Origin of the sequence: Streptomyces sp. WAC 01529 (genome assembly GCF_003945545.1) — a bacterium.
GTDB lineage: Bacteria > Actinomycetota > Actinomycetes > Streptomycetales > Streptomycetaceae > Streptomyces > Streptomyces anatolicus.
On record NZ_CP029617.1, the window covers coordinates 8,110,278 to 8,223,193 of the forward strand.

The window sequence follows — 112,916 nt, forward strand, 5'->3', positions numbered from 1 at the left end:
AGCCACCGACGGCACCAACGGTTTCCCTCGTGTTCCGGGAAACGGCACGACGGAACGTACAGGACGGAAAAAGGAGTGCGGAAATGGTGACGGATGTGTCCGCGCTGCTGCGGTCGGCGCAGGCGGGAAAGGAATTCCTGGAATCGTCGCGGCGGGACGGCGGGTTGTTCGACTTCGCCCCCTGGCCGCCTGTTCCCGCCCGGCGCTTTGGACCGGCGGGACGGGCACGGTCGGCCGTGACCGGTCTGCGCGCGGTGCAGCGGCTCACCGTCGGTTTCCTGGACCCGGTGGAGGACGCGGTCTATCTGACGGCCGGCCTGCGCCGGATGGGTTTCCCCGCCTCCTTCCACCTCGGCAGGGAAACGGTCCCGGCCGCGCCGCCCGCGGGCCTCTACGCCTGGGTGCGGTGCGGCGGCGACATCCTCAGCACCTCTCTCCCCGTGACGGAGGAGTACGTCGAGATCTACACGAACACGCCGGAGGATGAGGACAGTGCGTGACGTCGTCGCATGCGTGAACGGCAGGGTGCGCCGCAGCCGGCCCGCCCTGGCCGCCGAACCCCTGGGCGCGAACAGTCGGCAGACCGACGAGGCGTTCGAACTGCGCAGGGATCTGCCGGGCCCCCTGCCCCTGTACTACCGCGTCGGGCCCGGCCAGTTGGAGTGGAGCGGCGACCTGGCCGACTTCCGGCCGGACGAGCAGCTGCCCCCGCCCGATCCGGGCGCCCTGCTCGCCATGGCCCTGGGGGCCGCACCGGCCCCGGACAGCACCCCCGTGCCCGGCGTGCACCGGCTGGCCGCCGGGGTGACGGTACGCCTTGACCGCTTCGGCGTCCGGGTGAGCAGGCACCGGCCGGAGACCGCGACTACGCGGCGCGCCCCGGTCCGCGCGATGAGCGAGGTCCTCGCCTCGGCGCCCGGGCCGTACGCGATCGCCTACAGCGGCGGCCTGTCCTCCGCCTTCCTCGCGGTGAGCGCCCTGCGGGCGGGCCACCGGCCGCCTCTGGTACACGCCGACTTCGGCACCCGGCCCGGCGCGGCACCGGCCCTGATTCCGGGCCTGCGGTGCGAGCGGGTGCCGCTGGATCTGCTGGGACTGCTCGACCACCACCGCATCACCGGGGAGGAAGCGGTCCCCCCGCTGCCGGACACTGAGGTGCCCCGGCTGCTGGCCGAACACCTCGCCGCCCACATCGGACTCCCGCTGATGAGCGGCGGCCTGCTGGACCCGCTGACTTCGGCGCGGCTGCCCGACGCAAGGCCCGGGTACCGCGGTTGGCGGCTGCTGACCTGTGAGCCCTTTCATGTGTCCGGGGTCCTCGGCTCGCTCTCCCAGGCGCGCGCCCTCTTCGACAAGGGCGTCGTCCACGACCCGGACCGGGCGTCCGTCGACCTCCCGGAGAGTCAGCCGGTGAGCGCGCCCCCGCCGCCCTCACCGACCGGCGCGGACCGCGTGCCGGGCCTCACCGACCGGGGGCGGGAGGCGTTCGACGCGGCCAGGCGCGGCTCACTGGCGGTCTGGCGCGAACACCTGGCGTCCCTGCCGTCCGTGATCGGCAGGGCGGACGCCGCGCTCGCCGAACACGGGCACGGCGGCGCGCAACTGCCGGCGCTGGACCCCCGGGTGCTGGCCTCGGTCGGCGCGCTGCCACCGCACCGGCTCGGCCGGATCCGGGGCGGACGCTTCCAGTCCCACGTCCCGCTGCGGACCGCGGTCGCGGCCCACCGTGTCACCGGCGTACGCAAGAGCACGCCACGTCACTGGCTGCGGCTCGCCGCGGCCGCGCACCTGCACCGCGAACGACCCAAGGTCATCGCCGAGTTGGAACGCGGAAGCGCCCTGGCGGACTTGGGTCTGATCGACCCGGCCGTCCTCGTCGGCATCCTCCGGGACGGCCGTGACCTCAGCGCCCAGGCCCTCGTCCTGCTCAGGATGGTCTGGCTCGACCGATGGCTGCGAGGCCGATCATGACCCCTCCCTCCGTCTCCCGGCCGGACCGGCCGCGCCTCGCGCCCCAGGTCCGGTACACGCCCCTGCCGTTCGGGGGCGCCGTGCTGGTGCACGCGCCGACCCTGCGCGTCACCGAGTGCGGGGAACAGGAAGCCCGCGTCATCGAACGCCTGCTCAGCCACGGCCTTCCGGGGTCCGGCACCGGTCACGCCGGTGAGGCCGTGCGCCGGATGAGCCGGGAACTCGTCGCGGCCGGCTGGTTCGAGGCCGTACCCGCCGCCGAACCGTCAGCCACCACTCCGGCCCGCACCGCCGCGCCGGACACTCACCGGAGGTAACTCCCATGCGCGTCACCCTCGGCCGGACCCTCCGCGACCGGCTGCCCGACCTGGCGGTCGCCGCCCTCGCGGGCCCCCTCGCGGTCTCCGGCATCGCCAAGGCGGTCCTTCGTGCCGAAGAGGCCGAAGAACTCGACTGGCCCGTCACTTCGGGCCCGCTCGCGGCACCCCGCGGCGCGAAGATCGTCGGTGCGGCCGAACTGGCGGCCGCGGCCGTGATCCTGGTCGCGCCCGGCCGGCTCGCCGCACTCGTCCCGTTGGGCGGCTACGCCGCGCTGACCCTCGCCGCCCACCGCCTGAAGGGCACGAAGTGCGCCTGCTTCGGCGCGGCGCGCCTCACCGCGGTGGGGCGCACGCACGTCGCGGCGAACGCGGCGGCATCACTCGTCGCCGCCGCCGCGCTTGCGGGCTCCCCGCAGCGCGCGGGCCGCACCCGGGCGGGCACCGCCGCGCTCTCGGCCGCGGTCACCTACGGCACGGTACGGGCCCTCGACCGGCGCGCGGAACGCAACTCCACGGCACAGGCGGCGGCCTGCGAGGAACGCGTGAGTTCGGTACGGCTCTACGTCTCCGACGACTGTCCCGCCTGCCGGTCCCTCAAGCACCTGCTGCGGTTCATGGAGCCCGCCCGGCGCTCCACGGTCACCACGACCGTGGTCAAGGGCGAGGACGAACTGCCGCCGAACCTGGCCGACCTCGGGGTTCCGTGCGCCCAGGGCCTGGACGCCCGTGGCGAACCGGTATGCGGACCGGTGTCCGGGATCGGCGGGGTCAAGGCACTGATCGACAGCGTCACCCTGAGCGCACCGGCGGTCCACCGTGCGGGCTGACACCGCTCTCCCGGCCGCCCCCGCCGACCGCCTCCAGGGCGTCCGGCAATGGATCGACGCCGCCCCCGACCTCTCCGCGTGGGCGCTGATCACCGCGCCGGTGCGCCCGAGCCTGCGGGAGGCGCACCCCGACACGGACATGTGGGGCGAGTGGCGCGTCGACCCGGGACTCGTCGGCCTCGACACCGGACGGGCCCGCCCCATCCGCGTCGAGATCGGCCACCCGGACGGCGAGGATCGGTGGCGCCTGCCCGTCGCGGACATCGTGCCGAGCGCCCTCGCCTGGCATCCGCGGCTCCCCCTGGTGGCCGGACTGGCCCTGCGCGGCCGCCGGGCACACCCGTGGATCGCGGACCACCGCGCGCGCACCGTCGTGCGGTACGGCCAGGTCAGGGCGGCCACCTCACTCACCTGCCTCGGGGGCGCCGGACGACCGCCCCTGACGTGGTGCGGCTCAGATCTCGTCATCCTCACCCCCGCTCCGCCGCCCGCGGGGGGCGGCGGGGCGGAACCCAGCCGGACAGCCGTGGTCTGCGAGGCGCGGGGCCCCGGATGGCCGGCCTTCCCGCAAGGGGTACCGGAACTGGCCGCCCTGGCCGCCGTCCGGGTGGCCGAGCTGGATCCCGGCACCGGCACCCTGCGCACCCTCACCGGGCCCCTGCTGGTCCGGGAGCTGGAACCCGCCCCGGGCGGCGGCCATCTGCTGGTCACCCACCTGGACGAGGACGCCTCCCACTCCCTGGAGCCGCACTGGGCCGCCGCGGTGACCGGCACGGCCCCCTTCGCGCGGGGCGCCGGGGCACGACCGGTTCCGGCCCGGACGCGCTGGGCAGCAGGCGCTCCCGACGTACTCGCGTGGCCCGACGCCGACCATCGCGTCCTGATGTGCCCGGCGGCCGAGTACCCGACCGCCGCCACCACCGGCATCGACCTCCCCGACCAGGCCGGGACGTGGTGGCCGCTGTGGCACGGCGGGCAGCCGCATGTGTTCGGTACGCGGGAGGAGTTCGGCGGGCAGCCGCATGTGTTCGGCACGCGGGAGGAGTTCGGCGGGGAGTCGCATGTGCTCGGCGCGCGGGAGGAGTCCGGCGGGGAGCCGCATGTGTTCGGCGCGCGGGAGGAGTTCGGCGGGGAGCCGCATGTGTTCGGTACGCGGGAGGAGTTCGGCGGGCAACCGCACGTGTTCGGCGCGCGGAAGGAGTCCGACGGAGAACCCCACACGCTCGGCACCCGTGCCGGCGGCACCCCGTATCTGTCCGCCCCCGGGCGTACGACGCCCCTGCCCGCCCCCTCCGGCCTCCGGCTCGGGCGGCCCTGCCCGGCCGGGGACGCCTCCGCCGGTTTCCTGCTCGACTGCCGCGACGCCGAGGGCCGGTACGGCGTCGCCACCCTGGACCCCGACCGGGCCGCGCTCACCCTCGCCTGGGCGGCCGGCCCCGACGGACCATCCGTACGGACCATACGCGCCGTCGCCGGCCCCTCGGGGCAGCACCTGGTCGTGGAGACCGCGGCGGAGCTGCGGCGATGGCGGCTGTCCGACGGCACCCTGACCTCCGAGCACACCATCGTCCGCCCGGCCGCCACCACCTCCCCGGCACCGCCGCCGGTCACCCACCCCCTCCCCGGCCGCGACCGCCGCCGTGCGGGACTGGTCCTGGCCGACGACGGCGAGGGCACGGCCCCCGGCCCTCTCCTGCTGTGGCTGCGCGCGCACGAACCCGGCGCGGGAGGCGGGGCCGCGCAGATCCTGCCCGGGGGACCGGCGGCCCACCTCGACCTCGTGCCCCGCTGGCCCCACGACGCCGACGCCGCCTTCCTGCACACCGAGATCACCGGCAGTGTGCGCGGGGCCCTGGACACACTCGCACGCCTTCGGCCAGGCATCCTCGACCGAGGTGTGGTCGTGGGCGGGCACAGCTTCGGCGCGACCCTCGCGCTCTACGCGATGGCGCACATCCCCGATCTGACCGGCGCCGTCGTCCACAGCGGCTGCTACAACCGCACCCTCACCCCGGGCGGTTTCCAGTACGAACGGCGCTCCTACTGGCAGGCACCCGAGGTCTACCACGCCTTCAGCGCCCTGCTGTTCGCACACCGCCTGGACCGGCCCGTCCTCATCGCGCACGGCACCCAGGACGCCAACCCGTCGACCACGCCCGACCAGGCCGTCGCCCTCTACCGGGGCATCGTCGCCGCCGGCGGCCACGCCCGCCTCGTACTGCTGCCCGGGGAGGGCCACAACTTCCAGTACGAGGAGACCCACCGGACCCTCGCCCAGGAGCACCGGAGATGGCTGGACCGCTGCGCCCGCCCCCCGCAGCCCCCGCGCACCCACCTCGAGGAGGTGACCCATGGCCACCGCGCCGAACGAACCGAGGATCGGCACACGTGAGCAGGCCGCCTGCCTGGCCTTCGCGGTACGGCTGGTCTGGCGGGCGGACCGGCGCCGCCTCATCGAGGTCGTCGCCGCCCAACTGGTCTCCGCCCTCGGCGTCTTGGCCCTGATCCTGCTGGTCAGGTCCGTCTTCGGAACGGTGACCAGCACCGGGCCGGGTGCGGGCGGCGGACGCGGGACCCTCGTTGCCGTCGTCCTCGTCGTCGCGATCGGTTCGCTGAGCGGAGTGCTGCGGCTGTTCAGCTCCTCGCGCAACCGGATCCTGGCGGCCAAGGCCGACCGCCACGTCATCAGCACGGTCCTCGCCTCGGCCTCCAGGGCGGAACTGGCCCGGTTCGAGGATCCCGTCTTCCACGACACCGTGCAGCGGGCGGTGTTCGCCTCCCGCTCCCAGCCGACGATGGTCGTCGCCATGCTGATCGCGGCCTCGCAGGCGATGCTCACCACCGTCGCCGTCGGCACCGCCTTCCTGGTGATGGCCTGGTGGCTGCTCCCCGTCGCCCTGCTCAGCACCCTGCCGGTGCTGCGCGCCGCCCGCGCCGAACGCGACGCGGGGTACGGACTGCACCGCAGGCTCGCCGAGGACCGCAGGGTGCGCCAGTACATCGAACAACTGCTCACCGGCCGGGACGGCTCCAAAGAGGTGCGGGCGCTGGACCTCGGCCCGATCCTGCACGCCAAGTGGGACGCGGAGTACCGGCGCGAGATCGACGACACGGTCTCCTGGCAGCGCGGCTATCTACGGACCCGCATCCTGGCCCGGCTGGGCGCGGACACGCTGGTCCTCGCGGTCATCGGGTGCATCTGGTGGCTGATCGGCTCGGGCACACTCAGCCTGCCCACCGCGGTCGCCGCGGTCACCGGTCTCTTCCTGATGACCAGCCGGGTGCAGGCGCTCGGCGCTCTGTTCAACGGGATCGGCGAGGCGCTCTTCTACCTCATGGACCTGCGGACCTTCGCGGCCGGCACCGAACGCGCCGCGGACGTCGAGGCCACACCCCGGCAGGCGGCCGCCTCCCACGGCCCGCCCGCGGCGGAGTTCACCGGCCTGAGCGCCGAGTCCGTCGCCTTCACCTACCCCGGGGCAGCGCGCCCGGCGCTGCATGACGTCACCCTCACCGTGCGCAAGGGCGAGTTCATCGCCCTGGTCGGCGAGAACGGGTCGGGCAAGACCACCCTGGCCAAGATCCTCGGGGGGCTGTACCCGCCGGACTCCGGACGCCTGGTGCTCGACGGGACGGCGACGCCCGACCCGGCCCGGCTCCGCGAGAGCTGCGCCCCCGTCTTCCAGGACTTCCTGCGCTACAAGTTCACCGCCGCGGAGTCCATCGCCTTCGGCCGCACCGATCTGCCTCCGGACACCGGAGCGATCGTCGCCGCGGCAGAACGGGCCGGCGCCCACGCCTTCCTGGAACGGTTGCCGCACGGCTACGACACCGTCCTGGGCAAGGAGTTCAGCGACGGCTGCGACCTGTCGCTGGGTCAGTGGCAGCGTCTGGCGCTGGCCCGGGCCTTCTACCGGGACGCGCCGTTCCTGATCCTCGACGAACCCACCGCCTCGCTCGACCCACAGGCCGAGGCGCACCTGAGCGACCGCCTGCGGGCCCTGTGCGCGGACCGCACGGTGCTGCTGATCTCCCACCGGTTCGCCGCGGTACGCGGCGCCGACCGGATCTACGTCATGGCGGACGGCCGGGTGGTCGAACACGGGCGGCACGAGGAGCTGATGGCCGAGAACGGCACGTACGCACGGCTCTACCGGCTCCAGGCACTGCCGTACCACGACGACACCGCCGTCGGCACCGACACGTCCCACCGGCGGCTGAGCCGCCGGTGAGCGCGCGCCGAGGAGACCGCTAAGCAGCAGTCCCCTCGGCTAAGCAGCAGTCCCCTCGGCCACCGCACGTTCCCACGCGTACAGCCGTACGAGGTCATGCATCCGATACCGGGCACCGCCCCCGGCGCGGTCGTCGCCGTCGGCGGGCGCGGTGGTGAGCAGGCTGGCGTCGACCAGCGCTTCGAGGTGGGCCTCGGCCACGTCCACCGGACAGTCCAGCACTTCGGCGGCGGCCTCGGCCGAGAACACCGCCGTCCCCAGCCGTGCCACCAGCCGGAAGGCCCGCCGGGTCGCCTCCAGCAGCGTCGCGTACCCCGGCTCCAAACTGTCGCGCACGGCGAGGTCGCCGATGGCCAGTTCGTCGAGCCGGCCCCGTTCGTCGCGGAGCAGCTCCGCCAGCCGGTCCAGCGGCCACTGCCCACGGCAGGCCAGCCGGGTGCCCGCGACCCTCAGGGCCAGCGGACATCGCCCGCACAGCCGGACGATGTCGGCCGCCGCCTCGGGCTCCGCGGCGACCCGCTCCGCCCCGGCGATCCGCGCGAGGACCGTCACACCGTGCTCGGCCGAGAGCGGCCCCAGCTCCACGGAACGCGACGGCCCCATCGTCGTCAGCCGGTTGCGGCTGGTGACCAGCACCGCCGGGCCCCCCACGCCGGGCAGCAGGGGCCGGACCTGACGCTCCGACGCGGCGTTGTCCAGCACCACCAGCAGCGCGCGCCCGGCCGTCACGGTGCGGTAGAGCGCCGAGAGTTCCTCCACCGAATCCCGTACCGGAGCCGCGGGGGACACGCCGAGGGCGCGGAGGAAGCGGACGAGGACCTCCCCGGGCTCGGCCGGTGCCGTGCTCGTGCCCCGCAGGTCGACGAAGAGCCGGCCGTCGGGGAAGCGGTCGGTGAGCGCGTGCGCGGTGTGCACCGCGAGCGCGGTCTTGCCGATCCCCGCCATACCGGTGACCGCCACGACGGGCACGACGCCGTGGAGCGCCGCGGCCGCTCCCGTCAACTCCTGCGCCACCGCTCGCCGCTGTTCCTCCCGACCGGTGAAGTCGGCGAGGTCGCTGGGCAGTTGCGCCGGAACGAGCGGCACGGCGGCCTCCACCGGCGCCTCCACCGGGCCGGGCGCCTGCGTGCAGGACGCGGCGATGCGCTGCCGCGCGTCGAGCCACGGCTCGGGCGGCACCCCGCAGGCCGCCACATAGGCGCGCACGAACCCCGCACGGGGCAGCGCGCCCCGGTCGAGCACGGCCGCGGCGGTGCTGCGCGCCAGATGGAGTCCGCACCGCCGGGCCCGTACCTCCAGTTCCCTGTACGTCAGTTCGGACCAGGCCCTCAACCGCCGCAGCAGCCGGATGAAATCCTCCGGTGTGCGGGCGTGCTGCGGGCTGAGTACCACATCGCTGTACGCCACCTTGCTTCTCCCCGTTCGGTGCCGCGTGTACCTCCTCAGCTGTAGCCACTCGGCGTTGTTCGGCATCGGGGAACTGGTGTCGTACAAACAGATCCCGAACAACCCGCGGCGGTGTGCGGAGCCCTGGTGCCGGTCCGCGAGGTCCTGAAGAATGTGACGTCACCGCGCTCACGGTGGCACGGGGACATCGGGGAGGTGCGGCGATGCCGCGCGGAGAACGCCCGCTGGAGGCGCAGGACGGTCCGTTATACGCGTTCGCCCTGGGACTGCGCAGGCTGCGACAGAGAGCGGGCAGCCCGCCGTACCGGACCCTGGCCGAACAGGCGCACTACTCCGTGTCGACCCTGTCCTCCGCGGCGTCCGGGCAGCGGCTGCCGACGCTGGCGGTGACGCTGGCGTACGTGCGCGCCTGTGACGGCGACGTGGTGGAGTGGGAGCGGCGCTGGCGGGAGGTGGCGGAGCGGCTCGGCGAGGAGGACTCCGCCGCCGACGCGGAGGGTGATGGCGGCGCCTCCCCGCCGTACGCGGGCCTGCGGCCGTTCCGCGAGCAGGACGCGGAGCGGTTCTTCGGCCGCGAGCAGCTGGTGGAGGAGCTGGCCGGGCGGCTGAAACGGCAGCGGTTCGTGGTGGTGATCGGGGCGTCGGGCTCGGGCAAGTCCTCGCTGCTGCGCGCGGGCCTGGTGCCGAGGCTGAGGTCCGCGGGGGCGTCGGTGGTGGTGCTGACGCCGGGGCGGCGGCCCCTGGAGGAGTGCGCGGTACGGCTGGCCGGGCGCGCCGGGGTCACCGCCGGCGCACTCTACGACGAACTGCGCCGGGATCCGCAGAACTTGGGGCGCACGGTACGGCAGGCCACCGCCCGTTCAGGATCGGATGACGGCGAACTGGTGCTGGTCGTCGACCAGTTCGAGGAGATCTTCACCCTCTGCCGGGACGACACCGAGCGGAACCGCTTCGTCGAGGCGCTGACCACCGCCGCCTCCCACGGGTCGGGCCGCTGCCGGGTGGTCCTCGGCGTCCGGGCCGACTTCTACGCGCACTGCACCCGCAACGCGCCGCTGGTGACGGCGATGCGGGACGCACAGGTGCCGGTCGGGCCGATGAGCCTGGAGGAGCTGCGCCAGGTCGTGACGCAGCCGGCCGTGCGGGCCGGACTGACCGTCGAGGGCGCGCTCCTGGCGACCCTGACGGCACAGGCGTACGGGCAGGCCGGAGTGTTGCCGCTGCTGTCGCACGCCCTGCTCCAGACCTGGCGTCGCCGCCGGGGGAACGCGCTCACGCTGGCGGCGTTCGAGGCGGCCGGAGGCCTGGAGGGTGCCCTGGCCCGCACCGCCGAGGAGTTCTACCGGCACCTCGACCCGGAGCAGCGGGACCTCGCCAGAGCGGTGTTCGTCCGGCTGACCGCCCTGGGCGAGGGCACGGAGGACACCCGGCGCCCTGTCGTGAGGGCGGAACTCGCCGGTCTTGCCGGGGCCGACGACGGCCGGATCGCCGCCGTGCTCGACCGCGCGGCCGCGGCACGGCTGGTGACCCTCGACCGCGAACAGGTGGAGCTTGCCCACGAGGCGCTGATCCGCTGCTGGCCCCGGCTGTACGGCTGGCTGGCCGAGGACCGTGAGGCCACGCGTACGCTGCGCAGACTGACCGACGCGGCACAGACCTGGGAGGCGCTGGGGCGGGACGCCGGAGCGCTGTACCGCGGCGCCCGCCTCGACCTGGCAGGCGCCCTGGAGCACGGCTCGTTGTCCGGGCTCGAGCGGCGGTTCCTCGACGCGAGCCTGGCCGCCCGGGCGGCCGAACAGGACGCGATCCGGCGCCGGATCTGGCTGCGTCGGGCGGCGGTGGCGGTGCTGAGCGTCCTGCTCGTCCTCGCCAGCGTGACCGCGTTCCTCGCCGTGCGGGCGCAGCGGATCGTGGACCACCAGCGCGACACCGTCAGTTCGCAGCGGGCCGCCGAGAAGGCCGCGGCCCTGCGGACGCTCGACCCCGCCCTCGCCGCGCAGGTGGGGCTGGCCGCTTACCGGCTCTCTCCCACGCCGGAGGCCCGCGGCAGCGTCCTGAGCACCTATGCCACCCCGTACTCCACGACGCTGGCCGGGCGGACGGGCAGGATCGCCGCCCTGGCGTTCGGCGCCGACGGGCGCGTCCTGGCCGTCGCCGGCACCGACCGGACCCTGCGGCTGTGGCGGGCCACGGACCCGCACCACCCGCGCCCGCTGAGCACGCCTTCGCGGCCGGCCGCCCAGTTCCGCGCGCTCGCCGTCAGCGCCGACAGCCGACTGCTGGCCGCGGGTGGTGAGGACGGCGACGTGACGGTGTGGAACATCGGCGACCCACGGCGACCACGGCTTGCGGCACGCCTGCCGGGCGACGGCGACGCGAGTGCGGGTTCGGACGACGGTCCGAACGTCACCGCGAGTTCCGACGCGCATGATGGCCAGGGCCCTGGCCCAGACGCCGAGCCGGCCGCCGGTCGGAACGCAGGCCCGGCCGCCGGTCGGAACGCCGGCCCGGTCCTCTCGCTCGCGTTCGGTCCGGACGGAAAGACCCTCGCGACCGCCGCCCGCGGCGCGATCCGGCTGTGGGACCTCGCCGGTTCCCGCACACCGCGCGCCCTCGCCACGCGGCGCGTACCGGCCGCGGTCACCGCAGGTGCCTTCACCCCCGACGGCCGGAAACTGGCCACGGGCCACGCCGACCGGACGCTGCGGCTGTGGAAGACCGCCGCGCTGGACGGGAAAGTACGCCCCCTGGCGTCCTTGGACGCTCCCGGCGGCGAGGTGGGAGCGGTGGCGTTCGCCCCGGGCGGCAGGCGACTGGCGACCGGAAGCACCGACTTCTCGGTGCGGCGGTGGGACGTGGAAAGCCCGCGCGAGGGCCGTGTGGTGGAGACGCTCGAAGGGCACACCGACACGGTCAACGCGGTCGCTTTCAGCCCCGACGGCCGCACGTTGGCCAGCGGCAGCACCGACGCCACCGTGCGCCGCTGGGCCATCCCCGGTTCCGGCCCGGCCGGTCCGCCGACGGTCTTCACCGGCCACACCGGCGGCGTCCGCGCCCTGGCCTTCAGCCCCGACGGCCGTAGCCTCGCCAGCGGGAGCGAGGACCAGACCGCACGCCTGTGGGACCTGCCCGGACCGGCCCTGACCGGGCACACCAGCTCGGTGTACTCCGTCGCCCTCAGCCCCGACGGACGCTCCCTGGCCACGGGCAGCTACGACCACACCGTGCGCCTGTGGCCCCTCGCGGACGGACGCCGCCCAGGCCCGTCGGCCGAACTCACCGGCCACAAGGGCCCGGTCAACTCGGTGGTCTTCCGCCCCGACGGCCGCACCCTGGCCAGCGGCAGCGCCGACGGCTCTTTGCGGCTGTGGAGCGTGGGAACGGCCCGGCGCCCCCGCCTGCTGCGCGCGGTCGCCTGCCGCATCGGCCACGTCAACGCGGTGGCGTTCAGCCCCGACGGCCGCACCCTGGCCACCGGCGGCGACACGGGCACGGTCCGCCTGTGGGACACGACGGACGTACGGCGTCCCCGCCCGCTGGCGTCGTTGACCGCTCCCGGTGGCATCGGCTCCCTCGCCTTCGCCCCCGACGGCAGGACCCTGGCCTTGGCGGAGGACGATCACACCGTCGCCCTGTGGCAGGTGACGGACCGCCGCCGCCCCGTGCGCAAGGCCGTCCTGACCGGGCACTCCGACGCGGTGAAGAGCGTCGCGTTCAGCCCCGACGGCCAGGCCCTGGCCTCCGGCAGCGAGGACCGCACCATCCGCTTGTGGGACCTCACCGGCCCGGACCGCCCCGTCCTGCGCGACCGGCTCGACGGCTACACCGACGGCGTCATGTCCGTCGCGTTCGCGCCGGACGGCCGGACTCTCGCCGCCGCCAGCTCGGACCACACCACGCGGCTGTACGACGTGTCCGACCGCACCGCCGTCGAACTGGCCGTACTGTCCGGCCACACCAAGGCCGTCGACACGCTGGCCTTCGGCCCGGACGGGATGCTGGCCACCGGCAGTGAGGACTGGACCGCGCTGCTGTGGGACACGGACGTGCGGCGCCTCACCGCCCGCGTCTGCGACACGGCTTGGCCCGCCATGTCCCGAGCCCAGTGGCAGCAGTACTTCCCCCAGCACTCGTTCCGGCCACCGTGCTGAGCGCCCGACTCCGGCGGAGCCCGACGTCAGGCCGTCGGTGTCGGCACGGCGCAGGCGTCGGCGATGGCCCGCGTGTCCCAGTAGAACGGGCGGACTTCGGTGATCCGCCCGTCCTTGACCGTGATCGCCTGCAGAATCGGGAAGCTGATTTCACGGCCGGTCGCGCGAGCGCGAGCCCGGACCTGGGTGAGCACGACCGCGGTCTCACCAGTGGCGAGGAACTCCTGCTCCACCATGTCGAACGACTCCCACACCTCTCCCATCATGAGGAAGAACTGCGTCATGCCCTCGTGCCCACGCCAAGTGCCTCCATAGGGCAGAGCAGCTGCCTGATGCAGCTCGACGTCCGGTGCGAAGAAGGGGGCGAGCAGGTCGAACGAAGCCTCGCCAGGGCCGCCCGCTGCCAGGTACTCCGCCTCAGCCGCGTACATGCCGGTGAGAACTGTCGCTGATTCCGTGGTGGATGAGATCGTCATGCCGCCAGCATGGGCACCACAGCGGGACCTCGCTGGCGGCAATCAGACATCGAATGCTCGGTCCTGGTGCAGTTCGTTGCGGCCCGGGCCGCCGGAGAGCTTGTCGGTGCCTGTGCCGCCCCACAGCACGTCGTCACCGCTGTTGCCCCAGAGCGCGTCGTCGCCCGCCTCGCCGTACAGGGTGTCGTTGCCCTTGCCGCCGAACAGGACGTCGGCGCCGCCCTTGCCGCGCAGGACGTCGTTGCCGTCCTCGCCGTGCAGGGAGTTCGCCTCGCCGGTGCCGGTCAGAGAGTCGTTGCCGGGCCCGCCGAAGCAGTCCTGGCTGCAGTGGGTGAGGGTGTCGTTCCCGGCGTCGCCCCACGGGCCGAACCCGAACGGGCCGCCGCCGCCGTCGAGTTGGTCGTCACCCTCGCCACCGTGCAGGAGCGCGGACTCCGATGCCTTGATGACGTCGTCGCCCTTGCCGCCGTAGATCCCGGCCCAGGCCTGGCTGTCCGGCGCGAGGGTCGCGGTGTCGTTCTTGTCGCCGAGGTCGATGTCGTAGCTGTCGGAGTCGTCCGAGTTCTCCGGGATCTTGACCGCGCACCGCACGGCGGTGCGGTCGCCCTCCTCGGGGTACGCGCACCCGTCGTCCTCCGCCGCGTCGGCGGAGATGTCGATGGCGTACCGGTCGTGGAAGGTGAGGACGTAGTAGGAGTCGTGCTTGCCGCGGTGGTCGATCTCCTCGTCGACCGTCACCTTGTTCTGCTGGCCGGGCGCCGCCTTGTACCAGAGCTCGCCGTCCGCGACGACGACGGAGGCCGTGGCCTGGGCGGCGGAGGGGGCGGAGGGGGCGGCCTGGACGGTCGACGCCATTAACCCGGCCGTGCCGAGAGCGAGGGCGAGGGTGGCGGTGGCCGCGATGGTGCGGTGAATGCGCATGCGGAAGTGGCCTTTCAGGCTGTGTGTGTGCGGTGGGGTTTCTGGTCACCCGGTTAGACAGCAGGCCCAAGAAGGCAGTTGCCCGGCGGCTCATGAACAGCGGCGGACGGCGTGGTGACCGGTATGTGGACGGTGCCGCATCCCCGGCGCTTCCCGCTCTGGGTTACCTCTGGTACCGCGAGTACCGGGAGTATCGTCGGTACCGGAGTACCGTACGATTTCTCGTACATGGTACGGCTGGAGGCTGCCGGAAAAGTGTGTGTCCGTGGCAGTCTCTAGTCAGTCGTCTGCCATGCGCGGGCGGGGCAAGGAGGAACGACCGAATCCGACCGCGGAATGTCCAACGGGGTGTCTAGGAGCGACTGATTCCGTCTTCGGAATGTCCAACGGGGTGTTGTCTCACGATTGATTACGTGACATTGAATGACTCCGAGCGCTGGCCCGACCAGCCCGCTCACGGGAGTCAGCCGTGCGGGAGGCCATCGGGCCCCGCGCAGCGACTGATCCCGCTCGTCCGGCCCGCCCGTCTGACCCGCTCGTCTTGACGCGCCGCCCTCGGGGCGGCCTGCGGAGCGTGGCGCGGGCACGCCTCGGAGCGCCGCAGACCTGACTACCGTCCGCTGCACTCACTGTGTGAGGAGTCCCCATGCAAGCGTTAGGTGTACTCGTCGTCGATCGCCACCCCGTGGTCAGGTACGCGCTGTCGTCACTGCTCGACACGAGAGTGGCGTGGACAGCGGAGGCCGCCACGAGCGACGAGGCGTGGAACGCCGTGAAAACCTCTCGCCCAGGTGTCGTCGTACTCGAACTGGAACTGGACGGCGCGACCAGCGGCGCCGATCTGTGCCAACGGGTGAAGGCGATGGAGGACGCGCCCCGCGTCGTCGTCTTCACCGGGGACACCTCGCCCGGGGCCGTCGTATCCGCCATATCGGCGGGGGCCGACAGCTTCCTGCACAAGAGCGTGGGCAGCTCGGAACTGGTGGACGCGGTGGTGCGCACGTACAACGGCCAACGCATGTGGATACTCGGCAAGAACGAACGCGAACACGTGGACGTGCGCAGCGTCATGCCCGATGGGCTGCCCGCCATCACCCGCCGCGAAGAGCAGGTCCTCAGCCTCGTACTGCGCCGCTACACCAACGAGGAAATCGCCAGCGAACTCTCCCTTGCCTCGCAGACCATAAAGAATCAAGTCAGCAGCGCCCTGCGGAAACTGGGCGTCAGCGGCCGACGTGAACTGTTCCGTAAGTACTCCTCTCCGACCGGGGTGACCACCGGCGCCCGGGGTTGACCAGCCGGCCCCCGCCCGTGCACGTCATCGCGGCCCGCCCGGACGTTCCCGGACGAACTCACGCGCACCTGCCCGCGCGCCGGGGGAGTCGAGGATCCCGGCCAGCAGCTCGCGATGCGACCGGTACTCGTCCGCCAACTCCCCGTCGCGCACCCGAGCGAGGACCCCCTTGCTCGCGAGGACGGCGTGGTCCGCATGCGCGGCGATCTTCTCCGCCAGCTCGCAGGCGGCCGTCAGCGCCGTCCCCGGGGCCACGACACGGTTGACCAGACCCAGCGCGAAGGCCCGCTGGGCGTCGATCGGTTCGCCGGTCAGCGCCATCTCCATCGCCACGGCCGGCGCGATCGCGCGCGGCAGCCGCAGCAGTCCGCCGGCCGCGGCCACAAGGCCCCGGCGCAGCTCGGGCAGCCCGAACACCGCGTCGTCCGCCGCCACCACCATGTCGCAGGCGAGCACCATCTCGAAACCACCGCCGACCGCCGCACCCTCCACGGCGGCGATCAGCGGCTTGCTCGGCGGCCGCTCCGTCAGACCACCGAAGCCGCGCCCCGGCAGGGAGGCGCGCTCCCCGCGGGCGAAGGCCCCGAGGTCCATGCCGGAGCAGAACGCCGGCGGGGTGCCGGTGAGGACGCCGAGCCGCAGCTCCGCCCGGGCGTCCAGCTCCGCGAAGGCGGCGGCGAGCCGTTCGGCCATGGCGCGGGTCAGCGCGTTGCGTACGCGCGGCCGGTTCAGCTGGATCACGAGCACGGGGCCGCGGCGTTCGACGAGCACGTCCGTGCCGCTCCCGCTGCCCGCTTCGGCCGCACGATCCTGCCCGAACTCTTCGGTCATCGCTTCTGCCCACCCTGAATCGGTGCACTCTACGGGGGTCGGAGCCATCAGCGTAGTGACGGTTCGACCGGCTACCTACGCCCTGGAAGTACTCGTCCTGCGGCCCGTTTGAGTACCCCCAATGCCTGTACGGGCAGGTTCGGGCACGCTCGCTGCGCCCGAGGCCGGGAGCGGCTGGTCGCCGCTCCCGGCCTCGGTCACCTCCGGCGTCGGACGGTCACTGCTTGCGGTAGACGGAGACCGCGTCCCTGCTGTCGTAGTGGAAGGGCTCCTTGCGCCAGCCTCCCCAGCGGTCCTCCAGCGTCAGGCCGCCCAGCCGGGCCATCAGGTCCTGCTCCGAGGGCCACACGAACCGCATGGTCGCCGCGATGATGCGGTTGCCCTTCTCGCTCATGATGACGTCCGTGCGCTTGACCATCTGCGTCGTCGGGTCGACGTGGTTCATCTCGAACCAGGCGAGCCGCGGGTGCCCGGCCAGCCGGCCGGAGATACGGAACGGCTCGGTCATCCCGTAGTCGTTCTGCCGCCCGCGCTGGTAGTACGTCATGTCCGGCACGATGTTCTGCACCACGAGCCGCCCGCCGGGCTTGAGCCGCTTGGCGCTGTTGGCCAGGCAGCGGGCCTGTTCGTCCTGGTCGGGCAGGACGAACAGCGTGGCGAGGGCGATGAAGATGACGTCGTAGTCCTCCTTGACGTCGACATCGGCGAAGTTGCCCTCGAAGACCTCGATCCGGTCACCGCCCGGCTTCTCCTTGAGCTTCAGCAGCATCTTGGGTGAGGCGTCGATACCGGCCACCCGCACGCCGCGCTGCGCGAGCGGCAGGGCAACGCGGCCCGTCCCGATCCCCAGCTCCAGAGCGGTGCCGCCCTTGGCGAGGCCCGCGAGGAAGTCCGCGGCCTCCTCGGCGTCGTCCCGGCTGTCATCGGGGGTCCAGCTGTCCCAGATGTCGGCGTACCGGTCCCACTCCTCCGCGGCCTCTTCCTGCCACTGCTTGCTGGTCTTGCGATCGGTGTGCGCATTGGACATGTCGTCACTCACCTTCCGTCACGTGGAGAAAACGCGTTGCCGTCCCGTGGCCCCGAGGGCTCATCCCATGGCCTTGGCGAATCCGGACTCGGGCAGCCGGCCCGACTTCACATCGGTGAGCGCGCCGTCGAGCGCCTCGGCAATCTCCGCCACGTCGTCCTCGGTGATGACGAGCGGCGGCATGAGCATCAGATTCGGTACGACGCGCAGGCTGGAGCTGAGCACGCCTCGGCTCTCCAGGGTCATGCGCAGCTGGTTCACCTTGCCCGGGGACCACGACGGACCGCCGGGCTCGCCGAGCTCCAGGCCGCAGAACAGGCCCAGGGCGCGGAAGGCCCTCAGCTCGGGGTGCTGTGCCTGGAGCTTGCCCAGGGCGGAGAGGAGATCGGCCTCACGGCGGCGTACGTTCTCAAGCACGCCGTCCTCGGTGAGCGCCCCGATCACCGCGAGCGCCGCCGCCGCGGCCACCGCGTGGCCGTCGTTGGTCGAGCCGACGCTGAGCGCGGTGTCGCCCGTGGTGCGCTCGTGCAGCTGCTCGTAGAGGCGGTCGTGGATGGCGACGGCCGACATCGGCACGTACCCCGATGTGATGCCCTTGCCCAGGGTGATGATGTCGGGGGTGACATCGGGCAGTTGCCCGGCGCGGGTGAAGTCGCCGACCCGGCCCATGCCGGTGACGACCTCGTCGAAGATCAGATGGATGTCGTGCCGGCGGCAGAACCGGCCCAGGGAGCCCAGGTACTCCGGGGACAGGATGTGCCCGCCCTCGCCGACGACCGGCTCCACGATCACCGCGGTCACCCGCTCGGGACCGAACTCGGTGATCAGCCGTTCCATGTCGCTGACGCCCTGCGTCGCGCCCGCCGAGAACGGGCCGGGAGCGTGGTGCACCTCGGGGAGCATCGGGCCGGTCTGGTGGTGCAGGTAGGGGACACCGGTCACCATGCCGGCGCCCGGACCCTGCCCGTGGAAGCCGTCCCACATGGCGAACACGGCCATGCGCTCGGGCTGTCCGGCCCGCAGCCGCAGGAAGCGCGAGAGCTGGAGGGCCATCTCCACCGCCTGGGCGCCGTTGCTGGCGAACCGGACGTGGTTGATGCCCTCGGGCAGATGACCGACGAGGGCCTCGGCGCAGTCCACGGTGACCTGCGCGGGGCGCCCGTAGCCGTAGCTGTTGGCGAACGGAAGCCGGTCCACCTGCTGCTTGATGGCCTCCTTGACGCGGGTGTTGCCGTAGCCGAGCGTCACGTTCCACAGCCCGGAGCGGCCGTCCAGGTACCAGCGTCCACCGGAGTCACGGACGCGCACGCCGTCGCCCTCGGTGAGCAGGTCGTCGCGGGACAGCGCCTTGAGGTACGGGCGTGGCACGCCGCTGTTCCACAGGGCGTAGTCGGCGGGGTCAATCACGATGGGTCCCTTTCTCTGCTGGATACGTGCTGGTTCTGTGCCGGGGTACGCGCACCGGCGTCAGCCAGGACCGAGCCCGAGCAGTCGGGCCGCGTTGCCGTACAGCCAGCGGTCCGTGATCTCGTCGCCGAGATCCAGGGCGGCGACCTGCCGGGCGAGCGCGGCGACCGGATCGGCGTTGACCCATGTCGCCGAGCCGAACAGGACCCGGTCGCGCAGCACCGTGGTGCCGTACAGGAGCAGGGATTCCCAGCCCGATCCGGGGCGGGCCATCCACTGCGGTCGGTGGGAGGAGAGGTCGAGGTAGACGTGGCGGTGCCGCTGGGCGATGGAGATCAGTTCGAGGACCCAGGGCCAGGCGGCGTGCCCCGCGACGATCGGCAGACCGGGGTGGCGCAGGGCGATCCAGTCGACGTTGCGCGGATGGCACAACTCGGCCGCGTGCCGCGAGAAGTGGTGCCCGGTGTGCAGCCACAACGGCATGCCCAGCTCTCGCGCCCTGCGGTAGACCGGGTCGTATGCGGTATCGCGCGGGTCGACGCCCTGCCAGAACGGGGTCACCGCGAAGCCGCGCATTCCGAGGAGATGGCAGCGTTCCAGCTCGGCGACGGCACGGCCGGGGTCGGTCAGGTCGATGCCCGCCCAGGCCTGGAGCCGGTCGGGTGCCTTGGCGGCGACGGCGGCGACGCGGCTGTTGACGTCGTCGCCGTCGGCGGTGGCGCCGCCGCAGCTCATCAGTATCTGGTGGACGACGCCGTTGTCGTCCATGGTCTTCAACAGCGCCCCGACATCGACGCGTTCGGGCTGACCCGACACGAGCAGATCGACGGCACCGTCCTGGTCCCCGGCGTCGAGGCGGGCACGGAAGCGCGGGTAACCGGCACCGAAGACCGCGGTCGCGTGCCGCCCGAAGGCGCGCAGGTACGCCGGGGCCACCGCGCCGAGCCCGCGGAAGTACGTGCGCCAGCACTCGCGGTCCAGGGACAGCGCGCAGACGTCGACGACACGGTGCCCGGGGGCGGCCGGCTCAGCGGACGCGGTCACGGGTGACCTCGATCCCGGCCGCCACGCGGTCCCAGGTGTCGGGGGTGACGCCCTGGGCGCGCAGCGTCTCCTTGCGGACCTTGCCGGTGTCCGTCACGGGGAGTTCGGGCAGGACGCGCAGATAGCGCGGCACCATGAAGTGCGCCATGCGAGGCCGCAGGTACCCGATGAACTCCTCCGGTTCGAAACGGGCCCCGGGCCGGAGCACGAGGGCGGCCAGTATCTCGTCCTCGGCGAAGTCGCTGGGCACCGCCACGGCGGCGGCGAGCGCCACGGCGGGGTGGCTCAGCAACTCGGCCTCCACCTCCATCGAGGACACGTTCTCGCCCCGGCGCCGGATGGCGTCCTTGATGCGGTCCACGAAGAAGTAGTCGCCGCCGGGTTCACGCACCACGGCGTCCCCGGTGCGGAACCAGCCGTGCCGCCAGGCCGCCGCGGTGGCCTCCGGCATGGCGTGGTAGCCGTGGAACAGCGACCACGGCCGGTCGGCGCGCAGCACCAGCTCACCCACGGTGCCGTCCGGTACGTCGATGCCGTACGCGTCGACCACCCGGCACTGCACCCCTGGCCGCGGTCGCCCGCAGCTGCCCGTGCGCCGCGGATTGAGCGGCGACACCAGCGGCGCCGACGTCTCGGACATGTTGAACCCGGTGTAGACGTCCACGCCGAAGCGGCGGCCGAAGTCCAGGGCCTGGCGCGTCAGCGGTATCACGCACGCGGCCCGCAGCGGGTGTTCGGCCTCGTCCGGCCGGGGCGCCAGACCGAGCAGGAAGTCGACCATGGCGCCGAGCAGGGTGCACATGGTCACCCCGTGGCGGCGCACCACGTCCCAGAACTCGCCGGTGCGGAAGTTCTCGGTGACGACGATCGAGCCCCCGAACAGGAGCATGCAGTAGGCGACTTCGGTGCCGCCGCCGTGGCACAGCGGCAGGTTGAGCAGATACCGGTCGTCCTCGCCGATGTCGTCGTCGAGGAGCGCGGTCACCGTGGAGTAGTGGTGGACGTAGGAGACCAGTACGCCCTTGGACGGGCCGGTGGTCCCCGAGGTGTAGATCACCGCCATGGTGTCCCAGGGCGCGACCGGCCGCTCGGGCGGGACGAAGTCCTCCACCCGGCCCCGCAGCGCCGCGGGGCCGTGGACGCGCGGGGCGCCGGGCAGGGCGTCCGGCCAGGGGGCGTCCGGGCCGCCGCCGAGGACGACGACCTCCTGGAGGCGGCTGTCGCCGAGGTGCTGGAGCCGCTCCACGAGCAGCGCGTGCACCACGAGGACCCGGGCCCCCGAGTTGTCCAGGACGTGCTCCAGGAGCGCGCCCCGGTAGGCGGTGTTGACGGGAACGTGGACGGCGCCGAGGAGATTGACGCCGTACCAGACGCGCAGCGCGTCCAGGCCGTTGGGCAACCAGCACAGCACGGTGTCGCCCTGCCGCACGCCCAGCCGGTACAGGGCGGCGGCGGTGGCGCGCGCGTCGTCGTAGGCCTGCCCGTACGTCCAGTGGGTGCCGTCCTCGAAGACGGCGTACACGCGGTCGGGGTGGGCCCTGGCACGGGTGGCGAGCAGCGCGCCCGTGACGCAGTGCGCGGCGTCCGGTACGCGGGCGTCGCCCGGCGGGAGGATCTCGACGAGGCGGTCGGCCGCCTCGTCGAGCGTCACGTCGAGATCCCGCGCCGCCGGGGCCGGTGACGTCGTGGGGCCCGTCATTCAGGGATCCCGGGCACGTCGACCATGTGACCGCCGGAGGCGTCGTAATGGCGCAGTGTCCGCAGGTACTGCTCCCAGTTGACCAGGGTCTGGGCGCTCCTGCTGACGGGGCGTACCGGTATCAGCGGGCCGATGCTGACGGCGGGCGGGCGGGTGAGGGCCCACAGCACGACATCGGCGATGTCCGAGGGGTCCAGCAGATCCGTGACGCCCACCCCCAGCGACTCGGGGTCCTGCGCCAGGTCCGTACGCACCCAGCCGGGCAGAACGGCGATGGCGCGGACCCCCAAGTGCCGGTTCTCCAGGTCGATTTGCGCGGTCAGCGCGTTCAGGGCGCGTTTGGTGATGGAGTACGGGGCCGACCAGTCGGCCTGGAGCAGACTGCCCTCCGAGCTGATGTTGACGATCCAGCCGTGGCCGCGCTCGCGCATCCCGGGGAGCACGGTGCGGGCCAGCAGGAAGGGGACGTCCAGATTGAGGTGGAAGGCCTGCCGCCAGTGGCGGGGGTTGGTGTCGTGAATGGGTCCGGTGCGGGCCAGGGCGGCGTTGTTCACCAGGATGTCGACGGGGCCGAGGGCCCGCTCGGCGGCGGCCACCGTCTCCTTGGGCGCGCCGTCGGCCGACAGGTCAGCGATGAGCGTGACGGCGGGCACCTCGTGTCCGGCCACGTCACGCTCGACGCAGGCCAGTTGGTCCTTGCGGCGGGCGACGAGGGCGACGGAGGCGCCGGCGGCCGCCAGCGCGCGGGCGATGCTCGCCCCGATGCCGGACGAGGCGCCGGCGACCAATGCGACCTTGCCCTTGAGGGGCCTGTCCTCGGTCACCTGTGGTCCCCTTCCGGCACGGCGGGGCGGGGGCGTGGTACGCAGGGCGTCACAGCCGGGTTCCTTCCTCGAAGGGTGTGCGGGGGTGGCCAAGATTCGGCAGTCCGGCCAGGCAGTGACCGCCGCCGTCGACGCGCAGCTGGGTGCCGGTCAGCCCGGCCGCGGCGGGGCTGATCAGGTAGCAGACGAGTGCCGCGACCTCTGTCGCCTCGCTCATCCGGCCGGTCGGCACGAGCCGGTTGGTGGCCTCCAGGAACGCGGGGTTGGTGACGTCCGTCATCGGTGTGCGGACGAAGCCAGGAAGCACGCTGTTGGCCCGCACCTTGTGCCGGGCCGCCGAGGTGGCGAAGTGGGTGGTGAACTGCGCCGTCGCCGCCTTGCTGAGCCCGTAGCTCGCCAGGTTCGCCACCGGCGCGCTCACCGCGGCGAGCGAGGAGACGACGGCCACGGCTCCGCCCCGGCCGGCCGCCGCCCACTGTTCGAGCAGCGCGTCACACATACCCGCGTACGACAGTGAGTTGAGGGCGAGCAGCTGGCGGCGGTTGGCGGAGTTGTCACCGGGGCCGTCGAAGGAGACGGCGCCCGCGCCGTAGGCGAGCGCGTCGACGCCTCCGGCGATCTCCCACGCCTCGTGCGCGAGGCCGGCGGCCCGCGCCGGGTCGGTCAGGTCGGCGGTCAACACCCAGGCCGTGCGCCCCAGTTCGCGGACCTCGGCGGCGAGCTTCTCCAGCTCCGGGCGGCGGCGCGCGGCCAGGACGACATCGGCGCCGCGTGCCGCGCACTCCCGCGCGATGCTCGCCCCGATGCCACTGCTGGCGCCGGTGACCAGGACCACGCGTCCGGCCAGCCGGAACGGATCGGGCACCGCGGTGCCGTCGCCCGCGGCCGTGGACGCGGCCGGTCGCGGTGGGCGTGCCGAGGGCATGGGCACGACGCTCGCGTCGAGTCCGCCGTCCAGCGGCAGCGTCTCGCCCGCGACATTGCCGAACCCGCGCGAGGCCAGCAGACGCAGTGCCGCCGCCAGTTCGTGCGGTGCGACGGGGCGGCGGGTGACCAGGTGGCGCAGCAGCTCACCCGCCGCCTCGTCGGTGAGCGCGTGCCCGAGGAACGGGGCGTAGCCGACGCGCACCGTGTTGGCGAGCACACCCCGGGTCGCGCAGTGCTTGGCCAGGTGCTGCCACCACGCGTGGTCGGCGGCCCGCTGTGCGGCGGCCTCCGGCTCCGCGTCGTCGTGGATGTGCGGGCCCGTGTCGGTGACCATGACGGCGCGGCCCTCGCCCCGCCGGGCCATGGCCTTCAGGACCCGGGTCACGTGGGTGCGGCGCAACGGAGGTGAGGGCCGGGCGCCGAGTGCTTCGTTGCCGATGGCCACGACGCAGTACACGTCGGGGGATCGGGGTGGGTGCGCGCCCTCGCCGTCCGTGACGTGGAAGCCGTGGCGCTCCCAGAGTTCCCGGACCGCCCGCGTGTGGTCGGCGCCGGGCGGGGACTCCAGCAGGACGCGGCGGCCGACGGGCGCCAGCGAGTCCGTTTCGAGCAGGGGTCCGGCGCCGGGTGGCGTGTGCTCAGTCATCGGTGCCTCCCAGGAGGATGGCGCTGGCCACGGAGCCGATCGTGTAGTTGAGGCTGAGGGCCAGGTCGATGCGGGCGGGCCGCCCCTGGGTGCCGGGCACCGGGTCGAAGGTGCACACGTCGGCGGGCTTCTCGCAGTTGGCGGTCGGGGCGATGTGGCCGTGGCCCATCATCTGGAGTGTCGCCGCCACACCGATCACTCCGAGCGGGGCCCCGCTGTGGCCGAAGACGGCCTCCTGGACGGTGACGGGCAGCCGGGCGGCCCGCTCACCGAAGACGGCCGGCATGATGTTGCCTTCCATGAGGTTGAACGCCCGGTCGCCGGTGGCGGCGCCGTTGACGTAGTCGATCTCGTCCGGCGACGCGATCCCGGCCATGCAGGAGCGCGCGGCGCGCACGGCCCCCGTGCCCTCGGTGTCGAGGGCGAGGTTGGGCTGGGCGTTGCGGGTGGTGGTCTGGCCCAGGAGCCGTCCGTAGGTCCGCGCGCCCCTGCGCCGGGCGTGCGCGCGGCTCTCCAGGATCAAGGTGGCAGCGCCGTTGCCGTAGTTGAGGCCGGCGGCCCGCTGGTCGTAGGGGCGCATGGGCTCGTCGACGAGGGTGGCGGTCTGCGGTTCGCTCCCGGTCACCGACCGTGCTTCAAGCTCCGCGTACTGCCGCAGCCTGCTCTCGCGCCAGTAGTCGGCGCCGGTGACCACCGCGATCTCCGTCTCGCCCGCGGCGATCATGCGGGCCGCGTTGCCGAGCAGCACGGACGACGAGGCGCACCCGCAGGACAGCGTGTAGCTCGGGCCGGTGGCGCCGACGAGGCCCGCCTGGGTGGTCTCGACGTCCGACATCACGGCGTTGAGAACATTGCGGAACAGTACGGAACGGGCCTCGCGCGGGCTGATGTTGCGGGTGTCGGCGAGGAGTACCGGCAGATACGTGTCGACGATGGCGTCGGCCGTGGCGTTGCGGCCCGCGAGCACGGCGGCCTCGCTCAGCGCGCCCGCCCGCCAGTCGAGCGCGGCGTCCTCGCACGCCTCCAGGAGCGCGAGCAGCCCGTACAGATGGATGTCGGAGTACTTCTCGACGAAACGCGGCGGGATCTCCGGCAGCCGCGCGGCGACGGAGTCCGGGTCGAGGGGGACGCTGCCGAAGTAGGTGCCGTCGTCCTGCGCGAGGAAGGAGTCGCCGTGCGCGACGGCCGTCCAGAACTGCTCGGGTGTCGCCGTCGGCGCCGTACGCCCCGGCAGACAGAAGCCCATGCCGGTGACGAGTGCGTCCCGGGGGCCCTTGGTCGTGGTCACCGCATCGGCCCTTCGCTCAGATCCGGTACAGGAGGCTGCCCCAGCACCAGACGCCGCCGCCGATGGAGGGGGAGAGCACCAGGTCGCCGGGTTTGACGACGCCGCGCTCCCGCAGTTCCGAGACGGTGGTGGGGATGGAGGCGCTGGAGACGTTGCCGCGGAAGGCGAGGTTGGTCAGGACGCGCGCCGGGTCCGCTCCCAGGTCGTGCTGGATGCCCTTGGCCAGCGGCTCGGTCCCCGAGTGGGGGATGAGCCAGTCGATGTCGCCGATCGTCAGTTTGTTGCGGCCGAGGATCTCCTCCACGGTGTCGCTGATGTGGGCCAGGGCGACGTCGTTGAGGTCGGGGTGGCTCTTGACCCACCCCTTCTCCCCGCCGGCCGCGGACATGTGGGCGAGACTGCCGTCGGTGTGGAAGACGGAGTCGATGAGCCCGGGGGAGCCACCGGGGGTGGCTTCGAGGACGCACGCCCCGGCGCCGTCCGAGACGAGCATCGAGCCCTTGGAGCCCGGCCGCACCCGCCGCGTGACCCGCTCGGTGGTGGCCACCAGCGCCTTGCGGTAGCCGGTCGGGGAGGTCAGGAACGACGCCGCGGTGTGCACCGCCTGGATGAAACCGGCGCAGGAGCCGCAGACCTCGAAGGCCATGGAGCCCTTCATGCCCAGCTCCGCCGCGGTGAGCGCGCCCACCTCGTGCACGTAGTCGCGGTCCGTCCAGTGGCTGACGACCATCACATCGATGTCGTCGGCGTCGACCCCGGCCCGCTCCAGCGCCTGCCGGGAGGCCTGCGCGGCCATGAACACGGGGGTCTCGTCGTCGTTGGCGCGGTAGCGGGTGCGGACGCCGACGCCGCCGATGACGCGGTCCTCCACGTGGCTCGTCGTCGCCTTCTCGACGCCGTGGTTGTGTATTTCCTCCGAGCCGAAATAGTGGCCGAATCCGGTGAAGCGTATTCCGGCGTCTTCCCAGATGCCGTGCTGGCCTGTGGTCATGGATGAAAAACTAGTGGCGTCGGCATTCGGCTGCATCTGGCCTCCAGTACTCGATGATTCATGCCGCGGGTACTCGAAGTACCCCGCGAAAAATCCGCTGTTCACCATCGGGTGGTGTCGTCACGGAACCCATCCAGGTGGCCCGCCGCCGTCGACCCGAATGACCGATCCGGTGAGATAGGGGTTTTCCGCGGCGAAGCACACCGCGTCCGCGATCTCTTCCTCCGCCCCCCAACGGCCCAGCGGAACATAGCGCTTCAGCCCGTCCATATAACGGGCGTGCCGTGGAAAGGCCGTGCTCTTCTCACGCAGTGCCTCGCCGTCCATCACGCCCGGCGCGACCGCTGCCACCCTGATCCCGTAGGGGCCCAGCTCATAGGACCAGGTACGGGTCAGCGCCTCCACGCCCGCTTTCGCGGCGGTGTACGCGGACTGCCCGTAGGCGCCCGCCGCGAGACCGGAGGAGACGTTGACGATGGCACCGGGCACCCTGTGCCGCACCATGCTGGCCGCGGCCTCGCGGCCGACGAGGAAGACACCCGTGAGACACAGCCGCAGCGTCTGCTCCCAGTCCCCGAGCGGATGGGTGAGCAGCTCGGCGCCGCTCTCCTCCCGCGGTCTGCGCAGCAGCAGACGGGAGAGGTTGCGGCCCGCGTTGTTCACGCACAGGTGCAGCGGCTCGGTCCGGGTCAGGTCGGCGAACACCTCCCGCACCGACTCCTCCGACGTCACATCGGCCCGCACCGCGCGCAGGTCCAGGCCCTCGGCCTCGGCCATGGCCCGCACCTTCTCCAGGCGTCCCGGGTCGAGGCCGAGGACCGTGGTGCGCCATCCCCGCGCCACCAGCAGCCGGGCGACGGCCAGGCCGAGGCCGCGGGTTCCCCCGGTCACCAGCGCATTCCTGGAATCGGACAAGGCCGTTCACCTCTCGCTCTCGGTGGTCGCGTGCGCCGCGGCGGTACGGCGGTTCACTGGTACCGGAAAACAGTTCACTGGTACCGGAAAACCATGGCGCCCCAGCTCAGGCCGCGCCCGATGCTTACGCCCAGGAGTAGTTCGCCGGGCTTCACCGTGCCGTCACCGACGTATTCGGAGAGCGCGCTCGGCATTCCCACACTCGATGTGTTGCCGCGGCGCGGCAGATTCAGGAGCATCCGCTCGCGCGGAATTCCGAGGCGGTCCGCCATCGGATACAGGAGATTGGTGTTCGCCTGATGCGGAATGCACCAGGAAATCTGTTCCGGTGCCAGGCCGTTGCGCTTGAGCACCGTCTCTCCGGCGTCGACGAGCATGTCGGGCGTGACCTCGGAGAGCACCCCGCCGCGCATCACCATCTTGTCGTTGTCGTCGATGTCGAACGCGTCGTAATAGCGGCCGTCGGCGCGCAGGACGACGTCGATCATTCCGCTGCGCGTCGGCAGCCCGTCGGCGCCACCGCCCGAGGACTCGCCGCGCCGCCACACCGCGGCCGCCGCGCCCGCGCCGAAGAGCGCGGAGTTCTTGAACCCGAAGTTGAGGATGGCGCGCGGACTCTCCGCGCACACGACGAGGGCGGTCCGGGCCCCCGTCGTCGCCAGCAGCCCGCGGGCCACCACGCTCGCGTACAGGAATCCGGCACAGGCGACCGCGGTCACGTCGAAGCAGAACGCGTCGCGTGCACCCAGCTGCCGCTGCACCGGCAGGGAGATGTCCATGTAGTTGTTGCCGAGGGAGGAGGGGTTGGCGCGAGGCCGGGCGGTCGCGCTGGTGCCGACGATCACGTCCACGTCGGAGATGTCGAGGCCCGCGTCGTCGAGTGCGCGCCGGGCCGCCTTGACGCCCATCTCTGCGAACCGCTCCTCGGGACCGGCCCAGTGACGGGTCCGCACACCCGTGTACGCGCGTATCCAGGCATCGTCCACGTCCAGCTCGGGCAGGCGGGCGAAGTGGTCGTTGGTGACCGGCTCGCCCGGGAAATAGTGGCCGACACCACTGAGCACGACCGGCGGGCCTCCGCCTTCGAGCGGTGACCGGGTTTCGGGCATGGGGGAGGTCCTTTCCTCGTCTTCCCGTCGTTGTCTGCTGTCCGTCGGTGCGTCAGAGCTGGTAGAGCAGGGCGCCCGAGAACCACCCCGCACCGGCCGCGGGCGAAAGGATCACGTTGCCCTTGCGCAGCTCGCCGGACTCGGTGAACTCGGACAGGGCGCTCGGGATCGTGGCGCTGGTCGTCTGGCCGCGTGTCCGCAGGTTCGTCAGGACCCGCTCGGGGGCGACGCCGATGCGCCGCACCAGCTCATCGCTGATCCGTGCCGAGCCCGGATGCGGCACGACCCGGTCCACATCGGCGATGGTCATGTCGTTGCGCCGCAGCACCAGGTCCGTGGCCTCGCCCGCGGTCGCGGCGGCCACCTGGGAGATCGTGGGCAGGCTCACCGTCCAGCCGTCGCTGCCGCGGGCCTTGGAGACGCCCGCGTGCTCGCCGTAGCTGAGCACGACGGAGTCCCGCAGCCGCGAGTCGTCCGGCGCCCCCACCTCCAGGACGGCCGCGCCCGCCCCGTCGCCGCCGACGTACGAGCCGCGCCGCCCGGGCTTGAGCCGGCGCGAGAACTGGTCGGAGCAGATCACCAGGGCGTGCCGCCACTGATGGCTGGTCAGCATCGCGGCGGCCGTCTGCACGGAGTGCACGAAGCCGACGCAGGCGGCGCACACGTCGAAGGCCAGGGCCCGCCCGGCGCCCAGCCGCATCGCGATCCGGGGCCCGTCCTCAGGCGCGTACCGCCGCTGCGACCAGGAGGAGAAGACGACCAGGTCGAGATCGCCGGCCTCCAGGCCGGCGTTGCGCAACGCGTGCCGTCCGGCCTCCACGGCCATGTACGGCACGCTCTCCGTGTCGTCGGACAGATGCCGCCGCTCCACGCCGAGGTCCGGGCCGAGGACCGCCGCCTCCATCTCCGGCGCCTCGGGCAGGTCGGCCGGGATCCTTTCGCTGTGCCGCGGGAAGTAGTGGCCGAAGCCCCGGAAGGACAGGCCGCGGCCCACCCAGATTCCACCGCTCACGCCGTGCTCCTCACCTGGTGGGATCCTGCGGATCGCGTCACCTGTAGAAACCTTGCGGATCGAGACCGCGCAGCCAGGCGATCTCCGCCTCGGTGACCTGCGGTTCGGCCGTACAGCCCGCGCTGCTCACCGGCCAGCGGGTCAGCGCCGCCACGGCCTCCTCGGGGGAGCCCGGGCCGGCCGGGCCGTCGTCGAGTGGCAGCCAGGTGGCGAGGCGGAAGGGCCCCCGCGTGTCCTGCTCGCGCCGGAACCGCCCGAAGTGGCTGACCACTTCCCGTACGCGGGCACCGGGACTGGTGATGTAGGCGACCCGCTCGACGAACTTGCGCGGGGAGGCCGTGGACAGCACCAGGCAGTCGGTGCTCGTCGCGATGTCGTTGGCGCCGCCGGAGCCGGTCAGCCAGCGTCCGTCGGCCAGCAGACTGGTGTTGACGTTGCCGTCCGCGTCGACCTCACCGGCGGCCAGGACGCCCAGGCAGCGCGGGTTCGCCGACACCATGCCGCCGAGGATCTCGGGGATGCCCACGAGTTGCTGGGAACGCGTGGCGTGCAGCTGACTGAAGAGGAAGACGTCGCCGGGCTCGGGGTCCATGCCGTAGAAGCCCAGCTCGGCGCAGACCGGTACCCGCACACCCTGTTCGCGCAGGAGCGCGGCGGCGAGCCAGGCGGCCAGGTGGGAGACGCCGATGCCCGCGAGCAGGGTGTCGTAGCCGTCGCGCGTGACCCGGTCGGCGATGGCGCGGGCGCCCAGGACGATGGTCCGTTCCTGGCGCGTCACGGGCTCGGCGGCAATCGCGCCGGCGGGGAGCGGCGCCGGGGGAGCGGCGGGCTCGCGCGGGGTGAGCGGCCCCGCGGCGAGGGTCAGTTCGGCGCGGCGCGCCTCGCCCAGCTTGCGTACGTACTGCGCGTGCCCGGCGGGCTCCTCCACCCACTCGCGGTACCACTCCTTGGCGCCGTCCTCGGTGGCCAGGCGGTCGACAAGCTCGGTGAGGAAGGCGTAGTCGTCGCGGTACCCCCTCACGTCGCCGCGCTCGTCGCCGGTGGCCAGACCGCGCAGCGACTGCGGGTGCGCGCCCAGCGGTGCCTCGCACAGGGCGAGCACGCGCCGGCCGGGAATGACGACCCGTTCGGGGTGCCCGTCGGTGAAGTCGTCGGGCACGATGCGCTCCACCGAGGCGAGTACGCCCTGTTCGGCGGCGTACGCGGCCCAGGCGCCCTCGCCCGCAGGCGGCACGAGGACGATGTTGCCGCGCCGGTCCGCGCAGGCGCCGTGCACCAGGGTGAGGTCCGGACGCAGCCGCTCCACGAGACCGAACGGGCGCTCGTCGGCCGACTGGCCGGGCACGCGCAGGAACTTCGGTCGGCCGGGCGGCCGTTCGCTCTCCGGTAACGGGCGTGTCCCGGGGCCGTCGCCGGTGAGACCGCGCTCCAGGTCGCTGCCGATGAGCGAGGACGTCACGGCGTACGGCAGCCCGGTGGCCCCGGCCATCAGGCGCTGGGTGAAGCTGAGCAGGGACCACAGCTCACAGGTGAAAGGGGTGTCGCGGGCCAGGTCGCGGTAGAGCGGGTTGGGGCGCGGCGTGGGGTAGGTGTCGCCGAGGAAGCAGGTGATCAGGTGCCTGACCGCGCCCGACATGGTCAGCGCGTGCATGGCCGTGTGCGTGGCCGACGTGCTGACGGTGAACTCGCCGCGGCCCGCGAACTGCCGCGCCAGCGCGTAGACCATCGCATTGGGCCGCGCCATCGTCATGGCGAGGTGCAGATGCATCCCCGGCGTCACGTACCGGGACACCAGGGAGTCGACGTCGGGAACGACTTCGGGGACGACGCCGGGGCGTGGCGCGGTGCCGCTGTGCGTGCTCATGGTCTCCTTCGGGGGTTCGGTCCGCGCGGGTCCGACACCGGTCATGCGGCGCCGAGTGCCAGCACCGAGGTCTGGCTGCCGATGGCGAAGGCCAGCGACACCGCGAGTTCGGTGCGGGTCGCGCGGGCGCCCTCGGCGACGTGGTCGTGGTCGCACTCCGGGTCGGGTACGGCGTCCGCGTAGTTGGCGGTCGAGCACAGGCATTGGTGGTGCAGGGCCAGCGAGGTGGCCGCCGCGTTGACCAGGGCGGCGGCGCCCAGGAGGTGGCCGTACACCGGCTTGACGGAGCTGAGGGGCGGCCAGGCGGACCGCGGGCGGCCCTCGTACAGGGCGCCGAGCATCCGGCTCTCGGCCACGTCGTTCTTCGGGGTGGCGGTGCCGTGCGCGCAGAACCAGTCGACGTCCCGCGGCGTGCGGCCCGCGTCCTGGAGCGCCCCGGCGACGGCGGACGCGGTGATCTGCCCGCTCATGTCCATGCCGAAGGGGTGGGTCGCCTCGTTCAGGGCCCTGTGGGACAGGAAGCGGGCGTAGCCGCCCGCGCCGCGTGCCCGGGCATGGCTCTCCCGCTCCAGGCACAGGGCGACGGCGCCCTCGCCGAAGGCGAAGCCCTCGCGGTCGCGGGTGTAGGGGCGGATCGCGCGGCGGGGCTCGGCCGACTCGGTCGACAGGACGCGGTCGCCCATCGCCCGGAAGGAGTGGAACACCAGGGGGGTCAGGGGGAATTCATAGCCCACCACGACCACGGCGTCGGCGGTGCCCGCGCGGATCAGGTCGGCGGCGAAGCCGATGGCGTGGTGCCCGCCCACACAGGCGGAGCTGAGCGTGGTGACGAGTCCGCGCACATCGCCGTAGATGGCGGACAGCGTCGCGGGGGCGCCCGGCATGCCGCGCAGCATGGCGCCGCTGTCACCGAAGTGGGCCGCGCCGCCCGCCTCGTGGTCTTCCCGGTGGTTGACGCTGTCGTCCTCGCGCAGCGCCTGGCTGACCCACTCCAGGGGGCCGCGTGAGGACGAGGCGATCAGGGAGAGGCGCCGCGGATCGATCTCGCCGGACCCGAGCCCCGCGTCACGGCGGGCCTCCTCGACGGCCGACATGGTCACCAGGGCGTCGCGCGTGTACCGGCCCGCGAACTTCTCGCTCAGCTCCGGCAGGAACTTCCGGTGGTCGAAGTCGCGCAGCTCGCCGGCCACGTGTACCCCGGTCCTGCCCGGTACACAGCGCGTCAGCCGGCCGAGTCGTGAATTGCCGTCGCGCACGTCCTGCCAGAATTCATTGACATGGGTCGCGCCGGGGAGCATGACGCCGATACCGGTGACGAGTACGGAGTCCCCGCGGTTCTTCCGTGCAGCGGATTCAGCCTGTGCAGCCATACCGGAAAGCTATCCGGCAGTCATTCGCAGGGCATCAGTCCACCGGTACCCGGGAGAATCCCCCTGTGGTACTTGAAGTACCAATTATTGATTTCAGTACTACTGATACCCGTGGCGGCGGAAACCGGGTACCAGAGGCCGGTTACGCCCGGACGCGCACCGCTCTAGCGTCGGCGGCCTGTCGACAGCGGCACGCAACACAGGGAGTCTCATGGCGCATCAGCAGCAGGATCCCGGTCGCGACACACTGATCACGGGCATGGGATTCGCCCTGCCCGGCCCAGGAGGGCTGTGCGCGACGACCGCGCAATTCCTGGACATTGTCTCCACCGGCGCCTGCTACGTGGAGAACGACGGCGTCTTCTTCGGCCAAGTGCGCACCGATATCGCGGATGTGAAGGAGCGTTATCCCGAACTTCCCGTAAAGGCTCTGAAACTCTATTCTCCGGTGCAGTTGCTCGGCCTGATCTCCATGGCCGAGGCGTGCGGTGACGCCGGCCTCGACCGGCGCTCGGGCGCCCTGTCACAAGCGGCGATCCTCGCCGCTCGCGACGGCGGTGACTGCTGGTCGGCGCAGTACGCCGACATCCTCCACACCGATCGCACCAAAGCCACCAAGGAAGAGATCAACGAACTGGGCACCCGCCTCGCCCTCACCGGCATCCCCATGGACGTCGCCAACGTCCAGGTGTCGGCCGTGGCCGGGACCGGCCCCAACTTCACCGTCTCCAACGGCTGTACGTCCTCCGCCGTGCTCCTTGGCATGGCGAGCAGGATGATCGCCGACGGCGAGGTGGAGGTCGCGGTGGTCACCGGCGCCGACGTGTTCGGCCTCGACTTCCTGCGCCACTACGCCGACCTGCTCGACCGGTACGCCGAGCTGAGCGCCGAAGAGGGCATCACCGTCGACGCCATGGAGGACGCCGCCCTGGCGATGGGCGCGCAGATGCGCCCGTACGACAAGAACTCCCCGGGCTCCAACATGGGCAACGGCTCCATCACGCTCGTCGTGGAGAGCCGCGCGCACGCCGAGCGGCGCGGCGCGACCCCCTACTCCCGGATGCTGGCGCAGCGCACCCGGCGCAGCCCGCAGCACAGCGCCTTCGCCATCGACCGTACGGGGACCGGCATGGTCCAGGCATCCCGGGACGCCATGGCGGGCCTTGTCGAGGCCGAACAGATCGACTACGTCAACGGAGGGGCCGAGGGCGACCGCGTCTTCCACGAGACGGAGTCGAACATCATGCGCAGCCTCTTCGGGGACCGCGCGACCGCGATGCCCGTCACCGTGCAGGAAGCCTGCTTCGGGCACAACGGCGGACCACTCGGCGCTCTGGGAGCAGCGGCCACGTCCCTGATGATCCAGCGTGACCTGGTGTTCCCCACGGCCGGCTGCGTCGACCCGGACGACGGCTGCCTCTTCGACCCGGTGCCGGGCACCACCGCCCGGCCATTGCGCATCGATCACGCACTCTCCTTCAACTACACCGTCGGAATGGTCAGCAGCGCGATCCTGCTGGGGAAGGCGTGAGGTCCGCCGACATGAACGACCACAGGACACGCGCCGCCGTACTGGCGGGCGTCGCCGGCTGGGTGCCGCCCGGCACGGTCACCAACGCCGACCTGGAAGCCCGCCTGGACACCACCGACGACTGGATCCGCAGCCGCACCGGCATCGCCGAGCGGCACACCGTCCCACCGGGCATGGCCACGCGGGAACTGGCCGTCGAGGCGGGGCGGCTGGCCCTGAAGTCGGCCGGCCGCGACGACGTGGACGCCGTCGTCCTCGCGACGGCGACCCCGGACCGCCTCTGCCCGGCCACCGCCCCCGAGGTCGCGTCGGCGCTCGGGCTCGGCCCCGTCGCCGCGCACGACGTCGCCGCCGTCTGCGCCGGGTTCCTGTACGCGCTGTCGGCAGGAGTCGGGGCGATCGCCGCGGGCTTCGCCGACCATGTCCTGGTCATCGGCGCCGAGACCTTCTCCGCCATCGTCGACCCGGAGGACCGCAACACGGCCGTCATCTTCGGCGACGCCGCCGGCGCCGTCGTGCTGCGCGCCGGCGACCCCGACGAGCCGGGAGCCATCGGCCCGATCCGGCTCGGCAGCGACGGCACGCACAGCGACCTCATCCAGATCCCGGCCGGCGGCGCCCGGCAGCGCGCCGCCCGGACCGTGCCCGAGCCGAGCGATCACCACCTGCGGATGCAGGGCCGCAAGGTCTACCGGCACGCGAAGGAGCGCATGGCACAGTCGGCGCGCGAGGTCATCGAGCGCTCCGGCTGGACGGTCGAGGACGTGGACCGCCTGGCGACCCATCAGGCCAACGCGCGCATCAGCGAAGCCGTCGCCGACGAACTGGGCGTCCCGCGCGACCGCGTCCTGTCCAACATCGAGCACGTCGGCAACACCTCGGCCGCCTCCCTTCCCCTGCTGCTCGCCGACTCGGCCGCGGCGGGCAGGCTGCGGCCGAACGACCGGGTGCTGCTCGCGGCGTTCGGCGGCGGACTCGCCTGGGGCGCGGCCTCTCTGACGTGGCCGGACGTAACGGCCCTGGCCGTGCACACGTACCGCGGCTGAGGCGGATCAACCGCCCGTCCCACCCCACCGACACAGCGCCCCCGGAGGAAACGGTGTACGAAACGGTCAAGTCCCTGCTCACCGACGAATTCAAGATCTCCGAGGACCGGATAGCCCCGGACTCCACGCTGGAGGACCTCGGCCTGGACTCCCTGGCGTCGGTCGAGTTCGCCCTCGCCCTGGAGAAGGGATTCGGCGTGGAGATCACCGACGATGAAGTGGTCGAGCTGGAGCGGCTCGACAAGATCGTCGAACTCGTCGAGCGCCGCAAGCAAGCATCCTGAGCCGTGCCCAGGCCCCTGGAGAGCGCGGCGCGCACGGGCCTGGGCACAACGACCGGACAGCCGGGGCCCGTCATGGGCCCCGGCTCTTCCTTGTGGTCAGGGCCGGTCCACGGGCTCGGGGCGGTCGTGGACGGACTCCCTCGATTCCTGTTTCACCAGATCCACGCCGTCCTCGGGCGCGTCACCGCCGCCCTCGGTCGCCGGGGTGATCCGCCCCGCCAAGGGCGGGATGAACAGGAAGACGGCGACCGCCACCACCACGAGGATGACGCCGGTGCACAGCGACGTGACCCCGAACGCGTCCGTGAACGCGTTGTCGGCGCGCCGCTTCAACTCCTCCCCGGCGGCGCCGGGCAGGGCGCCGGCCACTCCGACGGCGTCGGGGAGGCCTTCGCGCGCGGCATCCATGGCCTTGGGGTCCACCCCGGCGACGGGGTCGTCCATCTCCCTGCGGAAGAGCGCGGACGCCACGCTGCCCATGATCGCCACGCTCAGTCCGTTGCCGAGTTCGTAGGAGGTCTCCTCGATGCCCGCGGCGCCACCCGCGGTATCCGCGTCGGCCGTCGACATGATGGCGTCCGACGCGGCCGTCATGGCGCAACCCGCACCGGCGCCGATGCCCGCGAGGGCGATGGCGAACACCCAGTACTCGGTGTCGGGCTCGACGTTCATCAGGACGAAGAACGCGGCGCCGATCAGGCCCATCCCGATCATCATGGCGTACCGCGTCCCGTACCTCGGGACGATGACGGACATGATCGGGGCCCCGATCATGGTGGCCAGGAGCAGCGGCAGCAGCCGAAGGCCCGACTCCATCGGCGAGGCGCCGCCGATGAACTGCCAGTGCTGCGTGAGCAGCAGCATCAGCCCGCCCATGCCGAACATGGCAAGGACCACGGACACCACCGCCACGGAGAACGCGCGGTCGCGGAAGAGCGTCGGGTCGAAGAGCGGGTCGCGGATGCGCAGCACCCGCACCACCAGGGCGGTGAGCAGCACCAGGCCGAGAACACCCGTGATGATCGTCTGCGCCTCCAGGCCCTTGGCGCCGCCGTGCTGGATGGCGTACACGAGGGAGATCAGGCCGGTGACGGAGAGCAGCGCTCCGACGGTGTCCCAGCGCGGCGGATTCGGATGCCTGGATTCCGGGACCAGGGTCAGCGCGGCGATCAGGGCGAGGACCATGATCGGCACGTTGATCAGAAAGACCGAGCCCCACCAGAAGTGCTCGATCATGACACCGCCGACCACCGGCCCGACCGCGGCACCGGCCGCCGACATGGTGGCCCACACGGCGAGCGCCACCGTCCGCTCTTTGCGGTCGGTGAAGACGTTCCGGATGATCGAGAGCGTCGACGGCATGATGATCGCCGCGCCGATGCCGAGCAGCGCGCGGGCCGTGATCAGCATCGCGGGCCCGGTCGCCCAGGCCGCGGCGGCCGATGCGGCGCCGAAGACGATGAAGCCAAGGCACAGGAAACGTTTGCGGCCCACGCGGTCGCCGAGCGTGCCGCAGCTGATGAGCAGACCGGCGACGACGAGCGAGTAGACGTCGACGATCCACAGCAACTGCACCGATGAGGGTCGAAGTTCGGTGCTGAGCGTGGGCAGAGCCACGTTCAGCACCGTCAGGTCGAGGGCGACGACGAGAAGGCTCAGTGAGAGGACCCCCAGCACCGCCCATCGGTTTTTCGCCCCGGGGACGCCGCCGTCGTCACCGCCCTCACCTCCTCCGTGGCCCGCGCCCTGCTGCTCATGCACCACGCCGTCCATGACTGGCCTCCTTCGGGATTCCGTCAACTGGTCTCGTACGTCATACCAGCTATCGTACGTCGTACGAGACTGCGTTAGCATAGGACTGTGAATGAAACTTCTGGACGAGAAAACACACCGAAAGGCCAACCCGGCTCGATCTGGCTGCGCGAGGTGAAGCAGCGGCCGGCGAGGCAGCCGCTGAGCCGTGAACAGATCGTGCAGGCGGCGGTGCGTCTCCTGGATGAAGGGGGTGTCCGCAATCTGCGCATGCGTCAGCTCGCGGACTCGCTGAACTCGGCACCGATGTCGTTGTACTGGCACGTGTCGACCAAGGACGACCTGCTGGAACTGGCCGTCGACGCGGTCTTCCCCGATCCGCCGTCCCGGTCCGGCACGGGGGACTGGCGCGACGACATCAAGGCGGGCGCGACGGATCTGTTCGAGGTGCTGCTGCGGCACTCCTGGATGATCGAGCTGATGGGCGGTCATCCCCCGGTGGGGCCCCGCGCCCTGGCGCATACGAGCGCCATCATCGAGATCCTGGAGCAGGCCCACTTCTCCCCGAGGCAGCTGGACTCGGCGCTCTCAGCGATCTACTACTACACCGTGGGCGCCGCCCTGTCCGAGGCGTCCTGGCAGGCGATGGCCCGCCAGAGCGCCGAGAGCGAGGAGGAGTGGGTGAGCCGCCTCGGCCCCTACCTCGGCATGGCGACCCAGTCCCACCCGGCGTCCCTGGGCGACTACGTCAAGCGCAGCGCTTCCAGCAGCACGGGCCAGCGGTTCCACGACGGCCTCGAATGCATGGTGTCCGGTATGGGGCAGATGCGTTCCGAGGACTCCTGAGGCCCCGACACGCCCCTCGGCCTGCTCCCGGCCGTGCTGGTCGTCCTCCTGGAGCAGGCCGCCGTCGACGATGACGCCATAGGCCGGCCGCCGACGGCTGTCGGCCCACCTCGACCCGGAACGCGAGCGGTTGGCCTCGCCGCGACCTGCCGCACGACGGGACTCCTCGCCGGCATCGTGGGAGGGCCGTTCCGGCGAACGGAGCGTGACCCTCCACGGCGGCGTACAGCGTGGCGCCCAGGGACCAGAGGTCGGACTCCGCCGTCGCGGGCAGGCCGCGGCGTGAGCGCGCCTTGTGCCTCGATGAGGTCGGCCAGGGACCCGCCGTCCACCAACTCCATGATGATCCAGGGCCGCTGCTCGTCGTGGGCCTGCCGGACGGCGCCCATGCCACCTAGGCCGAGCAGTCGGCTCAACCGGTAGCGGCCCGCGAGGAGTTGCCCGTGATCGTCATCCACGTAGAGGATATAGGTCAACAAGGCTGCCGTTCCCCGCTGCTTCCTCTACCGGCTCGCGAGGTGGCCCTCCAGCTCGTCGAGGACTGCGATCGTTCCGTCCTCGCTCTCGATGGTCCTTGAGATCTTGGCGCACCGCTCGCGGTACCGCTTGTCCTGAAGCGCCGTGCGCAGGGTGGCGGAGAGGCTGTCGGCCGTCAGGCGCCGAGCGCTGACGTACCCGGGGGAGAGGCCCAGGGCGGTCAGGCGGCGGGCCCAGAAGGGCTGGTCGAGTACGAGAGGTACCGGCACGGCGGGCACACCGGCCCGCAGACCGGCACCCACGGTCCCCGAGCCGGCGTGGTGGACGAGAGCGGACATGCGGGGGAAGAGCCAGTCGTGCGGGCACTCGCCGATCGTGAGAATGCCGTCACCGTGGACGTCGAGGCCCTGCCAGCCCGCCTGTACCACCGCACGCACCCCTAGTCGGCGGACCACCGACTTGATCATGTCGCTGAGCGGCTCGGCGCCCCCGATGGACAGACTTCCGAAGCCGAAGAAGACGGGGGCGGGTCCCGACGCCAGGAAGTCGGCCAGCCTGTCGTCGGGGCGCCACGTGCTGTCCGTGGTGGGCCACCAGTAGCCCGCGCACTTGTGCCCTTGGGGGAGGACGAGTCTCTTCGGCAGCAGGGCGGGACTGAAACCGTGCAGGACGCGTGCTCCGCGCAGAATGCCACTGGGAGTCCTGAAGCGGCGGCTTCGCGCGCCCAGTTCACGTTGGAGCCAGGAGAGGGCGGGAGCGTACAAGGGATGCGTGGCCGCCCACACCAACCTCTCGGCGGCTCGGTACCCCCGGCCGGTGGCCGTATTCGCGCCGGCCTGCGGCACGAGCATGCCGGGAGACGCCGCGTAGATCCCGATACACGTGCGGCCGGTACCTTCGGCGATCACGGCGCACAGCGGATGCGTCATCGGGTGGGCCAGGATGATCTCGGCACCGTTGGTGACCGCCTCCAGGACGCCCCGGGCGATGACTTGGGTCATTTCCTGGGCGTTGCGTTTCCTGCGTCTGAGCCGGGCGGGACTCTGCCAGCGGTCGAACCGCTCGGCGGAGAGCGCGGACTCCTCGTGACGGGCCAGCGGCAGGATGTGGACGGGCATCCCACCCGCTTGGAAGCGCGCCGCGTGGCGCTCGGAAGTGGCGGCTGTCACCTCGTGGCCCGCAGCCTTCAGGCGGGCTCCCAAGCCCGCGTAGGGCAGCACGTCCCCGGTCGAGCCCCAGGTCACCAACAAGATCCGCATGCGGCCGAGTATGCACAGGGGGGCTGACCGCACGACGGACCAGAACGCCCGCATCCCCCAGAAGAGTGGGGTGCGGCCTCACCTTGACGCCGTGTGCGTGAAGCGGAGCACGAAATCAGCCCGCATTCGCGGAGGCTTAGGTATGTATGCGGGATGTCTCTCAGCACCGACACCGCCGTCACGGTGGCTGACACCACCCTGGACTACCGCGGGTTCCGCTACCTCGCCCGCACGTCCACCGCCGGATCCTCCGCCACCGAACCGCTCGTCGTACTCGGTGGCTCCTCGCAGGACCGTTTCTCCTGGATGCGTTATGAGCGATGGCTTCTGCCGCACACCACCGTGGTGACCTTGGAACTGCCCGGCTACGGAGGCGCCGACGCGCTGCCCGTCGAACACGGCATGGACTTCCTCGCCGACGCCGTCTGCCACGCGACCGAAGCCCTTGCCCTGGGGCGGGTCAACGTTTTCGGTGCCTGCTTCGGAGCCTCCATCGCTCTGCGCCTCGCGCAACGGCACCCCGACCACGTCGCGCGTCTCATGCTCGGAGGCACAGCGGTCGAGATCTCTCCCGAGTACACCGCGTCGGCCAGGCGATGGCGTCGCATGGTCGACGACGGCCAATTCGACGAGATGGCCCAGGACATGGTCGAGCAGTTCATGGCCCCACCGGGACACGGGAAGGTGCGGCGTCAAGCGGCGGTGGCACGCCTGATGCGGCAGAGGTTCGCCTGCCTCACCGCGCGTGAGCTCGCCATGGACATCACACACCACGAACGTCTGCTGACCCACCCCTGGAGCCTGCCCGGGCTCCCCGTCTCCGCCCCGGTGCTCGTCTTCACCGGCGAGCACGACACCATCACGCCGCCCGAGGTGGGGCGGAGAGTCGCCGCGGATCTCGGTGCCCGGTTCACCACCATCACGGAGTCCGACCATCTGGTCCAGATCGAACGCGACAGTGACCTGGCGGACCTGATGGCCCACTTCTTCACCGACCGCGCACTGGACCAGCTCCCCTACCTCAACCCTGTCGAGCACTTCACCCGCACCTGAGGGCGACGTGCCGGCGAGAACGGGAGCGGGCTTCGCATCTGCGGTGCTGTCGAGCAGAGCGCCGGACGTGGACGGCATGGCCGTCACTTCGTGGGGCGACCTCGAAGCGCGCACTGACCGGCCCCCTCCGACCGGTCAGGTCAACCACTTCGGCGGCGCCGGGCTCAGCAGTCCGCGAAGACGGAGCTCATCACGTCCTCGTCCGCGCGCGCGAGGTCACCCTTGAACCAGCCGGGGACGGTGCCCAGATAGCCACTGTAGTTGCTGTGCTTGTAGATGTGGATGCGGGTGGGCGTCCGGTTCCAGGCCGAACTCGCCCGATCCTCGAACCACGAGGGCACCTTGTGGTGGCCGCAGCTCGGCACCACCCACAACCAGCCCCCGCCCCCGTCGTTCTGGAAGAAGCAGGAGCCGCTACCGCACTCGGACCAGGCCCGGGCGACGTAATCGCCGCCACTGAGCCGGTACAGGCCCTCCACGCCCGCCACCGCCGTGACGCGGGTTTCCTCGGCGCTCGCCGCCGTCGGCACGGCGAGTGCGAGAACGGCCGTCGTCGCCGCGACGCACGCTGCGATCCTCTTGCGCATGTCTCCTCCTGGAGTCGCTGGAATGCCGTGCGTTCACTGTGACCCGTGGCGGCCCGCCGATCGTCGGCAACGAGCGCACACTTGCTGAACATCCAGCGCACGCGCCCCCGTCCGGGCCCGTACCTCGCTCGGCGGGAAGCCGTACGCCCTGCGGAAGGCCCGGCTGAAGTCCGCGGGGTGGCGGAATCCCCAGCGTGCGGCCGTCGCGGCGATGGTGCGCGTGCCGAGCGCCGGATCGGCCAGCTCCGTGCGGCAGCGCTCCAGGCGCAGGCGCCGGATCATGGCGCCCACGGTCTCCGGTTCGTTCCGGAAAAGGAGGTGGAGGCTGCGCACGGAGAGGTGGTGGTGGGCGGCGATGGCCGCCGGGAGCAGTTCCGGATCGCCCAGGTTCTGCTCGATGAAGATCTTGATCCGGGAGCGTACCGCGGCCCTGCGGGTCTCCGCGGGCAACGCCTCCTGGGCCCCGAGCCGCCCCGCCAGTACGGTCGCGGCCAGATCGATCCCGATCGCACCGAGCCGGGCCAACTCCGCCGGGCCACAGGTGTGGGCGGCGGTCGGCAGCCCGGCCAGGTACGAGCCGAGCAGCGCCGCCGACCCCGAACCGGCGCGGGTGGACAGCGGCTCGGCCAGCAGCCGGTCCGCCCGGCCGCCGGCCAGCGGCAGTACCGTGCGCGGCAGCCGCAGCAGCGTCAGCCGGGTCTGCCGGCCTCGGTCGAGGAAGTCGCAGACGAGCGGCGCCGAAGTGGTGAACAGACTCATGTCGCCGCTCCCCAGGCAGGCCACGCCGCGCGCCTGCTCCAGCCGGATGGGGCTCCCGCGGACGAGGACCAGGTAGTACTCCTCCGGGTCATGGCGGCGAATGTGCACGGGGGAACGGCGGGCCACCATCGGGGAGAAGGCGAAAGCGGCTACCTGGCTGTGCGGCATGCCCACAGCCTCCACGCTGCCCCTGAAACGGGGCGCGTGCGCGCTGTGGATCGCTACGGGCATGACCTCGGCGCCGACCATCTGGGCCCACCAGTCGAACCGCTCCGGCGCCGGAACCCCGTCGGTGCTCGCGGACACCACCGGCCCGTCCCCGCCATCGGTCTGCCGCGCCGCCTCATTGATGCTGGACATTCAACGATGCTCACGGCTCGCCGCCCCGCCGGAAAGCCGCGGGCCGGACAGATGACGGCAAGACGCAGACGAACCCCCTGGCGCGGCCGTCCGGCGGTGCCAGGGGGTTCGCTCATGACCGTTCAGAGGACTCCGCGCGTGGCACGGGTCAGAGGGCCCTGGCCGCGCCTCACGTTGGCGCCTCCCAGCGCGTAGGCACCGGCCAGCATGGCGACGGCACCACTGCCGACGCCCACCGCGATCGCCTTGCGGTTCTTGAGCACCGTCCATGTCGTCGCCGCCGCTTGCATGGTCTTCTGCGGTACGGCGGACAGCAGTTCGCCGCCCGCCTTCGCCTTCTCACCGAGCGTCGCGCCCACAGACGCCGCGCCCTTCCCCGCTTCGGCGACCGATGACTTCACGTCACGGGCCGCTGAGCCGGTCTTGGCGGCGGCTCCGGAAGCGGTCTTGGACGCGGAACGGGCCGTGCCTCCTGCGGCCTTGGCCGTGGTGGCCTTGGCGCTCTCCGCCTTGGACCGGTCGGCCTTGTCCCCCGTCGAAGTGTCACCTACAGGACTGGTTCCGTTTTTCGTCGATTCACTCATGCCCTCCGTCTGACCCCGTCTCACCGCTCGAAACAAACGCGTATTCGTACGCCGTGCGCCCCGGCGAACCGTGAACGCACCCGGCCCCGAAGTCAGGTGCCGCCACCACTACTCCCGCGTGCGTGAGCAGAGGGGTGCTGCCTGCCTCCAACGTCCTGATCGGCCTCACCACTGACCGGGAGTCGGTCTGCGCCGACTACGGCGCCGGCGGACCGATCCCGGGCGCCGTCATGGACCATCTCCGCGCCTGCTACCGAGCCGCGGCGCCCCGCTTCGACTACCGTGCCGACGACGTGCTGGTGATCGACAACATGCTGCTCTCGCACGGCCGGGAGCCGTTCACAGGGCCCCGCCGGATCGCGCTCGCCATGGCGGAGCCGTACACCCCCAACCGCTGGCCCCAGGACGGAAGACCCTCGTATGTTTGCGCGTTCCCTCCGGTCCAACCGGGACTTCTCCGTCTTCTGGGCGGTCCAGGCCCTGTCCGAGGTCGGCAACGCCTTCTCGCTGGTGGCGCTTCCGCTGCTGGTGCTGCACACCACCGGGTCGGCGGCACAGATGGGGCTGCTCACGGCCGTCGCGGGCGCCACCGCGCTCCTCACCGGACTGGTGGGCGGCACCTGGGCCGACCGCTTCGACCGGCGGCTGCTGCTGATGCTGTGCGACGCCGCCCGGCTCGTGCTGTACGGCGCGATTCCGGTCTGCTGGGCCCTGAACCCGCAGATCTGGCTGCTGTACGTGGTCATGGCGCTGGCCTCGGTCTTCGAGACGTTGTTCCGGATCACCTATGTCACCGCCGTGCCGAACCTCGTCGACAAGGAGCAGATCGTCGCGGCGAACGGCCGACTGGAGGCGACGAACGCGATCGCCTACATCGCGGGCCCGGCCCTGGCCGGTGTGGTGGCCGGGCTGTTCGGGCCCACGGCCGCCGTCGCCATCAACGCGGGCAGCTTCGGGATCTCTCTCGTGGGCCTGGCCTTCATCAGGCTCAGGCCCACCGTGCGGTCTTCGGCCGACGAGGCCGAGAACAAGGCGGCCTGGGCCCAGGACCTGCGCTCCGGCTTCCTGGTCGGCGCCGCGTTCCTGTGGCGCACGCCGGTGTTGCGGGCGCTCACCTTGCTGCTGACCGTCACCACCTTCCTCAGCCTGGGCATGACCGATGTCTTCATCTACCACCTGCGGCACGGTCTCGGGCAGGACGAACGCACGGTGGGCTACGTCCTCGCCCTGGCCGGGCTCGGCACCTGCGTGGCCGCCGCCGCGACCGCCTGGCTGCGCCGCTCCTGGGGGTTCGGCACCTGCTGGCTCGGCGCGATGGGTCTGTGCTCGGTGTCGGTGCTGGTACTGGGCGGCACCGGACAGGTGGCCGTGGCGACCGTGACGATCTGTCTGTACTCCTTCGGCATGGCACTCGCGGGCATCTGCTCGATGTCCCTGCGTCAGCAGGTCACGCCGGACCATCTGCTCGGCCGGGTCACCTCCGCGTTCTGGACGATCCACGGCAGCCTCGCGCCCCTCGGCGCGGCTCTGCTCACGGCTCTGGTGGGCCGGCTGGGGACACGTGGGCCGCTGACCGCGGTGGCGGTCGTCTTCCTGGCCGTGGTGGTGGCCGCCGCCTTCACCCCCATTCGACAGCGCCGGCCGGAACTGACCGCCGTACCGCTCCCGCGGACACGGCCCACTCCGCCGCCACCACGAGATACGCCTCCCTCAGCGGCCTGCGGAGAAGGTGATGTGCATCACATTTAGCGAATGTGGGGTACTGGCTCGTACACAAGAACGGCGTCAGTGCCAGGCATGCGTCTCACTATTCGATGAGGGCGAAGGGTGTTCACGCTCCGTTTGCCTTCGAATCCGGCGCTGGGCGCGCCCCGGTGGGGGTCGGGGCGAAGGAAGGCTCACCGGCGGTTCGGCGGTGTGAGACGACCTGCCTCTCTGGTGTCCGCTGAGATGGTGTCAGGGGCAGAGAGCGGTCTCAATTTTCGGTTCACGTCGCGACGCCATTCATTGCCCGTTGTAAATGGGTGAATTGAAGTGCGACGTGGAGTGGATTCCCTCGGACTGGGGCTCATGAGGCACGTGGGGGCGCGGCAAAGGCCATTGTCTTGCGGCAGGTTGACGGCAACACTGTTCTTCACACGGAGTTGTTGCCACATTCCCGAATCGTCGGGCATCGGTGTCGACGCGTGCGGAAGGTGAGGTGAAGCAGAATGGGTATGAAGATGACGATGACCACCCGCTGTTCGGTCTCTGTGCGCTGGCAGCACGTGCGAGTGGTCATCATCGTCATGGTCCTCGTGTTCCTGAGTGTGATGACTCACGGAGACGGTGACATGACGCTGGTCGACGCGCTGTTGCCGCGCGTCTGAGGGGCGAGCAGGTCCCTCCAAAGGGGGCGGTTGCCGGGAGACCGGTGACCGCCCCCTTCACTTTGTCAGGCTAGCGCACAAAGTCTTGGCGTTGAAGGGGAATCCCCTCGAAATCTCCCCGGTGTTCTTGGAACTATCCGGTAGGGGTCCCGGCAGGCGTCAGGCGTATGCGAATTGAACACGGCAGCGGGAAGAGCCGTGGAGGGGCCCATTCCCGCAGCCGGTTTGACCAACAAATCAGCTCACGCAGAGAACCCTGCGGAATTCGCTGTTGCCGTACTCGTCAGGCGAGGCGATGGCGACTCCCTGCGCCTCCACCCACGCGTGGAAACGGTAGGGGTCGTCCGCCGTGCCGATGCACCACACCACCCGCCGGCCGGTCAGGGCCAGGGACCCGAGCGTGGCCAGGGACAACTCCAGGCAGGCGGCGCGTCCGGGGTACCACCGGGCTGCCCGCCGCACCGCCGCGAGGGCGGCTGAGGCCTGCTCCGGCGTGGCCTCCCGCCGGCACCAGGTGCGTGCGGTCCAGCCCACCGTACGGGAGACGGTTCTCAACGGCAGCCGGATGAGCAGCAGCGCGCCGAGGAGCACGACCAGGCTGAGTACCGCGGTCACGGCGCCGCGAAGGGAGCGGTCGCCTCCGTCCCGCACCGGTTCGGCCGACATGGTCATCTGGGCTGCGGCCAGGGGCACTTCGGTGACGGGCGGTACCTCGCCCACCGATGGGGCGTGCCCGGCGGATCCGCGACCGTCCGGTCGGCGGCCCGCGGTCGCCGGTGCCCGCTCCGCCGGGGGAGACGGAGCGTCGGCCGCCGGGTGCGGGTATGCGTGTTGTCCCGCCGCGGGGGGCGTAAGGCTCGGGGCGTGCGCGGCGAGGAGGCCACGGCTGATCAGGTCGTCGGCGAGGCGGCGGGCGTCCTTTCGGATCCGGTCGTGTTGCACGTCCGGGTAACGGCCGGCCACCACCACCACCGCGGAGTCGAAGTTCCCGCTGCGGTGCCATTCCCGCCAGAGTGCGTGAGCCATGGAGTTCATCGCGAAGCAGTGGCCGGACCGCACGTCCAGCAGCACGCTGCCACCGTGCGGCGAGGTGCTCTCGCGGACGTACTCGGACACGCTCAGCCGCGTCATGACCGCTCCTGCCCGCTGGCACCGGCCGTCAGCCACAGGTCCGCGCCGAGCAGGCGGTTGAGCGCCGGGAAGGGGGCGGCCAGACCCGCGACCGCCCGTTCGACCGAGGCGATCACCCGCAAGGGCTCGATGATTCCGAGGTCGGCCAGCGGGGATCGCAGGAGCCGTGCTCTGATCTGTGTCGCTGACCGGCGGACGCCGTGGTAGTTCTCGGCCGCGTAGTCGCCCTTGGTCCTGCGCCGCAGTACGGGGTCGGGGACCAGGCCGGTCAGCGCGGCCGCCAGCAGCGGCTTGGCGGCGAACGGGTCGATGCGGTGCGGCAAGGGGAGGCGGGTGCAGGCCCGTACGACCTCGCTGTCCAGGAAGGGCGCGTGCGGCCAGATGCCGGACGCGCGTGCTGTGGAGGTGAACTGAGCCTGCACGGCGGCGGAGGTGCGCAGCTCGCACAAGACTGCCCGGGTGCCTGGTGTCGCGGGCCCCGAAGGGGATACGAGGTCGGTCGATCGGGCACGCTCCTCGGCCAGTTCGGCCAGGTGCCGACGTGCGCGGGTGGTCAGCCAGACCGTCTCCGGCCCCGGGGCCGGCCACCAGGCCACCGCGTCCGCCCACTGCGGCGGATGGTCCAGGGGGTCGTCGAGATGGGAGGCGAGTCCGCTCATCGCCTGGTGCAGGGGAGTGCGGGCGAGGCATCTGGCGCGCAGGATGACGTCCGCCGGGGAGAGCTGACGTATGCGGGCCAGCGCGCGCCCGTCGCTGAGGAGTCGGCGCAGTCCGGCTGTGGCCGCGATGTCACCGAGGTAGGAAGGGGGAGCGGCCAGTAGTGCGTCGCCGCCCTCGCCGGTCAGGTGAATGCCGGGGCCGCCGCGCGCGATGTGGTCCAGCCGCAGCTGTTGTCGGGCGCCGATGACTGCCGCCGGGTCGGGCTGGTCCGCGGAGCCGTGCTCGGGCAGGCCGCTGTAGGGCAGGGAGTCCTCACTGCCACGGGTCACGGCGAGCCGGACCGATGGGGCATGCTCGGCGTGGGCCAGGGCGTGGGCGAGATCGCCTGCGGGGGCGTCGGGGTGGTGGTAGACGAAGGCGTCCAGGGGCGGCCGGCCGGTGGTGCGGGCGGCCAGGAAGGCCAGAGAGGTGGAGTCCAGGCCGCCGCTGAAGTCCGAGGTGATCCGTGGGGCGGTGTCGGTACGCAGGATGACGGCGCGTGTGAGCGCTGACCGTAACTGGGCCGCGCTGTCCTCGAACCGCGTGCCGGGGTCGGGGGCGAGGTCCTCGTACGTCCAAGGGGTGCAGTCGCCGGAGGGGGTGACTCTCAGCGCCTGGCCGCCACCGAGTCGGCGGATTCCGTCGTACGCCGTGCGCCCTTCCGTGAGTTCGGGAACCGCGGGGCAGACAATGTGCGCGGCGAGCGCGGCCGCGTCGGGCCGGGCGGCTGCTCCGGACAGGGCCGCCGCGGTCCTCGCCCGGGTGGACAGAACCGTGTTCTGGCCGTGGCGCCCGTAGTAGAGGGGAAACTGCCCCGCCGGGTCGGCATACGCGGTGAGGTGGCCGTCGTCCTGGAGCACGAGGAGCAGGTAGGCGCCGGGCCAATGGGTCAGGCGTTCCCAGCGGCCGTCCTGCACAGCCCGCCGCAGGTCATGACGCATCGTCGCTTCGTCGGCGAGGCACTGGCCGATGGCGGCCAGCCGGGCGTGTGCGCACTGCACGGTGCGGACCTCACCGGGGTGCCAGGGCCCCCAGGACCAGAGCAGGGGTTCGCCTGGCCACAGCCGTGTGGCTCCATGCGGCGCCGGGGCAGGTGCCGCCGACAGCAGCCCCGCGATGGTGGGCCCGTTGGTAGGGGGAAGGGCAGGAGACGGGCAGCGCGGGTCCGTGGCTGCGGCGGAGGCCGCGGGTCGGGGCATGACAGATGTCCGGAACGTCAGTAGTAGTACTGGGCATTGGCATCGGCGCTCCCGCTGGGGGAGCTGCCCAGAGCCACCTCACGGACATGACCCAGGTCGACCACCATCGGCGGTTCGTAGGCGGCCGGTTCCTCGCGGGACGGCACGGCCTCGGCCTTCACCGCTTGTCGCGGATATCCGAAATCCTCGTACGGGGATACGGCAATGGGCTCGTAAGTCATGAGGCCGCCTCGGGTCAGGGGCATCAGCTGCCCCGGGAAAGGGATCGGAACGGGAAAGCGTGCGCCGGCCGTCCCGGCGTCGTCGCGGTCCCAAAGTGTAGCGATTCTCCATCCGCTCCAGGTGCCGAACCGGCCCGCGATCGAAGGTGCTCCGGCCTGGCAGTTCCCGCCCTTGTTTCCTGGCGTCAGAAGGGTTTTCGGTCCCGCTGACGGGTCCGCTCACGGGAGGTCGACTCATTCGGACAACGGCGCTCACTCATTTGAACGAGCGCGGCGGTGTCACGGGGTCCGCGGCGCCATTTCGAAGAAGAGAGGGGCTTGCGCGGCACGCCGGCCGTCGAGTATCTCCGTGAGCGCCCGTGGCGGGTGAGATACGAGTTCGATAATCGAAGGTCTAGGTGTTGTTGGCCGCGTGCTCCATGCCGCGGAGTCCCAGGATCAAAGCGCCCTGCGCTTCGGCCCGGGTGTCCAGTTCGCTGAGGTCGAGGACGAACTCGGAGTCCTCGGCGACCGCGCCGGGCAGTGCGAAACGGCGCAAGGACTCCTTGCAGCCCTCCAGCAGCAGCGGACTCTGGGCGAGCTGGCCGCCGATGACGACGAGGTCGGGGTTGAGCAGGTTGCACAGCTGGGCCAGGGACTGCCCGAGGCATCGGCCGGCGTCGTGGATCACCCGCATGCAGACCGCGTCCTGTGCCTGGGCGGCTGTGATGACCTGTTCGAGCGTCTCTGGTGCGGGCAGGCTGTTGCGGGCCCGCGCGGCACGGACCTGCGCGATCAGCGCGTCGGCGCCGATCACCGTCTCCAGGCAGCCGCGTCCACCGCACTGGCAGACCGCGCCATGGGGGTCCACGGTGAGGTGACCCAGTTCCCCCGCCATGCCGCCGTGGCCCCGCAGCACGCTGTTGTGCACGATGATGCCGGCGCCGATACCCGTCGACGCCTTCACGTAGACCACCGTCTCGGCGTGTTCCCGTGTGCCGTAGGTCTGTTCGGCCAACGCGCCGAGGTTGGCGTCGTTGTCGATGAAAGCGCGCACGCCCAGCCACGTACCCAGGTCTTTCGCCGGGTCGTCGCCCGCCCGCCAGGGCGGGAGGATCGGCGGGGTGAAGCCGCCGGTGCGCGGGTTGATCATCCGGGGTACGGCGACGCCGAGGGAGAACACGTCGGAGCGGTGCCGCTCCGTTCCCTCGATCGCCTCATCGATCATCTGCTTGACCTCGGGCAGAGCCCGGGACCAGCCCCGGCTGACGCCCTCCGAGCTGACCCGCGAGGTCGCCCGGTCGAATTCCTTGTCGAGTCTGCGGGCGACCACGGTCATGTGGTTGAACCCGAGGTGCACGCCCACGCCGACATCGTTCACGGCCGAGAGGCAGACCTTGCCGCGCTGCTTGGTGGTGGGCACGAGGCTGACCTTCGCGAGTTCCTGGACCGCGGCCGAAACAGTGGCCTGGGAGAGCAGGGTGCGGTGTGCGATATCGGCCTGGGTGCCGGACTTGATCGCCACGGCGAGAAGGACCTTCCGGCGGTTGGCTGCCCGGGTGGGGCCGGCCGTAGGCAGCCGGCCCAAGAGATCGTCCGCGTTCGCCATTGGCCCCCCAGCCCCGGTATCCGCATCTCGATTTTTTAGATCGAAGAGCAAATAATACCAGCGGAGCCTTCAATTCGAACCGGCTTCGGCTTCGAATAATTGAGGCGCAGTGGGGTGACCGGTGGGGCTTCTGAGTGCCTCGATGTGCGTCGGCGATCTCTCTGGCGGCCCGAAATTGGCTGAAATTTTCTAGAGAAAGGCGCTGGCGTGAGCCTTCCTGGTCAGGTTGTTCTTCAATTGACAGAACGCGAAGACCCCGGCGGTGTACAGCATCCGCTGCCTGCGACCGTCCGGTGGCAACCCGTCTGCCTCGGTGACAGGCCGTCCCGCACCGCCCTCACCCTTGCGGCGAGTTGGAGTGTCCATGACGATGGGGCGCATGTCGCAGCAGACGGGCTCTTCCCGGCGTACGGTCCTGACCGCGGCCGCGGCCGCCACCACGGCCGGAGCCGTCGGCCTGCAGACGGGCCCCGCCACCGCGCGCGACGGCGGGCGGCCCACGGCCCAGGAACCGCCGCGCGAACTGCGCGCCCTCCTGCGGGAGATCGACCACCGGCGCATCGAGGCGACGGTGCGGCGGCTCGCCGCGTTCGGAACCCGGCACACCCTGTCTTCGCAGGACGACCCCGTACGCGGCATCGGCGCCGCACGCGACTGGATCCTCGCCGAGCTGCGGCGCCACGCGCGACGCTCGGGCGGGCGGATGACCGTCGAGCTCCAGTCGTACGTCCAGGAACCGGGTCCGCGCATCCCCACTCCAACGAGGATCACCAACGTCGTGGCCACACTGCGCGGTTCGGCCTCCCCCGACCGCTTGTATGTCGTCTCCGGGCACTACGACTCGCGCGCCAGTGACGTCATGGACTTCACGAGCGACGCGCCAGGAGCCGACGACGATGCCTCCGGGGTCGCGCTCGTCATGGAGCTCGCGCGCGTCATGGCGCCCCGGCGCATCGGCGCGACGCTCGTATTCGCGGCCGTCGCCGGCGAGGAACAGGGGCTGTTCGGTGCCGCGCACATGGCGGAGCGGTTCAAGCAGCGCAAGGCCGATGTCCAGGGGATGTTCACCAATGACATCGTCGGCAGCTCCACCGCCGACGACGGCACCCGCGACCCGCGGACGATCCGCCTCTTCGCGGAGGGCGTCCCCTCGTCAGAAACACCGGAGGAGGCCGCCGTCCGACGTGCCGTGGGCGGCGAGAACGACTCGCCGGCACGCCAACTCGCCCGCTTCGTAGAGGATGTGGCCGCGAACGACGCGACGGGGATGCGGGTACGCGTCGTCCACCGCCGCGACCGCTACCTGCGCGGCGGAGACCACATCCCCTTCCTCGAACGCGCCTACCCCGCGGCCCGGTTCACCGAGCCCGCCGAGGACTTCGCCCACCAGCACCAGGACGTGCGCGTGGTGGACGGCAAGCAGTACGGAGACCTGCCGGAGTTCTGCGACTTCCCGTTCCTCGCCCGCGTCGCCCGCGTCAACGCCGCGACCCTGTGGAGCCTCGCCCAGGCCCCCGGCACCCCGCGCGGCGCGAAGATCCTCACCGCCGCGCTGACCAACGAGACCGAGCTGGTGTGGGAGCGCGGCACCGAGGCCGACCTCACCGGATACGAAGTCGTGTGGCGCGAGACCACCGACACCGACTGGACCCATGTGATCGACGTCGGCGACGCCACCCGTCACACCGTCGACCTGTCCAAGGACAACGTCTTCTTCGGCGTACGCGCGGTGGGCCGCTCCGGCCTGCGCAGCCCCGTGGCGTTCCCCGCGCCGCAACGCTGAGGCGCCCCGAGACCGGCGAGGGCTGAGCTGGACGGCGTGCCCTCTTCGGCCGCGTACGTGACCAGACACTGGTCGCCCTCGTCCGGCAGGCGCAGCGTCTCGCGGCGCAGGGTCAGCTCACCAGCCGTGGGGTGACGCAGCCGCTCGATGCCGTAGGCGTGCTCGCCCACATGGTGCTCCGCCCACAGCGCGCGGAAGTCCTCGCTGCGCACCGAGAGTTCACCGAGCAGATCGCACAGCCGGTCATCACAGGAGTACCGGCCCAGGTCCATGCGCAGGGCCGCGACGGTACCGCGCGCGCTCTCCTCCCACGCCTCGCGGTCCGGGTACAAGCCGCGCACGGCCGGGTCGAGGAAGACCAGCCAGGCCGCGTTGCGCTGCCCGGCCGGCAGGGCCTCGAAGTCGGTGAACAGCGCCCGGGCCGCCGCGTTGGAGGCCAGGATGTCCAGTCGGCGGCCCAGCACATACGCGGGCACCTCGCCGAGCGCCGTGAGCAGGACCCGCACACCCGGCCTGACCGGCTGCGGAACGGGAGGTGTCGAAGCCGGGTGGCGCAGGGCGCGGATGAGATGGCCCAGGTGCGCACGTTCTGCCTCGTCCAGGCGCAGGGCCCTGGCAACGGCGTCGAGAACGCTGTCGGAGACGTTGTGGGTGCGGCCCTGCTCGAGCCGTATGTAGTAGTCAACGCTCACCCCCGCCAGGTCCGCCAGCTCCTCACGGCGCAGACCGGGCACACGTCGGCGGCCGCCGAACGGGCGTACGCCGAGATCCTCCGGCCCCAGCCGGGCGCGGCGGGAGCGGAGGAACGCGGAGAGCTCGGTGCGAAAGTCCATGGATCAAGTGTCCGTCACAGGGTGGTTCTGCCGGACCCAGGGTCGAGCCGAACCCTGGGTAGGCGAGCGGATCTCCCGCAGAGTCACTACCGCAAGACACCACGGGACCCGCAAGAGACCGCGGCGACCCGCACCGTCTTGCAGGCCTCATGCACAAGACACAAAGGACCTCACATCCAACACGGTCCGCACCACGCACCTTCGGGAGACCACCATGACCATCACCACCGAGCAGACCACCTCCCTCACCCGCCCCCTCACCGGCCGGATCGCCGTCGTCACCGGAGCCTCCAGCGGCATCGGCGAGGCCACCGCGCACAAACTGGCCGCCCGAGGTGCGCACGTCGCCCTGCTCGCCCGGCGTGCCGATCGCCTGGACGAGCACGTGGCCCGGATCGAGGCGGCCGGAGGCACCGCCCTCGCCCTGCCGACCGACGTGACCGACCCCGCCTCGCTCACCGCGGCCGCCGCCGGCATTCACGCCCGCCTCGGCCGCGTCGACCTCGTGGTCAACAACGCAGGACTCGCCCTGCCCGACCTCCTGGGCGGGGCCGCGGGCGACAACTGGCAGCGGATGATCGACGTGAACGTCACCGGCGCGTTCGCGGTCGTGGAGACGTTCGTCCCCGACCTGCTCGCGGCGGCGGCCGAACGGGGCCACGCGGACCTGGTGAACATCTCCTCCGCGGCCGCCCAGTCCGTCCTGCCCGGCTTCGCCGCGTACGCCGCCTCCAAGGCCGCCTTCAGCCACCTCTCCCGCAATCTGCGGGCGCAGCTCAGCCCCGCCGACGTACGCGTGACGAACATCGAACCCGGCACTGTCGACACCGAGTTGCGCGACCACATCGACGAACCGGCCATCAGCGCCGCCGTCCAGGAGGCCGTGGCCTCCATCGAGGGCCTTCCCTCCGGGAGCGACATCGCCGAGCTGATCGCCTTCGCCGTCGAGCGCCCGCGCCACCTCAACCTGCCCCAGATCTCCGTGCTGCCCACACGGGAAGCATAGTCAGGGGGACCCCCGCACCCCACGGAGTGCCGACTTCGAGGGGTGCCCCGCCGCTGCGGCGCGAACGCGCATACTTCCTCGCCAACTGGCTGTCACTCCGGCAGGCACGCGGCCACTCCGTCGCTTCCGCCGGTGCTGAAGGCGTTGATGCGCTGCTCGGCGTCGCCGTGGTCCCGGGAGTTGGTCCAGGGCGTGTCGTCGGCCAGCTCCGTGAGTGCCGCGCCCAGCTCGTCCGAGTCGCCGTCCTCGAACTGCAGGTCGGCGGAGCCGTAGAGGGCCGCTCCCGCCAGACAGTCGGCCTGGAGTTCGGCGGCTTCGACGGCCAGCCCGTCCACGCGGTTCTGCACGGCGTGGGCCCACTCGTGAGCGATCACCAGGTAGATCCACGCATCGCCCTTCTCGTAGCCCTTGCTCATCAGCGCGGCATCCCATGCGATGAAGTCATCGGTCGTGCAGTAGAAGGCGTTGTCGGGTACGGCCGGCTCGCCACCACAGCTCGGGGCCTCGGCTGTGCCGGGTATATACGTGCCGAACACCGTCGGCGACGTGTAGGCGCCGGTGAAGTGGTCATTCCAATGCGCGCTCCAGAAGTTGTCCACCACGGCGACGGCGTCCTCGGCCTCGGATTCCCAGCCCTTGTCCGGTGTCTGCCCACCATGGGGCGGGTCGACCGCGGCTTTTGTGGGCTCGGGCGGCTCGAACGACTCCGTTGTCTCCGAGCCGTCCTGAGTGCCTTTCCCCAGATCGCCCTCCGCGGAGCCGCCGCCCCCGCAGCCTCCCGCGAGGAGGACCGCGGAGGCAGTCAGAGCAAGGGGCCAACTGCGGTATGGCACACGTGGTTTGCGGGCCATTTTCCGGTCTCCGTTCCCCGGCCCGGGCCATCTGCCTCCACCCGGCCAGTCTGCTCGCTGCTTTCGGTTCAAAGAGCGGGATTCAGGTGAAGGCGACGGCTGTCAGAGCCGTTGAAGCCAGCACGCCGACGGCCGGCCACCACAGCCATCGGCGACGACCGCCGGCGAAGGCGGCCACAGTCAGGATCTGGGCGACCACCGCCACGGCCGTGGCCGCGGAGAGCAGGAGTGAGCGGCGTCCCGCCTGCTCGGCGAGGTCCACTTGACGGTTCTGTTCGGCCCGGGCGGCCCCCAGCTTCTTCGGCTCCCTGCTCAGCGCGGTGACCGTCGTCATGTCGACACGGTCTTCTGCTACGGGAACCCGCCCCATGTACTTCGCGATGCTCCGGATCTGCACCGCGATGGTGCCTTCCACGGCGGCCATCACACGTTCGTGCCGGGCGTCGGAGGGACTGATTCCGGTGTCCCACACGGCCAGTTCACGCGCGAGGGCACCAGCCTCCGCAGCCAGGGCCGTCCGCAGGCCCTCAGTCAGAAAGGCGGTACGCAGACCGTGGGCCTCGATGGAGGCGCTCAGCCTGACGGCGCTGCGAGCGGCCTCGGCCTGGGCCCGCTGTTCGCCGCCCGCCGCGAGTATCTGCCCCAGAGGCAGCAGCAGTGGCAGCACGCAGGCCAGGAGATTGAACAGGGCGCTGCGCCGGTGGCCCGCCGAGGCGGTGGCGGGCTGAGGAATGATCTCCAGCCGTCTGAGCACCCTACGGCCGGATGCCGTGGGGGTTCGTTGCCAGCGCCGCGGCCTGAGGACATTGGCCGCGCACATGGCCACGAGCACGGCCAGGGTTCCTCCGGCGGCGGAGGCCGTGCCCCAGGCGGCCCACCGGTCGCCGTCGCGCATCTGGGCGTCCGGGGTCAGCCCGTACAGCCCGGGGGAGCGTTGTTGCACATCCGCCAGGCGCTGCGGCAGGTCATAGCCGAGATCCTTGTAACGGTAGGCCCCATTGCCGAGCAGGTGGTCGCGTCTGGCCGAGCGGGGCAGGTGGAAGGCGGTCTGCGCGGCCAGGGTGTACTCGGATGCCGCGAGTCTCCCTTCGTTCCTGATGGGCCGCAGCCCGTCGGCCCGGGCCTCGGCGGCGGCCACTCTCATCGCTTGGGGGCCCTCATCGGCGTAGACCGCGCGAATGTCCTCGACCATGGCCGCCTGCCGCCTGATCTCCTGTCGCATCGCGTCCTGGTAGGCACCGGACGACTGGCTGAACTGCCAGGTGGCGAGCAGGGTCGCACCGACGATGATCGCGATGAGGGCGATCTGGAGCCGGATGCGCAGGCTGAAGCGGGACGGTCGGCCGGTCACAGCGACTGCCTGTCGTAGGCGATTTGCGCGCCCTTTACGTCGGTGAGCGTGAGGACGTCGCCGGAGACCGACCAGCCGTGACGCTCTGGAGAGCGTTCGGCGGGCTGGTCGGTGTAGTCACCCGCAGGGTCGCCGGGGTCCTGACGGGACTTGGTGGCAGTCGTGGGGTTCAGGAAGAGCCGGTCGCCCTCGACGCGGGCCGTCCCCTGGGCGACGAAAGTGATCTGGACGTCGTCTCCGTCCGTGTTCGGATAGAAGAGCAGGCCGACGTACTTGTACCGCCCGTCTGCCGTGAAGCGGTAGGCGATGGTGCCCGAGCCACCGTCGGGGCGGCTCTCCCAGACTCCCACCAGGGTGGCCGGCAGCACAGCTTCACTTGCCTCGTTCTGCTGCGCCGCGGTGGTAGTCGCCGGTTCTGGGACCGATGGGGTCACGCCGCCGCTTTCCGGCTCGGGAGCCGCTGTGGTCGACGCTCTACTGGAGGTAGCGGTCGCGGAGTCGGCCGGGTCGGACGAGGAGCAGGCCACGGCACCTCTGAGGAGCAGCACGGCAACGAGCGCCCCGACCGGTCCGGGCATCTGGAAGTGCTCTGGCACGGCGAAGTCCCCCGAATCTTCATGCTCCGCTGGTCCAGCACATCGCAACGCACGTGCCTGTTCGGGCTCCCGTTTCCGGTGGGCTGGGTGACGTTGTCAAGAGGTCACGAAAAGATCTTCGGTCGTTCTGTGAAGAGTTCCGCAACAGACTTTATGGATTCGCGCCCCGTGGCACCCCGGGGGGCATCCCTAGGGTTTTCGGGCACGCTACCGGACACCTGCGGGGCGGGGCTACCACTCGCAAGGAACACCCATGTATCCCGTAAAGCGATCAGTGAAGGCACGTTTCTTCAGTGAAAGATATAGACGCTCAGTAAGCGACTGTCCTTGAGGTCTTGCAGGGTCTAGTCTTGGAATGCGTTCAAGGGGAGATCTTCGGGGGAGTTATGGCCAATGATTCAGGCGGTGTGCCGGAGGCGCAGCAGGGCACCTTCAGTCGAGCCTGGTCAGAGCATCCGGCAACGATACTGGCCGCTGTCATCGGCGCTCTCGCAGTCCTGGTAGCCGCCCTATTCCCACTCCTCACCGCGGAAGACTCCGGTGGAGATGGAGCGGCCAACGGGTCTGGCCCCACAGCCCCCGTGCCGCCTTCTGACTCCTCCAGCGGACACCAGCCGGAACCAACGGTTGACCGGACGAAGTCATCGGGGCCTGAGCCGCCGATCAAGTCGTCACCGCCCTCAGCGGCCAAGCCGCACTGGAAAGGGCCGATCAAGATTCCGGTAAACCTCAATTCCGTTTCCGATACGGGAGCTGAGCTCGACAGTGATGAACCGGGAAGCCTCGTGGGCGTCGACGATGACTTGCGGGGGGATTACTCTACGACTCCAGCGGTACTGGTGATGACTGGACGCGCCGCGGAAATAGGTAAGCCCTTAGATAAGATCACCAAAGAGATGTGCGAGCAGAGGACTCCCGTCAAACCCGGCGACCCGATGGGAATCACGGCTTACCGTACGGGAACGTATTGCTTCGCCACATCCGAAGGGAGCATCGCGGCATTCTCGGTGACATCTCCGCCGAGCATCCAAGATATTCCCAGCGAACTTACGATCCAGGTGGCCCTATGGAAATAGTGGCGCCTTTACTGATCGTTTCAGAATGCGGTTCGGAGGCGGCGGAGGCATATGAGGCTGCAAGGCAGTTCGAGCAGGCCCTGGTGGAGGTCGGCGCGTCGCTCGTAGCGGGTGCGGGCCGTGGCGCACGCCTCCTACGGGCGGGGGAGCGGTGCCAGTTCGGCGTGGGTGACGGTGTAGCCGCCCTTGACGACGGGGGCGTACGGGGCCGGGGCCATACAGGTGCCGACCTCGGCGTCCTCACTGTTCGGCAGCAGGTTCACCCCGTTCCACGAGAAGCCCACCCGATCGGCCTTGCCGCCCTTTCCGCCGTCGTACACGCTCAGTCCGACGCGCTTGCCGAGCGAGCCGGTCTCCTCGTGGCTGACCTTCGTGATGAGGGCCGTGACCGTCGCCGTGTTCGGGCCGGTGACCAGGCACTCCACTTGGCCCTCGGAGGTATAGGTGACGTTCTGGTCAGCCGAGTGGTGCGAGATGCGTACCGTCCCCCGCGCGTCGACGGGCAGCCCCGTGGGAATCTTGGGCCGCGGGATGCTGTACGGGGCGGCCACCGCGTCGAAGCTGAAGGAGCGTACATCGTTGTCGCTCAGGTACGGCAGTACGAAGTCCCCGCTGCCGACAATCCGCGCCGCGCCCGGCCGGCGGTGGTCCGTGCGCTGCTCGGCGGACGAGGCGGTGGACGAGGTGCACAGGGTGAGCCCGGCCACCAGGGCCGCGATGGTAGCGGTGGCGGTGCGCCGAGCAGACAGTGGCAGCGAAGCCATGACGATCTCCTTTTCTGCGAAGGGGAGTTGACTGGAGGAACGCGACCCATCCTTCGCTTTGACAGCCGCCCGGTCGTCATCTCAAGGCCGCAAGATCGATGCCGCCTAATCGCCCGCGCGGCTGACCAGACGTCAGCCGAGAGTCGCACAGGGTGGATCACCGCCGGCCGCAGGTGTTCGCGGATCAGTTGTCGCGCTGGCGCCGCCCAGGCCCCGGCTCAAGTGAGGCACTACGAAGACACCGTCCGTAGGAAGGACGGGATCCTGCTGCACGCCGACCGGACCCTGTCCTTCGCCGGGCGGCTGGTGAGCGGCGGGCCACCGTTGGCCCGGCACCCTCGTCACGGTCTCGCGCCAGGCAGCTGACGGACACCGGAGTCGTCGGTTCGGGGCGCTCCAACTGGTCGCTTCAGGATGAGTTGCGTCGCGAGTCTTGCGCGCGACGATCGTGGTCGGAAGGGTGTCCGGGATGCGTGCTGATCTTGTTCCTGACGACCTGTGGGAGCAGGTGGCCCCGTTGCTGCCGCCTCCTCCCGAACGGCGCCATCGCCACCCTGGGCGGCTGCGCGTTCCCGACCGAGTGGCGCTCGCCGGCGTCATGTACGTGCTGCGGACCGGTGTCGCGTGGCGCGATGTCCCCGCAGAGACCGTGGGCTGCTCCGGCGTGACCGCCTGGCGCTGGCTGCGGGACTGGACCGAGGCAGGCCTCATTCTGAAACGATCAGTTAGACGGTGTCCTACGAGGTCGTCATGCGATCGTGCGCCCGGCGCGGGAAGTTCGTGGTGACCGCGCGAGGGACGAGGGGACATGCTCAAGGCCAGAGGGGTCCCCACACTCACCGTCGGCATCAAGATGATCGGGGGCCCACTGGGCGACCCGCGATGTCGCGGTCCGGACCGGGAATGCCCAGGGCCAGGTTGCCGACATGGAGCAACCCGTCGTGATGGCACTTGAGGAAGGCGATCTGGTTCGCGGGGCGCATGGTGCCGGTGGGGCACGCGCCCAGGCCGAGGTCGGTCGCCGTGAGGCACAGCGTCTGCAACAGGCACCCGGCGTCTCGGTAGATGAGGCTCAGCGCCAGGCCCTCGTACTTCCAGCCGGTGCGGGCGGCGTGCGAGGCGAGCAGGAGGCTCGCGGGCGGCGGATGCTCCATGTAGGCCGGCATGGTCACCGTGGTGTTCAGTACGGCCGCCAGCTCGTCGTCCCAGGGGGCCAGCCGGTTCAGGGTGTGGTCGAACGGGTCGTAGTGGTAGGCGCCGGGAGTCAGCCCGGAGACCTTCCGGGCGATCACGTACGTCTCCACGCTGTGCCGTCCGCCGCCGGACGGAGACGGACGCTGTGTCTGCTGGAACCCGAGGGGGCCCAAGGGGCCCCGGACACGGGCCGAGCGGGCGAGGAACACAGCGAGGTGGCCGAGGGGCAGCGGTGAGGACGCGAAGTCGCGGATGCTGCGCCGCTCGGTCAGCACCTCGCGCAGCGGGCGGCTGGGCAGCTCATCGGAGTCGGTGAGGCGGACGGTCTCTGTCGAGTCGGGGTGCCGCAACCGGGCCGGGGGCGGGGAGCCTTGCTGCGTGTTCGCGGCGGGACCGTGTCCGGCCCGGGCATGTGCGGCGAGTTCGTAGGGCGTCAACCCTTGGGGCGCCTGGACGGTATGGGCCGAGGAGCGGATGATCCCGGCCGCGGAGAGCTGGTCCAAGGCCCGCTGGGTCGCCGCGAGTTCGGCCTCGCCGTTCCCTTCGCCGTTCGGGGCGGACCCGCCCCATCGCGCGTGGATCTCCTCGGTCGTGAGCGGCCGGTCCAGCGCGTTGAGGAGCGCCAGCAGCCGGGGGCGGGCTGTGAACCTGCGCCACCGGCGGCAGTCGACGAGGACGGGCCCCGCCTCGTCCTGCCATTCCAGGAGCAGGTCGGGACTGCGGCGGTAGTGCACGGGGCCGGACGGGCTTCCGCCGTCGGCACCGCTCCCGCCCGCGCTGCGCGTAGGGGGTGCGGGGGCTTCTGCGGCACGGGGCTTCACGGTTCTCGACGCCTCTCCGTAGGTCGTCACAGGAAGGTCTGTGGGCCGTCACAGGAAGGGCAGCGGCAGCGGATTGAGCTGTGCCTCCGTCAGCGCTGTATCGCGTACGCCCATGGCGAGCGGCGCCTGGAACACCCTTGGCCCGCCGCGGCGGTGGAAGTCGCTGCGCAGAGTGATCGGGCACAGTCCGGGCACGACCGTTCTGACGACCGTCACCCCGCACTCGGCCACGTCGATCGGAGTGATGTCCACGGCGATCGCCTCGTGTCCTCGCGCCGCGAGTCGCCGCGTGGCCTCCGTGACGTCGGCGGGCAGCCCGGGGGAGGGGCGCCGGGCCGCGACGGGGCGCAGCGGCCCCTCGTCCCAGAACGCCAGGTGCGTGAGCCGGTGGGGCGCCCAGTAGAAGAGGGAGAAGTCCTTCAGTGTGGTCAGCACCTCGTCCGGTTCGGGGATCGTCTCCCCCGCGTCGAGGTTCTCCTGCCACAGCCGGGCGCCCGCCCAGCCCAGGCAGCCCTCTTCCAGGGCGCCGAGCAGGGCCGCGTGCGGGTCCAGGTCGGCGCGCGCGGAGTGGGTGACCACGGGCCGCCGTTCGGTGTGCCGGAGGAAGCGCACGCCGACCACCGGAATTCCCAGGTCGGTGGTCAGGTCCTTGGCGGTGACCGTCACGCCCTGGGCGCGCATGCGCTCGACGATGCGCCGGGCCGGACCTTCCGGCAGCCCGTCCAGGTCGAGGGTGGGCAGGACGAGCCGGTTCTCCCAGAAGATCACGGACGCGTCCCTCTCGACGGCCTCCATCAGACCGCCGTGCACCGCGTGGTGGTAACTGCCGCCCGCCGCGAGGCCGGTGGAGATCGGGTCGTACCAGGCGCGATGGCCGGGCGGGAAGCGGTAGGGCAGATAGACGGCGCAGGCGGGGACGTACCGGGTGTGGCCGGTGAGCAGGGACCGGCCAGGCACCCAGTCGATCTCCGCGTCCGGGTCGCACGGGGCCAAGCGGGTGTGGCGGGCGTACTCCGCCGCCGAACCCAGGGGCAGCGTGCGGGGATCGACCGCCTCGCTGCCCAGGGCGGTGGCGGAGGCGCGCACCAGGCTCTCCGGGTCGTAGACACCCGCCGCATACCGTTCCAGGGTCTCGCCCACGGCACACACGCGGGCCGTCACCGGGTCGTTCTTGACCGCCCCGCCTCGCGCCTCGGCCGTGACGGGCGAGAACCAGTGCGTCTTCGTCATCCCGGCCGTACGGGCGTAGGTCGCCTTCCCGATGGCCTCGTCCTGCTCGTCCACCAGCAGGCGGAGCACCATTCCGGTGAGGGTGTCCACCGCGCCGCGCATCCGCTCCCAACTGAGCGTGTTGTCGATCTCCGTGGGTTCGTCCTCGCGCCGGGGCGGCACGGCGTGTGCGGCGCAGGCGGGGCACCCCGGCAGGTGGAACAGGTCGTGTTCGGTGCGGGCCAGGGAGCCGTGCTCGATTTCGGTCAGTCTCACGCGGCTCTGCGTGATCTCGTCTTCCGGCGTCTTTCCGCTTTCCGCCGCCTCGTCCTCTCCGTGCCGGGTTCCGGTACCCAGCAGGGTGAGCACTTCGTGGGCGAGCAGCCCGGAGGCGACCGCCGTGCTCGGCCATCCGCCGGAGTCCGACGCGCCGAAGAGGACGGTCAGGGGAAGACCGGCGATGGGCTGCCAGATGTGGTTGGCGCGGAGCCGGCGCACCAGGCACACCGGACAGGGCGTGTGCGGCGGCCGGAGAGTGGCGTGGAAGAACCGGGTCGGGGTATCGAGGTAGGTGACCAGGGGCGTCCCGGCTTCCAGCGCGGAAGCGACCCGGCGCACCAGTTGCTCCTCGGGGAGCGAGAGCGGCAGAACCGCGGCGGCCACCGGCGACGTCCGGTCATCGGCCACCGTCGGCACGCCCGCGCGCTCCAGCAGCGCGCTGACCTCGCCGCCCAACCCTTGGCGGGCGACGGCGACCGGTCGGCCCGCGCGGAGCGCGGTCATCTCTCCGTACAACGGGTGGACGGACTGCCCCTGTTGATGCGCGAGCCCGCGCGAGCGCAGGCCGCGCACCACCCGTTCCGGAACGGCGTCCGCCCGCACGGCCTCGCTGCCGGTCCCGGGAGCGGGCACCCGGACGGGGACACGCAGGGTTCCGGTGCTCGCGCAGACGTAGAGGTGGTCGCCGCGCGGGACCAGGCTTACGTCGGGACGCAGCTCGGTGGGGGCATGGGCATCCATGGGGCGGCCTTCCGGGAGAGGTGAGGAGACAACGCCCGGTTCCGCGCCGGGCCGGGCGCCCGCGACCAGGCGCCGCGGTGCGCGAAGCGCCCCTGACCGCCTGTCACGCGCGGTCAGGGGCGCGGGGCCTCAGGAGCCTCCGGACGTGGGAGTCAGCACGTCCATGGAGTGCGGGGCCGCCCAGGACAGACAGCTGTGTCCCGCGAACGCCTCCTCGGACTCCGGAATCGCCATTTCCTCGAACAACGCATCTCCGTCGATCTCGACGGGCTGCTTTGTCTGCTGCATTATTTCCGCCCTTTCGCTCGCGTGTCTCTTTCCCTTTTGGTTGAGCACTCCACAGAGAAACCGCCACAGGGGCGGTTTCTCTGTTCCATTGCAAGATGTCGAGTGCGGCAATACAAGAGCATGGTGAAATAACCCACCCAGCAGGTGATTTGGAGGCTTCCGGGGCGCGTGATGGGGTGGCACAGAACGCGGCGCATCCGCCCCCGAGCCACCTGGGAGGCGCGGAAGGCTCGGGGGCCTACGCGAATGGGCCGGTGGCCCATTCGTCAAGGGTCAGCGCGACCGGGAGACCGGGGGGACCGGCAAACAGGTCAGGCCGGCGCGAGCAGTCCTTCCAGCTCCGCTTCGAAGAAGGCCTCCGCGTCGAAGCCCATCCCGGTGAAGTGGCCCGCCAGTTCGAGCGAGAGCACGCCGTGCAGTCGGGTCCAGAAGGAGAGGGCGCGGTGGAGCTGGGCGGGCGTGGCCGGGTGCTCGCCCGCCCACTGCCCGTGCGCCTTGATGTGGCGGTCGAAGGGCTGGTCGTCGACCTCGGCCGAGGTGCGGGCCGGGAGCTTCGCGCAGGCGTCGAGCAGTGCCGCCATGATCTCGGACGCGATCCCGGTGACGTCGTCCGGGGCGTGGTAGCCGGGCACGGGAGTGCCGAAGACGAGGAAGTACCGGTGGGGGTCGGCTCGCGCCCACCGGCGCATGGCGTGGGCGAGGCTCGCGAGGTCGGCGCCGGAGGCCGTGCCGGTGCCGTCCTCGGCGTCGCCACGCCCGTTGTCGGCGTCGGCGCGGAAGGTGTCGGCCAAGTCGCGGTAGGCGTCCCGGATGAGTTCGGTGATCAACTCGTCACGGCTGCCGAAGTAGCGGTAGAGCGCCGGTCCGCTCATCCCCATCCGCTTGGCGATCGCGTTCAGTGACAGCGCCGAGGCACCCGCGTCGGCGATCTGCTCCCACGCCCGCTCTTTGATCTCGGCGCGTACCTGCGTCCGGTACCGCTCGCGAGGCGAACCGGCGCCGGGCGCGGTCCGTGTCCCCGCGCCTTTCCGCCCTGCCGTGCCCGTCCCGCCGGTCTCGGACATGCCGCCTCACCTGTTCTTCCCTTGCCCTTAGCCGCCCGCATCCCTGATGCCTTGACGCTGGAGTTAGAGGCTATCACTCAATCCCTTGACGACTTCTTTCGTTAGTTATAGCTTCTAACTGAAGCGGCAAGCGCTAGGGAAAGTTAGGGGCCGTAAAATGGATGCTACGGAGCTGGTCGAGGTCGTGCTGCCGGGGCGCGTCGAGCCGGAGGGGCTGGAGTTGCGGCGCGGCCCCCTGCCGACCGCGGGGGCCGGACAGGTGGTCGTCGAGATGGAGGCGATTGGCGTCTCCTTCGCCGAGCAGCAGATGCGCCGAGGCCGCTACTACGACCAGCCGCCGTTCCCGTTCGTCCCCGGCTACGACCTCGTCGGTACGGTGCTGGCGGCCGGCCCCGGTGCCGCGCCCTCGCTCGTCGGCAAGCGGGTCGCCGCCCTGACCAAGACCGGCGGCTGGGCCAGCCACGTCCTGCTGGACGCGGCGGACGTCGTCGAGGTGCCCGGGGGAGTGGGCGCCGCGGAGGCGGAGACCGCGGTGGTGAACGGCATCACCGCCTGGCAGATGCTGCACCGCAAGGCCCGGGTCCGCGCCGGCCAGACGGTGCTGGTGCACGGGGCGAACGGCGGGGTCGGCTCGCTCCTGGTCCAGCTGGCCCTCGCCGCCGGCGCGCGCGTGATCGGCACGGCGTCCGCCCGCCACCACGAGGCGCTGCGACGGCTCGGCGTCCGGACGATCGACTACCGGACCGAGGATGTGCCGCGCCGGGTCGGGGAGTTGGCCCCGGGAGGTGTGGACGCGGTCTTCGACCATGTGGGCGGGCGCAGCGTCATCGACTCGTGGGGGCTGCTCGCTCCCGGCGGCACGCTCGTCTCGTACGGCACCGCGGCCACCCGCGACGACACCGGGTCCAAGCAGTGGCCCGTGCTCAAGATCCTCGGCCGGGTGTGGCTGTGGAACGGCCTGCCCAACGGGCGTCACGCGTACTTCTTCAACGTCTGGGCGGGGCGCGCCTTCGGCAAGGACCGCTTCCGGGCCCGGCTGCGCGCCGACCTCGGCGAGGTGTTCGCCGCGCTCGAACGCGGTGAGATCACCGCGAGCGTCGCCGCCGAACTGCCCCTGGCCCGCGTCGCCGACGCCATGAGGCTCGCCGAGTCCGGCACGGTCAGCGGCAAGGTCGTCCTCACCCCCTGACCGACACCGGCCGCCGGCGGGCCCCACGCGCGGCGACCGGCGAACACGCACCCCCAGCGGACCCATCCACGCCACAAGGAGAACCGAGGCGATGACCGACACCAATACCGCCGCAGGCGCAGGCATCGGTACCGGAGCCCACGCCAAGACCAGTACCGATACCGGCGCCGACCCCCACCAACTGCCCTACCTGACAGGCCATTTCGCCCCTGTCCCCGACGAGGTCACCGCATGGGGCCTGACCGTCCGAGGTGCCCTCCCGCCCGAGCTGTCGGGCCGCTACTTCCGCAACGGGCACAACCCCGGACCCGGCCAGAAGCCCACCCACTGGTTCCGCGGCGCGGGCATGCTCCACGGTGTGCGTCTCGGCGGGGGCCGCGCCGAGTGGTACCGCAACCGCTGGGTCCGCACCCCCGCCCTGGAGGGTGCTCCGCTGGTCCGCGACGACGGCACCATGGACCTCACCGCCGGCGTCGCGGGCACCCACGTCATCGAGCACGCGGGCCGCATCCTCGCCCTGCAAGAGGCCAACCTGCCCTTCGAGGTGGGCCCCGAGCTCGACACGCTCGGCGCGTACGACTTCCGGGGCGGACTCACGACCGCCATGACGGCACACCCCAAGGAGGACCCGGAGACCGGCGAACTGCACTTCTTCGGCTACTCGCCCCTCGCGCCGTACCTGACGTACTACGTCGCCGACGCGCAAGGGGAGTTGATAAGAAGCCGGGTCGTGCCCGGTGCGGGCCCCACGCTGATGCACGACTTCGGCCTCACCGCGCACCACACCGTCTGGCTCGACCTGCCGGTCGTCTTCGACGCCGAGGAGCACTCCGGGATCCCGTACCGCTGGAGCGACACGTACCGGCCGCGGATCGGCGTGATGCCGCGCGATGGATCCGCCGAGCCCACCTGGTACGAGGTGGAGGCCGGCGCGATGATCCATGTGACCAACGCCTACGAGGACGCGGCGGGAAGGATCGTCGTGGAGGGCCCCCGCTACGACCGGTCGTCCTGGGAGAGCAGCTGGAAGTGGTGGACCGGCGCCCCCGGTCACCCGCCCGTGCCCGTCGTCGGCTCGATGCGGCACCGCTGGGTCCTGGACCCGGCCACCGGGACCGCCCGTGAGGAGCGGCTCGACTCCCTCGTCACCGAGTTCGCCACGATCAACGAGGCGTTGACCGGCTCGGCGCACCGCTACACGTACACCGTCGCCTTCCCCGGCGCGGGTCTGGAACGGTACGCGCTGGTCAAGTACGACGCGCTGACCGGGCAGCGGCAGATCGCGGACGCCGGGCCCGGGCGGATGTACGGCGAGCCGTACTTCGTACCGGCGGCCGAGGGGACGGCCGAGGACGACGGATACCTCATGACCCTCGTCAGCGATCTCGCCCGGGACGCCTCCGAACTCCTCATCCTGAGCGCGCGGGACATCACCCGGCCACCGGTCGCCGCGGTCGAACTGCCGCGCCGCGTCCCGGCGGGCATCCACGGCTCATGGATCCCCGACGCCTGAGCCGCGAGCCGCGCCCGCCGGGCCTCTCCGCCGAAGCGGGCCGAGGCACCGGTTCACCCCCGGGCGTCCTTGCTATCGCCCTCCGTGATGTCGTCCTCGAAGAGGATCGCGTGGACGCGTCGCAGCACGTCGAGGTGGGCGCGGTTGTGGAACTCGAGCAGCGCGTGCACGACGACCGACTCGGCGACCGCCGTTTCCCGGCGCGAGGAGACCCCCAGGTCGGCCAAGCCGGGGTGATCCCTGTGCTGTTGGCGGACCTCAGGCGCCATCCGCTCCGCCAGTCGCTGCCGCACTTCCTCGGGAGCGTCCTCGTCGAGCGCCGCGAAGTCCGCTTCCAGAGTTCCGCGAGGGCCCGAGAGCTGTTCCCGGAGGGCTGCCATCGCCTCGGGTGTGAGGATGCTGGAGTAGGCCAGCAGCAGGGACCGCTGGGCCTCGGGCAGGTCGTCGGCGAGCGTCCTGAACTCCGGGGGCATGTCCAGCGCGGCCCGGTTCCCCATGACGGCCGCCAGTTCCCGCCGCATCCGCTGCTTGCGTGCGATGTCCGCCGCGAGTTCGACGTCCAGGTGCCTAAGGATGCGCAGCGCCTTCTCGTCGCCACTCTCGACCAGGGGGACGTCCGCGAGGGCCACGCCGAGGTCGGTCATTCTGCGGATGCGCAGCAGGCGGACCAGATGGCTTACTCCGTACTGCTTGTAGCCGTTGGGCGCTCGTTCCGGCTCTTCCAGCAGGCCGAGGTCGTGGTAGTGCCGGACGGTCTTGGTCGTCGTGCCCGCGAGTTCCGCCAGCTGACGCGTACTCCACGCCACCAGAAGCCCTTTCTCCAGCATCGGTCCCGGCGCTCATTCAAAACCGTGCCCCTGCGGCACGGTCAACCACCGACGGGTTCCCCACCGACCGGTGTTGACCATGCCCCTGGGGCACGGAGTGGGATGGCCTCGACCACGACCCCGGACCGGTATGCGGAGACTGGACATGAAACGACAAGGCAGTGTCGGCCAGAGCCTGGCCCTCGTGGCGGTTCTCGGCCTGGGCGGCTCGCCGGCCCCCGTGCCCGCCGCCGCCGAGGAGCCGAGGACGCCGCAGGTGGAGTGGGGCCAGTGCCCCGACGACGTCGTGGCCGAAGCCGCTCCGACCGCGTTGCGGTGCGCCACCGTGCCCGTACCGCTGGACTACGCCGACCCGGAGGGCGAGCAGATCGACCTCACCGTCTCCCGGCTGGCCGCCGCCGACCCGGACAAGAGGCGCGGCGTCCTCATGCTCAACCCGGGCGGCCCCGGCGGGTCCGGACTTGCGCTCTCCGCGCTGCTGGTGGCCCATGGCCTGCCCAGCAGCGTCACCGAGCGCTACGACCTGATCGGCATGGACACCCGCGGGACCGGTCATTCCACACCCGTCAGCTGCGGCTTCACCACGGACAGCCCGTACTACTCCAACATCCCGCCCTACGCGGTCGACGACGCCGCGGTCACCGCGCAGGCGAAGGTCGCCGAGCGGGCGGCCGAGCAGTGCGCGGACAACGACCACGACGGCCGACTGCGTCACCTCACCACCGCGAACACCGCCCGCGACCTGGACCGGATCAGGGCCGCGCTCGGCGAGGAGAAGACCAGCTACCTGGGTTACTCCTACGGCACCGCACTGGGCGCCGCCTACGCGTCGATGTTCCCCGAGCACGCCGACCGGATCGTGCTCGACAGCAACATCGGGGACACCCACCTTGACCGCGACGGCCTGCGCCGCTACGCGCTAGGCACGGCACAGACCCTGCCGCACTTCGCGAAGTGGGCCGCCCGCCGGCACGACAGCTACGGCCTGGGCCGCACGCCCCACCAGGTCCGCGCGTCCTACCTCACCATCGCCGGCACCCTCGACAAGGCGCCGGTCGCGGGGATCGACGGCGGTCTCTTCCGGCTTCTGACATTCGGCCACCTGTTCAAAAAGACGCAGTACCCCCAACTGGCACAGACCTGGCAGGCGATCCTCGAAGGCGACGAGACGGCGCTCCGCGGCCTGCCGGCCGCCCAGGAGGAAGCGGCGGACGGGGCGCCGTCGCCGACCGACAACGCCCTCACCGTATTTCTCTCCGTCACCTGCAACGACGTCGAGTGGCCCGAGGACGTCAACACCTACCGGCGGGGCGTCGCCGAGGACCGCGAACGCTACCCGCTGTTCGGTGCGGCCACCGCCAACATCACCCCGTGCGCCTTCTGGCCGCACGCCCCCGCCGAACCTCCGGTGAAGATCGGTACCGAAGGTCCGCGGAACGTGCTGCTCCTGCAGAACCGGCGGGACGCGTCGACCCCGCACCGGGGCGGGAAGATGCTGCGCGAGAAGTTCGGCGACCGCGCCCGGCTGGTCAGCGTCGATGACAGCGGGCACGGCGTCTACGTCCTGGGCAACAACTCCTGCGCGCTGAACACCACCACGCGCTACCTCGTCGAGGGCGAGATGCAGGTGAAGGACGTGTTCTGCCGCGCGGACTGACCACCGGATCCCCACCAGTGCTCACGCCGCCCGTACGTCCCGAACCCGATGTTCCGCGAACCGGAAGGGCTCCTCGCGGTCACCGGACCGTCCCGTTTGCCTATAGGGCATAGGTAGATGCATGCTAGCCATAGGCATACCGAGAGAGGGTGATGGTTATGGTTCGGGCAGGACTGAGCCCGGAGCGGCTGACGCTCGCCGGTGCGGAACTCGCCGATGAGGCCGGATTCGGCCAGGTGACTCTGTCCGCGCTCGCCCGGCGCTTCGACGTGAAGCCGGCGAGCCTGTACGCGCACGTGAAGAACTCCCACGATCTCAAGACCCGGATCGCGCTGTTCGCGCTGGAAGAGCTCGCCGACCGGGTCGCCGACGCCGTGGCCGGGCGCGCGGGGAAGGACGCCCTGACGGCCTTCGCGAACGCCTACCGGGACTACGCCCGGGCGCACCCCGGCCGGTACGAAGCAGCCCGCTACCGGCTCGACCCGCAGACCGCCGCGGCCAGCGCCGGCGTCCGGCACGCGCAGATGACACGGGCGCTCCTGCGCGGCTACGACCTGGCCGAGCCGGACCAGACGCACGCGGTCCGCATGCTGGGCAGCGTCTTCCACGGCTACGCCTCCCTGGAGGCAGCCGGTGGCTTCGACCACACGGACATCGCCGCGCAGCAGTCCTGGGCCTGGACCCTGGACTGCCTCGACACCGCATTGCGGAGCCGGTCCGCCTCCTGACCGGTCGCGTCACCCGCGACGGGTTCTCAGTAACCGGCCCTGCACACCTCCACCCCACAATGACAAGGCTTGAGGCAATGAGCACCGAACAGAAGCTGATCACCACCCCCATCACCGCCGACTTCCTGCGCGGCCACCTCGACGTCGAAGAGACTCCCCACGGCCTGCTGCCGCACCGGCTGCCCGCCCGGGCGCGCCGCCAGATCCCCGATGACCAGCTGGCCGTGGCCGAGGCCCAGCCCTCCGGTGTCCGGCTGGCCTTCCGTACCAGCGCCACCACGATCCGCCTGGACACCCTGCCGACCAAACGCGTCTACCGGGGCTTCCCGCCCCCGCCGGATGGCGTCTACGACCTCCTGGTCGACGGCCGCCTCACCGCCCAGGCCACCGTGGACGGCGGGAACCTGCGCACCATCACCGACATGCAGACCCAGACTGCCGAATTCACCCCGGGCCCGGTCGGCACCGCCCACTTCACCGACCTGCCCGCCGGTGAGAAGGACATCGAGATCTGGCTCCCCCACGCGGAGATCACCGAGGTCGTCGCCCTGTACAGCGACGCGCCCGTCGAGCCGGCCCCGAAGACCGGGCGCCGGGTGTGGTTGCACCACGGCAGCTCCATCAGCCATGGATCCAACGCCGTATCGCCCAGCACCATCTGGCCCGCGCTGGCCGCCTCCGCAGGCGATGTGGAGCTGATCAACCTCGGATTCAGCGGCAGCGCGCTGGTCGACCCCTTCACCGCCCGCGCGATGCGCGACACCCGCGCAGATCTGATCAGCCTCAAGCTCGGCATCAACGTCGTCAACGGGGACGCCATGCGCCTGCGCGCTTTCGCCCCCGCCATTCACGGCTTCCTCGACACCATCCGCGAGGGCCACCCCGCGATACCCCTGCTCCTGGTCTCCCCCGTCCTGTGTCCGACCCACGAGAACACCCCCGGACCTCTCATGCCGGACCCCTCCGGCGGAACCCTGAAGTTCAAGGCCACCGGCGATCCGGCCGAGACCGCCGCGGGGCGGCTGACGCTCACGATCGTCCGCGACGTCCTGGCCGGCATCGTCGAGCAGCGGTCCGCCGAGGACCCGAACCTCCACTACCTCGACGGACTCGACCTCTACGGCGAGAGCGACCACGACGAGTTCCCCCTGCCGGACGGGATCCACCCCGGCCCCGAAGGACACCGCCGCATCGGCGAGAACTTCGCCAAGCTCGTCTTCGCAGACAATGGGCCTTTCGCCCTCACGCCTGGCTGACATAGGCGACCAGGACTCGGCCACACATTCCGGGGCTACGCCTCCCGGGCCTTGTCTGTCGATTCGGGCCTGTCAGCCTCACATCCGGAATCAGACAGGAGCTTTTGGAGACGCCGCATCACGTCGACCTGGGCCGGATTGTAGAGATCGGCAATGGCTTTGCCGATGGTGCGATCGGCGTGCCGCCGGCCACGCGGGGCGTCCGAGGCGAGGTCGTGCAGCCCGGGATGCTTGACCTGGAGACCTCGGACGTAAGGCACGAGGCGCTCGGCAAGGCTCTGGCGCGTCTGCTCGTCCGCATCGGCGGGAAGTTCGTCGAGTTCGCGTGCCACCGGCTGCGGCTGCTCATGGAGCAAGTCCGCGTAGGCGTCCATGCCGTTGGGGCCGAGAACCGTACCGAGGACGGTGACGAAAGAGCGGTCGGGGTCAGGGAACTCTGCTGTCTCGTCCAGGGAGGCGAGGCTGAGAGGGAGATCGCTCGCGGCCGTTCTGCGCATGAGGGCGCCGACCTCCGCGCGGGCGTGTTGCAGTCGTTCGATGGTGGCGGCCAACTCGTCGTCGAGAGCCCGCAGATCACGCGGGTCCGGGGCGGAATCCGGGCCCTCCCGCATGTCCGCGATCTGAGAGAGGGAGAAGCCCAGGGCGGTGAGGCGCTTGATCCGGAGGAGTCGGACGAGGTGGCTGACGCCGTACTGCTTGTATCCGTTGGAGCGGCGCTCCGGCTCGTCGAGCAGGCCGATGTCGTGGTAGTGCCGTACGGCCCTGAGGCTGGTGCCGGCCAGCTCCGCCATCTCCCGCGTGCTCCACGCCATGATCGATGTCTCCCTCACCGTCCGGTGCCCTCGGCGCGGGCGCGCCAAGGGCCCATTGAAAACCATGACGCAACGGCAGGCCGGCGCAGGGGCGGAACAGAACGACGGGCCTCTTTCGCACTTCGCAAAAATACAACAGTGTCGCGAAATGTCCATTTCCTGGGTTTTTAAAAGTGTGCCGTAACGTCACCAGTTTCACGGATCGAACCAGAGGTAGTAGTAACCCAGAAAGAAAAAGCAGCGTCAGAGAATTCACTCACCGGCGCATGTGGCAGTTGTAAAGACCTGCCTTCTGTGTCTTCTGTCTCCGTAAAGGCGATTCGAGAAAAGCTGCGGGATGGAGCGTGAGCGAAAAATCCTCCTGCTGCGCGCGCCATCTCTTTCCGTGAACATTCCCCGCCTTGCAACGGCCGACCTACAGGGAAACCACTGTGCCCACGACTCTCGCTCAGAAGCTGTACCTGCTCTGCTACACCGTGGAGAAGGAGAAGTTCCAGCTGGACAACATTCAGGGACGCGGCCAGCTGCTGCGGGCCGGGGCGATGACCGAGCTGGCCCGTGAGGGTCTGCTGGACGCCACTGGAGGGAAGGTTCGGCGACTCCCCGGCAACCCGCCCGAGGATCTGTTCACCGCCGCAGTCTGGTGCGACCTGCCCGAGGACAAGCCCAAGGGCTGGCTCAAGTTCCTGCACGACAAGGCCCACAGCGCCGAGACCCCGGTTCGCGATCAGCTGCTCGCCTGCGGGGACATCACCCTCACACGGGAGAAGAAGCTAGGGGTCATCTCCACCGACCGGGTCACCGTGACACACCCGCACCTGGTGCACGACCTCCAGGACCGAGCGCGCTCGACCGTCCTCAACGGCGCCCCCACCGAGCATCTGACGGACGAACTGGCCATGGCCGTCCTGGCCGCGGAGCTGGAACTGACCTCGGTGTGGAGCAAGGCAGACCGCCGCGCCCATAAGTCCGACCTCAAGGCGCATGCGGCGCGGTTCGACACCCTCGTCCCCGGACTGCGCAAGGCCCTGCGCGATTCCTATCTCGCCAGCCGGGCCGTGGGAGGCGGTTGGAGCGCCTGAACCGCAGTACCACCGCGACGAGCGACGCCCTGGAAACACTGAAGCCGCAGCACGTGAACAGGAGTGATCGATGTCCCACCCCCAAGGCGAACCCGGCCCCTCCCCAACAAGCGACAGGAGCCACAGGACCACGCCGCCTCCTGCCCCGCGCCCGCCCACGCTCGAGTCCCTGGGAGGCACGGCGGGATTCATCTACTCGACCGTCCCGGTCGTGGTGTTCGTGATCGCCCTCGCCCTGCTGTCCACGAAGGCGGCCGTGATCGCGGCCGTCGCCACCGGCGCGGTGCTCACCGGAGCCCGGCTGGTACGCGGCGAACGTCTCGTCGCCGCCTCCGGCAGCCTGACCGGCGTTCTGGTCGCGGCAGGCATCGTCGCGCTCACCGGTTCCGCCAAGGACTTCTTCCTGCTGGGCATCTGGGTGGCCTTCGCCGGCTTCCTCGCCACATTCGGTTCGGTCCTCTTCCGCCGCCCCCTGTCCGGCGTCGCGTGGAACCTCCTGCACGGCGGCGCGTACGCCTGGCGCGAGGACCGTCAGACGCTGCGGGCACACGACATAGCCACCCTCGCCGCGGCACTCGTCCTCGGCGGCCGGTTCGTAGTGAAGCAGTGGCTCTACGTTCACGACGCCACCGGCTGGCTCGCCTTCGCGAAGATCGCCATGGGCACCCCCCTGACCGTGGTGGCCGCCCTGGTCGTCGCCTGGGCCTTCCGTAAAACGTCGAAGCGCCTGGTGGAAAGCCGGCCGGTCGAGACGATCGCCCCGCAGGAGCCCGAACTCCCTCCGCACCAGGGTGCGTCGGGGCAGCGACGCCGTCACCTCACATGAGCAGAGAAGGGTCGCCTGAATGTTGATCAGCCATGCCCACACGGAGACGGCGAGAGAACTCGGAGCCTTCGAGCGGGCCATCGACCTCTACATGCACCGAAACCCCGTCCAGTTCTCCCTGATCGCCGAGATCGACCGGAAGGTCTCCGAGCAGACTCTGGCGCGAGCACTGCGGGGTGTGCAGGCACGGCACCCGTTACTTCGCGTCTGGGTCGACCGCCGGGCTCCCCAGGCCCGGTACCGCTGGGCAGAAGGTCTGGTCAGAGTCGAAACCGCCGCCGAGGGAACTCCCTGGCAGTCGGTTGTCGCCGACGAGCAGACGCACCCCATCGCGCCGGAGCCCGGCCCGCTGTTGCGGACCGTACTCATTCCCGCGGAGACCGGCAGCGTCATCGTGCTGACCTTCGCTCACCAGATCACCGACGGGATCGGCGGCATGCGGGTGGTGGCGGACCTTGTCGCCGCTCTCGACGGCGACGAGGAGGGCGGCGAGCCGACCTCGGAGGGGGATGTTCCGCCCTCCCAGGAGACTCTCCTGCGAGCGCTCGACGCCACGACGCCACACGTGGGGCCACCCCAGGACGAGCTGACGGACGCGCCCGGTGAGCTGACCCAGTTCTCGGGGCGGGCACCGCACGTTTCCACCTTGGCCTTGCAACGCGCTCTGACCGCACGGCTCGTGAGCCGTTGCCGCACTGAGGGCGTGTCCGTGCACGCAGCGCTGTGCGCCGCCGCCTGCACGGTCTTCCACCGCGCGGGCCGCACCCGGGTGAGGGTGCTGAGCCCGATCGACCTGCGCCGTGCCGCAAGTCTGCCCGACGCTGTCGCGAACCGGTTCGCGGGAGCCCGCACGGCGAGCGAGGCATCCCAGGCCGGCAATTTCTGGGAACTGGCCCGGCACCATCACCAGGCTCTGGAAGACCAGCGCGCGCCGGCGGCACTCAAGGCCGGCTCGGAGGCACTGGAGCAGCAGCCGCCGGCCACCCCCGAAGAGGCCGAGGCGATGATGACCGTCGTCACCGCCGCCGACATCCAGATCACCAACCTCGGGGTGGTGGAGGCGCCGGCACACAGCCGCACCTCTCTCACCGCTCTGTGGGGGCCGGCGCAGACCACCCAACTTCGCGGTGAGCACGTTCTGGGTGTCGCCACCCTCGGGGGACGCCTGCGCATGACGGAGCTGACACACGACCCCGTGGCCGTTCTGCTGCCCGACATGGCAACCGTGCTGGCCCAGCATTGTGCCGATCCCGGCCCCCCGTCCTCCCGACCCGTTCACCCGGTCTCCAAATACACACACCGCACTCGACGCCCGCACCCGATGAGCGACACACAGGAGTGACCATGCAGCCCTCTACCGATGCCCATGCCGACGACGCGGTCAGCACTGCCTTGCTGGCCGAGTTGCGGTCCCATATCCCCGCGGACCGCGTGCTCACCAACGGACCGGAGTACACCCGAGCAGCCGCGTTGTTCAACGCAGCCGTCGATATCCGTCCTGCTGTGATCGTGCGGTGCGCGACCACCGCCCACGTGCAGGCGGGAGTACGCGCGTCTCGCAATCATGGAGTGCCGCTCTCCGTACGAGGCGGAGGTCATGACTTCTGGGGCCGGGCATTCAGGCCCGGTGGACTCGTCCTCGATCTGACCGACATGCGGGAAGTCCAGATCGACGTCGACCACCGTTGCGCGACGGTGGGTGGCGGAGCGCTCTCGTCCGACGTCGTATCCGCCGCCGAGCGCGTGGGCCTGACCGCCGTCACCGGAACGGCGGGCGCCGTCGGAATGGTCGGCCTCACGCTCGGCGGCGGGTACGGCCCCCTGCTCGGGCAGTTCGGGCTCGCAGCCGACAACCTGCTCAGCGCCGAGATGGTGCTGGCCGATGGTTCACGCGTAAGCACCGACGCCGAGAATCACCCGGACCTCTTCTGGGCGCTGCGCGGTGGCGGCGGCAACTTCGGTGTCGTGACCTCGGCGCGGATACGGCTGCACCCCGTGCCGACGGTGGTGTCGGGGACCATCCTGTACCCGATCGCCCAGAGCGCCGGCGTTCTCGCCGGCCTCGGAGAAATACTTCAGGGCTGTCCGGACGAGCTGACAGTCGACGTGGGGTTTCTACCCGGCCCGGACGGCGAACCGACGGTGTACGTCGCGCCGACCTGGTCGGGGGAGCTCGAGGTGGGGAACGCCGAGAACGGCCCGGTGCGTACCCTGGCCGGACTCGGCACACCCGTGCTCGCCGAAGTGGGACCTGTCGCCCGATCCGCGACGCTGGCCGCGACAGACGCCATGTTCCCACCCGGGCGCATGGGCGCGATCCGCACGCGGACCGTCCAGAGCGTCTCCGGCTCCCTCGCGACCGTCCTGGACCGAGCCGCCCAGGAGTTCACCTCACCGTTCTCCGCGATCGTTTGGCATCCATTCCATGGCGCCGCCACCCGTCCGCCCATCGGTTCGACCGCGTTCGGGCGACGCGAACCGCACCTGATGGTCGAGCTGATCTCCATGTGGGAGGGCAGCGACGGCAAGGGCAACGCAGGCGGTGGCGACGGCAAGTCACCGCACCTGCGCTGGCTGGAAGAGCTTCACACGGCGCTCGAACCCTTCTCCTTGCCGGGCGGCTACGTGAACTTCCTGGGACCGGAGACCCCCCACCAGGTCGCGAACTCCTACGGGCCGAACACCGAACGCTTGCTCGCCGTGAAATCTGCGGTCGACCCGGACTCCGTCTTCGCCGCCACACCGCTCCCCGTCGGCGGTTGAGGGCGGTGACTCCCGCTCAGACCTCGATAGCTATCTGAGAGACACGGCCTTAGGGCCGGTGTGTGCCGGGGCAGGTTTCCGGGACGCCGGTGAGCTTGCCGTTGAACAGGTAGCGGTAGACCGCGTCCGTCACGCACCGGCCGCCGAAGTTGATCACCGCGTGGCCGGTGCCCTGGTAGGTGAGCAGGCGGGAGCCGGGCAGTTGCCCGCCGACCCTGGTGGCCCAGGCGTGGCTGGTGGCGGGGTCGTGGCGGGCGTTGAGCAGCAGGGCGGGCGGGATTTTCGCGGCGCGGAGCGGGTGCTGGGGATTGGCGGCAGGGCGGGGCCAGCCCGCGCAGCGGGCCGCCCACTCCTGGTACCAGGCGTTGCCGTAGGCGTGGGGGGCTGCTGTGCGGCTGGCCTTCCACAAGGCGGCAGCGTTTTTATGCCCGTTGGGTCCGAAGTCCCAGTCGGCGCAGATCAGGGCGGTGGGGCGGCTCTCGTGGACGGGAGCACCTGGCTTCGTCGGCAGCTGGGGGAGGGGTGCGGGCTTCACCGGGGTCTTGCGGATGCGGTAAGAGGCCAGTCCCTGGAAGAAGGAGGGCCAGGCCTGCTCGGTCTGATTGCCCAGGTAGGTCCGCTTCAGCAGGGCGCTGGTGTCGACCGGCTGGCCGCCCTCGGTGAGCGTGCCGCGCTCGGCGGCCGTGAAGAGCCGCTTGAGGCGGGCGGCGGCGTTGCGGCCGTGCAGCGCGCAGGACGTGGCGCGCGCGCACCAGCGGGCCGCCGCGCGGACGGTCTCTTCCTGGGCCCGGGCGGCGCCCGCGAGGAAGGCCGGGGCCTTCTGGCTGTGGTCCACGACGCTGTCCAGCACCATCGTGCGCAGCCGCTCGGGGTAGCGCTCGGCGTACATCTGGCCGATGAGCGTGCCGTAGGAGATGCCGTAGTAGTTGAGTTTCGGTTCCTTGAGGAAGACCCGCAGGGCCTCCATGTCGCGGGCGATGTCCGCGGCGCTCACGTGGCCGAAAACGGGTCCGCTGGCGGCCCGGCAGCTCTTGGCCAGAGCCCGGTTGTAGCGCACGCGTTGGTCATACGCCGCGCGGTTGCCGAGGATGATGGGCAGCTTGTCGCCGTGGACGACGAGGTTCTCCCCGCACTTGAGCAGGGTGTCACGGGTGTCGAAGGCGACCAGGTCGAAGCGCTTGCCGAAGCGGGCGAACGCGCCCGTGCCGGAGGCGAGTTCCTGGGCGTGGCGCTCGCCGGGACCGCCGTAGTTCACCACGAGCGTTCCCACACGCCGCTTGTCGGAGGCCATACGCTTGACGACGGGCAGCTTGACGCGGGGCCCGTTGGGGGCTTTCCAGTCGACGGGCACCGACAGCGAGGCGCAGCGCAGCTCGCGGTTGCCGGCGCACGGCCGCCACGCCGCTTTACCCGCCACCTGGCCCATGGCCGCGGCAACGCCCGTCGTGGCCGAGCGGGAAAGCGGCACCGCGTGCGCGACATCGCCGCTCTGCGCGATCACCGTGCCCAGCAGCGCCATCGGCAAGGACACGGCGAGCACCGAACGGAGCCAGGGCGCGCGCCGTGACGTGCTGCTTTCGGTCATCTCAGTCATACGGCAGAACTCCAACGAACAGCGGCCCACAAAAGCCGCGAACGGGCGAACACGTAAAAGGGCGGACGCGATCGGCCGTGGTGGCACGTGCGCACTACGCCGCCGTTATATCACCAATGCGAATTTTCACCGAAAGGTTCCAGAGGGGCGATGGCTTCGCAGAGGTGTCCCCTGTTTCCATGGGGGCACGGACTACGGAGGGCCGTGCCGAGGGCGTTGCGCTCCGGCTTCGGGAAGATGCTTACGAAGGGGCATGTGCCGTGTTATCTGGGAACGCTCGTCGGGGGCTGAGGAAGGCCGTGCTGGCCGCCGGTGTCGCCATGCTGATGGTGGCCCATGCCGGGCCCGCCACCGCCGTCCCGGCGCAAAGTGGTGGGAACGTGCAGAAGGCGATGGAGGAACTGGCCCAGATTCCCGGGGTTGTGGGAGTCGTGGGCGGGGCCTATATCGACGGGAAGTCCCTCGGCCTGGGCAGTGCAGGCTCCCGGCTGCTGGACGGGGAGGGCGGGAGGATCCCTCCGAACGCCCGCTTCCGGATCTGGTCACAGACCAAGCAGATGGTGGCCACCGTGGTACTGAAACTCGTCGAAAAGGGCGAGTTGGGGGTGGATGACAAGCTCGGTGACCTGCTGCCGGAGGTGGTGGAGAAGGACCTGGTGACGAGGGCCGACGAGATCACGGTACGGCAGATGATCCGGCACACCTCCGGCATTCCCGACTGGTACGCCGAGAAGCCGAACCCGGACGGGAGCGAGGGAGACCCCTCGTTCGACGTGTTCGACTTTACGACCCCCTACCGGCCGCTGGATCTGGTGCGGTGGAGCCGTGATCGGCCCCGGACCGGGGAGCCGGGCGAGAAGTGGACCTACTCCAACACCAACTACACCCTTCTCGGCATGATCATCGAGAGGGTGACCGGCCATGATCTGGCCACCGAGCTGCGCACGCGCCTCTTCGAGCCGCTCGGGATGACCAGGAGCTACCTGATGGTCAAGCCGCCGGACGGTGTCAAGGGGCCGCACGGCCACGGCTACTACCCCGACACCGATGGCAGGCCGCGCGACGTGGACCGGTACAACGCCGGCCTCGCGGGGGCAGGGGCCGGCGGGGTCGTCTCCACCGCGCACGACGTGAGCGCCTTCAACCGGGCGTTCTCTCAGGGCAAGCTGCTGCCGCCAGAACTCCAGCGGATCCTGACCGACCGGCCGGCCGCTGCCGCACACCTCCAAGGCCACAGCAGCAACAGCAGTTGCAGCGATGACTTCTCCATCACGGGCGGGTTGGCCCCAGGCTCCGTGGCCATGACCTTCTACTCGGCGGACGGACGTCGCCAGCTCGCGTTGTCATTCACCCTGAGCGTCAAGCCCAACGCCGTGCGGCTCGACTTGGGCAAGGCCGTGGAGAGCATCTTCTGCCCATCCTCCTGACGTACTGCACGACCGGGGTGACGCCGCCGAAGAGCGCGGAGCCGCCGGGACTGGGAAGAGCCGATGGTCGGCGATACCCCGACGAAAGGGCGAGGGCGTCGATCCTCGCGCGCTGGTCGGCCGCCGTACGCGCGGACGGCGGCCGATCGCGGCGTGCCGCAGCGGTCGCTCAGAGATGGCCGTCCAGGACCTGCCGTACCTCGGTGATGGTCATGGGCCCTGTGCCGTGCGCCACAGCCTCTCCCTCCTTCAGCAGGACGCAGGACGGGGCTCCGGTGATCCCGTATCGCTCGGTTGCGGCCGGACAGCGCGTGATGTCGGCGCGGACGACCGTCAGGCGGCCCGTGTAGTCGTCGGCGATGTCACTCACGACGAGGTCCATCACCTGGCAGGGCTCGATTGCCTTGGGCCATGTCCCGGTGAAGTATGCGAGGACCGGAACTCCGCTCATCCCGAGGATGAAATCGAACTCCGCGTCCTCACGGGGGCGGTGAACCCGCTTCGACATGGAAGCTCCTGACCTCTCGTTCCGTCATTCCCTCCCCATCATCCCCCGCGCGGTGTACCAGGCCGGCCCGATCGGTCGCCCAATTGACCTGCCGGAGGAGAGGCACGGGCCCGGCCGCCCCGCCGGTCACCCAGCGCTCGCGGACACGGTCGTGGACGGTCGACGTACGCGTCAGCTGACCCGAAGACCGACCGCCAGCGTCAGTTCAAGGACCCGGTGTGGCGATGTGAGATCCGGAAACAGCTCCCGCAACTGCGACATCCGGTACCGGACTGTCTGGGGGTGGACGAACAACGCCGCCGCCACTTCGTCCCGTCTGCCCTGGTGCAGCAGCCACGTCCGCAAGGTCTCCTCCAGCCGCCGTGCGGTGGCGGCAGGCAAGGTCCGCAAGGGTGCGAGGGCTCGGGCACGAAGGTCTGCGTACGCGTCCACGTCGGCGCTCAGCACCAGCTCGGGCAGGTGGTCCTCGGTGTCGCGGATATCAGAGGAGAGGGAGCGCGCGCGTACGGCTCGTGCGTACGAGGCGGACGCACGAACCCATGGCCGGGCCGGGCCGACCACTGCGGTGCGGTCGGTCAGCTGCCGCAAGAGATGTGACCGGTCGGCATCGGCGACGAGCAGCACACCGGTGGCGTCCGGCAGATCGTCGAGGACGAGGGTGCTCGGGTCGAGCGCGCGGTAGGCGGGCCGGGCCTGGGCGGCGGGCAGCAGGACCGCGGTCAGCGAAACCGGAGGCTGCCACCCGGCCCGTTGAGCGGAGGCCATCAGCACATCCGGGCTCGCGCCGGCGAGGAGCTCGCGGGCCAGCTGTTCCAGGTGGCGCTCGTGGGCCCTGCCCCGGGCGGCCAGTTCGTCGGCATGGCCCGCCGCGCTCGCGGCGGAGAGCTCGTCGATGTAGGCGAAGGTCAGCTCGGCGAACTTGGCGACCTCGGCGGCGGGCAGACCTGCGGCTACGGCACCTGCTGCCAGGCACCGCCAGGCCACGCGGGCGCCGACGCGGTAGGCGCTGAGCAGGGCGTCCATCGAACGGCCGTCGCGTACCTCGCCGCGGCCCAGCTCGTAGGCTGCGTCGCCGGCGTCGCCGCCCGTGGTGTTCCCGCTCGCGAGGTCCAGGTAGTGGCCCAGAGCGGTGCGGACGGACCGGCGGATGGTGGCGCCCATGCGGCCCGAAAGGGCGTTGGCGTAGGAGGGGACCTCGTCGATGATCGCTTGGACGACCTCGTCGGCGGTGGTCTTCAGCGCGGCCCGAAGTGCGGTGACCGTCGTCTCATCCAGGGCCAGTTCGCTGGCCCTCCGGATTGCATGGCTCACGTTTTTGTTCCCTGCGAACAATTAAGTCGACCAGATTTACGTCCTGCGGTCAGGACTTTACGCCCTAAGGCGCAGCAAGCTGGAGGCATGATGAGTGCAGCCCTCCGCAGCAGGGCGTGGAAACTGGTGGAGACGGTCACGACACCACTGCTGCCGTCGGACTACCTCGACCTGGTCAGCCCGCTGCGTGCGGGCGCTGACCTGCGTGGACGCATCGAGGCCGTGCACCCCGAGACGGGTGACGCCGCGACGATCGTGATCAGGCCGGGGCGGGACTGGCGTGGCCACACAGCCGGTCAGTACGTACGGATCGGAGTCGACGTCGACGGGGTGCGCCTGTGGCGTGCGTACTCCATCACCTCGCCGACAAACCGCCGGGACGGCCGCGTCACGATCACCGTGAAGGCGATCCCGGACGGCAAGGTCAGCAACCACCTGGTGCGCAGGGCGAAACCGGGCACGCTGATCCAGCTCGATCAGCCGACCGGTGACTTCGTGCTGCCGCAGGCCAAGCCCGCCAAGGTGCTCTACCTGACGGCCGGCAGCGGCATCACGCCCGTGATGGGCATGCTGCGCGACACCGAGTTCGACGACGTCGTCATGGTCCACTGCGCCCCGCGGCCGCAAGACGTGATCTTCCGCAGCGAACTGCACGACCTGGTCGCGGGCAAGAAGCTGCGGCTCACCGAGGTGCACACCGACACAGACGGCACGCTCGACATCGCCCGTCTCGACGAACTCGTGCCCGACTGGACCGAGCGTGAGACCTGGGCGTGTGGGCCCGCGGGCCTGCTCGACGCCGCCGAAAAGCACTGGGTCGACCACGGCGTCCCGGACCGCCTGCACACCGAACGTTTCCGCCCCAGCATCCTCGTCGCCGGCGACGGCGGCGAGGTCACGTTCAGCGCCACCGGCAAGAGGGTCGACGCGGACGGCGCCACGCCATTGCTGGACATCGGCGAGGAGGCCGGCGTGCTCATGCCCTCCGGGTGCCGCATGGGCATCTGCTTCGGCTGCGTCACGCCGCTCAAGGCGGGCGCCGTCCGCGACCTGCGCACCGGCGAGGTCACCGAGGCCGAGCCGGGCGTCCTCATCCAGACCTGCGTGTCCGCCGCGGCGGGCCCCTGCGACATCGAACGGTAGGAGCACCTTGACCGCCATCGACCCCACCGCCCACCTGACCGTGGAGCAGATCGAGGAGCTCGGCCGCGAGCTGGACGCGATCCGCGACGAGGTGATCGCCAGTCGCGGCGAGAAGGACGCCGCCTACATCCGCAAGGTCATCTCGGCACAGCGCAAGCTGGAGCTGGCCAGCAGGGGCGTGCTGCTGTTCTCGCTCTTCCCGCCGGCGTGGCTGATCGGCACCGCCGGTCTGTCCGTGGCGAAGATCATGGACAACATGGAGATCGGCCACAACATCCTGCACGGCCAGTGGGACTGGATGCGAGACCCGAAGATCCACTCCACCACCTGGGAATGGGATCACGTCTCCCCGGCCGACCAGTGGAAGCACTCGCACAACGAGCTGCACCACACGTACACCAACGTGATCGGCAAGGACAACGACCTCGGCTACGGCATCATGCGCGTCGACGAGGACCAGAAGTGGCACCCGTTCCACCTCGGCCAGCCGCTGTGGAACTTCATCAACGCCTGTTTCTTCGAGTACGGCATCGCAGCGTACGACCTGGAGCTCGGCAACAACCTGCCCAAGCACCGCCGCAAGAACCCGGAGTTCCGCGCGCGGGCCAAGGCCGTGGGCCGCAAGATCCGCAAGCAGGTGCTCAAGGACTACGTGATCCACCCGCTGCTTTCGGGCCCGTCATTCCTCACCACGCTCGGCGCCACGTTCACCGCGAACGTGGTCCGCAACATCTGGACCCACTCGGTGATCATGTGCGGGCACTTCCCCGAGGGCGTACAGGTCTTCGAGCGCCGGTCGATCGAGGGCGAGACCCGCGGCCAGTGGTACCTGCGCCAGATGATGGGCTCCGCGAACATCAGCGGCAGCAAGGCCATGCACTTCATGACCGGCAACCTGTCGCACCAGATCGAGCACCACCTGTTCCCGGACCTGCCGAGCAACCGGTACGCCGAGGTCGCGGTGAAGGTCCGCGCGCTGTTCGAAAAGTATGAGCTGGAGTACGTCACCGGCCCGCTGCCCAAGCAGGTGCTCTCCGCGTGGCACAAGGTCTTCCGGCTCTCGCTGCCGAACAAGAAGCCCAAGGCCAAAACGCCGGCCCGCGAGCGGGAACTCGTCGCGGCCTGATTCCCGGTATGCCGAGGCCGCACAACTGCCGGACGCGCGTGATGTCGTAGGGCTCGTGCGGAACGCTTCTGCTCAGCGGGGTCTCTCACTACCTGTACGGCTGTACCCCCGGAGAGGAGTTGCTCTGGACGGTGCGTCGTGTTCGTGTACTGCTGCTGACCGCCCTGATGTTGGTCATGGGTTCGGTGATGTCGTCCGCTCCGGCCTCGGCTGTGATCGGCGGGTCAAAGAGCACCTACGGCCCGTGGGCGGTACGCATGCTCGTGGACGGCAAACCGGCGTGCACCGGGACGGCAGTCGCCCGACAGTGGATCCTCAAGGGTTTTTGGGCCGGAGGGATTGGGCGCTGGGCGCTTGACCTGGCCCCTGACAGTCAGGCTGGGCGGTGCGCTGCACTGGCGCACCGCGCCCTCTCGGGGGCGCCGGGCCGTTGAGCGCCAGCGTGGTCGAGAACCTGGACGTTCAGAATGCTTCTGCGACCGACAGGCAGCCGCGATGAAAGCGAGCCAACCCGAGTTGAGCGACCGCGGCGTCGATTTGGCACGTGGCCCATGCCGCCCGATCTCAACGAAAAGCCGGTGCCCCCGGTCTGGCGCACTTCAAGGCCTTGCCGCGGATAGAGCAGGAGACCGGCCCAGCACATTTTGGGAGCTTCGGTTGGCGAACGCCGCCAACCGAAGCTCCCCAACACGCTCAATCGCCAAGTGCCGTGTTTTCGAAGGCGAAGGCACCGCCTTGGGCCATATCACAGAGGTTCTGGCACAGGCACTTAAATCAAGTTCCGTACGGGTTCTCAGTTCCCGAACGTGTGGGAACCCTGGTTCGCCTGGCACATGGGGTCGGTCAGGGGGATGCCGGTACCGCACGCAGCGCTGTTTCCGATTCCCATCAGGCCGCCGAGACCATCATCGTCGTCGGCGGCGGCGCTCGCGCCACCGAGCACGGTCGCAGCGGTCAGCGCGGCGGTCGCAAGTACGGTACGGAAACGCATGGGTCCTCCAGGGGTTTCGCGGATGGGGCTCCGCACCATCCTGGCGCTGTGCCCCCGGCGCCACGAGGCAGAAAGCGCAGCAGGGTGACCGGCCGCCCCTCAGAGCCTGTCTTCGAACCCCCGTCGTTCGCGCGAAGCGCGAGCGGGCGTGCCGGGCGACGCTGCGCAGGCGGGGGTTCAAAGACAGGCGCTTACGAGCTGCCAGCGACCGAGGGCAAGCGCGGCGATCCGAGATGGCTGGCCTTCGCCCGCCGCTACGGCTTCGACCCCCGCCGTCCCGTGCAGTGGAAGGTTGAGGCGCTGGAGCCGACCGGACTCCAGCGCCTGGTCCTCGCCGCCGTCGACACGTACATCGACCGCGGCGTCCTCGCCCGGCGGATCGTCCGCGAGGAACAGCAGCGCCGCGCCCTTCAGGAGTTCGTCGGCCGGTGGGGCGCGCGTGATGTCTGAGGGGTCGTCTTAACCCCTCACGTCGGCCCAGAGGAGTGTTCCCGGGAAATCGGCGTCCATATCGATGGCTCGCCACTCATCACCACCCAGAAGCAGGCCTCCCGCTGGGGCTACGGCCACTGTCCCCGGGGGAGCAGGCGGGGCAACGGCGGAGCACCACGGGGGGAGCAGACGGCGGTTGTGTCCCTTGTTTAGAGGCGTCGCGCCGCCACTACGCGGCGGGAAGGGGCAGAGTTGCGCGCTGCCGGGCCGGTGGGCGGCTGGTGAGGCCTGCGGTCGTGCGAGTGGCAGCCCCGGGTGCACGCCGCCCCTGAGAGTCAGTCCTCAGACTCTCAGGGGCGGACGTCAGGGTGCACCCATCACGTCCTGAGACCGCGCCATGTGGTCTGAGGGCGTGAGGGGCGGGCCACCTGGGTGGGGCAAGGTCACGGTGTTCCGTTGGCGCCGCTCGCGCAGGGGCTGCCCGCGCCGAACGTTCCGCCCGTTCCACCGGTCCCGCCACGGAAGAGCATGCCCCCCGTGGCGTTGCCGCCGGCGCCGCCGATCCCGCAGGTGCCATCAACGCTGGCACCCGACTTCACACCGCCATTGCCGCCGGTGCCTCCGTTGCCACCCGAGTTGGTGATCCCTCCAGAACTCACACCACCGGCTCCGCCAATGCCCGCGGCGCCACCGGGGTAAGCACCGCCGGAGCTGCCGTTGCCGCCCTTCCCGGCATTACCGCCCTTACCTCCGTTGCCGGAGGCGTTGGTGCCGCCGGCGCCTCCGTTGCCGCCCTTTCCGCCGCCGTGGCCGATGCCGCCGTTGCCCGCGTTACCGCCCGCACCACCGCTCGATCCACCGACGCCACCCAGGCCGCCCTGGCCGCCGGCTCCGGCGCTGGCGCCGGAGTTCCCGCCGGCACCTCCGATGCCGCCCGCAGCGGCGTTGGTGCCCGCACCGCCCGCACCGCCCGCACCACCCGCGCCGTTGAGGCCGCCGGAGGCACCGGTGCCACCGTTACCGCCGGTCGCGCCGCTTGAGCCACCAGTGCCACCGGTGGCACCTGCACCGCCGGATCCGCTGCCTACGCCGATCCCGCCGTTACCGCCCGCACCGCCGACCCCGTTGGCGAAGCCGTTGCCGCCGGGGCCGCCGGCACCGCCCGCGCAGTTGCCCGTTCCGGTCGCAGCACCGCCTGCGGTGCCGGGGAAGCCCGCAGGGTGGGCGGCGGTGCCGTTGGCACCCGCAATGCCCGCAGTGCCCGCGGTACAGGCCAGGGCAGAGGCCCCGGCAGGGGCGCCGAAGAAGAGTGCTGCTCCGGTGAAGAGGGTCGGGAGGGCGAGGAGAGCGGTGGTCTGTTTCCGGTTCACGGTGTTTCCTCTGGCTCAGGTGAAGCAAGGGTCGATCCTGGGCGCGAAATCAGGCCGGCAAGGCACCTAAAAAGATTAATTTCCCTCGAAACATTTGTCTGCGCCGCATGCCGTGTGGCAGTCCGAGGATTACGCGCTACTTCCATACGACACGCATGTCCAGATATTTGTAATAGAACAAGGTGTGCGATTTCCGTCAACAATCACCTGACAGGGCCCTACGTAATCCACCGGAGGGAAAATCCCCTCAAAATTTCGTTTAGCCGATATTCACCGATGGGGCCGACCGGTACTGACGCGAAGTCGCCATTTTGAAGTTTCTGGCTCCTGCGGGCTCTGAACTGCAGGTTCTGGTTATCGGCAGCCGAAGACACTTGGGACCTCTGCCACCCAGGACCTGTCGAGGCGCATCACGCGAGGTCGACGCGGGTAGGGCGAGGTGAGACAACGACGGCTCGTCCGCCCCTGGCGTGCACGGAGTTGGCCGGATCCAAAGAGGTCTCGGCATATGCGACCCCCGTCTTGACGGGAAAGCGTACTCCTCATGCATCCCAGACGCAATTACGCCCAAAAATGCTGGGGATGAGGGCCGAGCAAGCGGCACCAGCAGCGAAAGTCGGGACGAGATGCCGGACGGATCGATGCCCTGACTCTGGTTACCGACTCCGACTCATCACCCAGGCAGAAATTCCATGTATCCCCTCCATAGCAGGATGATGGCAATTGCCAGCCCAGGAATCGAAATGCTGCTGGATTACTAGTTTGACTCTGTCGGGGATCTTGGAGTTTCCCGGTGCGGCAGCGTGATCGGCAGGCATGCTCGGGTGGTTCCGATGACCGATACGGCTGTCGAGGTGCCCGTTGTCCCTCCCGCGTTCCGGTGAGCACGTTCCGCCTCTGATTGCGCCGCTCGCGCGGGCGAACAACCCGGGTGGTACGACGGCGATATGGGTGCGCGACCGAAGGCGTCGTTGATGCGGTCCATGGCCTCCTCGCCCCGGCGGCCCAGCGGGCCGCCTCGCATGCCTCCCGGCCCTCCGGCGCGGCCGCACGCTGTGGAAGCCGATCGTCCAGCTCCGTGGCTATGGCGTATTTGAAGTCGATGCGGCAGCGGACCGCCTCGGCCGTCTGCCGGTCCGGCAGACCGAGCAGGAACTGCAGCACACAGAGCAGGTCCGCGCTTACGAGTTGCCCGCGACCGAGGCAAGCACGGCGACCCGCGATGGCCGGCCTTCGCCCGCCGCTACGGCTTCGATCCCCGCCGCCCGGTGCAGTGGGAGGGGGAGGCGCTGAAGCCGGACGAACTGAAGCGCCTGGTCCTCGCCGCCGTCGACCGGGACCATTGCGGCACCGGGGTCTCGCATACTCCGGCTCAGCGCCGGACCGTCATGCCCAGTCCATGCCCAGTTTGGCGAGGGCGGCGATGTCCAGGAGCAGTGTTTGTGATCCGGAGCGGGTGCTCTGGCCTGGGTTGATCAGTTTTGATGTGTGGTTATGGTCAGACGGTGCTGGTGCTTCGGTAGCCGTGGCGAGCGTGGAAGCTGGTCCTGGCCTGTGAGTCTGACCTGCAGGTTTGTCAGGTAGCGGGCCGTGGTGTTCAGGTCGTGTCATCTCTACTGCGCTCGGAGCATTTCCGCCGATCGTTGGTATGCGGCGGTGCCTGGACGAGCGGCCCGCTTTTTGAAGGCCGGGACATGGCCAGCGGGCTTGGGGTGGGCATGTGACCTGGCAGGTCAGTGGTTCGTTATGCCGAGGCGACGCGGCGTGGGCAGCTCGGCCGCGCGGGCGGCGGCGCGCTGCGGCACCCGCGTGGAACACCTGCTCAGCGTCCCCGTGACTGAACCGGGCATGGGCCGGTGGCTCTTCCTGGATGACTGGGGCCCCAGCCAACCGCGGCCCCGCCCGGTCTGGTCAAGGCCGCTCCCACCGCCCTCGACGCGGTTGGGCACGAAATGGCCCTGGGCGGCTGTGGGCCGTTCTGAGCTAGGGATGTTGGCGCCGGATGCTGTTTCAGTCATTCGGCTGCGGGGCGGCCGTGTTGGCAACCCGCTTGGTTGTGACGGCGTGGCTGTGACGGCTACGCCGTTTCACGGAATGCAGCCTGGTTGCGAGCGCTGGTCATCGTCGCTAAAAGCCAGTTGAGATGGTGTCTTTGATGGGGAAGGGTCTGTGGTTATGGAGTTCTTCTGCTACCACCGTGACCGGCCCGGCTCCCTCGCGTTACGCGAGGAGCTGGTGGAGGAGCACTGGTCCTACATGGACCGGTACGCGAAGGAGCTGATCGCTCGCGGCCCGACCTTCGCCGATGATGGTGAAACCCCCACCGGCAGCGTGCACATCGTCGACCTGCCCGATCCCGCCGCCGCCCGCGCGTTCGCCTTCGACGAGCCCAACTACCAGGCCGGTGCGTACCGGGATGTGCTCCTGCGCCGGTGGCGCAACGTGCTGGGGCGCACCATGTGGGATTTCCCAGGTGCCCGGACCGATGACAAGCGGTACCTGGTGCTCGGCCTCGGCGAGGGCCCGGCCGCCGACCTCGCCCTGCCGCACGACCGGGACGACCTGGTCGCGTACGGGCCGCTGCTGTCCGACGACGGCGACACCTGGCTGGGTACGGCGGTGCTGCTCAGGGCCCCGGATATGGACACGGCACGAGCCGTCCTGACTGCGGACCGGTACGCGGACATCGAGGTCCACGACTGGGAGTTCGGTGGACGTCGATGAGCCGAGAAGGCGTCGGATTGATGTCATCTCCGGACCACATTGACCCGGGATAGGAGCGGTGACGGTGGCGCTGCGGGCGGTCCGCTGGTGGACGGGCCGGTGGAGTTTTGGGGCGTTGCACCTGGAGACCACCCGGGCAGGGGTGATGCCGCGCCGTCTCCTTTCTGGCGGCAGTCGCGGAGGATCTTCCAGTTCTTCATGCGGGCGAAGGTGTGCTCGACGCGGGCCCGGACCCGGCGGTGATCGGCGTTGTCCTCCTCCTGGCCACGCAGGAGAGGCCGTCCAGCCCTTCTGCGGTGCGGGACGATCAAACCGGTGCCGAGGTAGGCGCCATCCGCGATGACCGTCCTCCCGGCTGCCGCGGCCGACAGATCCGACTCACGCCAGACATGAGCGTCAGCCTTGTTCCCCGGCGCCGGGCGGGCGGTCGCGACGACCAGTCGGGTGTCGGCGTCGATGATGACCTGCACGTTCGCCGAGAACCGGTAGTTCCTCGACGAGGCGCCAACCGTGCGATCACGCATAGGGATCGAGGTTCCGTCCACGATCCACAACCGGTCCACGTCGACGACCGGCCGCGGGGCCAGCGCCAACGCCAGCAGCGGCCGCAGGCGCTGAATGACCCGGCAGACCGTGGCCGAGGAGATCCCGAAGAGCGGTGCGAGCTGCCGCATCGTGGGCCTCAGGTTGAGCGGGCCAAATTCGTCCATGCAGAAGACGATGTCGGGTTCGTGCTCCTCGGGTATGACCTCGCCGTCGGCGATCGCATACAAGTGCTCGACGCGGGCCTTCTTCGTCGTGTATTCCGGATCGCGGGAGGTCTTCCAGGTCTTCAGGCGCTGAAAGGAGACGCCTTCCTCGCGGAGCAGGCTGCGCAGGCCCTCGTGGCTGATGTCGTCGACCACTCCCTCGGCAACCAGGAAGTCCGCCAGCTTGGTCAGGCTCCAGGTCGAGAACGGCAGGTCGTGCTCGGTCGGCTTGGACTTGGCGATCTTCTTGATCTCGCGCCGCTCAGGCAGCGTGAAGGTCTTGGGACGGACTCCGGAGTGCTTCGGATACAGCGACTCGAAGCTGTCGGCGTTGAAGTTGTGAATCACGTCCCGGACCCGGTCATCGCCGGTGAACGACACCTCGGCGATCTTCACCATCGGCATGCCCTGCGCGGACAGCAGCACCATCTGGGCCCGTCGCCAGGTCACCACCGACCCGGTGCCCCTGCGGATGATCCGCAGTAGCCGCCGTCCCTCGTCGTCATCCATCTCACGGACACGTACTCGCTCTGCCACTGCCCGACGGTAACGGACGGTCGACGCCCAGGAACCTCACTCAGGATGCTTGCCCCGTGCGCGGAGGGCTGCCTCCAGCTGGGCGATGTCCTCGGCGTCCTTGGACCGTCGAGGCCGGGAGGGATCCCAGGTGGGCATCATCCGTTTGATCTCGATCTGGGCCTGCGGACTGACGACAGCACATTGCAGACCACCTATACGGCCCAGCCCGGCATCGAGCATTCCCTCAGGCCAGGGCGTACCGGCCCACGGGCCCCCGGCAACCACCACACGGCCCGCCGTATCCCGGTCCAGGAGCGTAAAGCTGTTCTCCAGCCCGTCCTTGGCGAAATCGAGCTGCAGGTCAGGCGGCGGTCCTGGGACCGGTTGATGACCATGCAGCAGCAAGCCTTCCGCCAAGGCCCCGGCATCGTCCGCCCAAGCGAACCAGTCGATGTCCTCATGGTCTCGCGTGATCTCGCCGAGGAAGAAGTCCATGGCCCATCCACCGCGAAGCCACACCGCAACCCCAAGAGCTCCTGCGACCTCCATGGCCTCAGCGATCAGGCGAAGCTGTCGATCAGCACGTCCCATATCCACAGCCAGGCAGGCTACGCGGCAACCGCCATACCCAGCACATCGTTTGTCCCCACAGGGCGGGTGAACGTTGCCTGACACGGCACTAGTTGGTCGGGATCTGGAAAAGAGCGTGTACATGTGCGAACCGCGGTCGCCGGATCGGCGCCGGCGGAAAAAAGCCGCTCCCGAAAGACAGACCAGTGCCCTACCCCTGGCAGGCGCATCGGCCCCGCTCGAAGGGATCCTGACTGGCGCAACGGCCCTGTGCTCTGAAGGCAGTCTCATTCCCGGTTCCCTTCGAGAGGAGGGTGAGGCTGTGCCTTTGCATACCCGCCTGCGGTCCTCAGCACGTACGCTTCACCTCTGCACAGGGGTTACCGTCGCCGCGAGCCAGACAGCAAGGGATCAGAGGCGTTCATCAGGACCCCTGAAGTGAGAAGCCGCTGCCCTTGCTCCGCGGCCCGCAGCTACGCCAGTTCCTATCGAAAGGCCACTGTTATGGCAAATGTCCAGTCGGTAACCGCCGGTGTCCAGGCCCAGTACGCCGCCCAGGTGGCCGAGGATTTGGAATCAAACCGCAAGGAGCAGGAACGCATTGAGGCGGAGATGGCGGCACTGCAGGAGAAGTTGGAAGTGTTGCAGAGGGACTGCAGGGTTTTGGAGAACGTGCAGCAAGCACTCGAGACCTCTCACACGTCTGCGTCTGGCGCCAAGAAGCCGTCGATCCGCAAGAAGCAGGTGCCTGCCCAACGAGCACACGCGAGTAAGTCTGGTGAGGCCCGCGCGAAGAGCCCCGCAGGCGCCGGAACCCGGACCAATACGGCCCAGAAGACACCTAAGGCAGCTGTGAACAAGCCGAGCGCGCCGGAGGGAGGATCCACATTGGTCGAGCTGATCAGCGCCCACCTTGGCCAGCAGAGCGAACCGCGCTCCACCGCCGAGATCACCACCGCGCTCGCCAAGGCCCATCCTGATCGCAACATCAAGGCCACCGTCGTACGCACCACGGTGGAAGGTTTGGTCGCCAAGGGGCGGGCTGAGCGAACCAGGCAAGGTTCCTCGGTCTTCTACACTGCAGTTGCCCAAGCTGCAGAGCCTTCCGACACGCAGCAGCCTCAGACACCCACCAACTGAGCAACGGTTCAGGCGTCTGACGTTTGGTGGGCGTTCCTGCGAGCTCGGCATGGCCACATGCCCATTTGGGATTGAGCGGCTCCTGCGCGACTCGGGCCCTGCCTGCGCGGTCCTGCAGGCGCCCCCGGCTCCGAAAGAACGGCGCCGCCCAGACGAAGAAGCCGAAGCGGCGCACCGGCACCGTTCGGGAGGCAGTTTTTGCGTGCCATGATCAGCGCGTGGGCGAGTACTCGTGGCCTTCCGAGAACGGCAGATGCCAAGCAGCCGGTGCCGCTGCGGCCTGGTCTGAGACGGTTCGCTCTCTGCCTGTCGGTACCTCGATCACCGGTGAGGTCATCGGTAGACAGCCCTTCGGCGTCTTCCTCTCCGTCGACGGCCGGCCTGAAGCCGTTGGCCTGGCCAGAGTCGACAGGATGCCCACGTGCATGGAACTGCCGCCCGTAGGACAGCGCGTCACCGGCGAGGTGGTCTGGCATGCCGAGCACAATCAACAGGTGGGCATCATGCTCCGTGAGTGGGCGGAGCACGAGGACTTGCTCCCTCGGTTCGTGGAGCGTGTCGGTCAGACTGTCGCCGGACGCGTCACGAAGATCGCGCCGATCGGCTTCTTCGTGCGCGTGGCCGACTGCGTCGAAGGGCTCGTTCCGCTCACCGAGCCGGTCGCGGACATGGCGAAGAGTGTCCGCGAGGGCCAACCCATATCGGTGCGGGTAGTCGCCGTCGATCTGGAATGGACCCGTGTTGTCCTGGCAGCCGCAAGCGGCACCTAGAACTTCCCCAGATCCATCAGGTGCGGAGCCATACGGCCAGGGCCGACGGTGGCAGTGCCGAGGTAGACGTAGCGGCGTTTGTCGTAGCGAGTGGCCGCCGTCCGGGCCTGCTTGAGCCTGTTGATCGCCCGTTCGACGGTATTGCGCTTCTTGTACCGCTCTTCGCCGAAGCTCGACGGTCGTCCGCCGCGTGAGCCTCTGCGCCGACGGGCGGCTTGGCTGTCGGCTGTAGGCCTTGTCCGCGGCGAGGCTGTCCGGCCTGCTGTGCGGTCGGCCCAGCCCCGGGCGAGGAACTCGGATCTTCTCGAGGACCGGCTCGAACTGGGTACATTCCGCTCGTTGCCCGCCGGTGACGGCCAGGGGCAGCGGGCGGCAGTGTCCGTCGGCGCTCAGGTGGAGCTTGCTGGTGAACCCGTCGCGCGAGCGACCCAAGCCCTCGCCTCCTGTGCCACCTCCATCAGCCGAGCCACGAGGCTCTGCCACGGCGTTCCGGCCTGGTGTTCCGCCACTTCGGCCCCCTTTGACGTCGGCGTCGGCGGCGGATCGGTGCGGGCGCCGGCCGCGTGCTGATGCGCACGCACGATCGTGGAATTCACCGGGATGTCCCAGTCGATCTCACCGGCAGCATCAGCCGCGGCCTGTACCCGCTGCAGCAGTCGCTCCCAGGTTCCGTCGGCCGACTACAACCGGTGGCGTTCATAGACGGTCTTCCACGGGCCGAACCGCGAAAGAAGGTCGCGCCACTGCACACCGGTCCGCACCCGGTGCAGGATGCCGTCGATCACCTGCCGGTGATGCCGCCACCGGCCACAACGGCCGCTGCTGACCGGCAGGAACGGAGCCAGCCGTGCCCACTCCGCATCCGTCAGATCACCCCGCCCCATGCCCGCACCAACAACCCGGACACTCAGCAGTCACATGATCGCCCGGACAAGTCCTAGGAAGGGCGGTCTCGCCGGCTGCGGTACGGGCGCCGGTCAAGCCCGTTCCGTACCTCCCCATGTCGGTGCACCTCGCTGTGCTCAGGTCCTGACAGGCCTCGGCACGCCGCCTGTGCCCACGAACATGCAGAAGACAGACATGCCCGTCCGGAGATCGGAAACCCGCAGAAACAGCCCTTCGGAGCCCCACGAGACGGAGTGCCATGGACGCCGAACGGAAACACCTGCAAGACGAAGCCGACCTGAACGCCTTGGCCATCGAACGGACCTGGAATTTCGCGGGAGAACTGAGCAATGTGACCCAGGCACGCCAGAGGGCAGCCGTCTTTCTTTGCGCTCTGGTACGGGTGAAGCCGCCGACCCCACCTGAGGCCTACGACGATGTACTGCTGGTAGTCACCGAACTGGCCTCCAATGCCTTCACGTATGCGCCCGGCCCCTTCAGCCTCCGGCTTTGCGTACTGGCCGATACCATCGAGGTCGCTCTGAGTGATACCAGCCCCGCAACGCCGGAGCCCCGCTTTTCCGATCTCACCGGTCGGGGCGGCATCGGATGGCACCTGATCAACGCCATCGCCGAGCAGACCATCACCCTGCCGGAAGACGTGGGCAAGACCGTGTACGCATTCCTCCCCTGGCGATGACGATAACAACTCCAGATCCGGCAGACAGGGGACGCGAAGCGTGCCTGCCGAAGAGCGGGGCGGGACGTCTTGCTCGCGAGCCGCCCCGGCCCCTGTCGGAGGCAAGCGGCTTCCGCAGCTCCATCGGCAAGTTACCCGGAAGGGGTGGCTGGAGAGGCGCTGCCCGTGCTGCGGGGTGAACAGCGGCCAGCAATGCGCCGTCGACACCATGCCCGGTGAGATGCGGCGGGTGCCGCACGACGAGCGGCTGAAGCCGATCATCGACGAACGCAGGGAGCAGCAACGGTCGCGACGGCCGTGGCGGGTGTACGAGGTGACCTGCCCTGACGGCGGTCAGAACCCGAGGAGCGGTGCACCACGTTGGGCGGTCCGCACCGCGCCCGGGTCGAACTGGCCAAGGAGTACACCCGATTGAAGAAGGCTCACCCGTAGAACACAGCCGGGCGCCACCTGGCAGACTCACACTCTGTTTTCGCAGGTGGGAAGCGTGCGGGGCGGAGGCCTGGTCGGCGGAGGCCCGCATGGAGCAGACCAGCATCCGCGCGGCCGCCAACAAGTCGACGGGCCGGATGGGCCGGTCCTCGCGGCTCCTGGCGCCTGATCGCCGTGGTGGAGGTGCGGGGCAACGGCAGGAGCCGGTCCCGAGTTCGCCGAGCGCGCGTTCCCCGACGTTGACCAGTATGAACAGCGTCTCGGCGGTCTTGACCTTGGACCAGACACCGAGGATGGCTAGCCCGTCCGGACGGAAGCGGAGCACGACCTCGTACTCGACCTCTTGGCCGTCGAGGACGTCGCTGTCCACGACGTCGGTCCTCCTCTGCCTCTTCGGGCGGCGGATCGGCCTAACGTCCGAAGCAACCAGGCCGGGCGGTCAGTCGCTCGTCACGCCCTAGCCGATGTCCCGGGTCAGGCCCCAGCCCGGGTCCTCAGTGACTCCCCAGCCGACATCGCCGTATCCCCATCCGCTGTCACGGTCCATGACTGTGTCTCTGGACAGTCGCGGCTTCATCGCGCACGCAGCAGGCCAGCACGATGAAGCTCTGGCCCATTACGAGCGCGCCCGCGTCCCCTTGCACGATCTCGGCAACCTCTACGAGGAAGTGAACACCCTCGCCCACCTCGGGGACGTCTACCTGGCGCTCGGTCGCCCCGACCGGGCCCGGGACCAGTGGAGGCGGGCGACCGACCTCTTCCGCGTGCAGCACCGTGCGAAGGAGGCCGGCATCCTCGAGGACAAGTCGGCTTCAATGACCGACTGACCACCCGGCCGAATGTCGTCGATGCAGGCCGGACACCTGGATCACACCACCCAACCGTCATAGCCGGAGAATCCGCCCTTGCCCGCGCAGTAGGCGTACGACTGCGACCCGTTGGCGTACTTACTCTGACCGAAGGTGATGTCGCCGTTGTTGCACTCGGCCCAGGCGTAGAACTTCGTGCGTGGGGCGCCGGAGCACGTGGCGGCAGCTCCTCCCCAGATGGTTGCCCTGGCGTTGGGGTGTGCGCAGGACGCTCACACGGACGGAGTGGAGTTCATCGACCGCAACCGCGCTCTGCGTGGCCGTCTTCGCGCCGCCATCAGCTGACCGCGGGCGCGCGATTCGGACCAGTTGGGGACAGCGAGTGCGCGGGGTTGATGCGGCCCACCTGCTCCTCGCCGATGTTGATCGACCTCTCAAGTTGCCTGCTCACCGGGACCGTGCACCTGGACCAGATACGCCTGGAGGGCACATGCATCTTCGCCATGACCCCGGCCAGCACATTCTGGCGGGGCAGGCGCCCTGTGCGGTTCACCCGGCGCCGCACGATTGCCGAAGAGCACCACTGGCGCGCTCGGTCGCCGACAGCGGCCCCCGGCTGGACCGCGGCGACGCCCGACGTCGGCCATGCGGGGCCGGCGCAGCCGGCGCCGGTGTACCGGCGCTGCGCAAGGCGTTCGAAGACAGCAAGTACGAGCCGGGCGCGGCCTGGCTGTACGGCTGCTGGGCGCTTTCCGGCTACGGTCTGCGACGACCGGCGCGGTGGCCAGGTAGAGGACGCGGCGCTGCGCCTGCCGGTAGGCCCGCAGGATCGTCCTGAGCGCGGCCGGCGTCTTCGGGGTGAGTTCGACCTCGACGGCGATCGGGAACCTATGGGTGGGCTCGCATGATCAGGTCGGGCCAGTGCACGGCGCGGGAGCCGACGGGCACGGCGAGGGTCTCGCCGCGCCGGGCACCGGTGGGTAGCCCGGGTACCCGGAGGGCCGCGAGGAGTTCCGCCGCGCGGCCGGGCACGGCTTCGGCGGCGTGGACCTCCCGCTCGGAGAGCACGGTGTACCCGCTCGCCTCCAGCGCGATCCCGGCGTCCGCGACGGCCAGGCGGTGAAGCAGCCGCTCGCCCGGCGGCCGCGGGGCGCTCAGGCCGGTGCCCGCGATCCGGGCGCCGCGCTCGGTGGGCCACACGACGGTGCGCGCTCATCGCACGTCCGCGCTGCGGAGCAGCAGCCCGTCCTCGACCATCAGCCGCACCCGCCGCCGGGCGGCCTCGAGTCGCCCCCCCTCAGCACGCGTACGTGGCCTGGTGGAGCGTCAGCGTGCTGTACCGGGTGGCCAGTCGCAACAGCTGCTCGTCCTCCTCAGTGCGCTGCCATCCGTCGCCCCGGGTCTCGTCCGTGCCGCGCGTACGCAGCCGGCGTTCCGCCCGCTCCCGGTGGACCCCCGTCGTCCTCGCCTCCACTGCCTTCCCCTCTCCCTGTAGTTGGCGCGCGGCCGCGCGGATGCGGCGGCGCGGGAGGGAGCCTGACCTGCGAAGCGGACACGGCCGGGCGAGAGGTCGCCCACCGCCTGGCGAAGGAGCTGGTGAAGGGCCGGGCGGTGCAGCGGGCGGGCAGGACCGGCCGGAAAGGCGCTGGGTTCCCGCCCTTCTCCTGGATCTACGGCGCGAGATCGTCTCGGCGTGGGGACGCTGGTTGTCGTTGGGCGCGCGAGGGGGGCTGATGGGGTACACCGCCGTACACCCGGTGTGGGGTCGGCTGGACGCGTCGATGGACGACCTCGGATGTGGCCGCGTCTGGGCGGACGTCCACCGGGTCAAGGGACTGCGTCTGGCCTGCCCTGAGTGCGGCGGGCGAGTCTTCGCCCGGGCCTCCCGGCAGGTCATCCGGCACTTCTACCACCAGGTTCGCCCCCGGGACTGCGAGCTTGCGAACGAGTCGGCGGAGCACCACCTGCTGAAGCTGGAGCTGGCCATGTCCGCCCGGGCGGCGGGGTGGCGAGCCGAGCTGGAAGTGAGCAGCGAGGCCCGGGACTGGCGGGCCGAGGTCATGGTCTTCGACGAGCACGACCGCCCCTTCATGGCGCTGGAGGCGCAGATGCGTACGGACCGCTACGCCCGGGACGGTGTGGCGGTGTGCTGGGTCGCCGTGCAGGACCGGCCGTGGGAGCGCGTCGTGCCCTCGCTGCGGGTGCGCTTCCCGAGTCAGCGGGGCGAGACCTGGACGGTGTGGCATGGGATGGCGCGCTACGCCTGGGAGCCGCGCACGCTGAAGGCGAAGGCGAAGTGGGTGCACATCATCTGCCCGCTCGGTGATGCGATCAAGTGGGTCCTCGACGGGCGGGTACGTGTCCACACCGCAGCGAACGGAACGGTGTGGTGGACGGCTCCCGCGTACGAGGACCTGGCCCTTGCACGCGCCCGGATGGAAGCCGACGCCGAAGCCGTCAAGCGGGCAGCTGCCGCCGAGCGCCGCCGAAAGGACGCCGAGGAGCGGGCCGCCGCGGCCGCCCAACGCCGCCGGGATGCCGAGCTGGGGGCACGGGAGCGGGCGGAGGAGAGGGCAGCCGAGATACGGCGCTTGACCAGGTTCTTCGAGGCGACGGGCCTGGATCCCGCAGTGTGGGAGACCTTCACGCAGATGGTCCGCTCCGCCTCGGGCAAGGCGATCAAGTGGGGGAACCTGAGCCCCGCCCACGGTGACGGGTTGCTCGTTTACGCCCGGCCCCGGTGGGAGAGCGGCGGGTTCAACCTGGCGGGTGTGGTCTGCCCTGATCCCGGAGCACTTGTCGAGTGGCCGGCGGAGCTGACGATCCTGGTCCCGAACCAGGGATGGCTCTCTCGCATTCAGGCCGCTGCCCGGTCTCCGCTGAAGGTTGCGGTGCTGGACCCCGTCACCGGGCGCAGCTCCTTCATACGCGTCACGCCGACTTCGAGTGCGCCCCCGTTAGGGCGTGTCTCCTCCCCGATCACAGCCCAGTACTGGGATCTACTCAAGTGATCGCCGCGGTCGACATCATGATGCAGAGCGGTCGATCGAATCGAAGAGCTGGAGTTCTTCCTCCGACAGCCGCAGCGCGCCTGCTGCCACGTTGGCGACGAGGTGCTCGGGGTTACCCGTTCCGGGGATGGCCAGTACATGTGCGCCTTGCTGCAGCATCCATGCCAGGCGGACCTGCGCGGGTGAAACGCCGTGCGCGCCGGCGAGGGCACGGACTTCGTCGTGCTCGGCGTGGACGGCCCCGGCCTCGCGACCCTTCCCTGCGATGGAGAAGAAGGGCACGAACGCGATGCTGCGTGCTGCGCATTCGCGGAGCATCTGTTCGCCGTTGGGTGCGTCGATGCTGTAGCGGTTTTGGACACAGACCACCGGTGCGATTACCTGGGCCTGGGTGAGGTGTTCCGCTCGAGCGCCGGAGATGCCGAGGTGGCGGATGAGTCCGGCATCGCGTAGCTCGGCGAGGGCCCCGAAGTGCTCGCTGATGTCGTCCTGGCCCATGAGGCGCAGGTTGACCAAATCGAGGTGGTCGCGGCCGAGTTGGCGCAGGTTCTCTTCGACCTGGCCGCGCAGCTGGTCGGGTCGTGCTGAGGTGACCCAGTCGCCGCTGGCGTCCCTGGCCGGGCCGACCTTGGTGGCGATGACGAGATCGTCTGGGTACGGCGCCAGCGCCGAGTTGATCAGTTCGTTGGCGGAGCGTAGCCGGGAAAAGTAGAAGGCGGCGGTGTCGATGTGGTTGACGCCGAGTTCGACTGCGCGGTGGAGCACGCTGATCGCCTGGTTGCGGTCGCGGGGTGTGCCCTGGTGGAAGGCGCTGCTGCCGGTCAGGCGCATGGCCCCGAGACCCATCCGGTTGACCTCGAGGTCACCGAGCATCCACGTGCCGGCGGCCGCCGCCGAGACCGTGTGTGACGTCATCTTCTACATCAGCTCCATCCGATCGGCCCTCACCGAGCATCGGTTGAAGGCGCGGCGGCCCTGGAGTATGCGCAGGTGAAAGGGATGGCGGGAAGGCGCGGAGCGTCGGGGGAATGTCACAATGCAACCGGGAATCCTGATTGCGTGCTCCGAGTTGCTATTGGTGAAGCGTCACTCCGTGAGCGCCTCGCTCAGGAGCGGAGCCAGATGAGGAGCGCGGCAGCTGTGACGGTGCCGAGGTAGGCATATCCGCGCTTGTCATACCGGGGGCTCTGAAGCCGCCGCGTGAACCACGCCGCAGGCGGGCGGCCTGGTGGTCCTTCTTCTCCGGAATCACGTGCCGGATGCCGCGCTTGCGGAGGTAGCCACGGATCTTACGGTTGCTGTACGCCTTCGGCCTTGGGACTGGTGGGCTCGCATGTTGCGGTGTCGCGTATTCGCGAGCCGCTCGACGCGTCGGACACGGTGAGTGATCGCTTGGGGATCGTGGCGGCCGCGGGCAACTACCAGAGCCAGCGGTCGAGGAAGTCGGCCCAGGTGAACCCGTTGTAGCCGTCGAAGGCAGGTGGATCGATCTTCTTGAGTTCGTCAGCGAGCGTGCTGAGCTCGGCCAGGGCTTCGTCCTCGCGGTCGTCCGGATCGCTGAGGATCTCGGACTCGCTGACGTGCAGGCCGTAGTGGTGCAGGGTCCGCAGCCACAGGTCGATGGAGGAGTTGGCGAACCATGCCTCGCCTTGCGGAAGGACGTAGTGGACCGCACATGTCCCGGGTTCGACGCCGAACGACCATTCCAGGCCAGGCACGAGGTCGCCATGGTGATTCTGGGTGAGGCGGTAGAGCGACCTACCATCTGACGTCTGGAGTGCTGGAGCGGCCTCCACCTGGAACGATGCGTACTCGATCAACTGATCGACGATGGGGATCCCGACATCAACCAGTAGCGCCTTCTGATCCTCGCGGATCTGCCAGCCCGACACTACTGCCGAGTCTGCCCTCGTGACGTTTCCTGTGCCGGCCCAGGCAGTGAGCTCGTCAAACGTTGTCATGTGAGAGTCCTTCCGCAGCTGGCTGCGATGCGGACCCTATCGAGCAGGGCTGACAAGCACGTGGCCCCATCGGGGACGACACACTCCTCAGTGGTCGCTGGGGGCGTATCGGCTCCAGGTTCCGCCGGCCTCGGTGACCAGGCGGGTAGTGGTCTTTAGAGCCTGTCCGGCGGATCATGTGACTGTCCCGGGGGGGACTCGTTGGCATGTCCATGGGGCGGGGAGATCTTACGAACGAGGAATGGGCCCGGCTGAGGCCGCATCTACCGAAGTCTGGTAAGCGGGGCGGCCGGTGGGTGAGCCATCGCAGGGTTGTCAACGGGATCTTGTACCGGAATCGCACCGGAGTGCCGTGGCGGGATCTACCTGCACGTTTCGGCAAGTGGAAGACCGTGTACGAGCGGCACAGACGCTGGTCGGCGGACGGCACGTGTGACAGACTCTTCGCGGCCGTCCTGGCCGACGCCGATGCCGAGGGCCGTATTGACTGGTCCATGGTCAGCGTGGACTCCACCTCCTGTCGGGCCCACCAGCACGCCGCCGGAGCCCGCAGAAGACGCCCGCGGGTGCCGGGAAAAGAACAACGCCCCGGCAGCACCGCCCCGATGAGGGACTCGGACGCTCCCGGGGCGGCCTGACGTGCAAGATCCACCTTGCTGGAGAGGGCGGACGCCGTCCTCTGGCCCTGCTGATCACTCCGGGCCAGTGGGGCGACGCCCCGCAGCTCATCCCCGTCATGGAACGCATCCGTGTCAGCCGGCCAGGTGGCGGACGGCCCCGCACCCGGCCCGGCCATCTCAGTGGCGACAAAGCGTATTCCTCTCGTCGCAACCGTCGTTACCTGCGGCGACGTCAGATCAAGCACACCATCCCCGAGCCGAAGAATCAGCGGACCAACCGCCAGAGCCGGGGCAGCAAGGGCGGTCGACCCACCAGCTTCGACAAGTCGATCTACAAGCGGAGAAACAAAGTTGAGCGTGCGATCAACGCCCTCAAGAACTCCCAGGCCGTCGCAACACGGTTCGATAAGCGCGCCTACGTCTTCCACGGCACCGTCACCGTCGCGTCGATCCGGCTCTGGCTACGTCCATGATCCGGATCGTGGCACGGTCACCGTGGCCTCCAGCCAGCCCTGGCTGGGCTCATGAGATGTCGGACAGCACCTCGGGCCTGTCGAGAACCATCTCGCGCTCCGCCTTGGAAGGATCTCCCTTCATCGGGATGGTCTCTCCGGAGGGAACGAATCCATACCGCCGGTAGAAGCTCTCGGCCCGGACGTTGTCCTCGTGGACGTACAAACGCACCCGCGCCACTTCCGCGACCGACCATGCCCACCCGACGGCCGCCTCGAAGAGTGCGTCGATCACACCGCTTCCGCGGTACTCGGGCCGAACGAAGACGGCGACAATGTGCGCCTGACGCTGCTGAACGGCCCCTCCGAACACATCGGCGCAGCCCGCCTCCTCGATCAGCACGGTCACGGTGCCGCTCCAGCCCCCGTCCCGGTCCTCAGCCACGAACTGACGCACCCGCGTCCCGCTGGCCGCCCCCTCGGCCCGTTCCTGCCAGAAGGAGTCCGGCTCTGCGACTGCCTGCTCGTACGTCTGAAGAAAGGCGATCGGAGCTGCCGGATCCTTCAGTGCCAAGAGCCGCAGCTCCTTCGCCTCGCGCCACTCAGTGGGACGTATCGGACGGACGACATTACGCAAGACCTGGTTCATGCCGTCGCACCCTAGGGGAAGACCACTCCGCGGCACTACGGCATTTCCGCAGGTCCCTGCGCTGCTCTGACGCTCGCGTACCTTCGATCCCCGGACTCGGCGTGATCGCATGATCCGCCGGACAGGCTCTAACCTGCTCCTGGACGACCTCGGAGCCACCCCCAACCTGCGCGAGCACTGGAACGCGCCCAAGGGCCTGACCGCCCTGCTCAACGAGGACCACAAGCAGGGCACCGAACTCACCCGCGGCACCCTGCTGCACGCACGGATGACTCCACCGCGCGCCCATTGAGGTGCGAGCACTGAGGGGGTGGTCCCGTAAGGGACCGTCCCCTCAGCTGTGTGCCGCACATGCCTGAGCGGCTGAGGTCAGCGCCGCTTGCCGAGTCCGGGTAGTCCGCCGAGCACCATGCGCACGCTGCTCGACGAGTCCCTCGACGTCGAGCAGGACCAGGAGCCCAGGGTGTCCAGGCGAGTGCGGTGAAGCGCAGAGCATGGCCCGACACCACCACGGACACCAGTTCTGGTGGCTAAAATGGTGGCATGACTGTGATGACGCTGCGCATCCCTGATGATCTGGACCCCTCGATCCGCGCCGGTGCCGAGGCCGCGGGCCTGTCCCTGAACGCGTACATCGTCCGGGCGGCTCGCCGTCAGGCCACCCTGGATGCCGCGCGGCAGCTCGCCTCGCTGGGTCTGGGTGAGGACCTGGCGGGCGAGGGCGACGCTCTGTGAGGCGCGGTGAGGTCTGGACTCTGGCCGATGGACGCAGCGTCCTGATCGTGTCCCTGGACGGTCTGGAGACGTCGTTCAAGGCGGTACTCGCGATCGTGCTGCATCCGAGCGGGCGCTACCCCGACACGGCGATGAGCGTGGTGATCGGTGACCCGATGCCGTGCACCGCGGTCGCCGTGAACCTCCAGCAGCTGCACGCGACACGCTTCACGGACGCGAGCCGCATCGGCGTGGTGCCCGCCGAAACGATGGCGCGGGTGGACCAGGCGCTGCGCGCGGTTCTCGATCTGTGAGACACGTACTCACCTGACCGCGAGCGGCGGTCACCGCGAGGCCAGAACTTCCTACGGCTACACCCGTCGGCGCGCATGAGGGCGCCGGCCTGCTCCATGCGGTCCGGGACGTAGCCGCGACCATGCGCGGGGATCTTGGACTGCCCGAACACGAGGCCGACCGGTAGCGCGGCGGGAGCCCCGGCCGGGTCGGAGGGGCCATCCCCGCGCCCGCGGGGATGGCCCCTACGAACCTCCGGCCGCCGCCGACGAACTGCTGCAATGCGTCCGCGACATCCACATCGACGTCCCGCTGCTCTTGACCACCACCGTCTCGGCCCGGCCGGAACTGACCTGTCCGCTCGACCGGTGGCTCGACACCAGCCACCCTGCCGTCACGCTGACCGAGGTCTGCAAGCCAGTCGCCCTGCTCCTGCGCGCCACCGGACAGACCGTGGAAGCGCGCCTGGAAGTCAACCCCTCGGGGCCCAGCGGACACCGGGTACCCATGACCTGGCCGGCCGAGCATGGGGGACCGTAGGAACCAGCCGTGTTCCTCTCCGAGGAAGGCCTGGACTACGAGAAGGAACCTCCCCGCACGCGCGGGGGTGGTCCCAGAGTCTGCTGGGCTTGGTCGCCGGCCCAGATTGCGGCAGTGTCGCCCGCTGGGTCCTCCGAACTGAGGTGCCTGGCGGGATCGGTGATGCGGACGACCTCGATGAGTTGTCTTCCCATGTGGTAGGGCCTGTGCGGAGCCATGATCAACGCGCTGGCAGAACACGCACACTGAGGCATATCGAGCCAGGCCTTCGGAACCAGTCACTCGTCATCGCCGTCAGCCAAAAGCGGCAAGGGCCCCGAGATCACCAACCCTTAACAGGGCAATACAGGCAAATCACACTTAGCGGGTAGCGAAAAGTCGGGAAAGGGTTGAACGTGCCACAAAGGGTGGGCGCGGTCGACTTTTAGCCAATAGCTTCATTTCCACCTTTACTAAAAAGTTCGGACCTGCAAAAGATCATCCGGCGGTGCCCGTGAAGAGGGGATGGGGGAGGTGCATGGCAAGCCGTCGTCCTGTCTGTTGCGGCCGTGGTGACGACTGCTCACCACGCGACGCCTGACGGCAGCGCATGACATTGACCTGCTGCCCGCCAGAACGTGCCCGACGTCCCCGCCTCGTGCTCATGGCACCCTCCGACGTCCTCAATCCACCATCGACTGGAGTCCGCGTGCGCCCATTTCACTCCTTGCCCAGACGGTCTGCCGCTGTCGCGGCAGTCGCTCTCGCTCTAACTGGTACAGCCCTGACTGTGAATCCGACCGCCCAGGCGGACACCCGCAGGACAGAGCAGTCCGCCGAAGTTCCTGTCGCCAGCGTTCCAATCGCGAGGGTGAATACGGATGACATCACCGAAACCTCGGCTGGCAAAACGGAATTGACGGATTTCGCGAAGCGGAATTTCGACGAAATATCTGGAGAGCCTCAAGGTTCATTGAAGGCGAAAAGATCCAACATTCAGGCTTCCGACCTGCAAGGTGACTACAAGGTCCTGGAGGTCGACATGTCCAAGGTCGCCTCTCAGCTGAATTTGCCCGACTCGGTGTGCAAGGAACGAGGCAGCGAAGTCCTGGTGGCTCCCCAGAGCGTCACCAACATCACCTACACAATGAGTGATGGCGAGACCGTGGAACCCCTTAATGGGGAGAATGGCACACCAGTCGATCCGGGTGACGACCCTGCCAGTCCCGACGGCTGCGACCTGAGTGTCGAGTGGGAGGAGGCGCCGGATGCCGACGACTCCGTCCAAGACGACCCTGAGGAGGCTTCGCAGGAGTCCTCACCTAAGGCGGCCGCGGCAACCCGCCCTTACTCCAAGAAGGTTGCCAGCGACTGCTTCCGGCGCAGAGTAGCGAAAGTTGAGTTGCACGACGGCTCGAAGATGTCGACTGCCTACAACGATTCCTGCTATCAGAACTGGGTGGAGAAGTACGACGGGAACAACTCGTGGAACTACTACTCCAAGCGCGCTATGAGCACTTGTGACAGCTACGGCAATTTTTCCATCAGATCTTGCGGGCACGGCGTGAAGCGGAACCCGTCCGGCCCAAAGGTCCACTGGCAGGACTGGGCGCCGAACGCCAGCCAGGAACGGAACGACTGCAGGTCCAGGAGCGTGGGCGTCACGCTGTGGAAGACCAGCGTTTCGGCCAGCTTCGACCTCTGCGAGAAGCAGTTGATCTACAAGTACGCGGAAGCTGGAAAGATGAGCAGCTACTGGAAGGGGGGAAGGACACTCCACGCCCGCGGCACGCAGCACCAGGTCGCGGTGAAGGTGGGCCAGAACAGTGGTCGACCCAAGTGGAAGCACTGGATGAACGTCAGGTGGGGCGTGTAGCCACCCCAATGACCTGCGTGGTCTCAGGGGGAAGACGTCCCGGCAGTCCTCGCCCCGCACCCCTACACTAACCCGTGAGGCAAGAGTAGATGCGCCCCCGAATCCTCCTCCTGGCCGCGCCCTTGCTCCTGGTCACGAGTGCGTGCACCAGCGGTAGCAACAGCACGGACCGAGTCCCCCAGAGGACGGTCAGCGAGAAGCAGGCGAACGCGGTGCTTGACCATGTGGTCTCCCGCGCGCCGTACTTGAGCGCGGGCCAGTTCTGCAAAGAACTCGCCTTTCAGACGAAGGCCTGCGCCTATGTACGCCAGCAGGCCGACGACTTCTGTCTCAAGCCTGGGCCCAAGCCGCGGGTCCTGCGCTCCAAGGCCGTACGAGCCAGCAAGGACTCAGCCAGTGGCCGCGTACTGGAGGTCGAGGGCAAGACGGCAGGCGGACAGCGGTATGTGTCCGAGTTCTTCGTGACCGCGACCGACGGCAAGCCTCGCGCCTCGATAGCGGTCTATTGGGCAGGGAACGGCCTGGCCAACTCCCCCCTCGGAGAGGACAACAAGGTCCTGCCACAGTCTGAATGCGGCGGCGACGCGACGCGCTAGCCCGACCGTCGTGTACCGCCTGTGGGCCCGTTGAGGAGAACTCTGACCGCCTCAACGGGCCTGCAGCATCCCCGCGCACCTGGTCTGTGCGGAGTCATAATCCATGAGTAGCTCGGAGGCTGCGGATCCAGACGATCGCGCCGCGGAGGTGGAGAGCCGCGAGATAGCTCTCGGGCGTCTTGTCATAGCGGGTGGCGATCCCGCGCCACGTCTTCATCTAAGACGATCTCGCTCGCAGTGTCCTCCGTTCATGCCGCAGCGGCGGCTGCAGCTTTCGGATCGGCCGTCCGGCGTGTCCGGGCCAACTCCCCGACCCTGCAGCTCGGTGACCGGGTAGCGGCCAGTCGTCGGTTGCGGGGCGCATACCCGGACGAGGGCCTGGAGGCGTAGGGAGGCCGGAGCTTGGAGCCGGCTGACTATTGCCTCCCCTTCGATGTGCCCGCGGGGATGCTCGGATGGGTGACGCTGGTTAGGCAGTACGTCGCGCCGTTGCCCTACGGCATTGTCTTCGACAACGGCGTCCAGCTGAGTCTTGCCGAGGGCGACGTCGTCCGCGTCGCCGAGGGGCCGTCCGAGGGGGGCTGCAGCTGAGGTGATCTCGCGTCAGGGGGCCGCGAGCAGCCACAGATGAGCACGGCGTCCCGAGCTTGGCTGTGCCGGTACAACACGCTGTCCCGCGGCCGCCGGTCTAGGGCCTGTGTCTTCGATCCGTCCGTGAGATCGTCGTGCTCGTGATCGAGTCTTGGGTGATCAATGACGACAGCCCTGTCCCTGTGTCGTCAGCGGGGGTCGTGGAGGCTCTTCGGTCGAGGATCGACAGCGGACAGCTTGAGACGTGGCTGACCAGTTCGTCTGGACGGTTGCTGGCCTTCGTGACGAATGCCGAGCGAGCGATGGTGGTGCTGCTCGAAGGCGAGGGTGGTCCTGGCGAGCATGCCGTGGATCCCGGAACTGCGGGGTCGAGCGACGGGTTCATCCTCTCCAACGGGCAGGGTGACGAGTATCCGGATGAGGACACCGTCCCCATCCGGGATGCGTTCAGGCTCGTGGAGCACATCGTTGGCACGGGCTCTTGGCCTGCGGACGCACGCTGGGTGGTCGATCGCTGAGCGGGCTATCGCCGTGCTCAGATGAGGATCGCGGCGAGGCGGAGCGCGGCCTGGTAGGCGATGGCGAGCTTGTCGATCCGCATGGCCAGGCCGCGCCACTGCTTGAGCCGGTTGATGCAGTGTTCGACTGAGTTGCCCTGCTTGTATGCCTCGGCGTCGAAGGCGAGCGGTCGACCTCCGGCACTGTCTCGCCGCAGCCGGTGGCCGACCTGGTCCAAGGGCTGGGGGATTACAGCGCGGATTCCGCGTTGGCGGAGGGGGTGACTTCGGATCGCGCGGGATGAGTACGCGCGGTCCGCGAGGACGGCATCTGGGCGGGTCCTCGGTCGTCCGGGACCGCTTCGCGGAACGCGGATGGCAGCCATGACGGTCTCGAAGGCCGGGGTGTCGCCCGCCTGGCCTGCGGTGACGCGGAGGCCAGGGGCCATGCACGGGGGTCCTGGCGAGATGGGCCTTCGTGCTCAGGCCGCCGCGCGAGCGTCCGAGCGCGTGGTCGTCGGGTTCGGCCCGACCTGGAGTGGCTGGCGGAGCTGACGATCCTGGTCCCGAACCAGGGATGGCTCTCTCGCATTCAGGCCGCTGCCCGGTCTCCGCTGAAGGTTGCGGTGCTGGACCCCGTCACCGGGCGCAGCTCCTTCATACGCGTCACGCCGACTTCGAGTGCGCCCCCGTGAGCCTCAACGGGCCTGACAGGGCGTGACGCGCGACTGCGGCACGTCTTGTGGGGCGGCGGGTCCGGCGGTTGGGCCCGTTGGGTCTAACGGGCCCAACCGGTGCTGATCAGCCTTCGGTATAGAGGGCGTTGAGCCCGGCCTGCCACGGGAAGGCGTCGATGTTGCCCTGCTTGGGCTTGTGCGGGGTGAAGCCGCCGTCGCCGAGCAGCACGGTGACACCGGCCTCGCGCAGGAAGTCGACGTGCCGGGCGACGGCCGGGTGGGCGGCCTGCGCGTCGTTGAAGTGGGGCAGGGCGACGATCTTCAGACCCAGTCCGATGCCCTCGGTGATCAGCCCGAGGGCGAGCGTGTCGGAGACGGCGGTCGCCCACTTCGCCAGGGTGTTGTTGGTGAGCGGGGCTACGAGGATCGCGTCCGGCGGGGGCAGCACGTCGGGCTGCGAGGGGAGCTTGTACTGCCACCGGACAGGGTGCCCGGTGAGTTCCTCCAGGGACTGGATCTCGCCCTCGGCGTCCTCGGTGAGCCACCGGTGGGCGGACGGGGTGAGGATCAGGCAGACGTCCCAGCCGACCCGCTGGGCGGCACGGATCGGGACTTCGAGGCGACGGGCCGGCGGGGCCGCGCAGGCGATCAGGTACAGGGTGGGGTTCGTGGTCACCCGCGCAGTCCACAGCGATCAGCCAGACCGCGCAAGCGCCCCTCGGCGCTGCCAACTCCCAGCAGGCGCAGGTCCTCCACGAGGTGCTTGGTGCGAGGTCGGCACACCACTTCCTCGGGGGCGAGTTCCTCCGCCTCCAGGAGCGTGTCGACGGCGTCCTCGCGTTGCCCGGCCTGCTTCTCGCCGATGGCGCGGTCGGTGAGCAGGTGGGCGCGGCGCTCGCGGGGGAGAGTGGCGAGGGAGGCGGCCGAGATGTCCGCCGCGACTGCCACGGCGTCGGCGCCCTCGCTCAACTGGACGTGGGCCGCGACCCGGTAGAGCGCGCAGTTGGTCGGGCCGAAGGATGTCCAGAGCAGGTTGTCGTCATGTCCGAGGCGTTCGGCGTGCTCGTCGGCCTGGTCGAGGAAGCCGGGTACCGCGCGGGCGAGTGCGTCCGGGCTGTGTTCGTCTGCTTCGGCGACCGCGGCCTGGGCCATCGCCGCCTTGAGGAACAACATGCCGAGCACGGAGAGCCCTTCGGGCCCGCACTGCACCAGGTCGCCCTGGAGCCGGTTGGCGGCCGCGGTGACGAACGTGACGGCGGCGGCCGCCTGGCCGTGAGCGGTCATCGCGTCCGCGAGGTGGCGGGCAGCGCTCGCCATGATGACCGGGTCTCCGGAGCGTTCGGCGGCCACAACCGCGCGCTGGCCGGCGGTGACGGCGAGTTCGCTGTCGCCCCACTTGATGGCGGCCGCCTCGGTCAGCTCCAGCGCCAGGGAGAGCTGCCGGTACGCCTCCAGCCGGTCATCTCCCTCGTGCAGCGCGGCGGCCCGGGTGGCGTCGACGAGCAACTTCGGGATCTGCGTGCCAAGCTTGGCGAAGTGCCCGGCCTGGAAGCCGGTGCGCGCGTACCAGAGGCTGCGCTGCAAGGCGGTGACGGGCACCGGCTCGGCGGAGGAGTCATCGCACCGGCCGGTGAGGACGTCGTGGCGCTGCAGGGCCGCGCGCACCGCGTCGATCTCCGACTCGGCGGGGCACAGGACCGCCGGGTCATACAGCAGCCGCTCCAGGGTGATCTCTAGGCGCAGGGCGATCTCGGTGGCCACCGACAGGTTCGGGTCGGCCTGGCGGCGCCCGCCCTCCAGTTCCTCCACCCATCGCAGGGAGCGGCGCATCAGGGCGGCGAACTCTTGCTGGGACAGGCGGCGGCGTCCTCGCCAGTGGGCGACGCGGCGGCCGAACTGGATACGGTCCATCGGGACTCCGAGACGGAGTTGAGAACCCACACACATCGTGTGGGCTACCTCGTGTATACCGCCCGTACGGTCCGGATATGGCCCAGTCCGCCAAGACCTCACCCCCGACGTGGCACCGGCTCGCACAGCCCTCCGACCGGCTCCGTGCGCAGTGGGTACATGGTGACGTCCGCACCCACTGGGCGGCGTGCGGCCAAACCTGGGACGCGGTGGCCATCTCCCCGTTAGCGCACGGCCTGGACGCGCTCGTCGCCATGCGGGTGAGCCCGCGCCGGGGCTATCCGGTGCTCGCCGACCATCTGCGCGACCAGCTGTATGTCCTGGTGCCTCCGGGCACCGGCCACGCGGCCTCCGGCCTGGCGTGCGCGTCCTCGGCGACGACTTCCAGCTCCTGATGCCCGCCGGCCAGCACGGCAGCCCCGTGGCGCACTGGGTCAGCCCGCCACGCCAGAACGCTCCGCCCCTGATCCGTCCCGACCGGCTCACCCACCACCTGCGAGCCCTGGCCCGCGACCACCAGAAGGCGGCCACCTCATGAGCAGCACTCACCACGTTCTGTACGACCCGGACGGAGGCCTCACGGCGGAGCTCCCGCCTGACCGCACGGTGCACGAGCAGGTGGTGCGCACGGCGCTGGCGTGGTCCTCCCCGCTCGACGTACCGGCCGCCGACGTCGCGGCCCTCGGTCACCTGCTCGCCGGAGCGGCGCAGGTGGTCGCCGACGAGGTGCGGCTCCGCGCGGACCGGCCTCCCGAGAATGACGGACGCCGGGTGCTCGCCGAGCTGATCCTGCAGGAGGCCGACAGCCGCCTGTCGCAGCCGTGCACGAGCCTGCACCGGGTGCACAACCGGGCCCGGCTGATCCGTGCGCTGTACGAACGCCTCGACCGCCTCAACACCGCGGTGCCCGTCGATGAGGCGGCGGTCGCGTCCCCCTGAGCCGTCTCCCGGCGCCTTCCCCCCGTGGGTCCGGGCGACGTCGAAGCCCCCGGCGGCTGCTCTTATACCGAGCACTGCCGGGGGCTTCTCCATGCCAATGTGGCGAGCGAGGCGCCGGGCCAGGGCCGTGGAGCCGCCGGCCTGCCGGTCAGACGGCGGCGCCGGGGTGTGCGGTTGTGCGGGCGTAGTGTTCGGCGATGTCGTCGCTGGTCGTGGTCCACACGCCGGGGTGGTTGACGACGTATTCGAGCGCTTGGTCCAGGTACTTCATCCGGAACGCCTGGCCGGTCACGAAGGGGTGCAGGGCCAGTGTCATCACGCGGCCGCTGTGCGCGGAATCCGCGTACAACTGGTCGAGCTGGTCCTTGACGATCCGCACGAAGTCGGGACCGCTGAGGGAGTGGGCGGTGAACAGCCCCAGGTCGTTGAGTTCGAGGGTGTAGGGGACGCTGAGGAGCCCCGGCACGTTCAACCGGAACGGCTGGTCATCGGCGGTCCAATCCAGCACATAGCGCAGGCCGAGTTCGGCGACCAGCGCCGGAGTCTGAAACGTCTCACTGAGCGCGGGTCCCATCCAGCCGCGGGGACGCTGCCCGGTCGCCTTCTCGATGGTCTCGACGACCTCGGTCAGGTAGGCGCGCTCATCCGCCTCGACCTCGGCCTGCACAGTGGAGTTGTTCTTGCCGTGCGCGAGCCAGGCCCAGTTACGCGCCCGGCCGGCCTCGATGATCTGCGGGTAGTGCTCGGCGACATCGGAGTTGAGCAGCACGCTCGGGCGCACACCGTGCCGGTCGAATGACTCGATCATCCGCCAGATCGCCACCCGGGGGCCGTAGTCGCGCCACCCGTGGTTCAGCGGATCAGGCACGAGCGCCGCAGTGCCCTGATTGATGCTGGTGGACGGCTTTCCCAGGACGAAGTGCTCCACGTTGAGGCCGACATAGAACGCCACCCGGGCGCCGTCGGGCCACTGGATTGGCGTGCGTTCCGTGATGGGGCTGTAGTCGTACAGGTCGTTGCGCATGAGATTCCCTTCGCAAGAACCGTCCGTGGGACGGCAGGGGTGCTGATCCGAGAGCCGATCCGTGTCGTGTCGCGAACCGATACGGATCGTGTCGCAATGTCGCGCCCGCGTCAACACGAACCGGTTCGTCTCCCCTGCGGTAGCGTGAGCGCGTCAACAACCATGGAGGCGACATGAGCACGACGCGTGCGCCCGACCCCGCCCGGCGCAACCCGCAAGCGACCGCGGCGATCCTCAAGGCCGCGCTCGACATGGCCCGCGAAATCGGCTTGGCGCGTGTCAGCATCGAGGGGATCGCGGCTCGCGCGGGCGTCGGCAAGCGAACCGTCTACCGCTGGTGGCCCTCCAAAGGCGCGGTCGTCCTTGACGCGTGGGCGCAACAGCTCGAAGAGCAACTGCACCGGCGCCTCGAAACCGTGCAGACCGGCGACTTCGAGGCCGACCTGAAACTGATGGTCAAAGACGCCTGGATCGACACGATCGGCGACACGCGCAGTGTGCTCGCCTCGATCGTCGCCGAGTCCCAGCACGACCCCGATCTCGCCTCGGAGTTCCGCAAACGTCTCATCGACCCCGCC

The 112,916-nt window shown here is 70.1% G+C and carries 100 protein-coding genes and 10 pseudogenes (1 of these 110 only partly in view); 52 read left to right on the plus strand and 58 right to left on the minus strand.

What is annotated here, in order from left to right; all coding sequences use genetic code 11:
* The first annotated feature begins 83 nt into the window (after positions 1-83).
* The 6 genes from DMA15_RS35725 to DMA15_RS35750 are packed head-to-tail and all read left to right on the plus strand — an operon-like array spanning position 84 to position 7,350.
* A complete protein-coding gene (locus DMA15_RS35725) occupies positions 84-500 on the plus strand; it encodes a lasso peptide biosynthesis protein (protein WP_125516905.1) in 417 nt (138 codons plus the stop codon).
* Entirely contained in the window at positions 493-1,971 is a 1,479-nt protein-coding gene (locus tag DMA15_RS35730; RefSeq protein ID WP_125516907.1) for a hypothetical protein, read from the plus strand. The genes DMA15_RS35725 and DMA15_RS35730 overlap by 8 nt, the downstream gene beginning before the upstream one ends.
* Complete coding sequence (adfB, locus tag DMA15_RS35735; RefSeq protein WP_125516909.1) at positions 1,968-2,288, plus strand: actinodefensin-associated protein B; 321 nt, start codon at positions 1,968-1,970, stop codon at positions 2,286-2,288. Before DMA15_RS35730 ends, adfB begins: the two co-directional genes overlap by 4 nt.
* 5 nt (positions 2,289-2,293) lie before the next feature.
* Positions 2,294-3,118, plus strand: a complete 825-nt coding sequence (locus DMA15_RS35740) for a hypothetical protein (RefSeq protein ID WP_125516911.1) — start codon at positions 2,294-2,296, stop codon at positions 3,116-3,118.
* The gene (locus DMA15_RS35745; RefSeq protein WP_125516912.1) at positions 3,108-5,510 is read left to right on the plus strand and encodes a prolyl oligopeptidase family serine peptidase; all 2,403 of its coding nucleotides are present in this window, start codon (positions 3,108-3,110) and stop codon (positions 5,508-5,510) included. The genes DMA15_RS35740 and DMA15_RS35745 overlap by 11 nt, the downstream gene beginning before the upstream one ends.
* Positions 5,470-7,350 (plus strand): ABC transporter ATP-binding protein, encoded by a 1,881-nt coding sequence (locus tag DMA15_RS35750; RefSeq protein WP_125516914.1) that lies wholly within the window; start codon positions 5,470-5,472, stop codon positions 7,348-7,350. The genes DMA15_RS35745 and DMA15_RS35750 overlap by 41 nt, the downstream gene beginning before the upstream one ends.
* A gap of 39 nt (positions 7,351-7,389) precedes the next feature.
* On the opposite strand, the gene DMA15_RS35755 is transcribed toward DMA15_RS35750, so the two are convergent.
* Positions 7,390-8,757 carry an NB-ARC domain-containing protein gene (locus tag DMA15_RS35755; RefSeq protein WP_164551900.1) on the minus strand — a complete coding sequence of 456 codons (1,368 nt, stop codon included), beginning with the start codon at positions 8,755-8,757 and terminating at the stop codon, positions 7,390-7,392.
* A gap of 203 nt (positions 8,758-8,960) precedes the next feature.
* Here DMA15_RS35755 and DMA15_RS35760 point away from each other — a divergent pair, with 203 nt between their 5' ends.
* Positions 8,961-12,908: an XRE family transcriptional regulator gene (locus DMA15_RS35760; protein ID WP_125516918.1), complete on the plus strand. Its 3,948-nt coding sequence runs from the start codon at positions 8,961-8,963 to the stop codon at positions 12,906-12,908.
* Between the two features lie 26 nt (positions 12,909-12,934).
* Here DMA15_RS35760 and DMA15_RS35765 read toward each other — a convergent pair whose 3' ends face one another.
* Both DMA15_RS35765 and DMA15_RS35770 read right to left on the minus strand, forming a co-directional pair.
* Entirely contained in the window at positions 12,935-13,384 is a 450-nt protein-coding gene (locus DMA15_RS35765; RefSeq protein WP_164551901.1) for a nuclear transport factor 2 family protein, read from the minus strand.
* A 42-nt stretch (positions 13,385-13,426) separates the two neighbouring features.
* Positions 13,427-14,305, minus strand: coding sequence for a calcium-binding protein (locus tag DMA15_RS35770; protein ID WP_125516920.1), 879 nt, complete (start codon positions 14,303-14,305; stop codon positions 13,427-13,429).
* A 646-nt stretch (positions 14,306-14,951) separates the two neighbouring features.
* Between DMA15_RS35770 and DMA15_RS35775 the strand changes: the two genes are divergently transcribed.
* A complete protein-coding gene (locus tag DMA15_RS35775) occupies positions 14,952-15,599 on the plus strand; it encodes a response regulator transcription factor (protein WP_125516922.1) in 648 nt (215 codons plus the stop codon).
* Between the two features lie 24 nt (positions 15,600-15,623).
* Here DMA15_RS35775 and DMA15_RS35780 read toward each other — a convergent pair whose 3' ends face one another.
* The 14 genes from DMA15_RS35780 to DMA15_RS35845 form a co-directional block, all read right to left on the minus strand.
* The gene (locus DMA15_RS35780; protein ID WP_125516924.1) at positions 15,624-16,430 is read right to left on the minus strand and encodes a crotonase/enoyl-CoA hydratase family protein; all 807 of its coding nucleotides are present in this window, start codon (positions 16,428-16,430) and stop codon (positions 15,624-15,626) included.
* Positions 16,431-16,647: 217 nt separating this feature from the next.
* Entirely contained in the window at positions 16,648-17,457 is an 810-nt protein-coding gene (locus tag DMA15_RS35785) for a class I SAM-dependent methyltransferase (RefSeq protein ID WP_070321249.1), read from the minus strand.
* Between the two features lie 60 nt (positions 17,458-17,517).
* Positions 17,518-18,864: an aminotransferase class III-fold pyridoxal phosphate-dependent enzyme gene (locus DMA15_RS35790; protein ID WP_164551902.1), complete on the minus strand. Its 1,347-nt coding sequence runs from the start codon at positions 18,862-18,864 to the stop codon at positions 17,518-17,520.
* A gap of 60 nt (positions 18,865-18,924) precedes the next feature.
* Positions 18,925-19,908 carry an amidohydrolase family protein gene (locus DMA15_RS35795; protein ID WP_125516928.1) on the minus strand — a complete coding sequence of 328 codons (984 nt, stop codon included), beginning with the start codon at positions 19,906-19,908 and terminating at the stop codon, positions 18,925-18,927.
* Positions 19,892-21,607, minus strand: a complete 1,716-nt coding sequence (locus DMA15_RS35800) for an AMP-binding protein (RefSeq protein ID WP_240660119.1) — start codon at positions 21,605-21,607, stop codon at positions 19,892-19,894. Before DMA15_RS35800 ends, DMA15_RS35795 begins: the two co-directional genes overlap by 17 nt.
* Positions 21,604-22,431 carry an SDR family oxidoreductase gene (locus DMA15_RS35805; protein ID WP_164551903.1) on the minus strand — a complete coding sequence of 276 codons (828 nt, stop codon included), beginning with the start codon at positions 22,429-22,431 and terminating at the stop codon, positions 21,604-21,606. Before DMA15_RS35805 ends, DMA15_RS35800 begins: the two co-directional genes overlap by 4 nt.
* Positions 22,432-22,480: 49 nt before the next feature.
* Positions 22,481-24,004, minus strand: coding sequence for an SDR family oxidoreductase (locus tag DMA15_RS35810; protein ID WP_125516932.1), 1,524 nt, complete (start codon positions 24,002-24,004; stop codon positions 22,481-22,483).
* Positions 23,997-25,292, minus strand: coding sequence for a beta-ketoacyl synthase N-terminal-like domain-containing protein (locus DMA15_RS35815; protein ID WP_125516933.1), 1,296 nt, complete (start codon positions 25,290-25,292; stop codon positions 23,997-23,999). The genes DMA15_RS35810 and DMA15_RS35815 overlap by 8 nt, the downstream gene beginning before the upstream one ends.
* A 16-nt stretch (positions 25,293-25,308) precedes the next feature.
* The gene (locus DMA15_RS35820; RefSeq protein ID WP_164551904.1) at positions 25,309-26,283 is read right to left on the minus strand and encodes a ketoacyl-ACP synthase III; all 975 of its coding nucleotides are present in this window, start codon (positions 26,281-26,283) and stop codon (positions 25,309-25,311) included.
* A gap of 120 nt (positions 26,284-26,403) precedes the next feature.
* Positions 26,404-27,174 carry an SDR family NAD(P)-dependent oxidoreductase gene (locus DMA15_RS35825; protein ID WP_240660120.1) on the minus strand — a complete coding sequence of 257 codons (771 nt, stop codon included), beginning with the start codon at positions 27,172-27,174 and terminating at the stop codon, positions 26,404-26,406.
* A 98-nt stretch (positions 27,175-27,272) separates the two neighbouring features.
* Positions 27,273-28,307 (minus strand): ketoacyl-ACP synthase III, encoded by a 1,035-nt coding sequence (locus DMA15_RS35830; RefSeq protein ID WP_125516939.1) that lies wholly within the window; start codon positions 28,305-28,307, stop codon positions 27,273-27,275.
* 52 nt (positions 28,308-28,359) lie between these two features.
* Positions 28,360-29,319 carry a ketoacyl-ACP synthase III gene (locus DMA15_RS35835; RefSeq protein ID WP_125516941.1) on the minus strand — a complete coding sequence of 320 codons (960 nt, stop codon included), beginning with the start codon at positions 29,317-29,319 and terminating at the stop codon, positions 28,360-28,362.
* Between the two features lie 37 nt (positions 29,320-29,356).
* The gene (locus DMA15_RS35840) at positions 29,357-31,183 is read right to left on the minus strand and encodes a CoA-transferase (RefSeq protein WP_240660121.1); all 1,827 of its coding nucleotides are present in this window, start codon (positions 31,181-31,183) and stop codon (positions 29,357-29,359) included.
* Between the two features lie 41 nt (positions 31,184-31,224).
* A complete protein-coding gene (locus tag DMA15_RS35845; protein ID WP_125516944.1) occupies positions 31,225-32,553 on the minus strand; it encodes a beta-ketoacyl synthase N-terminal-like domain-containing protein in 1,329 nt (442 codons plus the stop codon).
* Positions 32,554-32,764: 211 nt separating this feature from the next.
* Between DMA15_RS35845 and DMA15_RS35850 the strand changes: the two genes are divergently transcribed.
* Genes DMA15_RS35850 through DMA15_RS35860 form a run of 3 tightly spaced genes read left to right on the plus strand, consistent with a single transcriptional unit; the run spans position 32,765 to position 35,414 of the window.
* The gene (locus tag DMA15_RS35850) at positions 32,765-34,084 is read left to right on the plus strand and encodes a beta-ketoacyl synthase N-terminal-like domain-containing protein (RefSeq protein ID WP_125516949.1); all 1,320 of its coding nucleotides are present in this window, start codon (positions 32,765-32,767) and stop codon (positions 34,082-34,084) included.
* Between the two features lie 11 nt (positions 34,085-34,095).
* Entirely contained in the window at positions 34,096-35,130 is a 1,035-nt protein-coding gene (locus DMA15_RS35855) for a beta-ketoacyl-ACP synthase III (protein ID WP_125516951.1), read from the plus strand.
* 53 nt (positions 35,131-35,183) lie between these two features.
* The gene (locus DMA15_RS35860) at positions 35,184-35,414 is read left to right on the plus strand and encodes an acyl carrier protein (protein WP_125516953.1); all 231 of its coding nucleotides are present in this window, start codon (positions 35,184-35,186) and stop codon (positions 35,412-35,414) included.
* Positions 35,415-35,510: 96 nt separating this feature from the next.
* On the opposite strand, the gene DMA15_RS35865 is transcribed toward DMA15_RS35860, so the two are convergent.
* The gene (locus DMA15_RS35865; protein ID WP_164551905.1) at positions 35,511-37,187 is read right to left on the minus strand and encodes an MFS transporter; all 1,677 of its coding nucleotides are present in this window, start codon (positions 37,185-37,187) and stop codon (positions 35,511-35,513) included.
* A gap of 153 nt (positions 37,188-37,340) precedes the next feature.
* On the opposite strand from DMA15_RS35865, the gene DMA15_RS35870 reads away from it, so the two are divergent.
* Positions 37,341-38,012: a TetR/AcrR family transcriptional regulator gene (locus DMA15_RS35870; protein WP_164551906.1), complete on the plus strand. Its 672-nt coding sequence runs from the start codon at positions 37,341-37,343 to the stop codon at positions 38,010-38,012.
* A gap of 503 nt (positions 38,013-38,515) precedes the next feature.
* Here the strand turns inward: DMA15_RS35870 and DMA15_RS35880 are convergent.
* Positions 38,516-39,748, minus strand: coding sequence for a glycosyltransferase (locus DMA15_RS35880; protein ID WP_164551907.1), 1,233 nt, complete (start codon positions 39,746-39,748; stop codon positions 38,516-38,518).
* Between the two features lie 153 nt (positions 39,749-39,901).
* Here DMA15_RS35880 and DMA15_RS35885 point away from each other — a divergent pair, with 153 nt between their 5' ends.
* The gene (locus DMA15_RS35885; protein ID WP_125516961.1) at positions 39,902-40,801 is read left to right on the plus strand and encodes an alpha/beta hydrolase; all 900 of its coding nucleotides are present in this window, start codon (positions 39,902-39,904) and stop codon (positions 40,799-40,801) included.
* 164 nt (positions 40,802-40,965) lie between these two features.
* On the opposite strand, the gene DMA15_RS35890 is transcribed toward DMA15_RS35885, so the two are convergent.
* From DMA15_RS35890 to DMA15_RS35900, 3 genes are all read right to left on the minus strand, one after another.
* Positions 40,966-41,388: a peptidase inhibitor family I36 protein gene (locus tag DMA15_RS35890; protein WP_125516963.1), complete on the minus strand. Its 423-nt coding sequence runs from the start codon at positions 41,386-41,388 to the stop codon at positions 40,966-40,968.
* Between the two features lie 33 nt (positions 41,389-41,421).
* Positions 41,422-42,507: a helix-turn-helix domain-containing protein gene (locus tag DMA15_RS35895; protein ID WP_125516965.1), complete on the minus strand. Its 1,086-nt coding sequence runs from the start codon at positions 42,505-42,507 to the stop codon at positions 41,422-41,424.
* A gap of 122 nt (positions 42,508-42,629) precedes the next feature.
* The gene (locus DMA15_RS35900; RefSeq protein WP_125516967.1) at positions 42,630-43,091 is read right to left on the minus strand and encodes a hypothetical protein; all 462 of its coding nucleotides are present in this window, start codon (positions 43,089-43,091) and stop codon (positions 42,630-42,632) included.
* A 197-nt stretch (positions 43,092-43,288) separates the two neighbouring features.
* Between DMA15_RS35900 and DMA15_RS35905 the strand changes: the two are divergent.
* The 3 genes and pseudogenes from DMA15_RS35905 to DMA15_RS36920 all read left to right on the plus strand — a co-directional run.
* Positions 43,289-43,471: pseudogene (locus DMA15_RS35905) on the plus strand (TauD/TfdA family dioxygenase); the annotation flags it as partial.
* A 40-nt stretch (positions 43,472-43,511) separates the two neighbouring features.
* Complete coding sequence (locus DMA15_RS35910; RefSeq protein WP_125516969.1) at positions 43,512-44,840, plus strand: MFS transporter; 1,329 nt, start codon at positions 43,512-43,514, stop codon at positions 44,838-44,840.
* Positions 44,841-45,313: 473 nt separating this feature from the next.
* Positions 45,314-45,460, plus strand: coding sequence for a hypothetical protein (locus tag DMA15_RS36920; protein WP_164551908.1), 147 nt, complete (start codon positions 45,314-45,316; stop codon positions 45,458-45,460).
* Between the two features lie 237 nt (positions 45,461-45,697).
* On the opposite strand, the gene DMA15_RS35915 is transcribed toward DMA15_RS36920, so the two are convergent.
* The 4 genes from DMA15_RS35915 to DMA15_RS35930 form a co-directional block, all read right to left on the minus strand.
* Positions 45,698-46,591, minus strand: a complete 894-nt coding sequence (locus DMA15_RS35915; RefSeq protein WP_125516971.1) for a lasso peptide biosynthesis B2 protein — start codon at positions 46,589-46,591, stop codon at positions 45,698-45,700.
* Positions 46,588-48,489: an albusnodin/ikarugamycin family macrolactam cyclase gene (locus DMA15_RS35920; protein ID WP_125516973.1), complete on the minus strand. Its 1,902-nt coding sequence runs from the start codon at positions 48,487-48,489 to the stop codon at positions 46,588-46,590. Before DMA15_RS35920 ends, DMA15_RS35915 begins: the two co-directional genes overlap by 4 nt.
* Positions 48,490-48,506: 17 nt before the next feature.
* Positions 48,507-48,710: a lasso RiPP family leader peptide-containing protein gene (locus DMA15_RS35925; protein WP_125516975.1), complete on the minus strand. Its 204-nt coding sequence runs from the start codon at positions 48,708-48,710 to the stop codon at positions 48,507-48,509.
* A gap of 394 nt (positions 48,711-49,104) precedes the next feature.
* The gene (locus tag DMA15_RS35930) at positions 49,105-50,214 is read right to left on the minus strand and encodes an ROK family protein (RefSeq protein WP_206302899.1); all 1,110 of its coding nucleotides are present in this window, start codon (positions 50,212-50,214) and stop codon (positions 49,105-49,107) included.
* A gap of 463 nt (positions 50,215-50,677) precedes the next feature.
* On the opposite strand from DMA15_RS35930, the gene DMA15_RS35935 reads away from it, so the two are divergent.
* Positions 50,678-52,081, plus strand: a complete 1,404-nt coding sequence (locus tag DMA15_RS35935) for a M28 family metallopeptidase (protein ID WP_125516979.1) — start codon at positions 50,678-50,680, stop codon at positions 52,079-52,081.
* Here DMA15_RS35935 and DMA15_RS35940 read toward each other — a convergent pair.
* A complete protein-coding gene (locus tag DMA15_RS35940; RefSeq protein ID WP_125516981.1) occupies positions 51,979-52,914 on the minus strand; it encodes a helix-turn-helix transcriptional regulator in 936 nt (311 codons plus the stop codon). The two genes, DMA15_RS35935 and DMA15_RS35940, sit on opposite strands and share 103 nt — an antisense overlap.
* A gap of 214 nt (positions 52,915-53,128) precedes the next feature.
* Between DMA15_RS35940 and DMA15_RS35945 the strand changes: the two genes are divergently transcribed.
* Positions 53,129-53,920: an SDR family oxidoreductase gene (locus DMA15_RS35945; RefSeq protein ID WP_125516983.1), complete on the plus strand. Its 792-nt coding sequence runs from the start codon at positions 53,129-53,131 to the stop codon at positions 53,918-53,920.
* A gap of 92 nt (positions 53,921-54,012) precedes the next feature.
* Here DMA15_RS35945 and DMA15_RS35950 read toward each other — a convergent pair whose 3' ends face one another.
* The 5 genes and pseudogenes from DMA15_RS35950 to DMA15_RS35970 form a co-directional block, all read right to left on the minus strand.
* Positions 54,013-54,771 (minus strand): hypothetical protein, encoded by a 759-nt coding sequence (locus tag DMA15_RS35950; RefSeq protein ID WP_125516985.1) that lies wholly within the window; start codon positions 54,769-54,771, stop codon positions 54,013-54,015.
* Between the two features lie 82 nt (positions 54,772-54,853).
* Positions 54,854-56,122, minus strand: a complete 1,269-nt coding sequence (locus DMA15_RS35955; RefSeq protein WP_125516987.1) for a hypothetical protein — start codon at positions 56,120-56,122, stop codon at positions 54,854-54,856.
* A complete protein-coding gene (locus DMA15_RS35960; RefSeq protein WP_125516988.1) occupies positions 56,119-56,490 on the minus strand; it encodes a hypothetical protein in 372 nt (123 codons plus the stop codon). Before DMA15_RS35960 ends, DMA15_RS35955 begins: the two co-directional genes overlap by 4 nt.
* Positions 56,491-57,814: 1,324 nt before the next feature.
* Positions 57,815-57,910: pseudogene (locus DMA15_RS35965) on the minus strand (IS5/IS1182 family transposase); the annotation flags it as partial.
* Positions 57,911-57,928: 18 nt separating this feature from the next.
* Positions 57,929-58,558: a hypothetical protein gene (locus tag DMA15_RS35970; protein WP_125516990.1), complete on the minus strand. Its 630-nt coding sequence runs from the start codon at positions 58,556-58,558 to the stop codon at positions 57,929-57,931.
* 469 nt (positions 58,559-59,027) lie between these two features.
* On the opposite strand from DMA15_RS35970, the pseudogene DMA15_RS35975 reads away from it, so the two are divergent.
* A pseudogene (locus DMA15_RS35975) lies at positions 59,028-59,267 on the plus strand (transposase); the annotation flags it as partial.
* Positions 59,268-59,406: 139 nt separating this feature from the next.
* On the opposite strand, the gene DMA15_RS35980 reads toward DMA15_RS35975, so the two are convergent.
* From DMA15_RS35980 to DMA15_RS35995, 4 genes are all read right to left on the minus strand, one after another.
* Positions 59,407-60,573 (minus strand): SagB/ThcOx family dehydrogenase, encoded by a 1,167-nt coding sequence (locus tag DMA15_RS35980; protein ID WP_240660122.1) that lies wholly within the window; start codon positions 60,571-60,573, stop codon positions 59,407-59,409.
* 48 nt (positions 60,574-60,621) lie between these two features.
* On the minus strand, positions 60,622-62,802 hold the full coding sequence (locus tag DMA15_RS35985; RefSeq protein ID WP_125516992.1) for a YcaO-like family protein: 2,181 nt from the start codon (positions 62,800-62,802) through the stop codon (positions 60,622-60,624).
* A gap of 129 nt (positions 62,803-62,931) precedes the next feature.
* Positions 62,932-63,090 (minus strand): azolemycin family RiPP peptide, encoded by a 159-nt coding sequence (locus DMA15_RS35990; RefSeq protein WP_125516994.1) that lies wholly within the window; start codon positions 63,088-63,090, stop codon positions 62,932-62,934.
* Between the two features lie 311 nt (positions 63,091-63,401).
* The gene (locus tag DMA15_RS35995; RefSeq protein WP_125516996.1) at positions 63,402-64,154 is read right to left on the minus strand and encodes a TetR/AcrR family transcriptional regulator; all 753 of its coding nucleotides are present in this window, start codon (positions 64,152-64,154) and stop codon (positions 63,402-63,404) included.
* A 157-nt stretch (positions 64,155-64,311) separates the two neighbouring features.
* Here DMA15_RS35995 and DMA15_RS36000 point away from each other — a divergent pair, with 157 nt between their 5' ends.
* Both DMA15_RS36000 and DMA15_RS36005 read left to right on the plus strand, forming a co-directional pair.
* A complete protein-coding gene (locus tag DMA15_RS36000; RefSeq protein WP_125516998.1) occupies positions 64,312-65,343 on the plus strand; it encodes a medium chain dehydrogenase/reductase family protein in 1,032 nt (343 codons plus the stop codon).
* A 91-nt stretch (positions 65,344-65,434) separates the two neighbouring features.
* Positions 65,435-66,856 (plus strand): carotenoid oxygenase family protein, encoded by a 1,422-nt coding sequence (locus tag DMA15_RS36005; protein WP_125517000.1) that lies wholly within the window; start codon positions 65,435-65,437, stop codon positions 66,854-66,856.
* 53 nt (positions 66,857-66,909) lie between these two features.
* On the opposite strand, the gene DMA15_RS36010 is transcribed toward DMA15_RS36005, so the two are convergent.
* Positions 66,910-67,683, minus strand: coding sequence for a MerR family transcriptional regulator (locus DMA15_RS36010; protein WP_240660123.1), 774 nt, complete (start codon positions 67,681-67,683; stop codon positions 66,910-66,912).
* Between the two features lie 145 nt (positions 67,684-67,828).
* Here DMA15_RS36010 and DMA15_RS36015 point away from each other — a divergent pair, with 145 nt between their 5' ends.
* The 3 genes from DMA15_RS36015 to DMA15_RS36025 all read left to right on the plus strand — a co-directional run bounded on the left by DMA15_RS36015 (position 67,829) and on the right by DMA15_RS36025 (position 71,324).
* Positions 67,829-69,340, plus strand: a complete 1,512-nt coding sequence (locus tag DMA15_RS36015; protein WP_206302900.1) for an alpha/beta hydrolase — start codon at positions 67,829-67,831, stop codon at positions 69,338-69,340.
* Between the two features lie 158 nt (positions 69,341-69,498).
* The gene (locus tag DMA15_RS36020) at positions 69,499-70,068 is read left to right on the plus strand and encodes a TetR/AcrR family transcriptional regulator (protein WP_125517002.1); all 570 of its coding nucleotides are present in this window, start codon (positions 69,499-69,501) and stop codon (positions 70,066-70,068) included.
* A gap of 77 nt (positions 70,069-70,145) precedes the next feature.
* Positions 70,146-71,324: a GDSL-type esterase/lipase family protein gene (locus tag DMA15_RS36025; protein WP_125517004.1), complete on the plus strand. Its 1,179-nt coding sequence runs from the start codon at positions 70,146-70,148 to the stop codon at positions 71,322-71,324.
* A 35-nt stretch (positions 71,325-71,359) separates the two neighbouring features.
* On the opposite strand, the gene DMA15_RS36030 is transcribed toward DMA15_RS36025, so the two are convergent.
* A complete protein-coding gene (locus DMA15_RS36030; protein ID WP_125517006.1) occupies positions 71,360-72,136 on the minus strand; it encodes a MerR family transcriptional regulator in 777 nt (258 codons plus the stop codon).
* Between the two features lie 431 nt (positions 72,137-72,567).
* Here DMA15_RS36030 and DMA15_RS36035 point away from each other — a divergent pair, with 431 nt between their 5' ends.
* The 4 genes from DMA15_RS36035 (at position 72,568) to DMA15_RS36050 (ending at position 76,807) form a co-directional block, all read left to right on the plus strand.
* Positions 72,568-73,218, plus strand: coding sequence for a GPP34 family phosphoprotein (locus tag DMA15_RS36035; RefSeq protein WP_125517008.1), 651 nt, complete (start codon positions 72,568-72,570; stop codon positions 73,216-73,218).
* Between the two features lie 70 nt (positions 73,219-73,288).
* On the plus strand, positions 73,289-74,044 hold the full coding sequence (locus tag DMA15_RS36040; protein ID WP_125517010.1) for a DUF3159 domain-containing protein: 756 nt from the start codon (positions 73,289-73,291) through the stop codon (positions 74,042-74,044).
* Positions 74,045-74,063: 19 nt separating this feature from the next.
* On the plus strand, positions 74,064-75,386 hold the full coding sequence (locus DMA15_RS36045; RefSeq protein WP_240660124.1) for a peptide synthetase: 1,323 nt from the start codon (positions 74,064-74,066) through the stop codon (positions 75,384-75,386).
* Between the two features lie 2 nt (positions 75,387-75,388).
* On the plus strand, positions 75,389-76,807 hold the full coding sequence (locus tag DMA15_RS36050; RefSeq protein WP_125517011.1) for an FAD-binding oxidoreductase: 1,419 nt from the start codon (positions 75,389-75,391) through the stop codon (positions 76,805-76,807).
* Between the two features lie 49 nt (positions 76,808-76,856).
* Here the strand turns inward: DMA15_RS36050 and DMA15_RS36055 are convergent, their stop codons facing one another.
* A complete protein-coding gene (locus tag DMA15_RS36055; RefSeq protein ID WP_125517013.1) occupies positions 76,857-78,401 on the minus strand; it encodes an alpha/beta hydrolase in 1,545 nt (514 codons plus the stop codon).
* Between the two features lie 299 nt (positions 78,402-78,700).
* Here DMA15_RS36055 and DMA15_RS36060 point away from each other — a divergent pair, with 299 nt between their 5' ends.
* On the plus strand, positions 78,701-79,828 hold the full coding sequence (locus tag DMA15_RS36060) for a serine hydrolase domain-containing protein (RefSeq protein WP_164551909.1): 1,128 nt from the start codon (positions 78,701-78,703) through the stop codon (positions 79,826-79,828).
* Between the two features lie 169 nt (positions 79,829-79,997).
* Here DMA15_RS36060 and DMA15_RS36065 read toward each other — a convergent pair whose 3' ends face one another.
* Both DMA15_RS36065 and DMA15_RS36070 read right to left on the minus strand, forming a co-directional pair.
* Positions 79,998-80,336 carry a thioredoxin family protein gene (locus DMA15_RS36065; protein WP_125517017.1) on the minus strand — a complete coding sequence of 113 codons (339 nt, stop codon included), beginning with the start codon at positions 80,334-80,336 and terminating at the stop codon, positions 79,998-80,000.
* A gap of 171 nt (positions 80,337-80,507) precedes the next feature.
* Positions 80,508-81,647, minus strand: a complete 1,140-nt coding sequence (locus tag DMA15_RS36070; RefSeq protein ID WP_125517019.1) for a PucR family transcriptional regulator — start codon at positions 81,645-81,647, stop codon at positions 80,508-80,510.
* Between the two features lie 87 nt (positions 81,648-81,734).
* Here DMA15_RS36070 and DMA15_RS36075 point away from each other — a divergent pair, with 87 nt between their 5' ends.
* From DMA15_RS36075 to DMA15_RS37810, 3 genes and pseudogenes are all read left to right on the plus strand, one after another.
* Positions 81,735-82,790: a ferredoxin reductase gene (locus DMA15_RS36075; protein WP_125517021.1), complete on the plus strand. Its 1,056-nt coding sequence runs from the start codon at positions 81,735-81,737 to the stop codon at positions 82,788-82,790.
* Between the two features lie 7 nt (positions 82,791-82,797).
* Positions 82,798-83,916 carry an acyl-CoA desaturase gene (locus DMA15_RS36080; RefSeq protein ID WP_125517023.1) on the plus strand — a complete coding sequence of 373 codons (1,119 nt, stop codon included), beginning with the start codon at positions 82,798-82,800 and terminating at the stop codon, positions 83,914-83,916.
* A 167-nt stretch (positions 83,917-84,083) separates the two neighbouring features.
* A pseudogene (locus tag DMA15_RS37810) lies at positions 84,084-84,233 on the plus strand (trypsin); the annotation flags it as partial.
* 476 nt (positions 84,234-84,709) lie between these two features.
* On the opposite strand, the gene DMA15_RS36090 reads toward DMA15_RS37810, so the two are convergent.
* Complete coding sequence (locus DMA15_RS36090) at positions 84,710-84,907, minus strand: hypothetical protein (RefSeq protein WP_125517025.1); 198 nt, start codon at positions 84,905-84,907, stop codon at positions 84,710-84,712.
* 279 nt (positions 84,908-85,186) lie between these two features.
* Between DMA15_RS36090 and DMA15_RS36095 the strand changes: the two genes are divergently transcribed.
* Positions 85,187-85,357: a hypothetical protein gene (locus tag DMA15_RS36095; RefSeq protein ID WP_240660125.1), complete on the plus strand. Its 171-nt coding sequence runs from the start codon at positions 85,187-85,189 to the stop codon at positions 85,355-85,357.
* Between the two features lie 425 nt (positions 85,358-85,782).
* Here the strand turns inward: DMA15_RS36095 and DMA15_RS36925 are convergent, their stop codons facing one another.
* Both DMA15_RS36925 and DMA15_RS37815 read right to left on the minus strand, forming a co-directional pair.
* Positions 85,783-86,709, minus strand: coding sequence for a hypothetical protein (locus tag DMA15_RS36925; protein ID WP_051820119.1), 927 nt, complete (start codon positions 86,707-86,709; stop codon positions 85,783-85,785).
* 1,065 nt (positions 86,710-87,774) lie between these two features.
* Positions 87,775-87,882: pseudogene (locus tag DMA15_RS37815) on the minus strand (transposase); the annotation flags it as partial.
* A 1,002-nt stretch (positions 87,883-88,884) separates the two neighbouring features.
* On the opposite strand from DMA15_RS37815, the gene DMA15_RS36105 reads away from it, so the two are divergent.
* The gene (locus DMA15_RS36105; protein WP_125518240.1) at positions 88,885-89,433 is read left to right on the plus strand and encodes a YciI family protein; all 549 of its coding nucleotides are present in this window, start codon (positions 88,885-88,887) and stop codon (positions 89,431-89,433) included.
* A 152-nt stretch (positions 89,434-89,585) separates the two neighbouring features.
* Here the strand turns inward: DMA15_RS36105 and DMA15_RS38175 are convergent.
* The 3 genes and pseudogenes from DMA15_RS38175 to DMA15_RS36115 all read right to left on the minus strand — a co-directional run.
* A pseudogene (locus DMA15_RS38175) lies at positions 89,586-90,122 on the minus strand (transposase); the annotation flags it as partial.
* Positions 90,117-90,719: pseudogene (locus DMA15_RS38180) on the minus strand (helix-turn-helix domain-containing protein); the annotation flags it as partial. The pseudogenes DMA15_RS38180 and DMA15_RS38175, both read right to left, overlap by 6 nt.
* Before the next feature lie 36 nt (positions 90,720-90,755).
* Positions 90,756-91,292, minus strand: a complete 537-nt coding sequence (locus tag DMA15_RS36115) for an aminoglycoside adenylyltransferase (RefSeq protein ID WP_125518241.1) — start codon at positions 91,290-91,292, stop codon at positions 90,756-90,758.
* Between the two features lie 483 nt (positions 91,293-91,775).
* Here DMA15_RS36115 and DMA15_RS36120 point away from each other — a divergent pair, with 483 nt between their 5' ends.
* A complete protein-coding gene (locus DMA15_RS36120; RefSeq protein ID WP_125517027.1) occupies positions 91,776-92,411 on the plus strand; it encodes a hypothetical protein in 636 nt (211 codons plus the stop codon).
* 425 nt (positions 92,412-92,836) lie between these two features.
* Positions 92,837-93,181 carry a S1 RNA-binding domain-containing protein gene (locus DMA15_RS37825; RefSeq protein WP_240660127.1) on the plus strand — a complete coding sequence of 115 codons (345 nt, stop codon included), beginning with the start codon at positions 92,837-92,839 and terminating at the stop codon, positions 93,179-93,181.
* Between the two features lie 16 nt (positions 93,182-93,197).
* On the opposite strand, the pseudogene DMA15_RS36130 reads toward DMA15_RS37825, so the two are convergent.
* Positions 93,198-94,065 (minus strand): annotated as a pseudogene (locus DMA15_RS36130) (IS5 family transposase).
* A 260-nt stretch (positions 94,066-94,325) separates the two neighbouring features.
* Between DMA15_RS36130 and DMA15_RS36135 the strand changes: the two are divergent.
* Both DMA15_RS36135 and DMA15_RS36140 read left to right on the plus strand, forming a co-directional pair.
* Complete coding sequence (locus DMA15_RS36135; protein ID WP_125517031.1) at positions 94,326-94,766, plus strand: ATP-binding protein; 441 nt, start codon at positions 94,326-94,328, stop codon at positions 94,764-94,766.
* A gap of 977 nt (positions 94,767-95,743) precedes the next feature.
* Positions 95,744-96,025: a tetratricopeptide repeat protein gene (locus DMA15_RS36140; protein WP_164551910.1), complete on the plus strand. Its 282-nt coding sequence runs from the start codon at positions 95,744-95,746 to the stop codon at positions 96,023-96,025.
* Between the two features lie 870 nt (positions 96,026-96,895).
* Here DMA15_RS36140 and DMA15_RS36145 read toward each other — a convergent pair.
* Positions 96,896-97,207, minus strand: a complete 312-nt coding sequence (locus DMA15_RS36145; RefSeq protein ID WP_125517035.1) for a hypothetical protein — start codon at positions 97,205-97,207, stop codon at positions 96,896-96,898.
* Between the two features lie 97 nt (positions 97,208-97,304).
* Positions 97,305-97,481, minus strand: coding sequence for a hypothetical protein (locus DMA15_RS36935; RefSeq protein ID WP_164551911.1), 177 nt, complete (start codon positions 97,479-97,481; stop codon positions 97,305-97,307).
* 259 nt (positions 97,482-97,740) lie between these two features.
* Here DMA15_RS36935 and DMA15_RS36150 point away from each other — a divergent pair, with 259 nt between their 5' ends.
* Entirely contained in the window at positions 97,741-99,018 is a 1,278-nt protein-coding gene (locus DMA15_RS36150) for a competence protein CoiA family protein (RefSeq protein ID WP_125517037.1), read from the plus strand.
* 15 nt (positions 99,019-99,033) lie between these two features.
* On the opposite strand, the gene DMA15_RS36155 is transcribed toward DMA15_RS36150, so the two are convergent.
* From DMA15_RS36155 to DMA15_RS36160, 3 genes and pseudogenes are all read right to left on the minus strand, one after another.
* A complete protein-coding gene (locus tag DMA15_RS36155; protein WP_125517039.1) occupies positions 99,034-99,933 on the minus strand; it encodes an aldo/keto reductase in 900 nt (299 codons plus the stop codon).
* Positions 99,934-100,124: 191 nt separating this feature from the next.
* Positions 100,125-100,327, minus strand: a pseudogene (locus DMA15_RS37835) (IS5/IS1182 family transposase); the annotation flags it as partial.
* A 109-nt stretch (positions 100,328-100,436) separates the two neighbouring features.
* The gene (locus tag DMA15_RS36160) at positions 100,437-100,979 is read right to left on the minus strand and encodes an SUKH-4 family immunity protein (RefSeq protein ID WP_125517041.1); all 543 of its coding nucleotides are present in this window, start codon (positions 100,977-100,979) and stop codon (positions 100,437-100,439) included.
* Positions 100,980-101,191: 212 nt separating this feature from the next.
* Here DMA15_RS36160 and DMA15_RS36165 point away from each other — a divergent pair.
* Positions 101,192-102,072, plus strand: a protein-coding gene (locus DMA15_RS36165; RefSeq protein ID WP_125518242.1) for an IS5 family transposase whose coding sequence is annotated in 2 segments (ribosomal slippage) — positions 101,192-101,555 and positions 101,555-102,072 — 882 coding nt in all. Because the reading frame shifts where the segments join, the coding sequence is not laid out codon by codon here.
* Positions 102,073-102,121: 49 nt separating this feature from the next.
* On the opposite strand, the gene DMA15_RS36170 is transcribed toward DMA15_RS36165, so the two are convergent.
* A complete protein-coding gene (locus tag DMA15_RS36170; RefSeq protein WP_125517043.1) occupies positions 102,122-102,700 on the minus strand; it encodes a GNAT family N-acetyltransferase in 579 nt (192 codons plus the stop codon).
* 109 nt (positions 102,701-102,809) lie between these two features.
* Here DMA15_RS36170 and DMA15_RS36175 point away from each other — a divergent pair, with 109 nt between their 5' ends.
* The 8 genes from DMA15_RS36175 (at position 102,810) to DMA15_RS36205 (ending at position 107,808) form a co-directional block, all read left to right on the plus strand.
* A complete protein-coding gene (locus DMA15_RS36175; RefSeq protein ID WP_125517045.1) occupies positions 102,810-102,992 on the plus strand; it encodes a hypothetical protein in 183 nt (60 codons plus the stop codon).
* A gap of 251 nt (positions 102,993-103,243) precedes the next feature.
* Entirely contained in the window at positions 103,244-103,435 is a 192-nt protein-coding gene (locus DMA15_RS36180) for a toxin-antitoxin system HicB family antitoxin (RefSeq protein ID WP_240660128.1), read from the plus strand.
* Between the two features lie 47 nt (positions 103,436-103,482).
* Entirely contained in the window at positions 103,483-103,728 is a 246-nt protein-coding gene (locus DMA15_RS36185) for a hypothetical protein (RefSeq protein ID WP_240660129.1), read from the plus strand.
* Between the two features lie 298 nt (positions 103,729-104,026).
* On the plus strand, positions 104,027-104,248 hold the full coding sequence (locus tag DMA15_RS36190; protein WP_125517050.1) for a hypothetical protein: 222 nt from the start codon (positions 104,027-104,029) through the stop codon (positions 104,246-104,248).
* 769 nt (positions 104,249-105,017) lie between these two features.
* A complete protein-coding gene (locus DMA15_RS36195; protein WP_125517052.1) occupies positions 105,018-106,103 on the plus strand; it encodes a hypothetical protein in 1,086 nt (361 codons plus the stop codon).
* A gap of 212 nt (positions 106,104-106,315) precedes the next feature.
* Positions 106,316-106,699: a hypothetical protein gene (locus tag DMA15_RS36200; RefSeq protein ID WP_125517055.1), complete on the plus strand. Its 384-nt coding sequence runs from the start codon at positions 106,316-106,318 to the stop codon at positions 106,697-106,699.
* A gap of 459 nt (positions 106,700-107,158) precedes the next feature.
* Positions 107,159-107,290 carry a hypothetical protein gene (locus DMA15_RS38100; protein ID WP_276314384.1) on the plus strand — a complete coding sequence of 44 codons (132 nt, stop codon included), beginning with the start codon at positions 107,159-107,161 and terminating at the stop codon, positions 107,288-107,290.
* A gap of 140 nt (positions 107,291-107,430) precedes the next feature.
* Positions 107,431-107,808 (plus strand): hypothetical protein, encoded by a 378-nt coding sequence (locus DMA15_RS36205; protein WP_125517056.1) that lies wholly within the window; start codon positions 107,431-107,433, stop codon positions 107,806-107,808.
* Positions 107,809-107,825: 17 nt separating this feature from the next.
* Here DMA15_RS36205 and DMA15_RS36210 read toward each other — a convergent pair.
* The 3 genes and pseudogenes from DMA15_RS36210 to DMA15_RS36220 all read right to left on the minus strand — a co-directional run.
* Positions 107,826-108,297, minus strand: a pseudogene (locus tag DMA15_RS36210) (transposase); the annotation flags it as partial.
* Between the two features lie 291 nt (positions 108,298-108,588).
* Positions 108,589-109,140: a flavoprotein gene (locus tag DMA15_RS36215; protein ID WP_125517058.1), complete on the minus strand. Its 552-nt coding sequence runs from the start codon at positions 109,138-109,140 to the stop codon at positions 108,589-108,591.
* On the minus strand, positions 109,137-110,375 hold the full coding sequence (locus DMA15_RS36220; RefSeq protein ID WP_125517060.1) for a helix-turn-helix domain-containing protein: 1,239 nt from the start codon (positions 110,373-110,375) through the stop codon (positions 109,137-109,139). The genes DMA15_RS36215 and DMA15_RS36220 overlap by 4 nt, the downstream gene beginning before the upstream one ends.
* Positions 110,376-110,452: 77 nt before the next feature.
* On the opposite strand from DMA15_RS36220, the gene DMA15_RS36225 reads away from it, so the two are divergent.
* Genes DMA15_RS36225 through DMA15_RS36230 form a run of 3 tightly spaced genes read left to right on the plus strand, consistent with a single transcriptional unit; the run spans position 110,453 to position 111,314 of the window.
* Entirely contained in the window at positions 110,453-110,770 is a 318-nt protein-coding gene (locus DMA15_RS36225) for a hypothetical protein (RefSeq protein WP_240660130.1), read from the plus strand.
* Positions 110,770-110,913, plus strand: coding sequence for a hypothetical protein (locus DMA15_RS37840; RefSeq protein ID WP_240660131.1), 144 nt, complete (start codon positions 110,770-110,772; stop codon positions 110,911-110,913). The genes DMA15_RS36225 and DMA15_RS37840 overlap by 1 nt, the downstream gene beginning before the upstream one ends.
* Positions 110,910-111,314 carry a restriction endonuclease gene (locus DMA15_RS36230; RefSeq protein WP_125517061.1) on the plus strand — a complete coding sequence of 135 codons (405 nt, stop codon included), beginning with the start codon at positions 110,910-110,912 and terminating at the stop codon, positions 111,312-111,314. Before DMA15_RS37840 ends, DMA15_RS36230 begins: the two co-directional genes overlap by 4 nt.
* Positions 111,315-111,462: 148 nt before the next feature.
* Here DMA15_RS36230 and DMA15_RS36235 read toward each other — a convergent pair whose 3' ends face one another.
* On the minus strand, positions 111,463-112,338 hold the full coding sequence (locus DMA15_RS36235) for a polysaccharide deacetylase family protein (RefSeq protein WP_125517063.1): 876 nt from the start codon (positions 112,336-112,338) through the stop codon (positions 111,463-111,465).
* Between the two features lie 173 nt (positions 112,339-112,511).
* Between DMA15_RS36235 and DMA15_RS36240 the strand changes: the two genes are divergently transcribed.
* Positions 112,512-112,916: the 5' portion of a TetR/AcrR family transcriptional regulator gene (locus DMA15_RS36240; RefSeq protein ID WP_125517065.1), read on the plus strand. It continues 210 nt past the right edge of the window; 405 of the gene's 615 nt are visible here — the first part of the coding sequence; its start codon is at positions 112,512-112,514; its stop codon lies off the right edge, out of view.

Coding starts and splice junctions, on each gene's coding strand:
- DMA15_RS35725 (WP_125516905.1), top strand. CDS start 84: ATGGTGACGGATGTGTCCGCGCTGCTGCGGTCGGCGCAGGCGGGAAAG.
- adfB (WP_125516909.1), top strand. CDS start 1,968: ATGACCCCTCCCTCCGTCTCCCGGCCGGACCGGCCGCGCCTCGCGCCC.
- DMA15_RS35740 (WP_125516911.1), top strand. CDS start 2,294: ATGCGCGTCACCCTCGGCCGGACCCTCCGCGACCGGCTGCCCGACCTG.
- DMA15_RS35750 (WP_125516914.1), top strand. CDS start 5,470: ATGGCCACCGCGCCGAACGAACCGAGGATCGGCACACGTGAGCAGGCC.
- DMA15_RS35760 (WP_125516918.1), top strand. CDS start 8,961: ATGCCGCGCGGAGAACGCCCGCTGGAGGCGCAGGACGGTCCGTTATAC.
- DMA15_RS35765 (WP_164551901.1), bottom strand. CDS start 13,384: ATGACGATCTCATCCACCACGGAATCAGCGACAGTTCTCACCGGCATG.
- DMA15_RS35770 (WP_125516920.1), bottom strand. CDS start 14,305: ATGCGCATTCACCGCACCATCGCGGCCACCGCCACCCTCGCCCTCGCT.
- DMA15_RS35775 (WP_125516922.1), top strand. CDS start 14,952: ATGCAAGCGTTAGGTGTACTCGTCGTCGATCGCCACCCCGTGGTCAGG.
- DMA15_RS35780 (WP_125516924.1), bottom strand. CDS start 16,430: ATGACCGAAGAGTTCGGGCAGGATCGTGCGGCCGAAGCGGGCAGCGGG.
- DMA15_RS35785 (WP_070321249.1), bottom strand. CDS start 17,457: ATGTCCAATGCGCACACCGATCGCAAGACCAGCAAGCAGTGGCAGGAA.
- DMA15_RS35800 (WP_240660119.1), bottom strand. CDS start 21,607: ATGACGGGCCCCACGACGTCACCGGCCCCGGCGGCGCGGGATCTCGAC.
- DMA15_RS35810 (WP_125516932.1), bottom strand. CDS start 24,004: ATGACTGAGCACACGCCACCCGGCGCCGGACCCCTGCTCGAAACGGAC.
- DMA15_RS35820 (WP_164551904.1), bottom strand. CDS start 26,283: ATGACCACAGGCCAGCACGGCATCTGGGAAGACGCCGGAATACGCTTC.
- DMA15_RS35830 (WP_125516939.1), bottom strand. CDS start 28,307: ATGCCCGAAACCCGGTCACCGCTCGAAGGCGGAGGCCCGCCGGTCGTG.
- DMA15_RS35840 (WP_240660121.1), bottom strand. CDS start 31,183: ATGAGCACGCACAGCGGCACCGCGCCACGCCCCGGCGTCGTCCCCGAA.
- DMA15_RS35845 (WP_125516944.1), bottom strand. CDS start 32,553: ATGGCTGCACAGGCTGAATCCGCTGCACGGAAGAACCGCGGGGACTCC.
- DMA15_RS35850 (WP_125516949.1), top strand. CDS start 32,765: ATGGCGCATCAGCAGCAGGATCCCGGTCGCGACACACTGATCACGGGC.
- DMA15_RS35855 (WP_125516951.1), top strand. CDS start 34,096: ATGAACGACCACAGGACACGCGCCGCCGTACTGGCGGGCGTCGCCGGC.
- DMA15_RS35865 (WP_164551905.1), bottom strand. CDS start 37,187: ATGGACGGCGTGGTGCATGAGCAGCAGGGCGCGGGCCACGGAGGAGGT.
- DMA15_RS35880 (WP_164551907.1), bottom strand. CDS start 39,748: ATGCGGATCTTGTTGGTGACCTGGGGCTCGACCGGGGACGTGCTGCCC.
- DMA15_RS35885 (WP_125516961.1), top strand. CDS start 39,902: ATGTCTCTCAGCACCGACACCGCCGTCACGGTGGCTGACACCACCCTG.
- DMA15_RS35890 (WP_125516963.1), bottom strand. CDS start 41,388: ATGCGCAAGAGGATCGCAGCGTGCGTCGCGGCGACGACGGCCGTTCTC.
- DMA15_RS35895 (WP_125516965.1), bottom strand. CDS start 42,507: ATGTCCAGCATCAATGAGGCGGCGCGGCAGACCGATGGCGGGGACGGG.
- DMA15_RS35900 (WP_125516967.1), bottom strand. CDS start 43,091: ATGAGTGAATCGACGAAAAACGGAACCAGTCCTGTAGGTGACACTTCG.
- DMA15_RS35910 (WP_125516969.1), top strand. CDS start 43,512: ATGTTTGCGCGTTCCCTCCGGTCCAACCGGGACTTCTCCGTCTTCTGG.
- DMA15_RS36920 (WP_164551908.1), top strand. CDS start 45,314: ATGACGATGACCACCCGCTGTTCGGTCTCTGTGCGCTGGCAGCACGTG.
- DMA15_RS35915 (WP_125516971.1), bottom strand. CDS start 46,591: ATGACGCGGCTGAGCGTGTCCGAGTACGTCCGCGAGAGCACCTCGCCG.
- DMA15_RS35920 (WP_125516973.1), bottom strand. CDS start 48,489: ATGCCCCGACCCGCGGCCTCCGCCGCAGCCACGGACCCGCGCTGCCCG.
- DMA15_RS35925 (WP_125516975.1), bottom strand. CDS start 48,710: ATGACTTACGAGCCCATTGCCGTATCCCCGTACGAGGATTTCGGATAT.
- DMA15_RS35935 (WP_125516979.1), top strand. CDS start 50,678: ATGTCGCAGCAGACGGGCTCTTCCCGGCGTACGGTCCTGACCGCGGCC.
- DMA15_RS35940 (WP_125516981.1), bottom strand. CDS start 52,914: ATGGACTTTCGCACCGAGCTCTCCGCGTTCCTCCGCTCCCGCCGCGCC.
- DMA15_RS35945 (WP_125516983.1), top strand. CDS start 53,129: ATGACCATCACCACCGAGCAGACCACCTCCCTCACCCGCCCCCTCACC.
- DMA15_RS35950 (WP_125516985.1), bottom strand. CDS start 54,771: ATGGCCCGCAAACCACGTGTGCCATACCGCAGTTGGCCCCTTGCTCTG.
- DMA15_RS35970 (WP_125516990.1), bottom strand. CDS start 58,558: ATGGCTTCGCTGCCACTGTCTGCTCGGCGCACCGCCACCGCTACCATC.
- DMA15_RS35985 (WP_125516992.1), bottom strand. CDS start 62,802: ATGGATGCCCATGCCCCCACCGAGCTGCGTCCCGACGTAAGCCTGGTC.
- DMA15_RS35990 (WP_125516994.1), bottom strand. CDS start 63,090: ATGCAGCAGACAAAGCAGCCCGTCGAGATCGACGGAGATGCGTTGTTC.
- DMA15_RS35995 (WP_125516996.1), bottom strand. CDS start 64,154: ATGTCCGAGACCGGCGGGACGGGCACGGCAGGGCGGAAAGGCGCGGGG.
- DMA15_RS36000 (WP_125516998.1), top strand. CDS start 64,312: ATGGATGCTACGGAGCTGGTCGAGGTCGTGCTGCCGGGGCGCGTCGAG.
- DMA15_RS36005 (WP_125517000.1), top strand. CDS start 65,435: ATGACCGACACCAATACCGCCGCAGGCGCAGGCATCGGTACCGGAGCC.
- DMA15_RS36010 (WP_240660123.1), bottom strand. CDS start 67,683: ATGCTGGAGAAAGGGCTTCTGGTGGCGTGGAGTACGCGTCAGCTGGCG.
- DMA15_RS36015 (WP_206302900.1), top strand. CDS start 67,829: ATGAAACGACAAGGCAGTGTCGGCCAGAGCCTGGCCCTCGTGGCGGTT.
- DMA15_RS36020 (WP_125517002.1), top strand. CDS start 69,499: ATGGTTCGGGCAGGACTGAGCCCGGAGCGGCTGACGCTCGCCGGTGCG.
- DMA15_RS36025 (WP_125517004.1), top strand. CDS start 70,146: ATGAGCACCGAACAGAAGCTGATCACCACCCCCATCACCGCCGACTTC.
- DMA15_RS36030 (WP_125517006.1), bottom strand. CDS start 72,136: ATGGCGTGGAGCACGCGGGAGATGGCGGAGCTGGCCGGCACCAGCCTC.
- DMA15_RS36040 (WP_125517010.1), top strand. CDS start 73,289: ATGTCCCACCCCCAAGGCGAACCCGGCCCCTCCCCAACAAGCGACAGG.
- DMA15_RS36045 (WP_240660124.1), top strand. CDS start 74,064: ATGTTGATCAGCCATGCCCACACGGAGACGGCGAGAGAACTCGGAGCC.
- DMA15_RS36050 (WP_125517011.1), top strand. CDS start 75,389: ATGCAGCCCTCTACCGATGCCCATGCCGACGACGCGGTCAGCACTGCC.
- DMA15_RS36055 (WP_125517013.1), bottom strand. CDS start 78,401: ATGACTGAGATGACCGAAAGCAGCACGTCACGGCGCGCGCCCTGGCTC.
- DMA15_RS36065 (WP_125517017.1), bottom strand. CDS start 80,336: ATGTCGAAGCGGGTTCACCGCCCCCGTGAGGACGCGGAGTTCGATTTC.
- DMA15_RS36075 (WP_125517021.1), top strand. CDS start 81,735: ATGATGAGTGCAGCCCTCCGCAGCAGGGCGTGGAAACTGGTGGAGACG.
- DMA15_RS36090 (WP_125517025.1), bottom strand. CDS start 84,907: ATGCGTTTCCGTACCGTACTTGCGACCGCCGCGCTGACCGCTGCGACC.
- DMA15_RS36105 (WP_125518240.1), top strand. CDS start 88,885: ATGGAGTTCTTCTGCTACCACCGTGACCGGCCCGGCTCCCTCGCGTTA.
- DMA15_RS36115 (WP_125518241.1), bottom strand. CDS start 91,292: ATGGGACGTGCTGATCGACAGCTTCGCCTGATCGCTGAGGCCATGGAG.
- DMA15_RS36120 (WP_125517027.1), top strand. CDS start 91,776: ATGGCAAATGTCCAGTCGGTAACCGCCGGTGTCCAGGCCCAGTACGCC.
- DMA15_RS37825 (WP_240660127.1), top strand. CDS start 92,837: ATGGAACTGCCGCCCGTAGGACAGCGCGTCACCGGCGAGGTGGTCTGG.
- DMA15_RS36135 (WP_125517031.1), top strand. CDS start 94,326: ATGGACGCCGAACGGAAACACCTGCAAGACGAAGCCGACCTGAACGCC.
- DMA15_RS36140 (WP_164551910.1), top strand. CDS start 95,744: ATGACTGTGTCTCTGGACAGTCGCGGCTTCATCGCGCACGCAGCAGGC.
- DMA15_RS36150 (WP_125517037.1), top strand. CDS start 97,741: ATGGGGTACACCGCCGTACACCCGGTGTGGGGTCGGCTGGACGCGTCG.
- DMA15_RS36155 (WP_125517039.1), bottom strand. CDS start 99,933: ATGACGTCACACACGGTCTCGGCGGCGGCCGCCGGCACGTGGATGCTC.
- DMA15_RS36160 (WP_125517041.1), bottom strand. CDS start 100,979: ATGACAACGTTTGACGAGCTCACTGCCTGGGCCGGCACAGGAAACGTC.
- DMA15_RS36170 (WP_125517043.1), bottom strand. CDS start 102,700: ATGAACCAGGTCTTGCGTAATGTCGTCCGTCCGATACGTCCCACTGAG.
- DMA15_RS36175 (WP_125517045.1), top strand. CDS start 102,810: ATGATCCGCCGGACAGGCTCTAACCTGCTCCTGGACGACCTCGGAGCC.
- DMA15_RS36180 (WP_240660128.1), top strand. CDS start 103,244: ATGACTGTGATGACGCTGCGCATCCCTGATGATCTGGACCCCTCGATC.
- DMA15_RS36220 (WP_125517060.1), bottom strand. CDS start 110,375: ATGGACCGTATCCAGTTCGGCCGCCGCGTCGCCCACTGGCGAGGACGC.
- DMA15_RS36225 (WP_240660130.1), top strand. CDS start 110,453: ATGGCCCAGTCCGCCAAGACCTCACCCCCGACGTGGCACCGGCTCGCA.
- DMA15_RS37840 (WP_240660131.1), top strand. CDS start 110,770: ATGCCCGCCGGCCAGCACGGCAGCCCCGTGGCGCACTGGGTCAGCCCG.
- DMA15_RS36230 (WP_125517061.1), top strand. CDS start 110,910: ATGAGCAGCACTCACCACGTTCTGTACGACCCGGACGGAGGCCTCACG.
- DMA15_RS36235 (WP_125517063.1), bottom strand. CDS start 112,338: ATGCGCAACGACCTGTACGACTACAGCCCCATCACGGAACGCACGCCA.